This is a genomic window from Candidatus Vallotia laricis, assembly GCF_020541325.1.
Taxonomy (GTDB): domain Bacteria; phylum Pseudomonadota; class Gammaproteobacteria; order Burkholderiales; family Burkholderiaceae; genus Mycetohabitans; species Mycetohabitans laricis.
The window spans coordinates 461,373-576,715 of sequence record NZ_CP047399.1 but is presented as its reverse complement, the minus strand read 5'-3'; the positions used below and the strand labels follow the sequence as shown (position 1 = coordinate 576,715).

73 protein-coding genes, 5 tRNA genes and 5 pseudogenes are annotated in these 115,343 nt (G+C 42.3%); 34 read left to right on the top strand and 49 right to left on the bottom strand.

Annotated features, from left to right (window positions below):
* The first annotated feature begins 642 nt into the window (after window positions 1-642).
* The 13 genes and pseudogenes from rpsB to GKR41_RS02180 all read left to right on the top strand — a co-directional run bounded on the left by rpsB (window position 643) and on the right by GKR41_RS02180 (window position 14,341).
* Entirely contained in the window at window positions 643-1,389 is a 747-nt protein-coding gene (gene rpsB, locus GKR41_RS02240; protein ID WP_226809581.1) for a 30S ribosomal protein S2, read from the top strand.
* 166 nt (window positions 1,390-1,555) lie between these two features.
* Window positions 1,556-2,434 carry a translation elongation factor Ts gene (gene tsf, locus GKR41_RS02235; RefSeq protein ID WP_226809580.1) on the top strand — a complete coding sequence of 293 codons (879 nt, stop codon included), beginning with the start codon at window positions 1,556-1,558 and terminating at the stop codon, window positions 2,432-2,434.
* 244 nt (window positions 2,435-2,678) lie between these two features.
* Entirely contained in the window at window positions 2,679-3,392 is a 714-nt protein-coding gene (gene pyrH / locus GKR41_RS02230; RefSeq protein WP_226809579.1) for a UMP kinase, read from the top strand.
* Window positions 3,393-3,481: 89 nt separating this feature from the next.
* Window positions 3,482-4,045, top strand: a complete 564-nt coding sequence (frr, locus tag GKR41_RS02225) for a ribosome recycling factor (RefSeq protein WP_226809578.1) — start codon at window positions 3,482-3,484, stop codon at window positions 4,043-4,045.
* A gap of 79 nt (window positions 4,046-4,124) precedes the next feature.
* Window positions 4,125-4,883: a polyprenyl diphosphate synthase gene (uppS, locus tag GKR41_RS02220; protein ID WP_226809577.1), complete on the top strand. Its 759-nt coding sequence runs from the start codon at window positions 4,125-4,127 to the stop codon at window positions 4,881-4,883.
* A gap of 16 nt (window positions 4,884-4,899) precedes the next feature.
* Window positions 4,900-5,715, top strand: a complete 816-nt coding sequence (locus tag GKR41_RS02215) for a phosphatidate cytidylyltransferase (RefSeq protein ID WP_226809576.1) — start codon at window positions 4,900-4,902, stop codon at window positions 5,713-5,715.
* Window positions 5,716-5,725: 10 nt separating this feature from the next.
* On the top strand, window positions 5,726-6,910 hold the full coding sequence (gene ispC / locus GKR41_RS02210; protein WP_226809575.1) for a 1-deoxy-D-xylulose-5-phosphate reductoisomerase: 1,185 nt from the start codon (window positions 5,726-5,728) through the stop codon (window positions 6,908-6,910).
* A gap of 764 nt (window positions 6,911-7,674) precedes the next feature.
* A complete protein-coding gene (gene bamA / locus GKR41_RS02205) occupies window positions 7,675-9,984 on the top strand; it encodes an outer membrane protein assembly factor BamA (protein ID WP_420885643.1) in 2,310 nt (769 codons plus the stop codon).
* A gap of 1,099 nt (window positions 9,985-11,083) precedes the next feature.
* Window positions 11,084-11,514 (top strand): annotated as a pseudogene (locus tag GKR41_RS04085) (UDP-3-O-(3-hydroxymyristoyl)glucosamine N-acyltransferase); the annotation flags it as partial.
* A gap of 160 nt (window positions 11,515-11,674) precedes the next feature.
* Window positions 11,675-12,139, top strand: a complete 465-nt coding sequence (gene fabZ, locus GKR41_RS02195) for a 3-hydroxyacyl-ACP dehydratase FabZ (protein WP_226809573.1) — start codon at window positions 11,675-11,677, stop codon at window positions 12,137-12,139.
* A 41-nt stretch (window positions 12,140-12,180) separates the two neighbouring features.
* Window positions 12,181-12,962 (top strand): annotated as a pseudogene (gene lpxA / locus GKR41_RS02190) (acyl-ACP--UDP-N-acetylglucosamine O-acyltransferase).
* A gap of 35 nt (window positions 12,963-12,997) precedes the next feature.
* A pseudogene (locus tag GKR41_RS04080) lies at window positions 12,998-14,081 on the top strand (glycosyltransferase family protein).
* 170 nt (window positions 14,082-14,251) lie between these two features.
* A tRNA-Ser gene (locus tag GKR41_RS02180) sits at window positions 14,252-14,341 on the top strand.
* A gap of 160 nt (window positions 14,342-14,501) precedes the next feature.
* Here the strand turns inward: GKR41_RS02180 and guaA are convergent.
* From guaA to smpB, 3 genes are all read right to left on the bottom strand, one after another.
* Entirely contained in the window at window positions 14,502-16,085 is a 1,584-nt protein-coding gene (guaA, locus tag GKR41_RS02175; protein ID WP_226809572.1) for a glutamine-hydrolyzing GMP synthase, read from the bottom strand.
* 126 nt (window positions 16,086-16,211) lie between these two features.
* Window positions 16,212-17,681 carry an IMP dehydrogenase gene (gene guaB, locus GKR41_RS02170; protein WP_226809571.1) on the bottom strand — a complete coding sequence of 490 codons (1,470 nt, stop codon included), beginning with the start codon at window positions 17,679-17,681 and terminating at the stop codon, window positions 16,212-16,214.
* A gap of 707 nt (window positions 17,682-18,388) precedes the next feature.
* Entirely contained in the window at window positions 18,389-18,838 is a 450-nt protein-coding gene (gene smpB, locus GKR41_RS02165) for an SsrA-binding protein SmpB (protein WP_226809570.1), read from the bottom strand.
* A gap of 131 nt (window positions 18,839-18,969) precedes the next feature.
* Here smpB and GKR41_RS02160 point away from each other — a divergent pair, with 131 nt between their 5' ends.
* On the top strand, window positions 18,970-19,434 hold the full coding sequence (locus GKR41_RS02160) for a type II toxin-antitoxin system RatA family toxin (protein ID WP_226809569.1): 465 nt from the start codon (window positions 18,970-18,972) through the stop codon (window positions 19,432-19,434).
* A gap of 4 nt (window positions 19,435-19,438) precedes the next feature.
* Complete coding sequence (locus GKR41_RS02155; protein ID WP_226809568.1) at window positions 19,439-19,675, top strand: RnfH family protein; 237 nt, start codon at window positions 19,439-19,441, stop codon at window positions 19,673-19,675.
* 700 nt (window positions 19,676-20,375) lie between these two features.
* On the opposite strand, the gene GKR41_RS02150 is transcribed toward GKR41_RS02155, so the two are convergent.
* The 6 genes from GKR41_RS02150 to mltG all read right to left on the bottom strand — a co-directional run bounded on the left by GKR41_RS02150 (window position 20,376) and on the right by mltG (window position 28,672).
* Window positions 20,376-20,579 (bottom strand): cold-shock protein, encoded by a 204-nt coding sequence (locus GKR41_RS02150; RefSeq protein WP_216797009.1) that lies wholly within the window; start codon window positions 20,577-20,579, stop codon window positions 20,376-20,378.
* A gap of 1,281 nt (window positions 20,580-21,860) precedes the next feature.
* Window positions 21,861-22,922 (bottom strand): biotin synthase BioB, encoded by a 1,062-nt coding sequence (bioB, locus tag GKR41_RS02145; RefSeq protein WP_226809567.1) that lies wholly within the window; start codon window positions 22,920-22,922, stop codon window positions 21,861-21,863.
* A 1,991-nt stretch (window positions 22,923-24,913) separates the two neighbouring features.
* Entirely contained in the window at window positions 24,914-25,729 is an 816-nt protein-coding gene (locus GKR41_RS02140) for a TatD family hydrolase (protein ID WP_226809566.1), read from the bottom strand.
* Window positions 25,730-25,857: 128 nt separating this feature from the next.
* The gene (gene holB, locus GKR41_RS02135; protein ID WP_226809565.1) at window positions 25,858-26,916 is read right to left on the bottom strand and encodes a DNA polymerase III subunit delta'; all 1,059 of its coding nucleotides are present in this window, start codon (window positions 26,914-26,916) and stop codon (window positions 25,858-25,860) included.
* A 9-nt stretch (window positions 26,917-26,925) separates the two neighbouring features.
* Window positions 26,926-27,582, bottom strand: coding sequence for a dTMP kinase (gene tmk / locus GKR41_RS02130; RefSeq protein WP_226809564.1), 657 nt, complete (start codon window positions 27,580-27,582; stop codon window positions 26,926-26,928).
* On the bottom strand, window positions 27,575-28,672 hold the full coding sequence (gene mltG, locus GKR41_RS02125) for an endolytic transglycosylase MltG (RefSeq protein ID WP_420885642.1): 1,098 nt from the start codon (window positions 28,670-28,672) through the stop codon (window positions 27,575-27,577). Before mltG ends, tmk begins: the two co-directional genes overlap by 8 nt.
* A gap of 78 nt (window positions 28,673-28,750) precedes the next feature.
* On the opposite strand from mltG, the gene ygfZ reads away from it, so the two are divergent.
* The 3 genes from ygfZ (at window position 28,751) to GKR41_RS02110 (ending at window position 31,125) form a co-directional block, all read left to right on the top strand.
* Window positions 28,751-29,761 carry a CAF17-like 4Fe-4S cluster assembly/insertion protein YgfZ gene (ygfZ, locus tag GKR41_RS02120; protein WP_226809562.1) on the top strand — a complete coding sequence of 337 codons (1,011 nt, stop codon included), beginning with the start codon at window positions 28,751-28,753 and terminating at the stop codon, window positions 29,759-29,761.
* 526 nt (window positions 29,762-30,287) lie between these two features.
* Window positions 30,288-30,818: a septation protein A gene (locus tag GKR41_RS02115; RefSeq protein WP_226809561.1), complete on the top strand. Its 531-nt coding sequence runs from the start codon at window positions 30,288-30,290 to the stop codon at window positions 30,816-30,818.
* A 4-nt stretch (window positions 30,819-30,822) separates the two neighbouring features.
* A complete protein-coding gene (locus tag GKR41_RS02110; RefSeq protein WP_226809560.1) occupies window positions 30,823-31,125 on the top strand; it encodes a BolA family protein in 303 nt (100 codons plus the stop codon).
* 512 nt (window positions 31,126-31,637) lie between these two features.
* Here GKR41_RS02110 and purL read toward each other — a convergent pair.
* Window positions 31,638-35,699 (bottom strand): phosphoribosylformylglycinamidine synthase, encoded by a 4,062-nt coding sequence (gene purL, locus GKR41_RS02105; protein WP_226809559.1) that lies wholly within the window; start codon window positions 35,697-35,699, stop codon window positions 31,638-31,640.
* A gap of 491 nt (window positions 35,700-36,190) precedes the next feature.
* On the opposite strand from purL, the gene pgi reads away from it, so the two are divergent.
* Complete coding sequence (pgi, locus tag GKR41_RS02100) at window positions 36,191-37,834, top strand: glucose-6-phosphate isomerase (RefSeq protein WP_226809558.1); 1,644 nt, start codon at window positions 36,191-36,193, stop codon at window positions 37,832-37,834.
* Between the two features lie 805 nt (window positions 37,835-38,639).
* On the opposite strand, the gene GKR41_RS02095 is transcribed toward pgi, so the two are convergent.
* From GKR41_RS02095 to GKR41_RS02065, 7 genes are all read right to left on the bottom strand, one after another.
* On the bottom strand, window positions 38,640-39,848 hold the full coding sequence (locus GKR41_RS02095) for an MFS transporter (protein ID WP_226810227.1): 1,209 nt from the start codon (window positions 39,846-39,848) through the stop codon (window positions 38,640-38,642).
* Window positions 39,849-40,107: 259 nt separating this feature from the next.
* Window positions 40,108-40,180, bottom strand: a tRNA-Val gene (locus GKR41_RS02090).
* A 459-nt stretch (window positions 40,181-40,639) separates the two neighbouring features.
* On the bottom strand, window positions 40,640-43,054 hold the full coding sequence (lon, locus tag GKR41_RS02085; RefSeq protein WP_226809557.1) for an endopeptidase La: 2,415 nt from the start codon (window positions 43,052-43,054) through the stop codon (window positions 40,640-40,642).
* A gap of 200 nt (window positions 43,055-43,254) precedes the next feature.
* Window positions 43,255-44,526: an ATP-dependent Clp protease ATP-binding subunit ClpX gene (clpX, locus tag GKR41_RS02080; protein ID WP_226810199.1), complete on the bottom strand. Its 1,272-nt coding sequence runs from the start codon at window positions 44,524-44,526 to the stop codon at window positions 43,255-43,257.
* Window positions 44,527-44,676: 150 nt separating this feature from the next.
* Entirely contained in the window at window positions 44,677-45,330 is a 654-nt protein-coding gene (gene clpP, locus GKR41_RS02075) for an ATP-dependent Clp endopeptidase proteolytic subunit ClpP (protein WP_226810198.1), read from the bottom strand.
* A gap of 81 nt (window positions 45,331-45,411) precedes the next feature.
* Window positions 45,412-46,767 carry a trigger factor gene (tig, locus tag GKR41_RS02070; protein ID WP_226810197.1) on the bottom strand — a complete coding sequence of 452 codons (1,356 nt, stop codon included), beginning with the start codon at window positions 46,765-46,767 and terminating at the stop codon, window positions 45,412-45,414.
* Window positions 46,768-47,716: 949 nt separating this feature from the next.
* Window positions 47,717-47,803, bottom strand: a tRNA-Leu gene (locus tag GKR41_RS02065).
* 245 nt (window positions 47,804-48,048) lie between these two features.
* Here GKR41_RS02065 and GKR41_RS02060 point away from each other — a divergent pair.
* Window positions 48,049-48,822 (top strand): squalene/phytoene synthase family protein, encoded by a 774-nt coding sequence (locus tag GKR41_RS02060; protein ID WP_226810196.1) that lies wholly within the window; start codon window positions 48,049-48,051, stop codon window positions 48,820-48,822.
* 189 nt (window positions 48,823-49,011) lie between these two features.
* Here GKR41_RS02060 and ispF read toward each other — a convergent pair whose 3' ends face one another.
* Window positions 49,012-49,491, bottom strand: a complete 480-nt coding sequence (ispF, locus tag GKR41_RS02055; protein WP_226810195.1) for a 2-C-methyl-D-erythritol 2,4-cyclodiphosphate synthase — start codon at window positions 49,489-49,491, stop codon at window positions 49,012-49,014.
* A gap of 55 nt (window positions 49,492-49,546) precedes the next feature.
* Window positions 49,547-50,284: a 2-C-methyl-D-erythritol 4-phosphate cytidylyltransferase gene (ispD, locus tag GKR41_RS02050; protein ID WP_226810194.1), complete on the bottom strand. Its 738-nt coding sequence runs from the start codon at window positions 50,282-50,284 to the stop codon at window positions 49,547-49,549.
* 91 nt (window positions 50,285-50,375) lie between these two features.
* Here ispD and mfd point away from each other — a divergent pair, with 91 nt between their 5' ends.
* The 3 genes from mfd (at window position 50,376) to GKR41_RS02035 (ending at window position 57,557) form a co-directional block, all read left to right on the top strand.
* Complete coding sequence (gene mfd, locus GKR41_RS02045; protein WP_226810226.1) at window positions 50,376-53,873, top strand: transcription-repair coupling factor; 3,498 nt, start codon at window positions 50,376-50,378, stop codon at window positions 53,871-53,873.
* Between the two features lie 1,824 nt (window positions 53,874-55,697).
* Window positions 55,698-56,375: a PspA/IM30 family protein gene (locus tag GKR41_RS02040; protein ID WP_226810193.1), complete on the top strand. Its 678-nt coding sequence runs from the start codon at window positions 55,698-55,700 to the stop codon at window positions 56,373-56,375.
* A 54-nt stretch (window positions 56,376-56,429) separates the two neighbouring features.
* Entirely contained in the window at window positions 56,430-57,557 is a 1,128-nt protein-coding gene (locus GKR41_RS02035) for a tetratricopeptide repeat protein (protein WP_226810192.1), read from the top strand.
* Window positions 57,558-58,416: 859 nt separating this feature from the next.
* Here the strand turns inward: GKR41_RS02035 and GKR41_RS02030 are convergent.
* The 3 genes from GKR41_RS02030 to GKR41_RS02020 form a co-directional block, all read right to left on the bottom strand.
* A tRNA-His gene (locus tag GKR41_RS02030) sits at window positions 58,417-58,492 on the bottom strand.
* A 110-nt stretch (window positions 58,493-58,602) separates the two neighbouring features.
* The gene (gene dusA / locus GKR41_RS02025; protein ID WP_226810191.1) at window positions 58,603-59,619 is read right to left on the bottom strand and encodes a tRNA dihydrouridine(20/20a) synthase DusA; all 1,017 of its coding nucleotides are present in this window, start codon (window positions 59,617-59,619) and stop codon (window positions 58,603-58,605) included.
* A 769-nt stretch (window positions 59,620-60,388) separates the two neighbouring features.
* Entirely contained in the window at window positions 60,389-61,969 is a 1,581-nt protein-coding gene (locus GKR41_RS02020) for a cryptochrome/photolyase family protein (RefSeq protein ID WP_226810190.1), read from the bottom strand.
* Window positions 61,970-64,181: 2,212 nt separating this feature from the next.
* Between GKR41_RS02020 and tadA the strand changes: the two genes are divergently transcribed.
* The gene (gene tadA, locus GKR41_RS02015) at window positions 64,182-64,703 is read left to right on the top strand and encodes a tRNA adenosine(34) deaminase TadA (RefSeq protein WP_226810189.1); all 522 of its coding nucleotides are present in this window, start codon (window positions 64,182-64,184) and stop codon (window positions 64,701-64,703) included.
* 1,747 nt (window positions 64,704-66,450) lie between these two features.
* Here tadA and GKR41_RS02010 read toward each other — a convergent pair.
* Window positions 66,451-67,503 carry a quinone-dependent dihydroorotate dehydrogenase gene (locus GKR41_RS02010; RefSeq protein WP_226810188.1) on the bottom strand — a complete coding sequence of 351 codons (1,053 nt, stop codon included), beginning with the start codon at window positions 67,501-67,503 and terminating at the stop codon, window positions 66,451-66,453.
* Window positions 67,504-69,337: 1,834 nt separating this feature from the next.
* Between GKR41_RS02010 and GKR41_RS02005 the strand changes: the two genes are divergently transcribed.
* The 4 genes from GKR41_RS02005 (at window position 69,338) to murI (ending at window position 72,888) form a co-directional block, all read left to right on the top strand.
* On the top strand, window positions 69,338-69,853 hold the full coding sequence (locus GKR41_RS02005; RefSeq protein ID WP_420885666.1) for a TIGR00645 family protein: 516 nt from the start codon (window positions 69,338-69,340) through the stop codon (window positions 69,851-69,853).
* A gap of 60 nt (window positions 69,854-69,913) precedes the next feature.
* On the top strand, window positions 69,914-71,437 hold the full coding sequence (locus tag GKR41_RS02000; protein ID WP_226810186.1) for a fumarate hydratase: 1,524 nt from the start codon (window positions 69,914-69,916) through the stop codon (window positions 71,435-71,437).
* Window positions 71,438-71,536: 99 nt separating this feature from the next.
* Window positions 71,537-72,016, top strand: coding sequence for a bacterioferritin (bfr, locus tag GKR41_RS01995; protein WP_226810185.1), 480 nt, complete (start codon window positions 71,537-71,539; stop codon window positions 72,014-72,016).
* Window positions 72,017-72,048: 32 nt separating this feature from the next.
* Window positions 72,049-72,888, top strand: a complete 840-nt coding sequence (murI, locus tag GKR41_RS01990; protein ID WP_226810184.1) for a glutamate racemase — start codon at window positions 72,049-72,051, stop codon at window positions 72,886-72,888.
* Between the two features lie 610 nt (window positions 72,889-73,498).
* Here the strand turns inward: murI and GKR41_RS01985 are convergent.
* The 5 genes from GKR41_RS01985 to cysS all read right to left on the bottom strand — a co-directional run bounded on the left by GKR41_RS01985 (window position 73,499) and on the right by cysS (window position 79,990).
* Window positions 73,499-73,588: transfer RNA gene (locus tag GKR41_RS01985), tRNA-Ser, on the bottom strand.
* Between the two features lie 103 nt (window positions 73,589-73,691).
* Window positions 73,692-74,942, bottom strand: coding sequence for an aspartate kinase (locus GKR41_RS01980; protein WP_226810183.1), 1,251 nt, complete (start codon window positions 74,940-74,942; stop codon window positions 73,692-73,694).
* Window positions 74,943-75,121: 179 nt separating this feature from the next.
* Window positions 75,122-76,552 carry a tRNA lysidine(34) synthetase TilS gene (gene tilS, locus GKR41_RS01975; protein ID WP_226810182.1) on the bottom strand — a complete coding sequence of 477 codons (1,431 nt, stop codon included), beginning with the start codon at window positions 76,550-76,552 and terminating at the stop codon, window positions 75,122-75,124.
* 38 nt (window positions 76,553-76,590) lie between these two features.
* The gene (locus GKR41_RS01970) at window positions 76,591-77,568 is read right to left on the bottom strand and encodes an acetyl-CoA carboxylase carboxyltransferase subunit alpha (protein ID WP_226810181.1); all 978 of its coding nucleotides are present in this window, start codon (window positions 77,566-77,568) and stop codon (window positions 76,591-76,593) included.
* Between the two features lie 1,021 nt (window positions 77,569-78,589).
* The gene (gene cysS / locus GKR41_RS01960) at window positions 78,590-79,990 is read right to left on the bottom strand and encodes a cysteine--tRNA ligase (protein ID WP_226810180.1); all 1,401 of its coding nucleotides are present in this window, start codon (window positions 79,988-79,990) and stop codon (window positions 78,590-78,592) included.
* Between the two features lie 228 nt (window positions 79,991-80,218).
* Between cysS and GKR41_RS01955 the strand changes: the two genes are divergently transcribed.
* Window positions 80,219-80,458 (top strand): hypothetical protein, encoded by a 240-nt coding sequence (locus tag GKR41_RS01955; RefSeq protein WP_226810179.1) that lies wholly within the window; start codon window positions 80,219-80,221, stop codon window positions 80,456-80,458.
* 112 nt (window positions 80,459-80,570) lie between these two features.
* On the opposite strand, the gene GKR41_RS01950 is transcribed toward GKR41_RS01955, so the two are convergent.
* Together GKR41_RS01950 and GKR41_RS03970 are read right to left on the bottom strand one after the other, a co-directional pair.
* Complete coding sequence (locus GKR41_RS01950; RefSeq protein ID WP_226810178.1) at window positions 80,571-80,723, bottom strand: hypothetical protein; 153 nt, start codon at window positions 80,721-80,723, stop codon at window positions 80,571-80,573.
* Window positions 80,724-82,469: 1,746 nt separating this feature from the next.
* Entirely contained in the window at window positions 82,470-82,595 is a 126-nt protein-coding gene (locus GKR41_RS03970; RefSeq protein WP_276313956.1) for a hypothetical protein, read from the bottom strand.
* A 330-nt stretch (window positions 82,596-82,925) separates the two neighbouring features.
* Here GKR41_RS03970 and GKR41_RS01945 point away from each other — a divergent pair, with 330 nt between their 5' ends.
* On the top strand, window positions 82,926-83,726 hold the full coding sequence (locus GKR41_RS01945; protein WP_226810177.1) for an inositol monophosphatase family protein: 801 nt from the start codon (window positions 82,926-82,928) through the stop codon (window positions 83,724-83,726).
* Between the two features lie 2,526 nt (window positions 83,727-86,252).
* Here the strand turns inward: GKR41_RS01945 and GKR41_RS01940 are convergent.
* The 10 genes and pseudogenes from GKR41_RS01940 to GKR41_RS01895 form a co-directional block, all read right to left on the bottom strand.
* Entirely contained in the window at window positions 86,253-86,780 is a 528-nt protein-coding gene (locus GKR41_RS01940; RefSeq protein ID WP_226810176.1) for an FKBP-type peptidyl-prolyl cis-trans isomerase, read from the bottom strand.
* Window positions 86,781-88,665: 1,885 nt separating this feature from the next.
* Window positions 88,666-88,875, bottom strand: a complete 210-nt coding sequence (locus tag GKR41_RS01935; protein ID WP_226810175.1) for a hypothetical protein — start codon at window positions 88,873-88,875, stop codon at window positions 88,666-88,668.
* A 611-nt stretch (window positions 88,876-89,486) separates the two neighbouring features.
* Window positions 89,487-90,389: a 4-hydroxy-tetrahydrodipicolinate synthase gene (dapA, locus tag GKR41_RS01930; RefSeq protein ID WP_226810174.1), complete on the bottom strand. Its 903-nt coding sequence runs from the start codon at window positions 90,387-90,389 to the stop codon at window positions 89,487-89,489.
* A gap of 228 nt (window positions 90,390-90,617) precedes the next feature.
* Window positions 90,618-91,820 carry a tryptophan--tRNA ligase gene (locus GKR41_RS01925; RefSeq protein ID WP_226810173.1) on the bottom strand — a complete coding sequence of 401 codons (1,203 nt, stop codon included), beginning with the start codon at window positions 91,818-91,820 and terminating at the stop codon, window positions 90,618-90,620.
* A 51-nt stretch (window positions 91,821-91,871) separates the two neighbouring features.
* On the bottom strand, window positions 91,872-92,540 hold the full coding sequence (locus tag GKR41_RS01920) for a site-2 protease family protein (protein ID WP_226810172.1): 669 nt from the start codon (window positions 92,538-92,540) through the stop codon (window positions 91,872-91,874).
* Between the two features lie 2,381 nt (window positions 92,541-94,921).
* Window positions 94,922-95,197 (bottom strand): annotated as a pseudogene (gene ftsB / locus GKR41_RS01915) (cell division protein FtsB); the annotation flags it as partial.
* Between the two features lie 53 nt (window positions 95,198-95,250).
* Entirely contained in the window at window positions 95,251-96,564 is a 1,314-nt protein-coding gene (gene eno, locus GKR41_RS01910) for a phosphopyruvate hydratase (RefSeq protein WP_226810171.1), read from the bottom strand.
* A gap of 1,024 nt (window positions 96,565-97,588) precedes the next feature.
* Complete coding sequence (locus GKR41_RS01905) at window positions 97,589-99,238, bottom strand: CTP synthase (protein ID WP_226810170.1); 1,650 nt, start codon at window positions 99,236-99,238, stop codon at window positions 97,589-97,591.
* Window positions 99,239-99,763: 525 nt separating this feature from the next.
* Window positions 99,764-100,468, bottom strand: a complete 705-nt coding sequence (locus GKR41_RS01900) for an ABC transporter ATP-binding protein (protein ID WP_226810169.1) — start codon at window positions 100,466-100,468, stop codon at window positions 99,764-99,766.
* Window positions 100,461-101,714 carry a lipoprotein-releasing ABC transporter permease subunit gene (locus GKR41_RS01895; protein ID WP_226810168.1) on the bottom strand — a complete coding sequence of 418 codons (1,254 nt, stop codon included), beginning with the start codon at window positions 101,712-101,714 and terminating at the stop codon, window positions 100,461-100,463. Before GKR41_RS01895 ends, GKR41_RS01900 begins: the two co-directional genes overlap by 8 nt.
* 587 nt (window positions 101,715-102,301) lie before the next feature.
* Between GKR41_RS01895 and GKR41_RS01890 the strand changes: the two genes are divergently transcribed.
* The 4 genes from GKR41_RS01890 to lysS all read left to right on the top strand — a co-directional run bounded on the left by GKR41_RS01890 (window position 102,302) and on the right by lysS (window position 107,914).
* Window positions 102,302-103,486: a regulator gene (locus tag GKR41_RS01890; protein WP_226810167.1), complete on the top strand. Its 1,185-nt coding sequence runs from the start codon at window positions 102,302-102,304 to the stop codon at window positions 103,484-103,486.
* A 10-nt stretch (window positions 103,487-103,496) separates the two neighbouring features.
* Entirely contained in the window at window positions 103,497-105,200 is a 1,704-nt protein-coding gene (recJ, locus tag GKR41_RS01885; protein ID WP_226810166.1) for a single-stranded-DNA-specific exonuclease RecJ, read from the top strand.
* 45 nt (window positions 105,201-105,245) lie between these two features.
* A protein-coding gene (gene prfB, locus GKR41_RS01880; RefSeq protein WP_226810165.1) for a peptide chain release factor 2 occupies window positions 105,246-106,368 on the top strand; the annotation gives its coding sequence in 2 pieces (ribosomal slippage) (window positions 105,246-105,317 and window positions 105,319-106,368; 1,122 coding nt in all).
* Window positions 106,369-106,381: 13 nt separating this feature from the next.
* Window positions 106,382-107,914, top strand: coding sequence for a lysine--tRNA ligase (lysS, locus tag GKR41_RS01875; RefSeq protein WP_226810164.1), 1,533 nt, complete (start codon window positions 106,382-106,384; stop codon window positions 107,912-107,914).
* A 181-nt stretch (window positions 107,915-108,095) separates the two neighbouring features.
* Here lysS and iscX read toward each other — a convergent pair whose 3' ends face one another.
* The 9 genes and pseudogenes from iscX to GKR41_RS01830 all read right to left on the bottom strand — a co-directional run bounded on the left by iscX (window position 108,096) and on the right by GKR41_RS01830 (window position 114,487).
* On the bottom strand, window positions 108,096-108,290 hold the full coding sequence (gene iscX, locus GKR41_RS01870; RefSeq protein ID WP_226810163.1) for a Fe-S cluster assembly protein IscX: 195 nt from the start codon (window positions 108,288-108,290) through the stop codon (window positions 108,096-108,098).
* On the bottom strand, window positions 108,277-108,654 hold the full coding sequence (gene fdx / locus GKR41_RS01865) for an ISC system 2Fe-2S type ferredoxin (RefSeq protein ID WP_226810162.1): 378 nt from the start codon (window positions 108,652-108,654) through the stop codon (window positions 108,277-108,279). The genes iscX and fdx overlap by 14 nt, the downstream gene beginning before the upstream one ends.
* Before the next feature lie 38 nt (window positions 108,655-108,692).
* Window positions 108,693-110,558: a Fe-S protein assembly chaperone HscA gene (gene hscA / locus GKR41_RS01860; RefSeq protein ID WP_226810161.1), complete on the bottom strand. Its 1,866-nt coding sequence runs from the start codon at window positions 110,556-110,558 to the stop codon at window positions 108,693-108,695.
* 50 nt (window positions 110,559-110,608) lie between these two features.
* Window positions 110,609-111,139 carry a Fe-S protein assembly co-chaperone HscB gene (gene hscB / locus GKR41_RS01855; RefSeq protein ID WP_226810160.1) on the bottom strand — a complete coding sequence of 177 codons (531 nt, stop codon included), beginning with the start codon at window positions 111,137-111,139 and terminating at the stop codon, window positions 110,609-110,611.
* Between the two features lie 78 nt (window positions 111,140-111,217).
* The gene (iscA, locus tag GKR41_RS01850) at window positions 111,218-111,541 is read right to left on the bottom strand and encodes an iron-sulfur cluster assembly protein IscA (RefSeq protein WP_226810159.1); all 324 of its coding nucleotides are present in this window, start codon (window positions 111,539-111,541) and stop codon (window positions 111,218-111,220) included.
* Between the two features lie 69 nt (window positions 111,542-111,610).
* Window positions 111,611-112,012, bottom strand: coding sequence for a Fe-S cluster assembly scaffold IscU (gene iscU, locus GKR41_RS01845; RefSeq protein ID WP_226810158.1), 402 nt, complete (start codon window positions 112,010-112,012; stop codon window positions 111,611-111,613).
* A 46-nt stretch (window positions 112,013-112,058) separates the two neighbouring features.
* Window positions 112,059-113,282 (bottom strand): IscS subfamily cysteine desulfurase, encoded by a 1,224-nt coding sequence (locus GKR41_RS01840; RefSeq protein WP_226810157.1) that lies wholly within the window; start codon window positions 113,280-113,282, stop codon window positions 112,059-112,061.
* Window positions 113,283-113,446: 164 nt separating this feature from the next.
* Window positions 113,447-113,869, bottom strand: a pseudogene (locus GKR41_RS01835) (Fe-S cluster assembly transcription factor); the annotation flags it as partial.
* Window positions 113,870-114,004: 135 nt separating this feature from the next.
* Window positions 114,005-114,487 (bottom strand): low molecular weight protein-tyrosine-phosphatase, encoded by a 483-nt coding sequence (locus GKR41_RS01830; protein WP_226810156.1) that lies wholly within the window; start codon window positions 114,485-114,487, stop codon window positions 114,005-114,007.
* Between the last annotated feature and the right edge of the window lie 856 nt (window positions 114,488-115,343).

Genomic DNA, 115,343 nt, shown 5'->3' with positions numbered 1-115,343 from the left:
TAATTTTTAATGTAAATTGTATTGAAATTTCCCAAATATTAAATCCGTATGCAGATATTAACTAGACACGGTCGATATAAGAAAGTATGCAAACTTCCATTATATGACCGTTTATATGTTCATTAATTAGAATAATCAGAATAAAATTGAGTATTAACCCAGAGAATGGTTATTATTCTTGACGCTATACCACTTTTGACTTCTATTTCGATAGAAAATTTCTAATTACCAGAGTTTTCTCTTTAACACTTATTTCTAGATTAAACGCATATACTATGCTTGTAAAAGTTTAATAAAGTTAAACGTACGTTTTTAATTTCATTGAGATGACAAAGCATACATATGCTTAAAGATATCAACAACATTGAATAGGTTTCTTTTTTGATAAAAAAGACAATCAGTCTATCTTATTTTTTTACATAGCTAAACAAATAGTATCCGCATTGGAGCTAGCTGTAAAAATCAGAATACTGAAGCATTTGTTATAAACAACTAACCCCCTTGTTTCATTTTGAAACAAGTGGTAAAATATCATAAGTTTTTTTAAAAATTATTAATACAAACTGGCAAACTAAGGGTGTCTATGAAACACTGAATAGATGCGATAGCCGGTTTAAGACCTAACCCTTTCTGGAGAATCTTATGGCAGTTAAAATGTCTCAGATGTTAGAAGCCGGTGTGCATTTTGGGCACCAGACCCGTTTTTGGCACCCAAAGATGGCACCATTCATCTTTGGTCATCGAAATAAAATTCATATTATCAATCTTGAAAAAACGTTGATAATGTACAACGATGCGCTAAAGTACGCGCGTCAAGTCTCAGCTAACCGGGGGACGATTCTGTTTGTCTGTACGAAGCGCCAGGCGCGCGACACGATCAAAAAAGAAGCAACACGCGCTGGAATGCCTTATGTAAATAACCGCTGGCTCGGTGGAATGTTGACAAACTTTAAGACACTAAAGATATCGATCAGAAAGCTCAGGGATATGGAGGCGATGATTGAATCCGGCGAGGTTGAGAAAATGAGCAAAAAGGAAGCGCTGATGTTTGATCGAGAAATAGCGAAGTTGCAAAAATCGATCGGCGGCGTAAAGGAGATGGAACGCATTCCAGATGCAATTTTCGTTATTGATGTTGGTTATCACAAAATTGCTATCACAGAGGCAAAAAAGCTTAACGTTCCAATTATTGCGGTTATAGATACGAATCACGCACCAGACGGCATCGACTATGTAATCCCAGGAAACGACGATGCAAGTAAAGCTATTACCTTATATGCACAAGGTATTGCTGACGCAGCTCTCGAGGGTCGAGAAAACTCACTTAACGATGTTATGCAAGTGGTGCGAGGCAATGATGAGTTTGTCGAGCTCAACGAGCAAGCATGATCCTAGGTAGGCAGCATGGTCAAGCAATGGGGCTTTGAGCCCCCTTTTTTTAGGCGCATAGCTCTCCACGCTTGGGTTTTAAAGCAGTGCAAAGCGGTGTAGTAAAGCTAAAATCTGCGCATCACATAAACAAACGGATAGTCCAATAGAACTATAAGGACAAACAATGGCGACAATTACATCAACCATGGTTGCAAAACTGCGCGCAAATACCGATGCGCCCATAATGGAATGCAAAAGGGCGTTGATTGAAGCTGCTGGTAGCATGACTCGCGCCGAGGAAGTGCTACGCGTGAAACTCGGTAACAAGGCGAGCAGGGCAGCTGAACGCGCGACGGCGGAAGGCATGATCGCATCATTTATAGGCAAAAGTGGCGCCTTAGTCGAGTTAAACTGCGAAACAGATTTCGTCGCAAAAAATGGAGATTTTATAGTTTTCTCAAGAGAGGTTGCAAAACTAGTTGCTACTCAGAATCCGGCGGATGTTTCTGAGTTATCTACGTTATTACTAAACGATACGCCAGTAGATGTATTGCGCGCCGCGCTAGTTGGAAAAATGGGTGAAAACATAGTAATTCGCCGATTCTCGCGCTTTGAGACTGCTCATAAATTAGCCTCATACTTGCACGGAACACGCATCGGTGTTCTGGTTGAATACAATGGCACTAATGAGCGAATTGGCAGGGATATTGCAATGCATATCGCAGCAATGAAACCAATGTTCCTTTCATCAGATGACGTATCAGCTGAGCTCATCACGAAAGAACGTAGTATCGCTGAGCAGAAAGCCGCCGGGACGGGAAAACCACCCGAGATCGTTGATAAAATAGTTGAAGGCAGTATTCAAAAATACTTAAAGGAAGTGTCACTGCTTAATCAGCCGTTTGTGAAAAACGATAAGCAAACCGTCGAGCAGTTTCTTAAAGCAACGAATACAATAGTTTATCGTTTTGCGCTGTTCGTTGTCGGGGAGGGCATTAACAAGAGTCACGATAACTTTAAGATTGAAGTAGCTGCGCAGATAGCTGCGGCGCAGAAGAAGTAAACCATTATACGAGAACGGGGGGGGTCGAGTCTATGCGGGCATGAGTGCCCATAACATCTCGATCTTACTTTCCCATTACGTATCACATGCTTTTAGCCTAGAGAGACAATCTGTTACTGTGCTAGAGCATTGCATAAGTTCAAGTGAACGTCAAGTGCCGCTATGCGTTTTACAGTTTTTATCCGAAACGCATTTCCCCCCTATACGACCCCGAAGTTTCTTCGGTGCAAGCGAATATCCTGCTATGTCAACTGTATATAAACGCCTTCTGCTTAAACTTTCTGGCGAAGCCCTAATGGGTGATGATTCATTTGGCATTAAGCGTACGATAATTGAAAGAATCGTTGCAGATATCGTCAACGTTATAAAGCTAGATGCTCAGCTCGCTCTCGTGATTGGCGGTGGTAACATCTTCCGTGGCGTAGCCGGCGGTTCGACGGGTATGGATCGCGCAACAGCAGACTATATGGGAATGCTTGCAACAATGATGAACGCATTGGCTCTACAAGATGCGATGCGGCATGCGGGCATTGAGGCGCGTGTGCAGTCTGCATTGCGCATGGACCAAGTAGTCGAACCCTATATTCGACGTCGCGCAATCCAGCAACTAGAAGAGGGGAGGGTCGTCATTTTTGCTGCTGGCACAGGTAATCCGTTTTTTACTACGGATACAGCTGCTGCGCTACGAGGTGCGGAAATCGGCGCAGAAGTTATTCTTAAGGCCACCAAAGTCGATGGCGTCTACTCTGCTGACCCGAAAAAGAATCCAACGGCTACGCGTTATGCGACGATAAGCTTCGATGAAGCTATTAATCGTAATCTACAGGTGATGGATGCGACTGCATTTGCGTTATGCCGCGATCAGAATCTACCTATTCGGGTATTCTCGATCAATAAACCCGGTGCCTTACAGCGTATCGTACAAGGCGATGACGAGGGCACCTTAGTACACGTGTAAACTTTGAGAGGAATCGGGACGAATGCCTAGCGCGCGACCTATGCTAGAGAAGCTTGCTAGCATTAGGGTACATTGTTTCGGAGATTTGAATGACTATTGCGGACATCAAGAAAGACGCGGAGCATAAAATGCGTCGCTCCTTAGAGGGATTTCAAAAAGATTATCTAACGAAGATACGAACGGGTCGAGCTCATACAGGCTTACTCGATCATATTCGGATCGAGTACTACGGTTCGAATATATCGATATTGCAGGTCGCGAACTTAACACTAATTGATGCTAATACGATTAGTGTGCAACCGTGGGATAAGAAGATGGTTGCAGTCATTACGAAGGCGATCCGTGAATCTCATTTCGGTTTGAATCCAGTATCGCAAGGCGAATTGATTCGCGTGCCCATGCCAGTCTTGACAGAAGAGCGTCGACGAGAGTTAAGCAAGGTTGTGAAATCAGAGGGTGAAAACGCAAAAGTGGTGATACGTAATTTGCGGCGTGACGCAAATGATCAGTTAAAAAAATTACTGAAAGACAAAGATATTTCTGAGGATGACGAACGCCGGGCGCAAGACGAAGTTCAAAAGCTAACCGATAAGTTCGTCGGTGAGATCGAGAAGTTAGTTCAGATTAAAGAATCAGAGATTATGACGGTGTGAAGCAATAGTACAGTGTTTTTGGGCGCTGCGCGCCTATACTTATACATCGTCACCAGCCAGATGCGGAACGAGAATATAAATGATACATACTAGTTCCACGGTGTGCATACCAATCGTTACAAAGGTACCGAGGCATATCGCAATCATAATGGATGGCAATGGCCGATGGGCGGAGAGCAAGCGTCTACCGCGTGTTTCTGGTCATGCGAAAGGACTCGAAACAGTACGCACTATTATCAAAGCCTGTGCGATGCAGGGCATCAAATTTCTGACTTTATTTGCATTCAGTTCTGAGAACTGGCGACGTCCGGTCGATGAAGTGTCATTCTTAATGCGTCTTTTTATTAGTGCGCTCGAGCAAGAAATTGCGCATCTATATACAAATAACATCCAGTTACGAGTAGTTGGTGACTTGTCAGTGTTCGAGCCTAGAATCCAAAAACTTGTACACTACCTAGAAATCAAGACGGAAGGTAATACAGGTTTGATATTAACCATTGCGGCAAATTATGGTGGCCGTTGGGATATTTTGCAGGCTACGCGTAAGATTGCGCAACAATGCATAGATGGAGGTGATATCCAGAATGTGAATGAGTCGAGTTTCGCAGAACATTTAGCGATGGCATATGCGCCGGAGCCGGACTTATTTATTCGAACAGGCGGAGAGCAGCGTGTCAGTAATTTTCTGCTATGGCAACTAGCCTATACTGAATTTTATTTCACCCATGTTTTCTGGCCAGAGTTTAATGATGTTGAATTGGGTAAAGCGATTTCTTCATACCGCGAACGCGAACGTCGTTTTGGACGCACCAGTGCACAACTTACCCAAAAATCGTGAAATTTGATCCCTTTTTATGTTAAAAACCCGCATGATTACGGCGATTATCTTGCTTGCCGTTTTATTGCTAGTTACTTTATGTATCCCACTAAAAGATTTCGGTGTACTCATTGCTTTAGTATTAGCATTTGCGGCTTGGGAATGGGGTAAATTATTACAACTGCCTGGAATATGGCCGCTTTATTATTCAGCACTATCTAGTGCGATACTAATCGCTTATATACTAGTTGGCACGACGCTAGGTTCCCTAATATCGTGGGTGTCTTCTATATTTTGGATTGTTGTAGCACCGTTCGTACTATTACGTAAGCCGATTCTAGCTAGCGGTATCTGGCGCGGTTTCTTACTGGTAGCAGGTATAGTACTGTTTATTGCTTGTTGGCGTACGATGGTAGCTGCACGTGTATCTGGCGTTATATTTATACTATCCTTGTTATTGATTGTCTGTCTTGCCGACATCGGTGCCTATTTTGCTGGAAAATACTTTAGCCATCATAAGCTAGCACCGGTAATCAGTCCAAATAAGACATGGGAAGGCGCAATCGGTGGATGGCTATCAGCTATCATGGGTGCGCTGCTTACATTCGCTGCAAATCCCAGTCTATTGACTATGACAGGATTGCTAGTTCAGCGGTTTGGAATCGTGGGCGCAGTACTTGCATTGAGCTTGCTAGTTATTTTTAGCATAGTTGGCGATTTATTTGAGTCGCTGTTAAAGCGCCAGGCTAGCGTAAAAGATTCGAGTCAGCTACTGCCAGGTCATGGCGGTGTTCTTGATCGGATCGATGGGCTATTACCCGTTCTCCCGCTATCGATGCTGCTTTTGAGTTGAATTATTCCTAATGCAACATTGTATAACCCTGCTCGGTTCGACGGGCTCGATCGGCAATAGCACGCTGAATGTGATTGCTCGGTATCCAGAGAGATTTTCAATCTATGCGTTGACTGCGCACCGAAACTGGGAAAAACTTGCTCAGCAATGTATGCGTTTTACGCCATATATTGCAGTAGTAGATGATGCGCAGACGGCAATACAGCTACAGAAACGCTTATGCGAAGTGGGCTGCATGACTCTTGTCGAATACGGCCGAGCAGCAATAGCATCCGCCGCAGCGGATACTGCATGCAATACAGTTGTTGCGGCTATTGTTGGTGCAGCTGGGCTAGAGCCAACACTAGCGGCAGCGCGTGCTGGCAAGAGGATTTTGCTTGCGAATAAGGAATCATTGGTGATGTCCGGAGCATTGTTCATGGAGGCGGTCTATGAAAGTGGTGCTGCGTTATTGCCTATTGATAGTGAGCATAATGCAATTTTCCAGTGCTTTCCTCGCGAGCCTGGTTTGCATGGTGAGGTGACTAGAATCCAGCTAACTGCATCCGGTGGCCCATTTCGCTTGCGTGAACCGATTACGTTACTCAACGTAACGCCAGAAGAAGCATGTAAACATCCAAATTGGAGCATGGGGCGCAAGATTTCAGTCGATTCAGCCACAATGATGAATAAGGGTCTTGAGGTGATTGAGGCAAGCTGGCTATTTAATCTACGCCCTGAGCAGATCCATGTACTAATACATCCACAAAGCGTAATCCATGCTTTAGTGTCTTATTCGGACGGCTCAACACTCGCACAGCTTGGTTATCCCGATATGCGTACACCAATCGCTCATGCATTAGCGTTTCCTACTCGGATTGTATCAGGCGTTGAGCAGCTGGATCTCGCAAAAGTAGCAACTCTAACATTCGAGCCACCCGACTACGATCGCTTTCCATGTCTATCGCTCGCACTGCAAGCATTGCATGAAGGCGGTGCTGCAAGCACAGTATTGAACGCAGCGAATGAGGTTGCTGTCGAAGCATTTCTTGCGCGACACATTAGATTTACTGCGATCGCAGCAGTGGTCAGCGATGTACTCGAACAAGTTCAAGCCGATGTTTCAACAACGCTAGATGCGGTGCTCGATATTGATGCGCAGGCCCGCCGCGCAGCACAGGCAGCGATAGTTCGATACCTATATCTAGTAGACTAGATATGCGCAGAATGGTAAGGTTCAATTTCCTAAACTGAGTAATATGTCATACGGCTGATGCTTCTAAGCTATATAGGGATACTCCGTAACAAATCGAGATTTTTGTTCAATCAAATGCTAAACGGCTGGTGCTTTACAGGTGTTGCTGGTGAGCTCACTCGATATAGTAGTCAGCCAAAGTAGCTTAATCTTTGTAGCTAGGATTCGGATATAGTAAAAGCGCTAGCCATCTACTGCCAATTCAGCTGAACTTTCGAAGTTTTTTATTCATGATGGAGATGGTGCTATTAAGTGAGTTTATTGAACTTAGGTATTATCGGGGATATTTATGCTAAAAGCTTTAGGTGCATACTCGCTCTATCTATCATTATAGAGTGTTACAGAGCCCACTGTACTACCCGATGCTCGGGTGATCTAAAAACGCTTATCAAATGATAATATCGCTAACTACGTGAGCAAAAAACAATAAACTAAGCAGTTTTATATTTACCTTGTCTATAGCGCTGAGTTATCAGTCTCGATATGACGGATTTGCTGCCACTTCTAACGTTATACATAGCATCTGTTATATTATTTAGAAGGAAAAAATAGGTAAGGCTGTTTCGAAACTCTAGCAACTGTATTTTGCGGAATCAGATTTATTTATTTCGTTATCGGTGGTAGCACTATTTAATCACTTTTCATATTTGAATTATTCTAAGCACAGGACTATTAGTACACCCCGAGATCAATATACCTCGCAGGAAAAATATTAAGGAAAAAAGTTGCCTAAACATTACCGCTTTGTCCTCAAGATGATTGCGACAGTCCTATTATCAATATGTTGGATAGTTGCGCATGCCACGGTGCCATTTGTCGTTAAAGACATTTGCCTTGAAGGATTGCGGTGGGTAGAGCCAAGTACTGTGTTTGCGTACTTACCAATCAAGCAAGGTGACCTGTTTTCTGACGAAAAAGGATCCCAGATTATCCATGCACTGTACTCCACTGGTTTCTTCAGTGATATTAAAGTGCTAGTACAAAAAAATACCTTAGTGGTTAACGTGCAGGAACGCCCAGTCATTAGCTCAATCGACTTCCTTGGTATTCATGAGTTTAACAAGGAAAATCTAATTATGGCATTAAGCTCGGTTGGACTATCTAATGGCCGCCGCTATGATGTAGCGCAGATCGAAAAATCTAAGCAGGAATTAAAACGTCAATACCTAGCGCGCGGGTACTATGCAGCAAAGGTGAAGACAACAGTGAAGCCGATCGACATAGAACATAATCGCATGTCAATCTTGTTCTCGATCGTAGAAGGACCAAGCGCAAAGATTCGGGAGATTAATTTCATTGGCAATAAAACCTTCTCGACCAGAACATTGCTCGATGAAATGCAATCGTCTACACCAAACTGGTTCTCTTGGTATACAAAGAGCGACCTGTATTTGCAAGAAAAATTTACTGGTGATCTAGAAAACATTCGATCGTATTATCTGAACCGTGGTTATATTGAGTTTAATATTGATTCAACGCAGGTATCGATCTCGCCAAATAAAGAAGATATGTATTTGACGGTAACGCTACATGAGGGTCGACCGTACAAAATATCTTGTATTAATTTCGCCGGAGATTTACTGAATAAAGAAGCCGAGCTAGCAAAGCTTATGCAGTTAAATCAAGGGGACTACTTCTCCGCGGAGAAGCAGCAGGCATCTGTCATGGCGATTATTGATAAGCTCGGTGAGTACGGCTACGCTTTCGCTAGCGTAAACGTGCAGCTGGATATTGATCGGGAACACGATACAGTAAAATTAATTCTTCACGTTAATCCTAGTCGGCGCGTTTACGTACGCCGCGTGAATATTACTGGTAATAGTAAAACACGTGATGAGGTAATCCGTCGTGAGATCCGACAATTTGAGAGTGCGTGGTTCGATAGCAGTCGGATCATACTATCAAAAGATCGGATTAACCGACTTGGCTACTTCACTGACGTCAATTTAACTACAATTCCAGTGCAGAATACAAATGATCAAGTTGATATTAATATAAAAGTGACAGAGAAATCAACTGGCACAATTTCTCTCAGCGCAGGACTATCATCCACAGATAAGATTATGCTATCAGGCTCCGTATCACAGGACAACTTCTGTGGTTCTGGTAAAAGCTTATCGCTAAACATCAATACTGCTTATGCGCACCGGACGTTAGATTTCACACAAGTTGATCCGAATCTGACGATCGATGGGATTCAACGAATTGTCAATCTTTACTATCACACGTCTCAACCACTATATCGCTCGAGTGATTCAAGTTTCCAGACTATTACTGCGGGGGGTAATCTAAAGTTCGGTATTCCATTCTCAGAATTGAATACTATATATTTCGGTGCTGGCGTCGAGCAGGAGAGTTTAAATACCGAATCCGTGCATTCACAAAGTTATATTGATTACACGAAAAAGTTTGGAAATGTTTCAAATAGCGTTCCAGTTACCATTGGTTGGTCGAGTGATACTAGAGATAATTCAATAGTACCGAACCAAGGATATTATATGCAGGTTAACACTGAATACGGTACACCGATCGGTCAATCCCAGTACTATAAAGCCGATCTACAGATGCGATATTATTACTCGTTTGCCCGCGGTTTCGTATTAGGCCTAACCTTGCAAGGTGGCTATGGTAATGGAGTAAATAGTAGACCCTACCCAATCTTTAAGCACTATTTCGCCGGTGGCATTGGATCTGTGCGTGGCTATAAACCTAATTCACTAGGCCCGAAGGATAAGATAACAAATAATCCTATAGGCGGATCAAAGATAATCGTAGGCAGCATCGAGTTAATGTTTCCATTGCCAGGGACCGGATACGATCGAACGTTACGCGTGTTTGCCTTCCTTGACGGTGGAAATGTATGGGGTGAGGGAGGTAACGGTATCGGCACGAATAGCTTACGCTACAGCTATGGCTTAGGCTTAGCTTGGCTCTCCCCGGTAGGACCATTAAAGCTCGGTCTAGGTCTACCCCTTATTAAATATAAGGGTGATCAATACCAGAGCTTACAGTTCCAGATCGGTACTGTATTCTGATAAATAGCTATTTATTACTTTAAGCAGTCACTTTACCAACCATATTTAAGTATATTACAATGAAGTACTCGTAATGCTAGATAATGTCTTGGCAATAGCTATTATTTAAGTACAAGATCAATTAACGGTTTATTTAAACCCGTTCTTTATAAGAAAAAACTAGCAGAGCCTGCGATTTACAGTGGAGACTTCATCTCGAAAAAAGTAGAATAAAATCTACAGAGATTGCCCAATAAATAGGATAAAATGGTGAATCAATATCCTTATTTGACCAGTACTGCTCTTTAGCTCAGATAAACATAAATTTTCAAAATTAGTATTACAAGTTTCGTGCAAACCCGAATCAGCATCGAATTGAAAAACTGACTGTGTACTCGACTATACCCTCATGATCTATCAATTCCCCGAATCAACAGATGATTATCTAGCAATACGAAAGTAGACTACGTAAGTCCACTTATAAATATTGTATACCGGATGCCATATGTTCTTAATTAAGAAGACGCGGCGAATTGACCATAATCCCACCATTACACACATCTATAACTCTAACTCAGCTGATATAGCTTTAGGCTGCATGGTAGTTTGATGCTAGTAGCGTAGTTGCAGGCTGCGCGTCTCTAGAGAGCGCAAAGCCAGGAAGATTGCTTTTTGTTGCGAATTTAAAAGTATTTATCGCATGTCAATTCAACGCTTGCAACAGCGGTATTAATAAGCTAGCTAAATCTAGATAAGATCCGGGCGGAGCATAAGATGATCGGCAAATCTCTTAAGCTGACTTTCGTCGTGACCCTAAATCCGTATGCTTATTTTGCACACGTCGCACAACAGTTTTCGGCAGCGGCAGCTCTACTCTAATTAGAGTATGGGTATTCATCTTAGCGCGGCAGTAGACCCTACCGCAAAAGTAGTAGGATAGCGTAATTATCAGTCCACACGTTACAATCACAACAGATTCGGTAGTCGGCAAGTCTGTACGTATCGATGCGCATGTGTTTATTGGTCACGTGCGGTTATTGGTAATAATTCACACGTTTCAAAAGTGAATATATACCATAGCTGTCAACTCGACGAGCACGTGATTGTGCATTCAGGCGTAGTGATTGGTTCTGACGGCTTTGGCTTTGCGCCTGACTTCGTTAGAAACGGTAATGAACAAACTAAAAAATGGGTGAAGATACCGTAGGTAAGTATAGTAAAAATTGGTCCAGACGTAGAAATCGGGGAGAACATAACAATTAATCGTGGAACAATGACCGATACGGTTATCGAACGGGGAATAAAAATCGACAACTTAGTACAGATTTGGCATAACTGCCAGATTGAGGCTTACACGGTAATTGTAGGTTGCGCAGATATCGCTAGCAGCACGATGAGTGTTCGGCACTGCATGATCGGAGGCGCAGTTGTCATTGCTAGCTATATCACACTAGTCGATCATATAATAGTGACCGCAAAATCTAGGGTGTCTAAATCGCTGCTTAGGTCTTGTCTCTATACGAGCGCTTTCCTACTATCCCTCATAAGGACTAGAATGGAAGCGCAGCGTTACTGCGTAATATTAGTCAGCTGTGTACGCACTGATTAGGACAGTAGAAGCTGCGCTCGCAGTAAACCATGTGTTTCTCTCGGTGACATAGGTGAATAGTCATAATATTTATGCAACGTGCGATTCAGTCGTGCAAATACGATGAGCATTAAAATAATAAACCTAGATATCCATAAGATTCTTACCATGCTTCCGCATCGCTATCCGATTTTGCTTGTTGATCGCGTGTTAGAACTTGAACCACATAAGCGGATCAAGGCATTAAAGAATGTAACGTTCAATGAACCATATTTCACGGGTCATTTCCCAATACGGCCCGTAATGCCAGGTGTGCTTATCCTGGAGGCACTGGCGCAGACCGCTGGGTTACTGACGTTTTCTGAGAGAGAATATGATTTAGATAAGACGCTATATTATTTTGTTGGTATTGATAACGCGCGATTCAAACGCGTTGTTGAGCCAGGCGATCAACTAATCTTACATATTTCATACGAGCGCTGCATGCGGGGTATCTGGAAATTTAAGGGACGCGCAGAAGTGGATGGAGCAGTAGCGGTTGAGGCTGACTTAATGTGTACAATTAAACGGATAAATTCTGCCTTCTGAGTGCAAGCGTTCTCGAAACGTCAAACGAAGTAGTGGCGAGAATAACTTATATTCATTCCGCCCCGAGGATCGAAGCGGGCTGAGTTTAGATGACGCCGTTCGGATTGAACTTACGCAGTTATTAGGGATAATGTACGCATTAGTGCGTATACGACGGTCGGTTCGCATACAGTTATCGAGGGGCATACGACGATCAGAGATAATAATCGTATTGGTCACTCAATGCGATTAGTAGTGCTCCGCAAGACATAAAGTCTACGAGAGAACTTGATTTAGCTTGAGATAAGACGTCGCAATATAATTCGCGAATTTACGACAATTCATACTAGTGCTACATAGGACAATGTCTAAACACATATTTTAGATGATAACTGGATCATAGCGTACGTGCATATTGCTCATGATTGTCAAGTCGGCAACCACACGGTGTTTTCGAGTAATGCGCAGATTGCTGGATACGTCAATGTTAGTGATTAGGCCATTCTTGGTGGCATGTCTGGAGTTCATTAGTTTGTATGCACAGGAAAGCATGTGCTTCTTAGTAGAGCGTAAGCATTAGTTCAAGATTTGCCTCCGTATATGATTGCGGCTAGTGAAAGGCATACTGCACGGTGTTAATATCGAAGGGCTTCGCCGTCGCGATTTTACTACCAATACTATTTCTGCGCTGCGGACTGCATACCGAACTCTTTATAAAGATATCCTATTATTAGACGAGTCTAAATCGCAGTTGCGTGAGTTAGCTAGTGGAGGGGGGGGTGATGCGCCAGTCATAATCTTCTTAAGATTTATCGAAATCGCTTATCGTGGCATTATTCGATAATGCATTAATCGTTATTCCCCTTAAAACTAGCGACAGTGGTAGGTGAGGCGTTTGGCGATTATTTAGCAGCATTATTACTTTCTGAGCTCGCTAGTCGTCTGCCAATAGATATACCATACTATGGCATAAGCGGTCCGGAACTGGTCAATGGATAAGTTATCAGTACAAGGGTATATTGAAATAATAAACCACATTACAGAAATTCTGTGCATCCGTAAGTTAAAGAGACTGCTATGAATTGCACCACCAAGCGCATTTATTAGAGTCGGTGCGCCGGATTTTAACCTGTCTCTTAAGCAAGAGCTGCAGTATGCAAGTATTTCAACGACACACTTTTTTATAGGGAAATTTGAGTATAGTAAGGAGAGTGCATCAAGAAAATAGTTAAAGCAGTAGCTTATATGCTCTGCATATTCCTGTTTGCAACAGCGATTTTAAATAAGGTTGGGATTTCCTACACTTATGTGGGAAACACCCGTAGCTGATGAGCTTCCAATGGCAGCTAGACCGTCTAAACGCGAGACGTAAGAGTGACTTTCCAGAAGAAAACCTCTCGTTGCAGTGTTATCGGGCAATCGCCATGAGATCAAGTAGATCGGTACAATACTGCATAAACGTGAGCTGTCATTACGCTTTGTTATACCTGTGCCAATGATTTATCCGTGCGATGTTACAGCCGCTTGCAGATCGCTACTCGTGAAACTGCCCCCGACACTGACTAAAAGTAATGCGCAGTTAGTATGATGGTAGATGACGCGGTGCTGGTTAAGAGCAGCACCGCGTCATAGAGGCTGCGCCGCTAAAAGCCTATGGTGATTTCTTATAAAGAGTGCTATGGCTAACTGAGCAGTGAATGCTGCGACGAGGTTATATTCCGTACGTCGGTTTACCGAATGTCCTTGCTGGACGGTTTGTTGTACCGGAGATTTACAGCACCTTACAACTTCAGAAGCGCTTGTTGATGCTATGCTACTTCAGCCAAATAATGAAAAACGTACGCTAGCCGAACTATTTACCGAAATACATGAAAAATTATGCAATAACACAGCAGCACGTTTCTCGGAAGAAATCGTCGATGTCATTAGCACTGGCATATCAAAGAAGAAGTCTAATAACTAGTAAATTATATGCGTTATACTAGGTTATAGTGCCTATAAATATTTACAGCGCATGTAACTCCTTTATTAAGTATAAAATTATAATAATAGTGATTATATAAAAAATATATACTTCGCTTCTTATATGTTTAGTTGACACTACTAATTTAATTTAGTAGAGTGTATTTAATTGGAGAGATGGATGAGTGGTTGAAGTCGCACGCCTGGAAAGCGTGTATAGGTTAATACCTATCGAGGGTTCGAATCCCTTTCTCTCCGCCAAAGACGCATATCTATTAAACTCTTTAATATGTCAATGTTATGTCTTGACATATTAATACTTATATATGTTTAAGCTATTGAGAAATTAAATTCGCTTATAAAAAGCGTAATGCTTATAAATAACACGTCACATAATTTAAATGTAGCTTTATGTACCACATCACTCCCATTCAATTGTTGCTGGTGGCTTACCTGAAATGTCATATACAACACGATTAATGCCTTGTACTTCGTTAATGATGCGATTCGATACACACATAAGTAGTTTGTGTGGTAAATGTACCCAATGCGCACTCATAAAATCCAGGGTCTGCACTGCCCGTAGGGCAATAACGTAGTCGTACGTTCGGCGATCTCCCATCACACCAACGCTACGTACTGGTATAAAGACCGCAAATGCTTGGCTAGTCAGCTCATACCACGATTTTCCGCTATCCGGATCAATCGTTGTATGAAGCGTTTCGATGAAAATCGCATCTGCTTTTCGTAGCAAATCTACAAATTCTCGCCTGACTTCCCCAATAATACGCACCCCTAAACCTGGCCCAGGGAATGGGTGTCGACATATAATTGATGGTGGCAAGTTGAGCTTGATGCCAAGTGCACGCACCTCATCTTTAAACAACTTACGTAGTGGTTCAAGTAGTTTTAGGTTTAGTGTTTCCGGTAATCCACCAACATTATGGTGGCTCTTGATAGTATGCGTGCTTTTATTATATTTTCCAGCGGATTCGATTACATCTGAATAAATTGTTCCTTGTGCAAACCACCGTGTATTCCTCAGCTTTTTAGCTTCTCTTTGAAATACCCTAATAAATTCTGAGCCGATAATCTTGCGCTTATGTTCCGGATCGGTCACGCCAGTTAGCTTACTCATAAATATATCACTAGCGTCGATATGCATTACTTTTAGCCCGAGATGCTGGCTAAACGTCTCTATGACCTGCTCAGTCTCGTTAAGCCGCAATAAACCATGGTCTACGAATACACAGGTCAATTGGTCTCCGATTGCGCGGTGCAGTAGTGCTGCCGTCACTGATGAATCAACGCCACCAGATAATCCAAGAATCACTTGCTCCCTACCAACTTGGTTGCGTATCCCCTCTACTGCCTCAGTAATATAATGCCCTATCTCCCAATCTGGCTTTGCTTTACATAACTCGAGCACGAACCGGTTTAGTATGTCTCGACCCCTGGTTGTATGTGTGACCTCTGGATGCCACTGTAACCCATAAAGCTGGCGATTCTCATCAGCTATCCCCGCAATTAGGCACGACTCGCTTGATGCTATTAGCTTAAAGCCGCGGGGCATCACGACCACCTTGTCACCGTGACTCATCCATACTTTCTGTATACTGTGCCCAGACGGCGTTTTAAAATCTTCGAGCCCTTTTAGTAGCTTCGTATTATTGTATATATGTACCTCGGCATAGCCGAACTCTCGTATATGAGAGCACTCAACTTTACCGCCAAGCTGTAAAGCCATCGCCTGCATGCCGTAACAAATACCCAGTACCGGCACACCTAGATGGAATACAGCTCCAGGAACGGATGGGATATCTACGTTGGTAACTGAATTTGGTCCGCCGGACAAGATTACGCCATTCGCTTTAAATTCTCGGATAAATGCATCATCTACATCATAGGGATAAACCTCAGCATATACATGTGCCTCACGTACACGGCGGGCAATTAATTGTGTAAATTGAGAGCCAAAGTCGAGAATTAGAATCTTGTCATGCATAGCAATGGGCAATTCTCAGTAGAATCAATCCAGATTTTAAACAATCTATACTTTCTATATAGAATATAGTAATATTCTGTTTATTATTCATAATGCCGAGGCAAAAATAAAACTTTTTATTAGTTATTATGCTTCATCAACATGGTAGTTTGGTGCTTCCTTTGTAATTTGCACGTGATGTACATGAGATTCTCGTATTCCGGCCGCTGTAATCTCGACGAACACGGCTTTCTCATGCAACTCCTGAATAGTTCGGCAACCGCAGTAGCCCATGCTAGCTCGTACGCCGCCAATTAATTGGAACAGGATTGCATTTACACTACCTTTGTATGCAACCCGACCCTCAATTCCTTCGGGCACTAGTTTATCAGCATTCATGGCATTGTTTTCTTGAAAGTAGCGATCTGCAGCTCCATCTTGCATAGCACCAACTGACCCCATACCGCGATACAATTTATATTGACGTCCTTGAAACAAGAACACGTCACCGGGTGATTCCTCAGTACCGGCTAGCATACTACCCATCATTACAGCATCGGCACCGGCGGCTAATACTTTTGATACATCTCCGGAGTAACGCACACCCCCATCGGCAATCACCGGCACTCCACTACCCCGTAATGCATCAGCAACGTTTGCGATTGCAGTAATTTGAGGCACCCCAACACCTGAAATAATCCGAGTTGTGCAGATCGAACCCGGACCAATACCAACTTTTACAGCGTCGGCACCGTACTCGACTAGTGCTTTAGCTGCTTCGTCAGTTGCAATATTGCCGCCAATTACATCGATATAGGGAAAATTCTGCTTGACCCATCGTACCTGCTCTAGAACACCTTGACTATGCCCATGAGCCGTGTCAACAACGATTACATCGACACCTGCTGCCGCTAGTGTTTCGACGCGCTCTACGTTTTTTAGACCGACGCTAATAGCCGCACCAACACGTAGCTTTCCTTGCTCGTCTTTACAAGCATTCGGATGTTCTGTTGCCTTTGTGATATCTTTAACCGTTATTAATCCTCGCAGCTCGAATACATTATTAATAACCAGCACACGCTCTAGTCGATGACGGTGCATTAACGCTTTAGCTTGTGCGAGCTCCGTTCCTTCTATAACGGTAATTAGCCTTTCCCGCGGTGTCATAATTGTCCGAACCGGCTCATCCAAACGCCCCTCAAAGCGAAGATCACGGTTTGTTACAATTCCAATAAGTTGTGTACCATCGAGGACTGGAAAGCCCGAAATGCCATGCTGTCGTGACAGCGAAATGACGTTATGCACTTTCATATCAGGTGGCACAGTAATTGGATCCCGCAATACTCCGGACTCGAAGCGCTTAACTTTTGCCACTTCACGTGCCTGTTCGACGGGCGTTAAGTTTTTATGCACTATTCCTATTCCACCTTGCTGGGCCATGGCAATCGCAAGCCGCCCCTCGGATACTGTGTCCATTGCTGCCGAAATCAGCGGTATATTCAATGAGATATTTCGAGTCAAACTAGTTTTGAGGGTGGTATCATTCGGTAGTACATTTGAGTACGCCGGCACGAGGAGCACGTCATCGAATGTAAGTGCCTTTTTAATCAGACGCATGAAAAATCCTATAGGTACAAAAGCGGATTATACCGATAGTCTACCGGATTCTCACTGAGAGAATAGCTAGTTATAAAGTCTTATTATAATTTAGTGCTAACACTGACATTGTACTAATATTAAAATTTAATAGGTATCATAAATAGATTTTGCGATGCAAACACGGCTAGGATACGATATAGAAAATGCATAGAACTCGGCGCTGTTCTATGTTAGTAACGATGATAAAAAGTCAGAAATAAAATTTAGAGTTGTATATCACTTAACTTTCTATCAGAAATAATAATACTCTTATACTTACAACCTATATTTTTTTCTAAACTTTTTTTGCCGTTGTAAGAGTTAGCTGATCTTTAAATTCTACCCTCATTCGAAATATACTGCCAGTAACGCTGGTATTAAAGTGCATAATCAACTACTAGTAGTATTTATTAAAAGGTATACTATAATTTCAATTATAGCTGATTAGCAATTCACATATACGTTTGAGATAATCTTAATATGTATTTAATTACCTGCTAGCACTTAAGTGTATATATTTAACAATGCATTTAATATGATTAAATAGTCTCATTCTGGAAAACCAAAAATTACATACGGCGAAACTTTAGTTCAATAATAGCTAGGCATACATCTATGTTAGATTTTAACAGAACATATAATATAACCGACTATCGTTTCTAGTTAATCGAAGGGGGCTTTTTCTACTATCTCGTAGTATGTTTCAGAAGCTGTGCTTTTTCGCGTTCCCAATCTCGTTTTTTTTCAGTTTCACGTTTATCATGCATTTTTTTACCTCGAGCTAAACCAATCTCGCACTTTACTCGCCTATTTTTATGGTAAAAGTTGAGAGGTATTAGTGTGTAACCGCGTTGCTCAACCTTGCCAATTAATTTTCGAATTTCACTAGTCTTAAGGAGCAACTTTCGAGTTCGTACGGGGTCTGCATATAAGTGCGTCGAAGCGGTATGCAATGGACTAATATGTGAGCCAATAAGAAATAATTCTCCATTACGTATGACAACATAACCCTCTTTAATATGACCACGCCGCGCTCGTAGCGCTTTAACCTCCCAGCCCTCAAGAACAAGCCCCGCCTCATAGCGTTCTTCTATAAAATAATCGAAGAGCGCCTTCTTATTGCTGATAATTCTCATTAATAAGTTTGACCAATTCAGAAAAATTACAATTTTAGCAAAACTACCTAGTGCTAGTAGTGTAAGTCTCGCTCACAACTCTCTTTTTAATTTCTAAAACACGTGTATACTACGGCGCATTAATTTTTTTTATGGCAGAAGTCCAGAAAACTGTTTTAATTCATTATTCTCCTGAACTTATGTTCGATCTTGTTACTGACGTCACTGATTATCCAAATTTTTTACCTTGGTGCAGCGGTGTCGAAATTAAGCATCAAGATAAAACAAGCATGGAAGCGCAAATCAATATCTGCTTTAAGGGCATTCGGCAACATTTCACTACATATAATAAGCAAGAGCGTCCAGAGAAAATTGATATAGAGTTTAAGGAAGGACCTTTCAGGCGATTCACTGGCTCTTGGAGCTTTATACGGGTACAAGACAATGCATGCAAAATTGAGTTTTCATTACAGTATATTTTTTCTAATATCTTTTTAGAGCAACTAATCGGACCTATGTTCGATCACATTTCAAATACACTCGTCGAGTCGTTTATTAAACGCGCAGAAGAACGATATGGAAAACATAGATACAGAAGCGTTAGGCTGCAAAGCTAGAGCTATGCTCGAGGTACAAGTTTGTTATGCACCCCCAAGCATCCAAACACTCATTGCCTTACGACTTCCAGTCGGTGCGACCCTGTATTCTGCCATCTTGGTCAGTAAAATTTCTGTAATACATCCACAGATCAATTTAGTTCAGCAGCGTGTTGGCGTATTCGGACGTATACGTCCACTAAATTCAGTGCTTGAAAGTGGTGATCGCGTTGAGATCTATCGGTCCTTGATAGTTGATTAAAATCTGTACGAGAAGACTCAAAGTACTAAAATAGTATCCTAAACAAGGATATTTTTCCTGTTATTGCGGTTTTTCAAGCTACTATTGAATAGATATGCTTATAAGATAATAAAACAATGTGCATTATATTTTTTAAAGTTTATTAAATCTAGGCTCGATTTTAGTGGAACAGCTGCATTTAGCATCTAGCATTTTCCGTAGAACCGTGTTCTCATCAGCCCAGAGATGATGAAACGCAATCTAGTGTTTTTTAATTGCTCTAACTAAAGTTTCTTAAATGTCTGTTATTACGTGCTCTAGCGTATCATCTCCGCTGAATATATCGGTAATTTTTATCGATAAACAGAAGTTTGTATTATTAAGTATACGTACCGTCTTCTGAGGCTTAACTTGAATTAAAAATTAACTAGAACATAATTCTCAGTATTCTCGGAAGAATTGTAATTCTACATACAAAATACGGCCAATGTCCAGCAGACATTATTAATAGTATTTTTATTTTATGTAATCTATATATTGGGTGCTATATGTATGTAAATCACTTAAAAATCAAGAATTAGTATTTGATATGTTACGAATAAGGCGACATCTAAATGTCGCCTTATTTTATTATTTAGCGCTTTGTAAATTACATCTTTATCTCGCATACGTAATAAATGTTTTTCGTTCAAACATATTCGTTCGAATGAATAACAAGGGCTTACAGTGGCTTAATATTTGCAGCTTGTAATCCTTTAGGGCCGCGCTTAACTTGATAGCTAACGCGCTGATTCTCAACTAGCGTCTTAAATCCTTCTTCGGTAATTTCGGAGAAATGCGCGAAGAGATCTTCTCCACCTGAATCAGGCGTGATAAAACCAAAACCCTTGCTGTCGTTGAACCACTTAACGATACCAGTATCCATAAACGAATCCATCAAAAAAAATATTTCCCGCTTAATGCGGCAGTACGGAAGCAATCAAGAGGGAGAGGACAACGAGCGTACTGCGTGGGTCGCGGACAGATGATGAACAGCAATCAGACATCTTGAAAACTCCATTTATCTACTATATGCGATATATCTGATAGGGTCAAATGTTTTTATTCGTGATTGTACTTCATACAAACTCTCCTTAATAAGAGCTTAAATAGTGCAGTGAAAATATGCCATAGTATTAAAAGATATTAAGAGCTAACTACTAGTTAGTACTAGATAGATAAAATTTTTCTTCGCATTGGTTAAACAAGATGAAAAACACTGCGAAGCAGCTCTACTACAGATTAAATACCAGCACTAGAAAAACGCGCAACCTCTTATTCTGAGCAGAACGGTTTTCTAATTTATGATAGATTAGTAAATAATCTACTAAATAGATATTAATCTTTGCCAAACTGTAATCTCTATAGTATAGGCTACAATATTTTGTAGCTTCGCAATATGTATCTGATACGTATCGTAAAATGTGTTTACTATTATAACTGAACACATTTAATGAATAATCCACGATTTACGGGAGGATGCGTTGCATACATTCGCTCTATGCTCTATCTCTATAAGTTTAAATATTTATTAAAACATCTAATTGATGATAAGATCTCTCAGAATTCTACTGAGATTCCAAAAAATTTTTAATCCCATATCATGGCGTCTAAAATTTGTGAGGAGAAAGTTCGGCGGTAGTAATTAGGTGTAATTAATAACGATATTTATATAAACAAGATGTTAGTTATTAGTCATTCGATGAGCACTATGTGAAAGTTTTTTGCTTTTAATCGAAAATGAATTACTGAGATTGTATAGCTTATGCAATAAACAGATAATCACGGATTTTTAGATCGGAAAATGATACATTTGGTGGCATCTACTATGCAAGGATGCGTAGTAAAATAAAATCTTCTGAAAGACAACGTGACATTATAGAACCACTAAATTAGTTTAATGAAAAAATTATATTTAGATGCACACAGTTCAATAATTAGAGGATATTTTTATTAGAATTCAATTCTGCGCTGAAATTGTTAATAAAGCTACGCCGAAATAGATTTTTAGAGTCATCCTGTGTACGATACGATTCTGAGCTGGGGGGGGGGAGCAGAATCGTATCGTACACAGGATGACTCTATATTACTAGATTACTAGAGGTGCGTCTGTATCACACAAACGATCATTGAAGTGTTAGTGCGGCTACACTCCAAGATATTCATATTATGTCAGTGTTCTTGAGGCGTATTCCTGTGACTTAGAAACCCATTGAATAGGAGATGACTCACGACCCGTCGCACCAAGCCGATTGATCAGCTCACGGTCTTGATCTGGAGTAGGATTGGGCGCAGTTAATAATTTTTCACCGATAAACACCGATCCAGCGCCAGCAAACATGCATAGCGCTTGAAGTTCATCGCTCATATGCTCGCGTCCCGCGGAGAGTCGTATTACAGACATGGGCATTATAATTCGGGCTACCGATATTGTACGAACAAACTCTAATACATCTAAATCGCTCTCATGCGCTACTCGCGCGCCCTCGACACGAATGAGGGAGTTGACTGGCACAGACTCTGGGTGTTCTGGCAAATTAGCTAATGTCTGTAACATGCCAACTCGATCATCACGAGATTCCCCCATGCCGACGATACCGCCACAGCAAACTTTTAGGCCCGCATTGCGCACATGCTCGAGCGTATCAAGCCGATCCTGTAGCGTACGCGTTGTAATCAACGACGAATAGTACTCAGGACTAGTATCGATATTGTGATTATAATAATCTAGGCCCACATCAGCTAGACGTTGCGCTTGTGTGGCTGTTAACATACCAAGTGTTACACAGGTCTCCAAACCAATCGCTTTTACGCCCTCTACCATACTGCAAACTCGCTCCAGATCTCGCTCTCGGGGACTTCGCCATGCGGCGCCCATGCAAAAGCGCTGTACGCCAGTAGATTTTGCATGGGCAGCAGCCTCTAGAACAGCATCTATACTCATCAATGCATTTGCCTTTAAATCGGTATCAGCATGGACTGATTGACTGCAATAGCCGCAGTCCTCCGGGCATCCACCTGTCTTAATAGCTAACAATTGTGAAATTTGTAAACCACGACCCGCATGATAGCAGCGCTGTACGGTATGTGCGCGGTATAGTAGGTCATCAAATGGCAAATTAAACAGTATCGCAATTTGCTCGCGCGTCCAGTCGTGTCGGACTGGAGCTGCGTCGTCGCCAGACAAACTGGAGGAATGAGCCGACAATTCTATTGTCCTAATCGACATATTAGATACTCCTATGCGAATGTGAGGGGGGGGGAACGGTCTGGCGGCTACAATAGATATGACATGCCACTGGCTAACCACGGCCGAGCTGGCCTCAACTACCTAGTTGGTTTATAGATAATTTATTGACTTTTAAGGTCAAATTTAGAATCATTTTCTCTACTATAACAGAAGTAATATTAATCTACTTATTCCCGAAAAGAGAAATCGAGCCACTTTCAATACAAGCCAGAAGATTTACCTAAGAATTTATAGCTTTATCCTTATGATGCAGAATAATAAGATAGAATTTTATGTCTACGCAATAGACTACTGTGATGTCAATCAGGGCTCGCGAGAGCAAATTCACATAGGCTATAATAAGCTGTGTTCGAATAGACTCTACATGATAATATATCGAGTGAGATGAGCTCTCACTCAGTGCCTAGCTAGATTCTAAGTTTCTCATAGAACAAATACCGGACGTTATTTGTTTTCTGAAAGTTAATAATATTAAGTCTTATGCAATATAATTTGCTTCACCTGTTGTAAATAATCAAGTAGCAAACTCGAGCATAAAAGTATCAGTATGACGTTTTGACGTTTTTAATTTAAAAGGAGTATTAGTTAGAACATAACGACCAGGAGCAATATTCATATATAGTGCTATTACTATAGACTATTATCACGACAATGCTATAATAATCTCTTACAGCTCTCCACACGCCCTCGGTTAAATAACTAATCGAAACCGTAAGCATTAGTATATAGCTATTCAAATATTTTGCATATGCAAAAAAATTATGGTTCAAACCTCAGAAGTCATTAGTAATAATCGCTATCAAAGATCGTATGGATTTGAATGTGCAATCTATTTAGGCAGAAAATCCAACCTATGCTTAGCATCTAAATTATCACTACTGACGATGACTTATGCATATCAAAACCTAAATATTCAATCTGTAAGATTTACTAGTTGTTGATCGGCATTTCTAATATCTTTAGAAAAAATAGAGATTGCAAATTTTTTTCTGCAATTTCAAGCTCGATCTCATTAAAAGAGGCAAGTATATTTGTGTGTTACGAAACACTATTGTTAGTAGTAAGTCTACTATAATTTGGTTCAAATGCATACCTAGTGCAATGTATTTTTACGCTTATTATACTTATAATATAAGTATAATAAGCGTAAATTAATTTTCAGTTTCCGGATTAGAAAGCAATAAAAAGAATTACTAATGGTCCATTTTGGATGGTTAACTACTTTAGTTGAGTGTACATAGGATTATTGCTAAGATTTACGTACTAAATCTCGACTAAACTAATTATAGAACTATTCTAAATATTTCGACTAGTTTTATAAAATTCATTTTTTGTTACCTATATCTTAGTAAGAATAAAAAAATATAAGTATTTAACTATTTTTTAGTGAAAAATAGTTAAATATATTTAGATATATTATCTGGTGTTAGGTTAAAAGTTTTATTAAGGGTGGTATGAATATGTTTTTAAATATAGATAAGCAATTTTTTTCCTATTTCTTTGGACTGTCACTATATATTTGGAAGTTTATTGACAGACTTATTGCGTTCCGTTCTCGATAAATCTTTTGAACTAGACCGAGCTCAAAAGCATGTATATCTAACAGTACCGCTATCTCAGCAAGTATTCCCTATAATTCTTTATAGGTTACTTCGGTTCCTCCCGCGGTAGCCCATAACTTTTAATCTTTTTAGGATACAATTAATTGTCCCTAGTAGACTAAGAACAATCTGAGTAACGAGAAATTATGTTTCTATGAAAGTAGCTTATACGTTGTTTTTATATAGATAAAGATTGCTTATATTAGGGCATTACTTTCTTTTGTCATATGCTTTATATGTATACTATAGAGCTTTTCCTCAGCCAAGAAGTTTTTCTGTAAGCAATAGAATGAATAATTTTAGCAATAAACGATAAGCGACATTAGAAAACCAACTTACTTATTCATGAATAAAATGAGTTTTTATAAGCTATATTCTATTAAGAACAGAATTACAGGGGCTTAAGGAGCCTGTTTTACAGAATAGCCTAAAAAAATTATCTGACGTCGCTAATCCAAGATGTGCTGCGTCTATGTTGCGCAGCAACGCGATAAAACGTCCGATATGGCTGAGGTATGCAGGTTCGTTTAGCTTTCCGCGGTGCGGTACTGGCGCTAGATAAGGCGAATCTGTTTCAATTAATAAGCGTTCTAGCGGTACTTTTCGAGCAATTTCCTGAAGTTGTATCGCATTCTTAAATGTTACAATGCCCGATATTGAAATAAAAAAATTTTGCGCGAGCGCTGCCTCCGCAATATTCCATGTTTCAGCGAAACAGTGCATCACTCCACCGACTGCAGAAGCGCCCTCTTCTCGCATGATTCGCAGTGTATCCTGTGCCGAGGACCGCATGTGTATAATCAATGGCTTTCCAGAAACAACCGCAGCTTGGATATGCGTTCGAAATCGTTTTCGCTGCCATTCTAGAGAGGTTACTGGGCGCCCTTTGAAGGAGTGATAATCTAACCCGGTTTCGCCAATCGCAACAACCTTCGGGTCTTGTGCTATCGAGACCAATTCTTTGACATCCGGGTCACGAGCATGCTCGTGACCCGGATGTACGCCCACTGACGCGAAAATATGTGGATACGCATGAGCAATTTCCAAAACAGATGGAAATGTCTCAAGATCGACGCTTACGCATAACGCATGGGTTACCGCATTTACTCGCATCCGTTCAAGTACGTCTGTTAGATGCTGGATCATGCAATTAAAATTTATATGGCAATGTGAGTCTATAAACATAAATGCTCCTCAGCAGCAGCGCGCTATTAGAAATGCTATCACAGCTTATAGGTAAGGCAATTCTCAACAATGAGCATAATTAGCGCAATCACGCAGCTACTCTCTTGATTTATTCAGAGAGTAGTGAGTCATAGTTTACTTCTGAAGATATTTCTATAATAAATAAATAGTCCCTCAAAAACCAGCCGACTATTTAGCGAATCTTGCTCTGCAGCTCGTTGTTGTGTAATCCGCTTTAGACACTGAGCAACCTGAAAGGGTTCAGCATTTTGTGCAAGATGTTTAAGCGTTTCCCGGCATGCTGGGAAATAGCGGGGCTCCCCGCCACTCATCTGTATAGTTAGTAGATCATAGATCCAGCGTTGCAGCCAGCCAAGAACTAATGACATAGGCGCTTTCTGCAGCGCTTCGCAGCAAGAAAATGGGTCGCAGTTTAAGCCGGCGGAAAGCTGTTCTAATAAACACCGCTTAAGAGGCGCATACCCATCGTGAGCAATGGTCAATGCTGCTAATGGAGCCCCACCAGCTTCTGCTAGAGCTACGGCTGGATTGCTAATAGACTGGCTACGGAGCCAATCTAAAGCACTTGCTGCGTTTGGCATGGCCAGGAACCATTGTCTACAACGACTTACGATAGTCTTTGGTAAACGTTTTACGTCTGCACTTACAAGCAAGAATAACACGCCGGACGGTGGTTCCTCAAGAGTCTTGAGGAGTGCATTAGCTGCCACTACATTTAGTGCTTCAGCTGGAAATAGTATAACTACGCGCCGCCCGCCACGATGTGGGCTAATACTGCAGAAATCTAGTAGCCCCCTGACCTGCTCAATTTTAATTTCTTTGCTTAGTGACTTGAATTTCTTACTACTCGTGCCTGCAGTGTCCTCGCTTATACGATTATTATTAGAATTCTTATGAGCATTAGTATTTAGTTGCGTCGTCATAACCTCGGGGCAGACGAGCCTAAAATCAGGGTGGTTTCTTTGTAGGAACCAGGTGCATGCAGCGCATTCGCTACAAGCGAGTGCGCTGTTACTGGGTTGTTCGCACAATAGACCCTGCGCAAGCTCACAAGCAAAATTCATCTTGCCAATGCCAGCTTGTCCATGCAGTAATAGCGCATGAATCCAATGCTCTCGTAGCACCTGGATGCGTCTCCAATCATCATATTGCCATGGATATAACATCTTTATTAATCAAAGAGTCAGTAGAATAGCTTCGAGTTGTTCGCGCACTTCGTTAATCAAACCAGCTGCATTAATAATTGAAAACCGCTCCGGTTCCTGTGCGGTTCGTCGTAAGTATTCGGCGCGGGTACGCATAAAAAACGCGTTTGATTTACTCTCGAACTTATCGGGTAAACGCACTCCACTGCGCCTTGCATAAGCAGTATCAGTCGGCAGATCAAAGAGTACCGTATGATCGGGTTGTAGCTCGCCTTGCACCCATTGTTCAAGTACCTTCAACCTATCGATCGACAGTCCAAGACCACCCCCTTGGTAAGCAAATGTCGCATCTGTAAAGCGATCAGATAGCACCCAATCACCACGAATAAGGGCAGGCTCAATCAGCGTAGAAATATGTTCTCGGCGCGCTGCAAACATTAGCAGGGCCTCCGTTTCACAATGCATCTCTTGATGCAGGAGAATTTCTCGTAGCATCTCGCCTAGCAGCGTTCCACCTGGCTCGGAGGTAACGATAACGCGCGCAGCCTGCTGCGCCGCACGCTCGGATAGTCGATCGCAAAACCACGACAGGTGGGTTGTCTTACCTGCGCCGTCAATTCCCTCAAGCGTGATAAATTTACCACGCGGCGGAGACCCATTTTGGCAGCTAGTTGTAATATCAGTCATATCGCTGACCCCTAATATATTTGTTTACAGCTTTATTGTGATCTATAAGAGTTTTTGAGAAATGGGTACTACCGTCGCCGCGTGCTACGAAGTACAGTGCTGCACTGGAAGCAGCATGCAGTGCTGCTTCCAGTGCAGCACTGCCTGGCAGAGAAATCGGTGTAGGCGGAAGTCCAACGCGCGTGTAGGTATTGTATGGAGTGTCAGTCTTCAAGTCCTGCTTTCGCAATCGACCAGTATATGACGTACCGAGCCCGTATATCACAGTCGAATCGGTTTGCAATGGCATAGAAAGGCGTAATCGATTAATAAATACCGAGGCTACCAGAGGGCGGTCTTGGGTGCGAGCAGTCTCCTTTTCGATAATCGAGGCCATTGTAAGCGCATCGTAAGGCCCCATATAAGGTAGCCCCAGCGCGCGGCCCACCCATTCCTGCTGAATGCGCAGATGCATCAGACGATATGCTCGTCGATAAATTTCTAAGTCACTGGTATTCTCTTCAAAGAGGTACGTATCAGGGAAGAAGAGGCCCTCGGGCTCATTAGAGGATGCATGTTTTATCGAAAGCATTTGACACGCATTCTTCGATATTAATATCGCTTTTGTTTTATATTTATTAGTAGGTGCGATATCGGTCAAAATCTTGCGCATTAATTGCGCATTACTGAGCGTGATGGAGTCATGACGCAATGATGGGTGCGAATCAATCTCATCGCGCATACGACGAAAAGTCCAACCTTCGATGATTGTGACAATACATTGATGTACTTTACCTCTCCTGAGTTTCTGTAACACGTCGTATGGTGTAATCTCAGTTGAGAACACATAGTGACCGGGCTTTAGTTGTAAAGACATACCGAGCATACGAGTCATAAGCACAAATAAGTGCTGCTCGACTGGAATCCCATTACGGTGCAATTGAAGAGCAATGCTACGTAGGCTACTACGCGGCTTGATCATGATATCGAGCGGAAAAGTTGTGATCTGGATAGGCGTACAAGCCCAATACCAGACTGCGCTACATGCTATAACAACGCTGCACGCTAAAATCGCTGCTATAGCGAACGGCATTCTCTTAAACGCAAACATACGGAACAGATTAAAAAGGATCTTTAGGATAATATCTACTTATTTACGTTACAGTTAGCATTAACAATGCAGTTGAAGATGAATATATTCCATGAATCTCTTGGGTCAAGCAATTGTAATGCTAGACATGCCTCTCATGCTTTTACCGCGCTTCACGCTGAACGCGGTGCTCATATGATTCTAGATCAATTCGGTGTGATAGATGTACACGGCGATGACGCAGAAAGATTCTTGCATAGTCAATTAACTAATAATATTCAAACGCTCAAAGAAGGTAGTGTAAGGTTAGCTGGATTTTGCTCACCTAATGGACGACTACTTGCTACCTTACTGGTTTGGCGTGTTGGCAATACAATGCGGATGCTAGCTTCCGCTGATTTGATCGAGTCACTTCAAAAGCGATTGTCAATGTTTGTATTGCGTTTGAAGGCGAGGTTGATCAATGCTACTAATAATCTTATTATAGTTGGCTTTGCCGGTGATGTTTCTGCATCGCTATCCCGATGCTTTAAGCTATTGCCCAACAGGGTATATAGTATGGTTAGCGTATTCTCTGAGCAATTAATCCGCGTAACAGATGCGGATAAACTTTCTCGTTTTCTTTGGATTGGTCCAAATAGCGAAATTAAAGCAAAGCTTTCTGCACTAGATTCAATACATCGATCTCAACAGGCTGATCCAATACTATGGGACTGGCTTGATATCCGAGCAGGCGTACCACGTGTGAGTGCCGCAACAAGCAATAAGTTCGTGCCGCAAATGATTAATTTCGAACTTATAGGGGGCGTAGACTTTCGCAAGGGCTGTTATCCTGGGCAAGAGGTTATTGCTCGCTCTCAGTATCGCGGCACTATCAAGCGCCGTACAGTGTTAGCTCATACCGCACATGCATACACTGGCGCCGAAGTATTCCATTCGGAGAGCCTTAGTCAACCCTGCGGGATAGTCGTCAACAGCGCTACAGCCCCAAATGGGGGTATGGATTGCTTGGTTCAGCTCCAGCTGAGTACTCTTGGGATTGGTTCAATCCATGTTGGGTCTCCGCACGGCCCAACGCTACATATTACTGATAAGAACATACTATTTTGATGCATATATATGCTAAGAGCATATATATGCCCCAGCAGCTGCACCTAAAGTTTGATAGTTGTTCTCCGCATGAATTAGTCGATAATTACGGACTATGCTATTACTGGGCCAGTAACTACGATGATATCGAGAAAGTGATAATTTTAGCTGAAGTTAAATAACTATCTCAATTTATGTTTTTGTTAAGATTTTTGATAATTTTATTCTGCATATAATTTATATGTTTATTATCTAAGTCTATATGCTAATTAATCCTAATTTATAAAGTATATTTGTTTAATAAACAAACCACGAGTGTGTCGATTTAGAAGAAGGTCTCTATTATCGATTTTTTGCCGGATACAGGATGCTTTATTTACCATACTCAGCCTATTTATAATAGAGTTTTTATAAAGTAGATGGCCCGTGAGATCTGTTATAGACATGCGGTACTAGTCTGTGCGCTAGGCTGTATTACCACATTAAATTTGCTACGTTATAATTCGGTTTAAACTAGTTAGTTTCTTTTAGTTAGAGCCTACTACCTATGAAGCTCCTATTTCACCTGATAACAGTTCCACTCTTCTTTATTTCATTTAAATTTTGGAGTATATATGTAGCTACTGCTATGGCAATAGTCAGTGTGCTAATCCAGGTTATATGGTCAGCATTCCGCTATCGGCATGTTAATTTAATGTTATGGATAAGCTTGGCGCTTATTATTGTATTTGGTAGTACAACTCTACTACTGCATGACGATAGGTTTATCAAGTGGAAGACAACTCTACTCTACTGGGCACTATCAGTAGCAATTTTGTTCTCACAATTTGTGTTGCGCAAGAATCTAATTCAGAAAGCTCTAGATACACACATCAAACTACCTACTCTGCTCTGGGGCAAACTTAACATTGCCTGGTCCCTTTTTTTTGCGGCACTAGGCACCGCTAACCTTTGGGTTGCTTACAGGTTTTCTAGCAATACTTGGGTAAATTTTAAGTTATTCGGTACAACCGGAATAATTCTCGTGTTTATTGTTATACAAAGTTTATATCTTGCTAGACATGTAAAGGAAAAATAATCTGATGAATAATATATTTTTAGCTGCCTCGCCGGATAGGCGCATCGAGCTGATTCGAGATCGTCTTTCTACGACTCTATCCCCGTTTGTACTCGAGATACAAGATAATAGCCTAGAACATGCAGAACATGCGGGCGCCGCGACCGGTAGTCACTATTCCGTGACTATCGTTTCGGCTGTGTTTGACGGACATACTAGGGTAGATCGGCACCGGCTAGTGTATTCTGCGCTCCGCAATGAGATGCAGAAGGGCATCCATGCGCTCTCAATTAATGCGTATACGCCTAAAGAATTTGATTCTAAATAATTTCCGGAAAAAATCCGATTCTGATTTATTCCTACAGGTTATATAACGTATGAGATGCATTCACACCCTAACAAAGATTCACCTACCAACAAAGTGGCCAATATGCTAAGAGCAAAAAGACTTTTCGAGGCTACAGCTACTTATCCACGGTAAATAAAAACTAGGTCTTGCTGGTCGACCAAATCATTATAATCCAAATTTTCATTAGTAATGTTGACTTCAGTAGTTTATCGAATAACAAGCTTTTGGTAAAAGCTACATTTGTATTACAACTTATTATTATGCCCGTAGAGAACGAAAGATTTAATCTTAAGCTTTATGAGATCCCGAAAATAGTCAACTGAATTTAAGACTTATTTAGGAAAATCTTCTAGAAATTATACTAAAACTCAAAGATTTCTCAATAATGGTAAGTTGATAACTATTCGCATGGTGCAAATACTGCTTATCTCAAAAAAATCCACTAGCTAAATGCTATTAATATTAAATGAGCTAGCGGATTCTAAACGAGATTAGCCAAGCCAGCGGCGTGCGTTTTGATATATCCGAAGCCACGGGCTTGGCTCACCCCACTCTTGTGGGTGCCAACTCATTTGTATCGTTCTATGCACGCGTTCAGTATGCGGCATAAGAATAGTAAATCGGCCGTCTGGCGTGGTAACCGATGTAATACCCTGGGGCGATCCGTTCGGATTAAACGGGTAACGCTCAGTTACTACACCGTGGTGATCAATATATCGCATCGCAATCGCTACGCTCGATAAATCCCCTTGTTTCGAAAAGTCTGCATAACCTTCGCCATGCGCTATAGCAACAGGCAAGCGAGAATTCTCTAACCCAGAAAAGAAAATCGACGGCGATTTTTCAATCTGCACAAATGAAAAGCGTGCTTCGAATATTTCAGAGCGGTTTCGTACGAAACGTGGCCACGCTTGTGCACCAGGGATCATCGACGCAAGGCTGCTCATCATCTGACAACCATTACAAATACCGAGTGCAAACGTATCAGGACGCTCAAAAAACGAGATAAACATATCCGACAAACGTGCATTAAAACGAATCGTCTTTGCCCAACCTTCGCCCGCACCTAATACGTCGCCATACGAAAACCCACCACAGGCTACTGCACCAGCAAATTGTGCAAGATCGGCACGCCCCTCAATCAGATCGGTCATATGTACATCGTAAGGATCGAATCCAGCTCGGGAAAAGGCATAAGCAGTCTCTAGATGGGAGTTAACACCTTGTTCTCGCAGAATAGCTAGGCGTGGCATCCGATTGCTTTTAGAGATAAAAGGCGCCGCTACATCCTCCTGTGGATCAAACGTTAGATAAGGCACAATGCCGGGATCTAATACATCGCTTAGGCTCTCGTACTCAGCATCCGCACACGCAGGATTGTCTCGTAGTTGAGAAATTCGCCAACCCACTTCACTCCAAACCTGATGCAACTTAGTACGAGGTACATCATAAATCTTCTTTGCGTCGCGATAAATCTCAATTACATCACGGTCGTTCAGCTTCCCAATAACGTGGCTCGTGCTCGATAGACCGAATGTGCGTAGCGTCTCTAGAACTTTATCGCGCTCGATAGTGCGCACCTGCAGCACCGCGCCCAGCTCCTCACAGAATAACGAGCGCATCGTTAAGTCATCGCGTCGGGCAGCTATCTGCCGTGTCCAGTCTTTTACATCACCGCAGTCGAATTCATGTTTTTGCTCGATTGTAAGTATATCCACGTTCAACGAGATACCAACATGACCAGCAAAAGCCATTTCCACCACCGTTACAAATAGACCGCCATCAGAGCGGTCATGATACGCCAGCAATCGTCCCTCTCGGTTGAGTAATTGAATTGCAGCAAAGAAAGATTTCAAGTCTTGTGCATCTTGAACATCCGGTACATTGTCACCGACTTGTTGCGTGACCTGTGCTAGAATACTTCCGCCGAGACGGTTTCGACCCCAGCCTAAATCAATAAAAATTAATACTGAATCACCGACGTCAGTCACGCGTCGCAACTGAGGTGTAAGGTGGGCGCGTACATCCTCTACCGGAGCAAATGCGGAAATGATTAGCGATACTGGCGCAATTACTTCCTTATCGACGCCATGTTCATGCCACTGCGTTCGCATCGACAACGAGTCTTTTCCAACTGGGATATCGATACCCAATGCCGGACATAACTCCATGCTAATTGTCTTGACGGTATCGAATAACGCGGCATCTTCTCCGGCACTACCGCATGCGGCCATCCAATTTGCAGACAGCTTTAGACAATTCAGCGACTCGATTGGTGCGGAAGCAATATTTGTAATTGCCTCTCCGACAGCTATACGCCCAGAGGCTGGAGCATTAATCACTGCAAGTGGAGTTCGCTCAGCTATTGTCATTGCCTCACCACGGAAACCGTCATAGTCCATAGCAGTAATAGCACAATCGGCTACTGGAACTTGCCACGGGCCAACCATCTGATCACGGACTGATAATCCGCCAACAGTGCGGTCTCCGATCCTAATCAAGAAAGACTTACTGGCAACGGTCGGATGCCTGAGTATCCGCGTAGATATATCTAATAGAGTCAAGCCAGTAAGCTCCACGGGCACGAATGTACTGTATACACGTGTGACGTCGAAACGTATCGGCACTGCTTTGCGCAGCAGAACGTCAATTGGCATATTGACAGGCATATACGTAGGATGGGTGGCATCAGTTACAAAATCGTCGATTAATTGTAACTGCCGTTCGTCCGTGGCAATGCCGATTACTGCCATAGGGCAGCGTTCACGGCAGCATATCGCCTCAAACTTAGAAAGATCATGAGCCGCAATTGCAAGAACGTACCTTTCCTGTGCTTCGTTCGACCAGATCTCGCGCGGCGACAATCCACTTTCCTCGAGTGGTATGCATCTTAATTTGAATCTCCCCCCCCTCCCAGAACCCTCGACAATCTCCGGAAGTGCATTAGATAAGCCGCCGGCACCGACATCGTGAATCGACAGAATTGGATTCTTATTTCCACATTGCCAGCATGCGTTAATAACTTCCTGTGTACGGCGCTGGATTTCAGGGTGACCTCTCTGCACCGAATCAAAATCGAGCTGGATAGTGTTAGCCCCTGTAATCATAGAACTAGCTGTGCTGCCACCTATGCCAATGCGCATACCGGAACCGCCGATTTGCACTAGCAGTGAGCCGGCCGGGATAGTGTCCTTGTGGGTATGCGCATGCGAAATATCGCCAATTCCGGCAGTTATCATAATTGGTTTATGATAACCTCGTACTCGGCCGCCGACGTTCTGCTCATAAACGCGGAAATAGCCACCTAGATTCGGTCGGCCAAACTCATTGTTAAATGAGGCAGAACCAAGAGGTGCGTCGATTATAATTTGTAGTGGTGAAGCAATACGCTTGGGTCGACCGTAACAGTCGGTTCTATCGTTACGAAAACGCTTGGAAAGTGGCTCTGTGGCATCGAGATTAGTTTTTTCCCACACCTCAATTGCATTTGGCAACTCTAGATTGGATACCGATAAGCCACTCATGCTGGCCTTTGGACGCGCCCCCCGTCCGGTTGCACCCTCATCGCGTATTTCGCCGCCAACGCCGGTTGCCGCCCCGGGGAACGGTGAAATCGCTGTCGGGTGGTTGTGTGTTTCAACTTTTATCAGAGTATGCTGAAGCTCCCGAAACGACGAATAGCGATATGTGCTGCCGCCAGCAAACCAGCGATTTGCAAGAGATCCCTCTATTATTGCTGAATTATCTGAATACGCAACGATTGTTCGTTGACCACTGAGCAGATGCGTATTCTTAATCATCTGAAAAAGTGAGAATTTTTGGAGCTGTCCATCAATCGTCCACTGCGCGTTAAAGATCTTGTGCCGACAATGCTCGCTATTAACCTGCGCGAACATCATTAGTTCCACATCTGTCGGGTTACGATCTATCTTCGTGAACTCCTCAACCAAATAGTTGATTTCCTCATTACTAAGAGCGAGTCCAAGTTCGACGTTAGCGGCTATTAGCGGGGTGCATCCTTGATTAATTACGTCTAATAATTGCAATGGTTTTCCGGGCAATACATTAAATAACTGATGCGCTTCTTCACGGGTAGTAACTACACTTTCGGTCATACAATCGTGCAGCACTAGAGCAACCTTGGCTCGAGCTGATTTGCTTAATATATTTTTAGTGCTAAATATCCCAGGTATGTTACTCTTAATTATCATAGTATATTCAGTGCCGCGTTCAATTCGCTGCACACTGTCTAACCCACAGTTTTTGGCAATATCTGTAGCCTTCGACGCCCATGGTGAAATTGTGCCGATCCTCGGAATTATGAGGAAAGTTTCGCCACTGTGATCGGCTAGCGGAGGATCACCGTATTCCAGCAATTTAGTAAGCCGTAATATATCGGTATCACTAAGTGCAGTATGTGAATACACGAAATGAATAAAACGCGCATAAAAGTCAGTTATAGTTGGTTCAATCGTCTCTAGAGTTTGTAAAAGGCGGTTCTTGCGAAACTGAGACAGCGCTAGAGCGCCAGGGAAGCACGAGCAATAAAGCATAGGGGATTTACATCAAAGGGTTGCCTTGGCGTGTCGACAGAAGCGCTTTGTGCAACCTTCCTAGAAGAAGGCTACGCTGTGTCGGCAAAACCAAGACAAGCAGTGTAGAAAAATTAGATTTTACTGCGACGCGCTTATTAGATATATAGGTGCAAATATTACATGATACCCACATCATTTAACGTCTAGATATCGAGATTATTACACTAATAAAACTTATAACGGTTTTTAGCATGACAAACAAATCTTGATATTCAGTCAGTGTATGCTAACCAAGAAATGCTGCCGGTTTATGCGAATGTAAGTACTGCACTTACCCAGATCCGCATCTGGGTTGTAAGCATAGCGGAATAGACGATTTCAGATGTCACGCGCATAGTTATAATTAGTGTTAATAATGTATATATCTATATATACATAAAAGCTATGCTGGCATATCTACTGACAGTACCTTTTTTCATTATAGAGACAATACAAAGATAAGCATGGCTATGAGTTTAAATTTGCTCCCCATCTGGTCCGCCCTTTCCGCTCACTATGAATTGATTCGAGATTGTCATATGAGAGACTGGTTCAGCACTGCAAACGACCAGCCGCCTACACGAGCGGATCGCTTTACCATCAACAGTAGTGGAATAACATTAGATTTCTCGAAGAATCGCATAACAGACCAAACAATCGCCCTGCTTATTCAGCTCGCTCGCAAAACCTATGTGCAGGAGCGACGCGATGCGATGTTTACGGGAGAGATTGTAAATCCAACCGAGCACCGCGCTGCACTGCATACTGCTTTGCGTGATTCTGATGCACATTCACCATACGCAGCGCAGATCAAGACAGAACGCATAAAAATGAGGCTTTTTGCTGAGCGGGTACGTAACGGCCAATGGGTAGGTTACACTGGAAAACCTATTCAGCACGTCGTTAATATTGGCATTGGAGGATCAGACCTGGGTCCGAAGATGGTTACACACGCATTGCGTCATCTTGCGAAATCGAGGATTAGCATACACTACGTATCTAATGTTGACGGTGTTGATCTTCAGAACGTACTAGAACAAATTAATCCAGAGCAGACGTTAGCAATTATTGTGTCGAAGACATTTACAACTTCAGAAACAATGGCGAATGCTTGTTCAATACGCGACTGGTTTAGACGCAGTGGCTGCACACCGGATCAATTAATTTGGCATTTTGTCGCTGTATCAGCTAATCCTGCAGAGGTGGTGCGTTTTGGTATTTCGCCCAATAATATATTCGAGATGTGGGACTGGGTTGGGGGACGATACTCGTTGTGGTCCGCAGTTGGATTGTCAATAATGATCGCAATTGGACCGGAAAACTTTGATCGATTGCTACAGGGCGCCCATCTATTAGATAAGCACTTTCGCTACGCGCCACTAGAACGCAATCTACCAGTACTACTTGGACTGCTTGGTGTGTGGTATCGAAATTTTTTTGGTTCACAAAGTTATGTTGTCGCACCATATTCACAAGCACTACATTTCCTGCCAGCGTACTTACAACAACTAGAGATGGAGAGTAATGGAAAATCCGTAACTCTAGATGGACATTTTGTTGATTATCCGACTTCGGCGGTAGTTTGGGGAGAACCTGGTACGAACAGCCAGCATGCGTTTTTCCAAATGCTGCACCAGGGGCCTACAATTGTTCCTATTGATTTCATTTTATCGCTTACGCCGGAGCACTCCCTACCCGGTCATCATGAAAAACTGCTAGCGAATTGTTTCGCACAAAGCGAGGCGCTAATGCTGGGACGCACAGAAGCGGAGGCACGAAATATCGCTGGGTGTGAGCGGGAAGCACTCGTACCGCATATCGTTTTCCCTGGAAATCGACCAACAAATACAATTTTACTAGATGAGTTAAATCCCCAATCGCTTGGGGCTCTAATTGCGCTATATGAGCATAAGACGTTCGTACAGGCTGCTATATGGAATATTAATCCATTCGATCAATGGGGTGTTGAATTAGGCAAGATTCTTAGCAAAATTATTGAGTTAGAATTAGTTTCCAGCCCAACAGGCGATCTATATAAGCATGATTCATCCACACGTACACTCATTACCCGAGCTCGAAAATCTATAACTGCGAAAAGCACTATTACATACTAGTGCGCTGACAGTAAACCATTACATTTTTTCCAAAAAATTATCATGTAATAGCGAAGAGTTCACTATTTTATGCCACATACTGACTGGATAATTTTATTTAAATAAATATTTAAATAATTTATCTGATTTTATCGTTATAAACAGAATTATATTAGATACTCTATTTTATAAGTTTTACAACTTGTCTTAGATATTTATTATAGATTGTGGGATAATAAGATGAAATCTTTAACAAAGTTAAAGTAGCTCACTTTTCTATGATTTTTAGAAACTATGCTTGAAATTTAAATAAAATATTTAACTTAATTATATTATTTCTATAATGTTTTATTAGTACATATCTATAATATGTATCTCTATAATAATTTTTTACTGCGAGAATATTATGGTACTACTAAAGTTGAACTTTACTCAGTTATATTTTATATGTATAGTTGGTTATAAGATAGCCACCAGGAATTTTCTTCTGAAGGACATAGAAATATTGTATACCTTCGCGGGAATACATATATTTCCACCCAGGATTCTTAATAGATAAATAGTTAAAACTAAAATTTAGACACTATAAAAAAATTCTTAGGAAATAAAAAATTAATTAGATAAGATTAGAGTATAAAATACTATATGTACTAAGAAGTTAGTAAAAAACAAAACATTTTTGAATATACGTAGTTTTTATCGTTTAATGCAAGATTTTGCAATGCAAAATCTTTTTCTATTTTTTATATCAACTTAAGCTAAGAAATAAAATATTAAATTTTCTCTGTTCAGCTACTATTGTATAAGTAATAATTCTAGTGGTAAGCTATGTAGAGCTCGTATCTAAATAAGAATACCGAGCGGCGCGTACTAACGCAATCGCTGCCACTGTTAGTGGAATAAAAGAAAACCAAAGCACCATTTTCCATCCAAATATTGCTAGCAAGCTACCTGATAGAAAAGAGCCAAAAACCATCGTTCCAAATACAATAAAGTCATTAAGCGATTGAACTCGAATACTCTCTTCTGGCTCATGGCACTCAAGAACGACAGCGGATGCACCAACAAAACCAAAGTTCCACCCAACGCCGAGTAAAATCAGCGTAAGCCAGAAATGACCTACATCTACGCCAAGCAATCCAGTCACGGCTGCAAGCCCGATAAGAACAAGTCCTGCTGTTAGAACTCGTTGTGCACCCAACCGATTAATAAGAGTACCAGTAAAAAAGCCTGGCGCGTACATCGAAATTACATGCCACTGAATCCCAAGATTAGAGGAGGCTTGCGATAAACCGCACATTTGCATAGCAAAAGGGGCTGCTGTCATAAGAAAGTTCATTAACAAATAGGATACAACCGCACAGATCACCGCTGTAATAAATCTAGGCTGTCGAAGTATTCGGGTAATCGAGCGACCCGATGAGGGCTCTTTTATAATTAATCTTGGAAGACGCACTCCTCGCAAGAGGAGTGCGGACAATACGCCTACTATCGCTTGTGCTAAAAAAGTCGCTGCGAATGGATACGGAGCCCATAAGCTCATAGTCCGGGTAACAAGCTGAGGACCGATAATTCCCGCGAAAACTCCACCAGCCATAACGAATGATAGTGCACGCGAGCGGTGCTGATGAGGAACACAATCTGCCGCAGCAAAGCGAAATGAAAGCACAACAGCTGCATAAATGCCACCAAAAAAAGTCGCAGTACAAAATAGACAAAATGAATTTGACTTAACAGCCCAAGCTGCCAGTAAACCAGATATTACACCGCATCCAGCTCCAATCATAAAAACGGCACGGCGTCCCCATCGCTGAACAATGGCACCAGCCGGTAACGATGATGCGGCCATTCCAACAACAAAAACCGAAACTGGAAAAGTTGCTAAAGCATGACTGGGTGCAAGCATATTTCCGACAATTGCCCCCGTTGCATATATCACAGTAGAATTTGCGCCAGCGAGTGCCTGCGCTATAGTAAGTCTAGCAACATTATTTTTTGCATGTGGGTAAAGGTTTTTCGACGACACGTCAGTCATGGTTCTATCGTTGACTTTTGACATGAGAAATTATCTTGGCAATTACGGGCCTAAGCGTTTTTTATTATGCAGTGCCCCGCACTCTTATTGGATTGGAGTCTAGACGTCAATGCTAAAAACAATAGTGGTAATATCTAGCATTAATTTATTAATTACTGAGATTTTATTACTAACAACATTTATACAAAAAATTTACTACTCTAAATATCTAATATTTACATATATTTAGGTGCGTTATTAGTTCTTTATAGAGGGATTGTGGGTGCTGAGGGACTTGAACCCCCGACCTACGCCTTGTAAGGGCGCCACTCTACCAACTGAGCTAAGCACCCTCTATACTATATCTAGTGTATATAGGTTTTTATTTTGCCACATTTTTTAGAACTTTACCAGAGATTTTCAGTATTTTAAAACGCAGTAAGCATATAGTTATTTTATATACTCTGGACTTATGATTACGACAATCTTCATCCGAATCAGAAACTTATAGCCCTGATAATTAAAGTACTTTTTATTACAATGGTAACTGCTTTTCCTTACTTAATTTTAAGTTTCAAGTAGTATGTAACTTAAATTCTGTATATATAAAGAACTAACTGGATATTTTAGGCTATTAATGGGTAGAAAAATTCTTGGCAGCACGCTATAGACCGTAAATTAAACTACCTGACAAGTACTTTTAGAGAGCTGATAAATGCTATTAAATACTTCATAATATGCTAAAAATTTTGTTTTTTTAAACCAAAAATAAATTTTTATAGTTATTTTTAATAGACAAAGCCCACTAGATTTTAGTGCTTAACAACCTCACTAGTCGTATCTTTCGTCTGGCCCTCAACTGGAGCGGGATTAGGATGATCATCCGGCAGTGCATCCGGCATACGCACAAGAGCCCATTCTAACACTTTATCAATCCACCGCACGGGTACAATTTCGATTGTATTTTTTACCGCATCTGGAATTTCAGCCAGATCTTTCACGTTTTCTTCTGGAATTAATACACGCTTAATACCACCACGATGCGCAGCTAACAACTTTTCCTTTAGTCCACCGATTGGTAGTACTTCGCCACGCAGTGTAATCTCGCCAGTCATCGCGACATCAGCGCGCACTGGAATGCCAGTTAATACTGAGATGAGAGCAGTTGTCATCGCGATACCTGCGGAAGGACCGTCTTTGGGTGTTGCACCTTCTGGCACGTGTATATGAATATCCCTCTTTTTAAACACTTCATCCATAATACCTAGCCGGTGCGAACGAGAACGTACAACCGAGCGGGCTGCTTCAACGGATTCCTTCATTACATCGCCGAGTGAGCCAGTACGAAGCACATTGCCTTTGCCAGGCATTTGTGCTGCTTCAATTGTTAATAAATCTCCACCAACTTCTGTCCATGCTAGCCCGGTAACTTGGCCGATCTGGTTTTCTTTCGCAGCTAGTCCAAAGTCGAACTTTCGTACTCCGAGGAATGTATCTAAATTACTTTTATCAACTTTTATCGTACTATTAACCCCCTTTAACAGTAGCAATTTCACAATTTTTCGGCAAATTTTTGACACTTCACGCTCGAGCGAACGTACACCTGCTTCACGTGTGTAATACCGCACAATATCGCGGATTGCAGCTTCTGTTACCTCGATTTCGCCTTCTTTTAACCCGTTGTTCTGTTTTTGTTTGGGCATTAAGTAGCGCTGTGTAATATTAACTTTCTCATCCTCAGTATAGCCTGATAGACGAATGACCTCCATTCGATCTAGTAGTGGCGCTGGAATATTTAGAGAATTTGAGGTTGCTACGAACATTACATCAGATAAATCGACCTCGACCTCGACGTAGTGATCTGAGAACGTGTGATTTTGTTCTGGATCAAGTACTTCAAGCAGCGCAGATGATGGGTCTCCCCGATAGTCTCTCCCCATCTTATCGACTTCATCGAGTAGAAAAAGAGGATTACGCACTCCCGACTTTGTCAGACTTTGCAGGATTTTTCCGGGCATTGATCCAATATAAGTACGACGGTGACCGCGTATCTCACTCTCATCATGTACGCCGCCGAGAGCCATTCTCACGAACTTGCGGTTTGTTGCTCTCGCGATCGACTGCCCAAGCGAGGTTTTGCCAACACCGGGTGGGCCTACTAGGCATAGAATAGGTGCCTTTACTTTATCTACACGTTGCTGAACTGCTAGATACTCTAAAATACGCTCTTTCACTTTTTCAAGACCAAAATGGTCTTCATCTAACACACTTTCAGCATTCCCTAAGTTATTATTTACCTTGCTTTTCTTCCGCCATGGCAAGCTAATTAATGTTTCGATATAGTTACGCACTACAGTAGCCTCGGCAGACATTGGCGACATTAGCTTCAGTTTTTTTAGTTCAGCATCTGCTTTTTTCTTTGCCTCTTGTGGCATACGTGCCGCGGTAATGCGCTTTTCGAGTTCCTCAATATCGACACCATCTTCACCCTCGCCAAGCTCCTTCTGTATTGCCTTAACCTGCTCGTTAAGGTAATACTCGCGCTGGCTTTTTTCCATCTGACGCTTCACACGCCCACGTATACGCTTCTCGGCCTGTAAAATGTCGATTTCGGATTCAAGTTGTACAAGCAAATGCTCTAAGCGCTCAATAATAGGAAACATCTCCAGAATATTCTGCTTCTGGTGTAACTTTAGTGGAAGGTGAGCGGCGATCGTATCGACAAGACGCCCTACTTCATCTATTCCGGAGAGTGATGCTAGAATCTCGGGAGGGATTTTTTTGTTAAGCTTTATATACTGGTCGAATTGCGAAATAATTGCGCGCCTTAATGCTTCGGTCTCTGCGCTGTCAGCGCAGACTAACTCTATTGGTTTTAGCTCGCACAAAAATATCGTCTCATGCTCTTTAATCGACAAAGTTTTTGCACGCTGTAATCCCTCGACTAGTACTTTGACAGTACCATCTGGTAGCTTAAGCATTTGAAGGATATTTGCAACACATCCGACTTCGTAAAGATCTTCTTCGGTTGGCTCGTCTTTCGTAGCAGCTTTTTGCGCGACTAACATAATGTGCTTGCCGCCTTCCATTGCTACCTCAAGGGCTTTAATAGATTTTGGTCGGCCAACAAATAGCGGTATTACCATATGCGGAAACACGACAACATCCCGCAGCGGAAGCAGTGGAAAAGTGCTGCATTCAGTCGGAAGAAGTTGGCTGCCTGACATTTTTTATCCTCAGTATAAAATCTCACATGCATTCTGCAATTGAGGCAATAACGCCTTATTACAACCCTTCGGGATAGACAAATATAAAAAATTTATCCAGATCGAAGAGTTTGTAAAAATTTAAGAATTACCCTTCTTAAATGAGAAAGGGTGCTCACTTATCTAGTTGCTTTTGAGAAACAGGTGTATATCGCCCTTGATTAATTATTTTTAGATACTTTAGATATGTCTTCATAGATTAGGAGTGGCTTGCCATCACCGTCAATAACATTCTCATCGATGACAATTTTTCTAATTCCTTTGAGACCGGGCAGCTCATACATAATATCCAGTAGCGCCTGTTCTAAGATTGAACGTAATCCGCGCGCTCCAGCTTTTCGGAGGATTGCTTTTTTTGCGACTATCCGTAGTGCTGCTGTCCGAATCTCAAGCTCTACCTGTTCCATGTTAAACAACTTATGGTATTGTTTTACTAATGCGTTTTTTGGCTCAATAAGAATCTTTATTAAAGCAGCCTCATCCAGCTTACCCAGTGTTGCAATAACTGGCAATCGGCCAATAAGTTCCGGAATGAGGCCGAATTTTATTAGATCTTCGGGCTCGACATCTTGTAAAACTTCTCCTGAGTCGCGATCCTGTTTACTCTTCACGCTGGCCCCAAAACCAATTCCACTTTTCTCTGTACGGTCTGTGATGACTTTTTCAAGACCATCGAAAGCCCCTCCACAAATGAATAAGATATTAGTTGTATCAACCTGCATAAACTCTTGATTTGGATGCTTTCGCCCCCCCTGCGGGGGCACTGATGCTATTGTTCCCTCGATTAGCTTTAGCAGAGCTTGTTGTACACCTTCTCCTGACACATCACGAGTAATCGATGGGTTATCTGATTTTCGGCTAATCTTATCGATCTCGTCGATGTAAACAATACCGTGCTGTGCTTTCTCAATCTCACAATTGCAATTTTGTAGCAACTTTTGAATAATGTGCTCAACATCCTCGCCAACATAGCCCGCCTCTGTCAAAGTGGTTGCATCCGCAATCACGAACGGAACATTTAGCATTTTTGCAAGAGTTTGTGCAAGCAAAGTCTTTCCTGAACCAGTCGGCCCAATTAATAGAACGTTGCTCTTAGACAACTCAACATCGTCTTTTTTATCGAGACGCTTAAGACGCTTATAGTGATTGTATACCGCTACCGCAAGAATTTTTTTAGCCTGTTCTTGCCCAATCACATACTGATCAAGAAGTGCATGTATTTCTGGGGGGCTAGGCAAACAGGATAGTGTAGCGCTTTTATTATTGGTTACGCTATCTGCCTCCTCAAGAATAATTTCGTTGCATAGATCAATGCATTCATTGCAAATAAAAACCGACGGTCCAGCGATAAGTTTCATGACATTATGCTGACTTTTTCCGCAGAATGAGCAGCACGGCTGCTTTTCGCTATTCGCAGATTTGTTGTCCGCCATAAATATATAAGCCTCCGGACACTTCTTTTACATCATACGCCGATTGATGACCCCAGCATTGCTAAACTGGTTATAAACTATTGCTATGCTTTATTGAAGATAATCAATAAAGCATAGCAATAGTAGCGGGTTCTCTTAACGAGGTATATATTATGGACGCTTATACAGCACCCGATCGATCAGCCCATAGATCTGCGCGTCTTCGCCTGACATAAAATTGTCGCGATCGGTATCTCTCTGGATCTTCTCGACTGGTTGCCCAGTATGCTGCGAGAGCAGATTATTTAGACGATTCTTTAAAAACATGATTTCGCGAGCTTGAATTTCAATATCAGACGCCTGGCCACGCGCACCCCCTATAGGTTGGTGAATCATGATTCGCACATTCGGTAAGACAATACGCTTACCTCGCGCGCCAGCGGCAAGCAAGAAGGCACCCATACTAGCTGCAAGTCCCATGCATAGCGTAGTTACGTCTGGTTTAATAAATTGCATCGTATCGTAGATTGCCATGCCGGCCGACACCGAGCCACCTGGACTATTGATGTAAAGACTAATATCTTTATCCGGATTTTCGCTTTCGAGAAATAACAATTGAGCAACGACTAAATTTGCAGTCTTATCGTTCACCTCTCCAACTAGAAAAACCAGCCGTTCTTTAAGCAGGCGTGAATAGATATCGTAGGCTCGCTCACCTCGTCCGCTCGTCTCGACGACCATTGGAACAAGGCCTAGAGCCTGGGCCTCGAATTCCCCAGTAGCATGCGCGGCCAGTTGATTTATAAAATCTGCATGGAACGTCATGATTCTATCCTTGTACCTAGAGTTAATAGATACTTTAGTGATGCACTCGTTAACTAAAAAATGCGAGGTGAATATATGATTTTACGCCAGAGCTTCCTTCGAGTCGTGCATTAGTTCCTCGAAGCTTACTTCCTTATCGGTCACATTTACCTTGTCCAGCACGAAATCTACGACATTGTTTTCGACTACGTATGCCTCTATCTCAGCTAGGCGCTGCTGGTTCATATAATACCATCGTACAACTTTCTTTGGGTCCTCGTGGCTCTTTGAGAGTTCGTTCACTACAACTCGGATTTGCTCTGGTTTAGCCTCTAGTTTATGATCTTTAATCAACTTAGACAGAATCAAGCTGAGCTTTACTTGGAACTCGGCTTGCTGTTTAAATTTTTCGGCTGAGATTGGAGCCTTTGCTGAGTCTAGAATGCCTCGGCGTGCTAGATTTTTGCGTTCTATTTCGACAAGCCGCCTCTGGTCTTGCTCAATCAGCGAATTCGGTACATCAAAGTTAGAAAGTTTTAATAGGGCATCCATTACCTGATTTTTTAGGATAGCCTGCGTTCGGCGCTTTGCCTCACGATCCAGATTATCTTTGATCTCTAAACGCATCTTTTCTAAGTTACCATCTACAATACCGAGCGATTTCGCAAATTCTGAATCAATTTTCAGCTGTTGAGGCCATTCAATCTTCTTGATGTTGATTATGAAACTCGCAGTTTTACTGGCTACATCTTTAGAGTGATAGTCATCCGGGAACCTAAGAGTGCACTCTTTAGAATCCCCTACTTTTAAGCCTAACGTTGCTCTCTCGAATTCTGGAAGAATCTGATCTTCGCCGAGTATAAACGTGAGGTTCTCTGCACTGCCCCCTGGAAATTCTTTTCCATCGATCTTGCCAATAAAGTCGACTGTTACACGATCTCCGATTTGTGCACTAGTATCTTTTCCGCTTATTCCGGGCTCGCTCGTGTCCCCACGGGAGTAAAAATGCACTCGCTGTTTATGTATGGTTTTGAGAGTTCGGTCAATCTCAGCGTCTCTGATTTTTGTTATTTTCCGCTGTATTTCCACACTTGATAGGTCCCCAAGCTTTACTATCGGGTACACCTCGAAAGTCGCATTAAATACATACGCATCACCCCCCGCAGATTCTTGGTTTGCGACGAAGGTTGGTTGACCCGCTATGCGTAGGCCCTCAGCCGTGCTGATGTCGAAAAACTCCTTGTCAATTTTCTCTCTTAGTATTTCCAGCTCTAATTGGCTAGCGTAGCGCTGCACAACCATCTTCAGTGGCACTTTTCCAGGGCGAAAACCATGCATGCGAACATTCTTTGCTAGCCTACAGATACGTTCATCAATTTCTTTCTGGACGACATTCTTCAGCAACGAAATTGTTACGCGCCGTTGAAGTTTTCCAAGGTTTTCTACAACATTAGCCATGAATTTAATCCATCCTAAAGTAGTATTTGAGTGTCTGGTTCTCCAGGCGCTAAGCAAGCGGTAACCTGTATAGCAAGGTTTACTCTGTCTGACATACAATTTTTCTCTATGTAATGAGGTCTTATCATATTTTCCCCATAGATGCCGGTGCGAGGGTGCGTCTTTGACGGTATATTTTGCTCTATTATCGGGCTGATTACCGATATAATAAATTAGGCCAATTAGTAGTCGCTATACACTCTCTCTAGAGATTCTGCGCTTGCATGGCAACTATGTTTCTCAGCGTATGTTCATATTAAATTTACGTTAAATTTCTCAAAAATGGTAATAAAATACAGCTTCTTCCGATTTGTTTAATGAAACTTTATCTTTTATGTCTATATACATATTTAACAAATTATCTAAGTAGGATATTAATATTACTTAACTAACGAAAAATTAGCATATTTATTACCACGGCACGTATAAGATCAGTCGCAGCAAATTCGAAGCGCTTCTTGCTATAACACTAAATTAGTACATCTCGGTAAGCGGTGTTTTTTTATATGAAGGGCCATCTAATTACAAACTAACGAAATAACAACACCCTGAAATAATACTTTGATCTAGATCGACTAATATAGTAACTATTCCAGCACACAACACCGAACATTAATGGTATAAAACAAATAAATTTAAAAAATGCGTGATTGTTTTTCAGCACGACTCACTCCTTACGCAGCCTTTCGTCAAACTTAGAAATAAGGTCACAAATCTCTATTTGTCCAATAAAATATTGGACTCCACGCCGTGTGAAATATAGAATTTCTGAGAATCCTTTGAGACATCTAATTACTCCCCAAGGAAATGCAGGATTGCTAACGATCATGAGTGGTAGAGTAGGCTTAAATTTATTTACTGCCTTTTGGGGTTAGTGCTGGACTCAAAATCTACGACGGTAGTAGATCTATGGTACGAGGAGGGGGACTCGAACCCCCATGCCTTTTCAGGCGTCAGGACCTAAACCTGGTGCGTCTACCAATTTCGCCATCCTCGCATCTAGCGGTGTATTGCATGTCGCTTTGTTGTACTGCCTTATTTTGCTAAAGTATAGTTAGCCCGACTCGGAAAATTCTACCGTAAATCCGAGATTCTAACGGATTTACGGCGCGTTGTCTGCCTCATGCATGCCTAAATAATAAGCTTGTTTTCGCATTACATACCTCATATGCTTCTTATCTTGTGTTTTACGTGAATATAGACAATTATTGCCGGCAAAAAGCTGCGCCAGTCGGATCTAGTATGTACTACGCACTTCAGCGTGCTCCACTAGTAGCTCAACCCTTATTAACTGCGTTATACACATTGCATCAGAAGCTATTTGAGAGCATTAGCAAAGTGAGTGATCCAGATGTTGGTCGCGTCAAGCTCACCTGGTGGAAAAGCGAATTCGAGGCCCTTGCACAGGATACTCCCACCCATCCAGTAACGCAGGCAATAGCACGTTATTATTACGCTAGCGCACCGCCGATCAGGACGTTTATGACGTGGCTATCCGGTTATCAGATGGACATAGACCAGACACGCTATCTGAACTACTTAGAGTTGCACCGTTATCTGGAGCAGGTAGGAGCTACATTAGCGAATACAGTAGCTAGAGTCACTGCGTGCGAGCCAGCAGTCCTAGAGTCGTGGGCACCGAAGCTAGGGAGAGCATTGCTATTTGCTAATATCGTTAAGCGTACTGGCTCGCTCGCACAATGCGGTCGCATTTATATCCCGATTGACGAAATGCGGCGATTTAGTGTGACAGCAGACGATATCCTATATTCTCGTTATAGTAACAGATTGACACAATTGATGTCGTTCCAAGTGAAGCGTGCGCGTTATTTCCTCACTGAAGCTCTTAACGCAATACCGCAAGCCGAGCGGAAAACTCAACGCATGCTCCGCGCGCAAGCTGCTATACTGTTAGCGGTACTGCACGAAATAGAGATAGAAGACTATCGCGTGCTGCATCAGCGCATTACATTGACACCGATACGAAAATTATGGATTGCGTGGTGTACGCAGTAATAATAATGTACCGGAATTATTAGATATCCTAATACTGTAGAAGCCTCTAAAGAATTAATAACCATTGAGCTGCCAATAGAGCAGTCTATACAGGATGACCGCGTTCTGAGGCCAGAGTACTAGATTAGAATTAATATTATTTAATATTCGCGAATTCGCTTATACCCCACCTTAATGCAGAACGCTAGCCTATCGACTGGTAAGCAGTACTACGGCTTGTGCCTCAACAGCCTCACCCCGACCTATGTATCCTAGATTTTCGTTGGTCTTCGCCTTGATATTAATAGCGTTGTCGTGAATATCAAGATCTATTGCAATGTTTCCGCGCATTGATGGAATGTATTTAGACAGCTTGGGCTGCTGCGCAATAACAGTGCTATCCACATTGACGATATAAAATCCTGCTTTCGCCACACGTCGTGCTGCCTCTCGCATGAGATCTCGGCTGTTAGCGCCCGAAAAATTCCGATCTTCATTAGGAAAGTGACGGCCAATATCACCCAATGCCGCACCACCAAGTAGCGCATCTGTGATTGCGTGCAGCAACACATCGGCGTCCGAATATCCAAGAAGACCGCGATCATAAGGTACTATCATTCCGCCAATTACTAGAGGTCTACCTGGTATAAGTTTATGTACGTCGTAGCCCTGGCCAATTCGCCAATTCATTTGTTGTTCTCCAGCCAGTCAGTGTTTCGGTACTTCTGGACGCATATAGCGGCGCTCAGTACATCGTTTTATGCGTGAGAAATGCTTCAGCCAGTGCGAAATCTTCTGGATACGTCACTTTGAAGTTGCGCATGCTTCCTTGCACAATCTGAGGTCTATAACCAAGCGATTCAAGCATAAAAGCCTCATCTGTTGCTGCATCACTACACATCTTCGCTTGTATAAATGCCTCTTGCAAAATGCCGATACGAAACATTTGTGGAGTCTGTGCCTGCCATAAATAGTCTCGTGGTTCAGTTGAACTGATACGTAATTTTGACGATTTATCAATAATGGTAGCACACTTCGATGAAGTAATACGCTTCAGTGTATCGACTACCGGTATTGCTACAATACCACCCACAGGGTCATCCCATACAGCAGCTACTAGTGTACGGATCAATCTCGGCGTGATACCCGGTCGGGCAGCGTCGTGAACTAGAACCCAGTCAGAAGCGCACGCGCCGAATTCGGCTAGCTTAAGTAGCCCATTGTGCACTGATTCGCACCTGATTTTGCCGCCGCAGTGTTTGATTGCATAACGCAATGCACCTAAGTGACACGGATCGAAATAAACGTCGTCGGGCGCGAGGACTACAAGTGTTTGGGTAAACTCCGAGCATGCATCAAATGCCGCTATTGAGTAATACAATAGGTTATGTCCAGCAACCATCTGGTACTGCTTCGGAATTGGAGAACCCGCTCGCGAACCATTGCCAGCGCAGAGAATTAGGGCAAACAGACGCGGGGTCACAAAAATCGCATAATTTATGCGGAGTCAAAATGAAAGACAGATTTTATAATAGGTGTTTCAAGTTGCCGCCTGCAACCCCTATTATCTGCTCATGCCACATTACTCTGCTGCCTCGCGCGATTCACGATTTTCCTGTCCCTTTTCTTTCCCCAAAGAGGGGCAGCGCTATGTGTTTAATGGCGCATTAAAGTCGGCTGATGCCCTAGCAATTACACGCTATTACTTATCTAATCGGGACCGTATGCCGATGATCGCGCTTATCTGTGCGAGTGCGGTCGATGCACAGCGCTTACAGCAGGAAATTAGTTATTTCTTGCCTAGCGTACGCGTACGACTTTTTCCCGACTGGGAAACTCTGCCGTACGATACATTTTCTCCGCACCAAGACTTAATTTCGGAACGGCTTGCTACATTGTTTGATCTAGGTGAGGGACGCTGTGAAATACTTATTGTCCCAGCTGTAACCGCGTTATATCGAATGCCGCCAACCACGTTCATAGCTACACATACTTTCGATCTTAAACAAGGCCAGCAGCTAGACGAAGCTAAATTGAGGGCGCGGTTATTACTATCAGGTTACGAACATGTAACCCAAGTTGTTCATCCTGGTGAATACTCTGTTCGTGGCTCATTAATCGATTTATTTCCGATGGGATCGTCTCTTCCATATAGAATCGACCTGGTCGATGACCAGGTCGATTCTATTCGCGCATTCAATCCTGATACGCAGCGCAGCCTTTATCCAGTGTGCAACGTACTCCTGCTCCCGGGGCGGGAGTTCTCGTTTGATGAAACCGCGCGCACCGAGTTTCGTAGTCGATGGCGCGCCGAATTTGATGGAAATCCTTCCCGTGTGGCTATCTATCGAGATGTTGGTAATGGTGTTGCTTCGGCGGGTATCGAATACTACCTGCCACTATTCTTCGAAGATACCTCAACTCTTCTCCACTATTTTCCAAAGAACACGCATTTGGTTCTAGTTGGCAATATCGAGGAGTCAATACGGCAATTCATCATTGAAACTAAGGAGCGTTATGCGTTTTTGTCGCATAATCATGATCGTCCAGTCCTATCGCCTGCACGACTCTTTCTATCAGAGCAGGACTTCTTCGGCTTAATCAGGCCGTTTGCACGGATTTTACTAGCCTATAAACCATTAGACAATGACGCTGAGTGCTGGTCGATTCCCCTTCCATCACTAGCAATGGATCGCCGCTCGCACGATGCGCTTAACGCGCTACGACGCTATCTCAGCACGACAGATCAGCGGGTCCTGCTTTTTGCCGAGTCAGCCGGACGCCGCGAAACTATTGCTCAATTACTTGCCGATCATCATCTTCAAGCGTCTCTCTTCGATTCTTTCGATGAGTTTATACAAAGCGATGCGCTATTCGGGCTAGCTGTTGCGCCTATTGCATCCGGTTTTATTCTACCAAAAGAGCATATTGCGCTAGTCACGGAAACTGAGCTATATGGCCCGCTTGCGAGGCGGACTGGATATCATCGGCGCTACGCAAGATCCACCAGAAATATAGACTTAATAGTACGCGATCTGTCTGAACTAAAAGTTGGTGACCCCATTGTACATATCCAATATGGAATTGGACGATACATGGGCCTAATACCAATGGATATTGGTGAGGGAAACACTGAGCTTCTGCATCTAGAATACCATGGCGAGAGTAGACTATATGTTCCAGTGTCACAGTTACACGTGATTTCTCGCTACAGCGCTGCTGATCCGGACAAGGTTCCGCTCCAGGTCCTTGGATCCGGACAATGGGAAAAAACCAGGCGTCGTGCTGCTCAGCATCTCCGAGATACAGCAGCAGAGCTTCTGTATCTATATGCTCGTCGCTCCGCACGCAAGCGCTGTGCGTTTGCCATAGATCGAAGCGAATACATGCGTTTCTCGGAAGGTTTTGGTTTTAACGAGACACCGGATCAGGCCTCTGCCATCTCGGCGGTAATTAACGATATGACTAGTGGCCAACCAATGGATCGATTAATATGCGGCGACGTCGGGTTTGGTAAGACTGAAGTAGCACTACGTGCGGCCTTCATTGCAGCGCTTAACGGTAAGCAGGTAGCTTTTTTATCGCCGACAACATTACTGGCCGAGCAGCATTTTCAGACCTTCACCGACCGTTTTGCTGGCTGGCCGATACGTATCGCTGAGTTATCGCGGTTCCAGTCCCCTAGGGAGGTCAACACCACGATCCAAGCGCTTAATAACGGTAACGTTGATATTGTCATCGGTACTCAGAGGCTTCTCTCTACAGATGTACGTTTTAAGCGTTTAGCACTCGTAATTATTGACGAGGAGCACCGTTTCGGGGTGCAGCAAAAGGAGGCGCTTAAATCGCTATGCGAGGAAGTAGACGTGCTGACATTAACAGCCACGCCAATTCCTCGTACTCTGGGTATGGCACTAGAAGGGTTGCGAGACTTCTCAATAATTTCCACTGCACCGCAAAAGCGATTAGCGATTAAAACCTTTGTGCAGCGAGAGGAGGACAGCGTAATACGTGAGGCTATGTTACGCGAACTTAAGCGCGGTGGACAAGTCTACTTTTTGCATAACGAAGTTGAGTCGATAGACCGACGTCGAACAGCGCTCGAAATACTGGCGCCCGGAGCCCGAATTGCGGTAGCGCACGGCCAGATGAACGAACGTGAACTTGAGTGCGTAATGCGCGACTTTATATCGCAGCGAGTCAATGTACTATTGTGCACGACGATTATAGAAACCGGGATCGATGTACCAAACGCAAACACGATCCTCATTCACCGCGCTGATAAATTTGGTCTTGCCCAATTACATCAATTGCGGGGCCGAGTCGGTCGTTTTTATCATCAAGCTTACGCTTACTTACTGCTTCACGATCCACAATCATTGACCTGGCAGGCTCAGCGGCGCCTAGAAGCTATTCGGAAAATGGAGGAATTAGGGAGCGGTTTCCGCCTTGCAATACATGATCTAGAGATCCGAGGTACCGGGGAGATTCTAGGCGAAAAACAATCTGGCGATATCAAAGAAATTGGGTTCCAACTTTATACTAATATGCTTAATAACGCTGTATGCGCTTTAAAGGATGGCCGAGAACTAGATTTAAATTCGCCTTTAGCTGAGACTACCGAAATTAACTTGCATATTCCGGCAATTCTACCATCCGAATATTGCGGTGACATACCGCAGCGCCTATCGATATATAAAAGATTAGCTAATTGTGAGACAGCCGGGGCTATCGATAGCATTCATGAAGAACTTATCGATCGCTTTGGAAAACTGCCAATACAGGCGCAGGCACTAATGGAAACTCATCGACTAAGGTTAGTTGCTAAGCAACTTGGCATCCTCAAAATCGATGCATCAGAAGATATGATCTATCTTCAATTCACAAAAAATCCAGCAATCGATCCTGGACGAATCGTTGAAATGATGCGGAAATATAGCTACATCAAACTAGCGGGGCAAGACAAATTGCGGATTGATCTACACAGTTCCAACTTAGCAAGCCGTGTCAAGATAATCATGGAAACGATGCGGGCCCTTAGCACACTGTGTAAGCACTGTTCGAATAGATGAGTTAGATTGCATATGTACGATGCTAGATAGGCTAATAACGTGCAATTTTCAGATTTGTTTTTTGAGTGCAATACAATAGAAAGATTATCAACTTTAAAGAATATCATGTCTGCATCAGAAACATTTCTCGAGATTCTTCTTCGTTTAATTTTCTAGCTAGTTCTAGAGCTACTGCATGGACTAACAGGCTGATTAGCTTCGATACGACCAGACACTAGCTAAATCCTGGGTTTGATTGAATCAAACATGATTACGGTGCTCAGTTTAGATGGAACGCTTATATACTATGAATGAGGAAATCGGCTAATTTTTTTGCGACAGACTGACTAATACCAGTACTATATACTGGTATTAGTCAGTCTGTCGCATGACGTATTACCGGGATAGATAGCAATGAGGCGGTGATCTTTTCGTTGTACGAATAGATATCACAAGCTTTATGATTTACCTCTGAAAATGCAGTTTGATGAGCCTAGCAAAATTAACATCGGATTCTTGAATATTTTGAGGACTGCAGTAGTGCTGTGTTAATCAATTTCTAAAGATCGAGCATTTTCTAATTTATTAAACTAGGTTGACCCTCATACTTGGATTCAGTAGTTTCATATATTAATTGAAATTGAGGTCACTCACTAGCTCGCGGATTACGCTGTCATAACGCTTATCAACCTCAGTACTTACACTAGTTTAGGGTGGAATCTCGCCAAACAAGTATTCACGCTCTAATCCCCGAGAAATGAGGATTTATGTTTGCTATACTTACATAGTCGTAACACCCTCCCTCTGCATAATACTGTTGTAAACGGAAATTTTAATTGATTATTATTGGATGCAATATTTCCGAACTATCTGTGCGTATACACTGTACTCGTTTTGTGCTGCGCAAGCATAAAAGTTTTCCTAAATGCTTAGGTTTACAGTCTACTGTAATATATCAAAATATCTATTTAAGATATGCTGATACGGCACTTTTAAAATATGCATGACTATATTAGTAATACGATGATAGAAAAATAACTTTTTCAGATACCGCGTTGGTATAGATAACTCTTTCTTCGAGTTTCGCAATACAGCGAAGACCGCCTAGAAAAGTTTTGCGTGTAATATATTACTGAGTAAAGAAATCTACTGCATGAATAGCTAAAGATTTAATCTTTAGATGATAAAGTCACGCACTTCGTGGAAGTAACATAGACCAGTTCTTATTCAATAATGCATTGTTACATCTTTCTGCAGAATACTAATATAGTCTATTCCTATATGCTTATAAAGCTACTAATCTATGCGCTCTAGTGAGTTTTCCTTGTTACTAGGCGAACCCGAAAAAGATATGCAGACTGGGTACTTTTATCTGAATTTACAAGTCAAGACATGATCGATATGTAAACGCCTATTTATATTTGAAAATAATAGTCAAACTAATATTTCTAGTAAAAATAACCTTAGTTTTATTAAGCAGTATAACCAGGAACTGATAGTGAATAGTCGCATCGACTAGGCTAGCAAATAAGGAGTTATTAAGCTCAACATGTCCTACTAATGGATATATCAATAGTAGTTCTTTCTACAATAGTAGTTCTTTCTACATTAATGGTCAAAAAAGACAAGTTTCTTGGATAAACTAGTCAATATAATGTCCTAGTTTTATCGATAAGTATCATTCTACCGCTGCTCATATTTCGAAGGCACTATAAAATGAGCATTATTATGCACCACACTTTCCCCGCAGCGCTATACGAGAAATACTGGTCTTGTAACTAACCCTCCTGGCCCATATACTCTTATAGCCAATATTCGAACATAGTCCAATCAATGGAGAAATATATGTCAATACTAAATATTATCTCTCGTAGGCTAAATGGCTTATTGAACGACGCAGCTGAATCAGCTCAAGATCCTGGGAGGGATGCCAGGCAGATCGTACGTGAACTTGACGAAAGCATTTCAAAAGCAGAAGACTCGCTGATTGAGATCGAGGCACAGGTCTCAATGCAGCGCAGCAAGCGTGATATTGCTAATTATAATGCAGAAAAATATGAGAATGGAGCAAAACGTGCTCTGCAGGCTGGCGATGAGGCACTGACTCGCGAAGCACTTAATGCCCAGATAAATTCCATAGCTGAACGTGACGCAATTACAAAGGAACTAGCAGCACTAGAGCCGTCTCTAGAAAAGCTTAAGAAGCAAATAAACGAGATGCACGAACGTCGTAATAACTTAAATTCTCGATCGAAAATCTTGCAGGCCGAGCAGCAGATTGCTAAAGCAAAGAATACGGTAGCTACCGCCCTAGGCGGAATCGGTGGCCAAAACTTTGTAAAAGACTTCCAGAAACTTGAGGACACAGTCGCACTTCAGAACGCGCGATCTGATTCACGCCTCAACTCAGTTAATGAGCGAAGCGGAAAATCGCTAGATGATAAGCTAGCGGCCCTTTCTAAGGGGAATTCCGTAGAAGATCATCTAGAAGCGCTAAAGAAGCGAATAGACAAAACTATTTAGTCGTAAATTACATGCGAAATGTGCGGAAATAGATATATATGGCCCAATCAAACGATGAAGAAACTACTATCGATTATCTTGGCTGGCACCATTTTCGCAGCGGGGACTTTAGCTTTCGCTACACCGAGCACGATTGAGATTAACAATCTCATTGCACAAGGAAACTGGCAAAGGGCGCATAACAAACTTATTCAAGTATTACATGAACATCCCAACAGCACTTATGCGCACTACCTATATGGCCAGGTACTTGCTAGAGAGGGCCGAGCCTCAGATGCACTATCTGAGCTTCAAAAAGCTCGGGAACTCGATCCAGAGTTACGATTTTCCTCTAGCACTAAACAGTTTAATGCCATTGAAGAATATGTACGACGAGAGGCCCAACGTGCGGCTAAGAGCAATGAGACATCGCTGTTTACACGTATGAAGTGGAATAACCCATCAATAAGTGTGTGGATCGGCTTTATTAGCGTGCTTATTTTGGTTATATTTCTTGTGCGTCGTACCGTATTAAGTGCGCGTTCAAACTATATGAGTGTGCAGCAAGAACATCGCCGAACACAACTTAAGCGTATGACTGAGTTGCTAAATGTAACGCGATCGCTTAGGCTTGATGTGCGCCTCTCGATGAAAGATAAAGATGGGGCGCTACTAAGCGAAGTCGATTCGATCGAAAGCAGGTTGTGTGAATTAATCGATAAGCTTACAAATACTAATAGTCTGGTACCGGACCATACGCTCGAGCATCTCGAGTCTCGCCTAAAAATCGTGCAAGACTACTCTAAAACACGACGCGATTTAAGTGTTGTCGATAACCAAGCTATTAGCGGTACTCAGAGCTTCTCAAGTAGAGATCAAGTATCCGTAGATGCTCAAGCAGCTTGTATAATACAAGCACAAGACAACATAGCAAGACAGTCAATGCAACCACAATCGACTTTAGTCGTACAGCAGTCGGAAGACAGCGGACGTGGTATGGGTGGGTTATTAACTGGTATGCTAATAGGTCAAATTATTGGGAATAGTGTTGAACGAGTAATCGTCGATGATAGACACCGGTCTAACTACCTAGATGCACCACTTAATCCGAGATTTGACACCTGGAACAGCAATGACGATTGGGACGACTCTAAAATTGTCGATATTGATGTTGGTGACAACGGTGACTCCGAATGGACTTAAATACAGTCTAAGCATTTTTCACAACTGATAAAGAGCCATACTGTAAACTATAGCATGCAATCGACAGAGTTATATCTGCTTTATAGAAAAAGCAGATAGATATTGCCATTAATCTGTTTTTATGCGATGTAAGATGCTTATATCATCCAGATAAAGTTTGTTCATATTTTTTGTTCGCATACTACTTTTATATGATCTAGCTGTGCATCGCAATCTAAGTACGGAGGTTAATAACCCAGTCTTAACATATTAGCTATATCCTATATTAATTCTATTTATTAGCCTAAATAATATGGCTGCATCGATCATCGAAATATTTATACTCAATATCACTTTGTGATAAATACCAGCTTATCTAGACGAATATCCTCGAAAAACCAATACCGATCTAAGTGCAATTATTTCTTATACTTTGGCTTTGATTAATGCTTTCTATATAAATAACACTTAAATAAGCACTAAATATCAAAAAAGAATTTTTCCATATTGATATTCACAATAATATCATATAAATTTATCACCGATAAACCGTATCGGATTTTTATAAAAGTGTTTCAAATAACATAAATTATGTTATTTGAATAACTATATGTAGTTAGATTACTTTTAGTAAAACTTAAGAAGTCTAATATTGTTTAGAGTAACGAACAAACACAATGACTTACATCTTGTAACCGCTCTAAATACGCTGAAGCTATCGAGCCTCAAAAAATTTTGATTGAATCAAACAGATATTTGATCATAAAATTTAAAGAAATTTATTTTTACTAAGTAGCTCGGAGGAGCATGTAGCAATGCTACTGCATTTTCATAAGAAAACTTAAGATAAAATAGAACTAGGAAGAACTTAAACAAACTATGGGGTGGCCGATGGGTCTCGAACCCACGACAACAGGAATCACAATCCTGGACTCTACCAACTGAGCTACGGCCACCACTTAAAGAAGTAATACGTCTATTGGCGTAATTGCGCCAATAGATTATACGCATAGATTTTATGTTTTTCTAGATAAGAATGCAAAAACTATTAGTTTAAATCTAGCTTTTAGGAAGTAATTTTCTTATACGTATCTGCTGGAGGAGCTGCAATTTGAGCATGCGCCTCATCAAGTATGCGAAAGTTTCCAGTAGATAACTGCTGTGGATCTGATAATATGCGACGCCAACTTTTCGCTCCAGGCTGATTACGATAAAGTCCCAGCATATGCCGTGTGATAGCGCCGATATAGGTACCACGAGCATGTTCAGCATAAATGTACTCTCTCATAGCGAGCTCAACTGTACTGCGCGTTTTCACTGCGGCTGATGGACTATAAAAACACCTATCGACGTCTGCTAATAGATAAGGATGATGATAGAACTGGCGCCCAATCATCACGCCATCAACATAGCGCAAGTGTGTGCTTGCTTCATGCAATGTCTTAATTCCACCATTGATAATAATCTCGAACTTAGGGAAGTCATGCTTTAACCTGTAAGCGTAGTTATATTTTAACTCTGGGATTTCTCGATTTTTTTTAGGGGATAGTCCATGAAGTATCGCGTTGCGCGCGTGCACGATAAATACGTGACATCCACCTTGCGCTACCGTACCTACGAAATCTCGAACAAATCCGTAGTTATTCACTCCATTTACACCAATTCTGTGCTTCACTGTTACTGGTATCGTTACTTTATCACATATTGCCTTCACACAATCAGTAACTAATGTTGCTTCCTTCATTAAGCATGCACCGAATGCATTGCGCTGCACGCGCTCAGATGGGCAGCCACAGTTCAGGTTAATTTCATCGTAACCCCACCACTCAGCAAGTTTTGCACAGTGAGCAAGCTCGTTTGGTTCGCTTCCGCCAAGCTGTAGTGCAATCGGGTTTTCCTGGGGCATAAAAAATAGATGTCTGGCAATGTCACCGAACAGCAACGCGCTGGTCGTTATCATTTCCGTATATAGGTAGACGTGACGAGATAATTGCCGATGAAAATATCGGCAGTGGCGGTCAGTCCAGTCCATCATAGGCGCGACGCAGATACGTCGAGCACAATTGGTGTCAAAGTCCCTCATTATAGAAAAAATTAGAAAATGTATAGATACAGTGAACATACTTTACCGTATTTTTTCATTTTATGTTTTTTATACCACCCATCTTAATTAACTAAAAAAATTTCCAATTCAAAGATGTATATATTTAGACTTACACTTCTCATATCAGCAGAGAGCTGTTAAGAGTAATTACGCATAACAGACTATATTGCTATGTGCAACAGCGCCGCATCCAGGCTTCAATCGCCTGTCTTCTTAGCTGAAGGTATATTAAGTTTTGGTAACTTGAATTATGCTTCCTTAATAAGCATATAAACATCAAGGCTAGCCTTAAAAATTTTGAATCTGCCAGCGACGCAGCAGACATTAAATAAATTTTATAAACAAGTACTGTTATCAAACAGTTAGACTAGCTAACCATGACTCTAGGTATAGCCGTAGTTATGGTATAGATTGATAGTTATAGGCTCTTTTCTTCTATCTCAATCAATACAACTCAAAATTCGGATAAGCGTCTATTGATCGGGCAGGAGATAAGGATTTAGTCTTAGATGACACACTATATAGATTCTTAGTGCTCACGTTCTTTTCTCTACAAAGTTTGTAATAAATATGTTTTCTATAGAGATTTCTTATCCAGCATAAAAAATCATATTACACTTGACTCGCATAAACCGCAGCGATTACGTTGGACAAAATCAATGACGCGCTACTCTGATCGTAGATCAGTATTAAGCCATATTTATATCCTCCATATTTTTGCACACTATTTTCAATCTCGTCTTGAAAACTAGTCGGATGACAACAAGGAGCCAAGGCTGCCAGATTTGTACTCACGAATGCGCTTTATTGCCTGCAACGCACGGTTACGTGCCTGCTGATGAGGAACTATCGGCAATGGATAATCCTGGCCAAGTCTTACCGATGCAGACGCTAATTGTGCGGGTTGTGCGAGCCATGGCGCATGAATGCATGCGTTCGACAATCGTGCGAGTTCGGGTATCCACCGCCGCACATAAGTAGCTTGCGAATCGAATTTCTTACTCTGCAACACAGGATTGAATATGCGAAAATATGGCACTGCATCGGCGCCGCTTCCAGCTACCCATTGCCAATTCGCGGGATTGCTCGCCTCATCGGCATCTACGAGCTTGTCCCAAAACCAGGTCTCTCCCTCACGCCAGTGAATCAGCAAATGTTTAACGAGAAATGATGCGGTTACCATTCGCACACGATTATGCATCCAACCAGTATGCCAAAGCTCCCGCATACTAGCATCAACAAGCGGATAGCCAGTGTTGCCAGACTGCCATGCGTGTAGATCCGTGATAGAGTGACGCCATGGCATGTCATCGAATTGTTGTTTTAAATTAACTTGATGTAACGGGGGGTAATAATAGAGTAAATAGTATGAAAACTCACGCCAGCCAAGTTCGTAGAGAAACTTGTCTATACTGCTCGCAGTGGACATACTACTCGTAGTAGATAGTAGAGCATGCCATACTTGTCGTACCGAGAGATTACCGAAGCGAAGATATGGAGATAGACGGCTAGTGACTTTCATTGCGGGAAAATCACGCCCAAACGCATACTGAGACAGTGTGTGTGTTAGAAACTCGTTGAGTTTTACCCATCCTGCTTGCTCCCCGCATTCCCATGTTTCGAGTAATCTACCACCAACATTAGGCATATAAGCCTGAGTCTCTATGGTAGATAGATGACAGATGCGTACTACTTTGGAAACATATCCCGGTATAGGAAAAAAATTAATTTTCTGAGGTCTTGGCCGTGGTGATTCGGGAGAATATGCATGGCGTGCTGCACGCCAGTACGCGCTGAAGACTCGAAATGGACGGCCGTTTTTCATGGCCACAGTCCACGGCTCTCGTAATAGATGTCCGTTAAAAGTGAAAACCGCAATGCCGTGTTTTTTAAGTGCCATCTTGATTGCACTATCAAGTTCGCGTTGAGCTGTCGAATACCTGCGATTCCAGCATACTTTGATTGCGCCGACTACTACTGCAAACGCCTCAATACTCTGCCACTCCGTACCGTATAAGATTGTTAATTCTCCGCCTAATGCTACGAGTGCAGTATTAAGTGCGTATAGAGATTGGACGAGCCACCAGCGCGTAGCTTCCCCATGCAAGCGCGTTTTGTTAGGTGCTGGGTCGTAAATATACACGCATACAATAGGGTGGCCTGTGGCAATGGCGTATTCGAGGGCAGGGTTGTCAGCTAAACGTTGATCATCTCTAAACCACACGATGACGGGTGGTTTAGAGTAGAGCGGCGTCAATAGCTGCTGAAATTTACCAACAGATTCATATTTTTTTCTGTGAATTACAGGGGGCGGATTAAATAATGGCATTGAGCTGAGGAATATTTCCCGAAAAGGCAGCTAAGAAAACGAAACAATAAAGAGTATAAGAAAGTATCTCGATTAGTATGTAAATATACGGGTACGTTTTTGGATAGTTATGTCCGTTTTTAGTCTAGATAAATTGTGATGATATATGTGGCGGCGTGTTCCTATTGTTAGGATATAAGTCATAGGAGGATAGCAGGGTAAAAATTGTTACCCAATATATTTCGCTCTAGAAATAGCTGTGAGCGCTGTAGGAGTGCTCCTCATATCTCGAGGCATCATCAAAGGATGCAATCTGCAATATTAGTGACCGATTCAAAAACAACGATTTTTTTATGGAACCCGTAGCCATGACACAATCTCTTTGTTATTACCTATCTAGATGGGGAGGGCTGCTAGACGGCAGACTAGCATGCTAATTTTATGATTAGTGTAATCTAACGGGATTTTAATAATACTACCGGTGTTTCCGGGATATGAGAAATATCATTAAGTTCGGAGAACTAGGTATAAACAGAGTAGTTCGATCCGTATAAAGCATGGCTATCTCTTGGGACTTTACTCGGCAGCAACTTATCCAAGATTCTTGGCATAACACCCCCCCTATGTAGGGGGGGTGTTATGGGATTTATGATCTCATCATTGGTCCATAGCAATCACCCTGTGTGATTCTGTGTTTAACTAGCTATTAAACTAACTATCAACCCGCTTTAAATTTAAGTCGGATGATAGAGTAACGCGATGCATTTAGGCCTAATATTACGAAGATAGATATTATCTATTTATTAGAGAATTTCCTATGGGTAAGTATTGATTGCAAGATCGATATTGGGTGCTCAGACAACCCAATGTTTCTATCAATTGACGGTTCTTGGAGTTCGTTCTTATATAAGAGATATAATGACTGCATGCCAGAATACTGTGATGTAGGCTGCTTTAGCGTCCATGAGTATGGAATTCTTTTAAGCCTTAAAAGCATCTTGTATGCACTAGACTGGAGTAATCACCAGATTCTTACCGGGTCTAGTTATTCCACGACACATATCCGTTAGCCGTTATAATATTGGTTGTGATTGTTAACGTATATTATAAACATCGAGAGATAGCCCTCTCTCAAAGTAGACCCTACAAAAAACTAGGGTTTTCGTACTACTGATGAAAAATCTATGCACGATTTAGTGTGCGCATTCTCATTGGCTCGTTACTTAAGTAAGAATTTTTTACTTTATTTACTTGATACTTGACGCCACGCATATTGACTAGCACGTGCCGCTGATACGATTCAGAGATCCTGCTAATTAAGCCCGAATCAGGCTTGAAAGTGCTACGAAGATCGTATGCGACTATGAATGCAGAATAATAAAATTGTATTATTTTGCATGAGATTCCCAAACTACTATCTTTGCAACAATAGAGATCTAATGATCGGATGCTACTAGAGGCGCTTGAACTACAATCGTTTGAAGTATCCGTTAGAATCTCTTAAGCGATTATGCTAGCGAATCTGTGTGCAGGCTTGTGTGGGCGATTACGAGCAGTATAGAGTGCGCGATCACAATCACCTTTAGCGGGACCTAGCGTGCGGTGCACAACATATCTGTATCAAAATACCTATGTGGTTGCAGACTGCGTCGGTGCCTTCTAGATGGAGTGTATCTTCCACATTATGCAGAGACTAGGTAAATTGAAAGAATTCGCTATATGCCCTAGTGCATCTTACGGCTAACTAATATGTTACGCAATTGCACAAAAGATTGACGTATTGTCGTTGCTACTTACCATACTCCATACACCAATTCAGCGAGACTACCCTTCTAGGGATACTGAATCTTTCGAACTATACGTTAGCGCAATTTTGACATAATTGACTATATGCTGAAAATCCTCGTTTGGCTGCTCATCTAAACTAGCATGCCCGTGTCAGATTATGATGTTAGTAAGTGACCCGAACTACTAGGCAGCGGGATTAACTATAAAAGTTCTATGTCAGAAGGTATGCAGAATTATCATCATCTTGATTGCCTTGCTGGGTCTAAGTATTGAATTACCGCACGTGTGGCTAGAGCGGTTAATTATCACAATAGAAGACTCACTCTATTACTACTCGCATGATAAGGGTTTAAATTTCGATGAAATTTAGTACCATTGACATACATTCCCGTATCAATTTCCGGATATCACTTAACTAAGTAGCACATCTTCATAAAAAGCTTGTATGCGTAATAGCAGTCTATCTACAGAGAGTTTGTTGGCTAGAGATACCTATTTTATGACGTTAGCGTATACCACTGCACGTCAAGCCTATGAAATTGACGAAGTGCCAGTAGGTGCTGTGATTGTGCGTGGCGATGAAGTTATTTCGCACGGATTTAATCAGTCAATTAGAAATCATGATCCATCTGCGCATGCGGAGATGGTCGCGCTTCGCAAAGCTGCTCGTACGTTATCTAATTATAGAATGCCGAAATGCGAACTATACGTAACGCTTGAGCCATGTTTAATGTGTGCCGGCGCGATTATACATGCACGCATTGCGCGCGTGGTATTTGGTACTTTTAATTTAAAAACAGGTGTGTGCGGTAGTGTAGTAGACGTCTTCGCTCACCCCAAGTTAAATCATCACGCGAGTGTAAGTGGTGGTGTGCTAGCAAATGAATGCTCACGTCAGCTCAGCCAGTTCTTTGTCGAACGACGAAATCATCTTCGAGCATTGCACATACCTAAAGATAACAATTGATTTCACTAAGGTACGAGTCTTTTCCGTACTACATGTAATGTTATACAACCAGAGTTGAACTCTTATAATCAAAACAATTAGTAATTGCTTATAGTTATCCTAATTTTTAGGAAAATAGGCATGCTCACTTGATTTAGACATATCATATGTACGATCTCAATACAATAAAGTCGCTTTTTAAAACTTTGCAGATAGTCCAAATTTTACAAATTTGAAGATCAGCACTCGAAAATTTCCAGAAGATATTGACCTAAGCGGTACGCTATATAATCTAAAAACGTAAAAACATCTACTTTCCAGATTAAGCGTGTACTATATTTTTATAGTATCTTGAGCTCCAATAATCTCTCGTTTTCAAACAAAATCTTGTTAGAGGAATTCTTGTGACATAGTATACTGAATCAGTATATATTTAGCTAAATATAAGCTAGCGGTAATTACTATAGGTTTAGGCACGGCGCGACATAGCAATAAACCCTGGGATATCGCAACACCAACTTTAAGTATACTGGCACAATGCTAAATAATGAAAGTTAGAAGCTAATAGTTTTAAGCTGATGCCCAGCAACCACTTCACGCTTGCAATAGATAAGCAGAATTATTTTGCTAATTGTTATTGCTTTCTATGCTAGTGCTACTAGCGATGTAATCTGATACAGAACAATCATTTCTTTTTCACTGACAAAGCTTTTATGCTATGCAAGATTCATGTAGCATTTTTGGAAATAACGTATTATCTAGAGATACTTGATAATATTATGTTAGAGCACTCTGGGAAGATAAAATTGCTGCTGGCACTAATAGCTTACACTTAGTGCCGTACAGGAAGCGCTAAATAGTCTTTGAGACTGTTTAAAACCTCTCAAGTATACAGCACACGCACAGTATATACCTATCACGTCAATATAAAGCGGCATCGACTGATATGTAGTAGCAATTACTTCTTTCGCACTGCATAAGAGTTCAGTCTCGGTAATTACCGAGACGAGTGCGGTATTTTGACAAGACCAATTAGTCTATTAGACAAGCCTGGATGCAGTACACGGTGCATCCTGGAGAGGCTACGTAGTGTCTGCTAATAGGAAACCTGCTATATTACAGTGATCCATTTCTGTGCATGCAATCCCTCAGGATTGCATGCACATGCTTTCATGAGTAGGACAAACATTTCCAAATGCTATAATACTATAGCCAGGGTTGAATCCAGTTTCATTCCTACGCTTGATAGATGACGATCATAGTAAACAAAAAAATTTTCGCAAAAAGCAGTGTTCTATGAATAAGGCTGCTAGCTAGCCTAAACACATTGATAGTAGTGCCTATTGCTAATATGCCGTACGAGCAACAGGCACTACGGCATATTAGCATAATATAAGCCGAGACATTAGTCATCTACCTACCTACAGGTTACATAAATATCAAACCACTTATTAGAAATATTTGAATATTTGACAACGTTCCATTTTCTTCTAGTTGCGCATTTATATCATTAATAACTTAAACACCATGTAATGCGATTTATAGATAGTTGCTTAGATACTAAGACGTGCTAGAGTAGATTTTTTACCTTGAGATTCCTACTATACTGGTAGTATCTATTTTAGATTAAGCCTAAACTTACGCCGATCTCCTTTTTCTTTTAAATTATTAATCGATTCAAACTAGCAAAAATCGTTTTTTACTGAATTGATCGTTTTTTCTTTTAGTGGATAGTGACACAAGAAGAACTTATGCTAAAAACCACAACTTAAAACTTTACTATACGTGAGTCGTAATAGTCAGCGGTGGCACGAATGCATTCGCTTACTAGCTTCGGTCCTCGGTAGATTAGGCCGGTATAAATTTGGACTAACGCCGCACCAACCGCAAGCTTTGTATTTGCGTCTTCGCCGCTTAAAATTCCTCCTGCGCCAATAATCGGTATAGCTCCCCCTAATTGCGCGTGTAATTTTTGAATGACTCGATTGGATGGATTAAATAGCGGTCGACCAGATAGCCCGCCGTCTTCGCCGCTATAGGGTAAACTTTGCACTCCCGTACGGGATATCGTCGTATTAGTTGCGATGACGCCATCGATTCGGTGCTTTATTAACGTATCTGCGAGCAATTTTATTTGTTCGTCATCTAGGTCTGGTGCGATTTTCAGTGCTAGTGGAACCCACCTACCGTAAAAATCCGCAAGACGATGTTGCTTCCCCTTAAGAAGGCCTAATAAAGCAGATAGTTCATCTGGAGCTTGAAGCTGTCGCAAGTTTTTTGTATTGGGCGATGAGATATTAACTGCTATATAGCTGGCAAATGGATAGACTCGTTCTAAGCAGTATAGATAGTCATAGACTGCATGATCGATTGGTGTATCGGCGTTCTTGCCGATGTTTAGGCCTAGAATGCCTCGATAACATGTATCCTTCAGATTAGTGATGAGGGCATCGACACCACGATTATTGAAGCCCATTCTATTAATTAAGGCATCAACCTGCGGTAGTCGAAATAGTCGTGCTCGAGGATTGCCTGGTTGTGGGCGCGGCGTCACTGTGCCAATTTCAATAAAACCAAATCCGAGCGCCGCTAACCCGTTGATGTAGTCTCCGTTTTTATCTAAGCCAGCGGCAAGCCCCACACAATTCGGAAATATTAAGCCCATTACTGTGCGAGGCGAATCTCGAACATGTTCAGCAAAGCAACATGCAAATCCGGCGTGGACAGCTGCATTCAGGAAGCGCAGCGTCAAATAATGCGCGGTTTCTGCATCTATACGAAATAGGTATGCGCGTGCTAACGGGTATAGAAAACTAAGCACGGAAATATAGTGAGTTAATATCTTGGGTTGGAAGGCTTTTTTTACAAAGATGCAGGCTACTTAATAGCCTTATAGAGTACTAATCAGCCTGTCTAGGTTGCGGTATTCTTCCTTAGATTCCCTAAAAATCTTTAGGTTAAGTAGTCTTAATTCTAGCGCTTTAGATAGATATCGCAAATAATACCACTTTGCTAGTACGAATTAGGAGTTATGGGCAGCTGTCCATACTAACCTAAAGCTGAAATAACGCTACGCGTTATACCTGCACGCGTATAACTAACTATAAATTGGAAAATATGTATATGAGCCGCAGTAGTTTCTCTATAAAAAGAGACTCCACAATTAGTCTCCCAAAATACTGGTTTTTTAATTTAGATGAGAGATAAACCACTGCGCAATAACATCACAGAGCGCATTCACTCGACAGCCAGAGTACCGGAAATCTATGTTTAATAGTCCGATGTCTTATTGCTAATCTGTATTAGATACTAATATATCTTTATCTATCTATTTATCGGTAAAGATAGTTTTTACTACAAAGTGTGACAGATTCTGTGTCTCAAATAGACTTTCTTTTTCGCAAAAAGCTTCAGGTTGTCCTCTAATGGGTCTTTGACTCCAAGCCGGATTATCAATAAATCTATAGACAGCGACACAAAATTTCGAATCTAAATACTACTATTGATTTGTTGAACTACTATTCAAGGCAAGAGAAACGATCTTTTTTAATAAAAGATTAGTACTCCAGATTACTCAACTTAGTAACTATTTAAAAGATTCATGGGAAAAATTCTAAAAGGTAATCCAAATATCGGCCCAAGGAAATCGTATGCGATCTACTTACGTAAAGAATATGTATGACATGACTAATAAGATCGATGTAGTGGTACGAACTCTGATTATATTGGTATATATAATCTATATAAGAAAGTCGAGATAGTTCTAGACTTATACCCGCACCACGTAGTTTTATTAAAAGCATCTAGTAAGCAGAGTCAACAGTAATATTTGTCATACAAACTATTTCTGGTACATTGAAAATGTGATCTAGCTATTAGCACATACAGTGCATACTCGCGTTTTACAGTAATATAATCTTCTCAATATAGTCTTCACTATATTGCATATTTTCATCGAAAATAGATTATTAATAATCACTAGAGCTAACATCAATAAATTTTTATTAAAGAATTTTGCCCCCCCCAAATTGTATACTTCAGCATGCTGCATATGGTTCTGGAGAAAAGCGCTCTGTAAATTGTTAAGCTCCCCCTCTAAACTATTAGTAGAGCAGCGTATTAGATGCATTTAGACTTATTATCTAATGCCATTTAATGTGTTCTTATCAGTATCGATTAATGATATAACAGCTACTGTAGTTAAAGTTTTCTTGCACGCAAATAAACATACGGCTCGCTAGTGGAATGATCCGGGGGTATCTAAATACTGCTCCTCTACCCTGTAATGGGGGAATAAGAAATGCCAGTGCACTAACGACGATCTTATGCTTGTCAGCACCTCCGGTGAGCTCTAAAATGATGACCCTGTAAGAAATTTGATGGTAATATCAAATTTACCCTCAGAAATCAATAAATAAATCTCCATAGATTCAAAGTCGTTCAACATATATGCCAAGCTCGGTATCCAAACGGGCCCTATCATGCACTTAAGCAGCGCGGCTGCGCGCAGCAATTTTTCTAGGACGCAGTTACAATAACCAAGTTTTAAAACTCGACCCTATCGTTTTTGCTGCCGTCTGCATAATCTGTAAGCACAGTTTTACTGCATAATGACCTCTAGTCACCAGCTATTTTTTCCATCTAGGCCGCACTGTATGCGCTTACTGCCATCGCTGATTTTTTGTAGTCGCTGGTTACAATTACCACTGTATTTAGGCTTGATTCTCGCGCAGGCTATCTACGTCTTCCTGTTTTTAAAGGAGCTCTGGAACCTATTATCGCATGCAGCCTTGCTAACCGAAACGAATGTCATGCTCGTAGTACTCGGTCTAATTGATGTGGTGATGATCTCAAATTTACTGATTATGGTAATCATTGGTGGCTATGAAACGTTCGTATCGCGACTGGGTCTAGAGGGTCACCCAGACGAACCAGAGTGGCTTGACCATGTTAATGCTGGTGTCTTAAAGGTTAAACTATCGATGGCGCTAATTAGCATTTCCTCTATTCATTTGCTTAAGACCTTTATTGATCCTGACCAGCATTCATCGCAGGCAGTGATGTGGCAGGTGCTAATTCACATCACGTTCTTGTTATCAGCGCTTGTGATGGCTTGGGTAGATCGACTTACATCACATACATCGCATACTTCTATCCAGTCAACACTTTGATTAACGATTAAGCGTGTATTTCGCCGCTCACTGACGCGGCATCTTTCATCAAAAACTACTATGATAGTCATCCAGCAGGAAGACTTAATCCAAAGCATAGCTGATGCATTGCAATATATCAGCTACTATCATCCTACTGACTATATTCAGGCGCTAGGCCGAGCCTATGAGCGCGAGCGAAGCATAGCAGCAAAAGATGCGATCGCACAGATCCTTACCAATAGTCGGATGTCTGCTGAGGGACATCGTCCAATCTGTCAGGATACTGGTATTGTTACGGTATTCGTAAAGGTAGGAATGGGTGTTCGCTGGGATGGCGCGACGATGAGCGTGACAGATATGATTAATGAAGGTGTGCGGCGCAGCTACACACACCCAGATAATATTTTGCGAGCTTCAATTGTCAATCCACCAGAGGGTGTTCGTAAAAACACTCAGAATAACACACCAGCGGTAATCCATTACGAGATCGTTACGGGTAATACCCTTGACTTACAGATAATAGCCAAGGGTGGTGGCTCAGAGAATAAGTCGCAGTTCTCGATGTTAAATCCTTCTGATTCAATTATCGACTGGGTGCTAAAGACTGTACCGATAATGGGTGCTGGATGGTGCCCGCCAGGCATGCTTGGAATTGGCATTGGCGGCACTGCTGAAAAAGCAATGTTGATGGCAAAAGAATCCCTCATGCAGCCGATTAACATCCAGGATGTAATTTCCCGCGGACCGTGTAACTGGATTGAGTCGCTTCGCATCGAACTATATGAAAAAGTTAATATGCTAGGCATTGGTGCGCAAGGGTTAGGTGGCTTATCGACTGTGCTAGATGTGAAGATTGTAGCGGCACCAACGCACGCGGCTAGCAAGCCAATTGCAATTATTCCAAATTGTGCAGCGACGCGACATATACATTTTACTCTTGATGGGACCGGCAGTGCTCGGTTAGATCCACCCTTGCTAAAATCCTGGCCTAATGTGCACTGGAAGCCAAATATCGGAACTAGCCAGCGTGTCAACCTTGATATGCTAACACGGGAGCAGGTGACCTCGTGGAAAGTTGGCCAGATGCTATTGCTCTCAGGCAAGATACTCACTGGACGTGATGTCGCACACAAGCGTATAGCAGATCTACTCGCCGATAGCCGACCGCTTCCTGTAGATTTTAGGAATCGTATAATTTATTATGTTGGCCCGGTTGATCCTGTCCGAGACGAAGTCGTTGGACCTGCCGGGCCAACGACTTCGTCTCGGATGGATATGTTCACCGAAATTATGCTCAATCAAACTGGCCTCCTAGCCATGATTGGTAAAGCCGAACGTGGACGGGAAACAATCGATGCAATTAAAAAACATAAAGCAGCCTATCTAATAGCAGTTGGGGGAGCTGCGTACCTTGTGTCTAAGGCAATCCGTAGCTCGCGTATACTTGCGTTTAAGGAACTTGGAATGGAGGCTATTTATGAGTTTGAGGTCCAAGACATGCCGGTTACTGTAGCAATAGATTCCAATGGTATATCGATTCATCAAACTGGGCCCCAAAAATGGAGAGCCAGAATTAGTGAAATTCCGATTATAGCTATGTAAGGGAGCTAGCAAAATTTAAGGGTACACTATACATTTAGTATCAAGAAATCAGTACTTTGATCGCTACTATACGCACGCACTTACTATAAGGAATCGATTATGCAAGGCCCTAAGAAGATTATCGAATATTTAAATGCTCAATTAAGAAATGAACTAACAGCAATACATCAGTATTTTCTGCATGCACGGATGTACCAGCACTGGGGGCTAAACAAGCTGGGTCAGCACGAATATAATGAATCGATCGGAGAAATGAAACATGCAGACTGTCTAATTGAGCGCATATTTATACTTGATGAATTGCCAAATCTACAGGATTTACATAAAATTTTAATAGGTAAAACAACGCAGGAAATTCTAGAATACGATCTGAAACTTGAACTAACCTCTCAAGTTACCTGTAAAGAGGCAATTGTACACTGCGAGTCTGCTCAGGACTACGTATCAAGAGAGATCTTTTTGCATATTTTAGACGATACAGAAAAGCATGTTGATTGGCTCGAAACACAGCTTAAATTAATTCAAAAAGTAGGTATCCAAAATTACCATCAGTCTGTACTAATTGCTCTTCAAACATAAGCAGAGATCAGTTGTTAGCATAGAAAATAATAATGCGAAACACGGCACCGATTGGTATTCTCGATTCTGGAGTGGGTGGGCTATCAGTGTTACGCGCAATTCAAGAGCAATTACCTGATGAGACACTTCTATATTGCGCCGATTCCTACTATGCGCCGTATGGCGAACTTGAAGACTCGTTCATCGCAGCGCGAACCTTAGGTATTGGCCGGTGGCTTGCAGAGCAACATGTCAAGGCAATAGTAATCGCTTGCAACACCGCTACTGCCCATACATTATTAATGTTACGCGAGCGTCTGAAGATGCCGATTATCGGTGTCGAGCCTGGCATTAAGCCCGCTGCATTGCGATCGCGTACCCGTGTAGCGGGTGTACTAGCAACTGCTAGTACTCTTAAGAGTACACGATTCAATGCACTTCTTACTCAGTATAATCGCGATTGTCGATTTATCTGTCAGATCGGGCATGGCTTAGTTGAGGCAATCGAGGTAGGTGACATTAGCTCACCAGTAATAATTCGGTACCTGTCTACCTGCATACGACCGATTCTAGACAGCGATGCCGATACATTGGTTCTGGGTTGTACCCACTATTCGTTTTTATTAGATGTGCTGCGTTATATCACTTCTGAGCGGCTGCATATTATCGATACTCATAAAGCAATCGCATCTCAACTGGTGCAGCAATTAACTAAGCAACAATTACTAGTCAATGCTGACATATCTACTATACACGGATCGATGATGCTCTCCTCAGCATTATTGCGACTCGTTAGCACAGGTGATGCATCACAATTAACCGGTATTGCCCGGAAACTTGTTGGTATCCATGTAAATGCCGAACACGTTAAAATAGCCTCGGAACCACTTTAGCAATCTAGCTTTAATGACATTCAAACTAGTCTGAAACGGAGGATAGACAACTTTGTATTACAAAAAATTATTGATCGCCATCATCTAGATCGCCAGAGAATAATATTACTTTTAATTTTCATGCATACTAGTATCGTAATCAGTAAATTACACTATTTCTACATCCTAGAATTCGTCGAATTAATGTTATACAGGGTAGTAATACGAGTGATGTCAATAACCAGTTCCGGAGTTCCGGAAAATTCTAAGAAATCGCATGTAACATAATGTTTATATAAATACGTAAATAAAATTATTTAGACTTAACGAATATTCGATTGAATATATGACATCAGTGTCTGTTTAAGATCCGCTAATAGCGGAAGTTTCTTTGAACTAAAAGAAAGTGAATGTCTTTAAATATATATAAAAAAATTGCGCAGTATATTTTTATATAATACGATAAATCATATAAATCAAGCGAATTTTAAATTTTAGCCTAATTTTTATATCTATGTATACAACGATGTCTCTTCAAAAATAGAACTTTTCTGTAATTAAAGGATAATATTTGCAGATTAAATCTAGCTTTTTTAAAAGTGATTGATAACTTTATCCATAGAAATTTTTGCGGAGACGGAGGGATTCGAACCCTCGATCTAAGTTTAGCCTAGATGCTCCCTTAGCAGGGGAGTGCCTTCGACCTCTCGGCCACGTCTCCCAGAACTTTACTTACATAGACCAAAGTACCATACTTTAAGTACCACGTTAATTTAACTTATAAGATATTTAAATAGTATGCCACGACTAGTGGTCCTGTGCAATTAGACTGGTTTAAGTTCGAATATTTTATGGAGCGCGCGAACAGCGCGCTCCATAAAATATTCATCAATCAACACCGAGATTTTTATTTCCGATGTCGAAATCATCTGGATGTTAATGCCTTCCTCCGACAAAGTTTGGAACATCTTACTAGCGATTCCTACGTGTGAGCGCATGCCAATACCAATAATCGACACTTTAGACACCTTCGGATTTCCAAGCACTCCTTGCGCGTTTACACGATCCTTAGTATGATTCGTAAGAATATCCATTGTACGTCTGTAGTCACTGCGACCAATAGTGAAGGTTAAATTAGTTTTTCCTTCTGCGCTAGTATTTTGGGTAATCATGTCAACGTCGATATTTGCGTCTGCAATAGGACCCAAAATCTGGTAGGCAATACCGGGCTTGTCGGGCACATCAATAACTGAAATACGTGCTTCATCATGCTGAAAAGCAATACCGGAGATAACAGCTTGTTCCATTTTCTCGTTTTCTTCAAAGGTAATCAGGGTGCCTGAACGCATTTCATCATCCAGCGGAATTAACGGATCCATCAGGCTCGATAATACACGCGTCTTCACCCGATATTTCCCAGCAAATTCAACAGAACGGATTTGTAGCACTTTAGAACCGAGGCTAGCCATTTCTAACATCTCCTCGAACATAATGTAATCTAGACGGCGAGCCTCCTTGACAATGCGTGGGTCAGTCATATAGACACCGTCTACATCAGTGTAGATTAAACACTCATCAGCTTGTATCGCAGCTGCAATTGCAACTGCCGATGTATCAGATCCCCCCCGACCTAATGTAGTAATGTAGCCATGAAAATCTACGCCCTGAAAACCTGTAATAACGACGACTTTCCCAGTATTCACGTCGGTTAATACACGTTTATCATCTATTTTTTTAATCCTAGCTTTTGTAAATTCGCTATCTGTCTTAACTGCAACCTGCCAGCCAGCATAACTAACTGCATCTACGCTTTCTTCTTGTAGAGCGATTGATAATAGACCAACACTAACTTGCTCTCCCGTTGAGACAATCATGTCGAGTTCGCGAGGATTAGGTTGAGTCGAAATTCCCTTTACTATCGAAAATAGGCGGTTAGTTTCACCAGACATTGCAGACGGCACAACGACTAACTGGTGACCTGCTCTATGCCACTTCGCAATGCGCTTTGCAACATTTTTAATGCGCTCAATCGAGCCCATCGAAGTTCCGCCGTATTTATGTACGATGAGTGCCATGATTATTATGAGCTACAGAGGAAACCCACGACGGCGCATACGCAGGATCATATGGGACAGAACAAGGCATAACGAGAAAAAACGCCGCCAGCGCCTGCCAAATTGATAAGAATTAGTGGAAACTAGACTTGAAAATAATTCTGCCGTATGTAAGCTAGATTGACAAGCGATAATACGTATTATGTAGTGAGTATATCTGGGCGCCACTCGATCCGAACCTTACCTCTACCGGCAACATTGGGATCAATGCCTAGTGTGGGCACCCATAGCAACTTATCCCCGATAAACAACAGTGGAGTATGGCGTCGCCAGGTCGGCATTTCCGCCTCCTGGAATAGATTCTTCAGCGTACGGAGCGGACCACCAAAGTGCAGGCGCATGCGTTCTCCACCGAGACGCGAGCGCACTATAAGTGGCGCAGATCTGAGAACACTACACTGCACTCCTTGCTCATCGTCAGCATTGGACAACACGAAAATAATCGATCCTCGCCAGATCGGTAGATACCAGACTGATTGGCCTGACCATTTTAACTCCATGCGTAGAGGCATGATCGCCTCAATAGGCTTCCCGTTATCCCGACTTTCCCACCAAATCTGATTGCGGTACAAGCATAGATAATGCTTGTTATACGTAATCCTCAGTGCCCTATTGTTACTAGTATTACGCAATTGGCGAAGCATTTCATTAACACGCGCTGCGGATGCTGTAGCTAATCCCGACTGACGCATCCAAAGTCGTAGCACATTTATCGCACGTTCATAACTGAGTTTAATTAGAGAACGCCGAGATAATACTTGACCTATAGGAACTAATTCATAGCATCGCTTTACTATAGTATCGGTCTGGCTAACGAGCATACATGCACTCAAATCACCAATAGTCAAGTCTTGTAGTAAACGCTGTGCAGCGGCAGCATGACGAGCTGTACGTGCTAGTGCGTCGCGATACCCGGGGAAATAAATTGCAAGAGTGGGAATTATATACTTCCGAACCACATTGCGCGTATACCGAATATCTGCATTAGATTTATCGTCTATCCAGCGTAGGGCATTCTGACGCGCATACGCTTCGAGAGAAGTTCGGAAGACTGATAATAAAGGCCGAACGCAGGCGAGTTTTTTATGAAGCAAGCGATGCAAGGGCATCGCAGCGAGTCCAGGCAGACCTGAACCACGTAGCAATTGTAGTAGCACAGTCTCAGCTTGGTCATCAGCATGATGTCCAAGCCATAGAGTGTGTATGCAGTGAGCCTCGCACATCTGCCTGAGCGCAGTATAGCGGGCGTCACGTGCAAGAGCTTCAATACTCTGCTGTGGCATTCGAGTGATTTTAACTGAGCGGCAATCAAAAACGATGTCGAGCTGAGAAGCTATATCGATACAGTGGTTGCGCCAAGCATCAGCGCAAGAATTTAGCCCGTGATTAACGTGTAACCCGACACACCGATGTGCACCAAGCACACGGGCTGCCGTGTGTAGTAGCACTGTAGAATCGAGTCCTCCACTAAAAGCGATCCCCACAGATTCACCGCAATGCACTGTCGTAGCTTGAGAGGCTACTGCCCGAAGAACTAAATAATCGGCCGCTAATTCGTTCGAAACTTTCATGCAATGGATACCCCTCGTATGCAGCCACTTCGCGCCCGCTATACAACGTTTTTTAGTGGGCAAATCTTATATTTTCCGTAGTTCATTAAACGCTCAAAGTGACGAGCACAGAGATCGTTTGAACTCATGCCTTGAAACTGTTTTAGCGAGTCGGCTAGGGCACGACGAAGAATCGCGGCCATGCTCTTTGGATCCCGGTGTGCACCACCTAAGGGTTCGTTAACAATCTTATCAATCAGACCGAGCGCCTTCAGGCGGTGTGCGGTTAAGCTTAATGCTTCCGCAGCTTCAGGAGCTTTTTCCGCACTCTTCCATAGAATGGAAGCGCACCCTTCGGGTGAAATTACTGAATAGGTCGAGAACTGTAGCATTAGTACGCTGTCAGCAACAGCAATAGCTAGTGCGCCACCGGAGCCGCCCTCACCAATAATCGTTGCGATCGTAGGCACTTTTAGGTCAGCCATTACATAAAGATTTCGACCGATTGCTTCGGACTGACCACGCTCCTCGGCGCCAACACCCGGGTATGCACCGGGCGTATCAATGAATGTAAAAATAGGCAGTTTAAATTTCTCTGCTACCTTCATCAGTCGCTCAGCTTTACGATATCCTTCTGGACGTGACATGCCGAAGTTACGCAAAGCGCGCTCTTTTGTGTCTCGTCCTTTCTGGTGACCAATCACCATGCATGGATAACCGCTAAAGCGAGCTAAGCCACCGATGATTGATAGGTCATCAGAAAATGATCGGTCACCATGTAATTCATGGAAATCCGTGAATAATTCGCTCACATAGTCAAGCGTATAAGGGCGCTGCGGATGCCGAGCGATTTGAGCTACCTGCCAAGGCGATAGGTGGGAATATATATCTTTTGTCAGTTTCTGGATTTTCTTAGAAAGCTGTTCAATTTCTTCCGAAATATTAATAGACGAATCGTCTTGAACAAGGCGCAATTCCTCGATTCTGAATTCAAGTTCTGCAATCGGCCGCTCGAAATCCAGAAGGGTGATTTTCATTTATTCGAATCCTTGAATTATCCAGGCAGCGCGTATTTAGCTGTATTCCGGTTCTAAGCTCTCACATGAACATTTTGATAATTTAAGATGCGATATTGATGGTGGATATTGTTATTACCATACCTAATCCCGAATACTAAATTGGCACTGGCACTACTTAAACCTGAGCTTTGAGAGATTCTAAACTACGCCACATATACTATGTCGCAACAGTACATCATGGCTCTCAATTCGCAGCAACCTCCCTTGCTTCGCTGCGCGTGACTAGCTCGCAGCTAAAATAATTAAGGCTAATCGCAGGGATTAGCCCGAAATCATCCAAATGGAATACATTCTGGCGCATCAGGTTAAAAATTAGGAACATCTTGGCGGTCCAACAGCCAATCCCACGTACTGTATAAGCTTCCCAATGATCGTCTCATCATTCATCGATGGCCATGACGCGATATGAAGTGAACCAGATATAAAATGCTGAGCGAGATCAAGAATGTACCCCGACTTGCACCTGGACAACCCACACTCCATTCATCGATGTTGTCCGGGCATCATAATTCGCGACGGCGCAATTAAAGGGCACACGGCTATGAGCCGCTCTCATATAGTCACCGCGGTACTAACTAATATCTGTTGGCCAACGATAGAGCGAGCAAGCATCATAAATGGATCACCTCTTGATATCAAGTAAACGAACTAAACTGGGGGGGGATTACTTCTCTAAGTATACGATTGCAACGCATTAAATCCTCGCATGCATGGTCCCAATATTCAGGTTGTACTTTCTCCTTCCCGCTTCTGTGATTTAGCCTAGACTGACGCATATGTATTACGCGTGATCTCTTTATTCGAAGTTACCAGATAATATAGCGCAGTGCGGCGTCTTTAAGCTCATTGGGGCATATCACACTCTTATAGATAATTCTACGCTTTATCTTCACTTGAGGCTTTGATACAATACTATGTATAGTTTTCTTAATCGTTGACTCTATGCGTCTGATATGGGTTCATATCAATTTACAGCTCCTTACGCGCGTCGCCATTCGGTCATGCCGCCCGGTTTATCTTCAAGTACAATACCTCTATCAAACAATGCCGCTCGGATTCGGTCCGCTTCGATATAGTTCTTCGTGCGCTTAGCCCGAGATCGGGTTTTGATTTGCTCATTAATCTGCGGGACATCAAGCGATAGAAGTTTATCCACGGCTAGAGATTGCCTTTGTAAATACTCTCGCGGATTGTACTCAAGCATACCCAGTATGCCGGCTAATCGCTTGAGCTGACGTGCTAGCGCAGGATCGCGCGCACGATTCAAGTCAGAAACTAAGTCAAACAGCGTCGCAAACGCGCTCGGTGTGTTGAAATCATCGTTCATAGCGGCTCGAAATGCTACTGCATGACGTTCACTCCAGTCTAGCTCGCAGTTGTCTGGTGTGACATCTTTGAGTGCAGTATAAAGCCGGGCAAGAGCTGCTCTCGCATCGTCTAGACATGCGTCGCTATAATTCAGCGGTGAACGATAGTGCGCGCGTAAGATCAGCATTCTAATTACTTCACCGTCGTAGCGTTGCAGCACATCACGCAGCGTGAAAAAGTTACCAAGCGATTTAGACATCTTCTCGTTATCTACGTTAACAAACCCGTTATGTAACCAGTAATTAACGAAATGCTGCCCAGTAGCTCCTTCGCTTTGTGCAATCTCATTTTCGTGATGAGGGAATTGCAAGTCTTGACCGCCACCATGGATATCCAGCCGCTCACCAAGCAATGCGCAGCTCATTGCGGAACACTCAATATGCCATCCTGGCCGGCCCCATCCCCATTTTGAATCCCAGCCGATATCTAGTGGCTTATTGTCTTTGGGGCGCTTCCATAGCACGAAATCGAGTGGATCTCTTTTTGCATAATTCTGCGCAACGCGCTTTCCGGCTCGTAGGTCCTCGAGCGACTTACGAGACAACTGGCCATATGCAGTAAACTTGCGCACGGAATAATTGATGTCACCATTATGTCCTCGGTATGCATAGCCATTACGCTTCAGTAAATCGATCATGCCTAATATTTGCGGTATAAACTGCGTAGCGCGTGGTTCATGGTCTGGGCGTTTGATATTCAGGGTAGTTGCATCCTCGTGCATCGCTTTAATAAAGCGATCTGTCAGCGTATTGATTGGCTCGCCGTTATCCATTGCCCGACGAATAATTTTGTCATCGATGTCGGTAATATTACGTACATATATAACTCGATAACCCAGTGCGCGTAACCATCGCTGGATCATATCGAATACGACCATCATTCGACCATGACCGATATGGCAATAGTCGTAGACAGTCATACCACACACATACATGCGTATTTCGCCCTTGATCAATGGAACAAAGATCTCTTTGTTACAACTGAACGTATTATATAAACGGAGACGATCCATAGAAAATGTTACGTGTGCTAGACACTGTAAACACAATTAGTTACTACACCGTATGCTATACAATATCTGCTGCTGGCAAAAGCGGTCAACATACACGCCGTTATTGCTTAAGAAGTTAACTAGTTCGGATTCGACCACGAGTAACGCAAAGATTATCGACTGTTCTGTTCTCGGAAATAGCTCGAGATTTTGTTAGAATTACGTAAAGTATAACATCATGGAAATTTTATGAAAACTACTTACGCGCGCATTGCGCTTGCGGCAATAGGTTTTTTGGCTAGCACGGCGTTCGCGAATTTCTCGCCGGTTACTACTGACGGAAGGCGAGAACTTGAAGTGACACTCGAGCAGTTCGAAAAGTACATTTTGTCGCATCCGGGCGATGCTCGGGCCCGCTTTAAACGTGCCAATATATTTATACAGCTAGGCCGAGACAAAGAGGCTATAACCGCTATGCAGCGGTTATAGCGAGCTATTTGCAACTACCTGAGCCGTATTCGTGTGTTACCTGAGAAAGCGGTGTGTGCCAGTCTAAGTTGTGTGCCTTCTCCTCAGGCCCAATTGAGAAAATCTTTATCTCCTACTTGGAGCTGAGTCCCTCAATTGCGCTGATAGGTTGTAACCAAGTGACACATCCGCTATGCGGCACAGCAAGCGGATAGAAAAATACTGAGCGTTCTGGAAGATAGTATGTCTCACATCCGAACTGTACTATTGCCGATTGAGCTGCCATAAAATTGGAGATCAACCTTTTAGGTTATTGTCTAAGGTACTAGAACAAGTCCTGAACTAGTGTTGTACATAGCGCTGCGGCCGACACACCTTAATGTACTACTATCGTTTCTAAATAATTTTGTTGCGCACAATATTAGAACTACGAAGACAAAATTACCTTGCTGTTTATATAATATTTAAACAATGACTAGAGACCGGGGAATTCGAATTATTAAAGCACTGCGCGCGTTTGATACTTTACTAAAGTTATTAATATATTCTTATGGCTTAGACAGAGTAAAAACTTACTCGAGTGATAATTTAAGTGGAAAATCTAAACAAACTTTATAATATAGTCAGTTCAATCGCAATAGTAGACACTGGCGATTTTGGTTTGAGAAATTCTACTTCTTATTAATGTTAAAAAATATTTTTGAGAATTTCGCTAGTTAACAACGTGATACTTTGTATAGATAAAAAACGGAATTATTTCATATAATTAAAGCAGTATGCATCCGCGTCTTTAGCTTTTACTAGAATATGCTGTCGGAGTATATTGTATCTACACTTATTACTATCCAATATCGGAACGCGTATTTTGTATTCAACTGATAGGATCGAATTATGCGCGATATTGCTAATATCAGATCTACATCTGAGTAAATCTTTACCGAACACCGTCGCCGAATTTGCACATTTCATCTATGTAACTGCGAGTACTGTCGATTCGGTATTTATTCTTGGCAATTTTGGATTGGAGGCGACATGCTGTCCCGCCGTTCGTGCGACGTACGCTAAAATAATGAGTTTGCTATCCGAACGAGGTGTTGCACTATATATATACATGGAAATCGCGATTTCCTACTCGGCCTTCAATGTATAAAGACTGTAAGCGCAATGTTACTACCTGTCTATATGTTATTACGGACTGGGCGAGCGAATTGCATTCACACGAGTGCTTCGCACAAATCACGAAACTGTCCTCGAAACATGACGCGACATTTAATGCGCTTATATATCTATTCTCTCGAACTCATATTTGTACAATGGTACATAGGCACATGCACTTTCCTGCTTGCCATCACGACTATAACACCGCGCCGGGTACTTCCGGACTGGCAATTGGATTACAGCACACCAAGAGGCGGCTATCTTAGGATTGATAAAACGGAATCTGTATACTGCCACAGAATGTTTTGGATAGTGAAATACGAGATATGCATTTTAAATACAAACATCGATATTTGCTCGGCCCCGAAATTTTGACTTAGTATCTTAACTATTAATTTTCTAAAAGTGTATTCTCTAGGTACTGGAGCATTTCCACCAAGATCCAGATAGAATATTAGTCGCGGCACTGGATAGATTACTGCAGCCCGCACGTCAATATAAACCCTGGTTGTTACCAACGTTATTAGATTCAATCTTTGTATACTTGCGCTATGAGCGTAACTACTAAGCATTTTCGTATTAGCTTGCGCTACTATTCCACATTATGATTCTAATCAGTTTTATTGGGCTAGCAAAATGCGAAATCTAATGTAATACATGGATTTTCCAGATACAAAAACATTCATTTCATTTCTTCAAAGAATGCCAGTGATGAGACAACGATAGAAGGCGGTGTCTACTACGTAGTATCTATATCGCCAAGTGCAATTTATAAGCAAAACGCAGACTGCGCGAGAAAGTTTTAGTAGACTGTAGGTGGAACTAACCCGCATGATATGCGCTATTTCGTTATAAAGTTTAATATCGGCTTAGATTATCCTGGGTGATCGCCTTTAAACACTAAGGAATTCTTGATGAACTTCTCTAGGCCAAGGTACACCGTACAATAGTACGGGTAAACACTAGTTAACTCATTAACAAGAGTTGGCGTAATATACATGACGTATCAATGCGTCGTCTGTACCACTATCCATGCCCCGCATATTAATGCGCACTAATTTTAGCCCATCCAAAGATAGAAAGTGGTTTCATGGCTACAAAGACTTAATAATTACATTTGCATCGGCTGAAATCTTTCATGTTTTAAAAACCGTAGCTAAAAATATTATGTGCACAAACGCGTAGTATGAACTTACTGATAAAATCATAAATTTATCTCGCCGCTAAACGACATTGATATGGTATTGCGCCTCGTTCTTAATTAATTGGCCGAATCTAGCTTCGTGGTATCACGTTCCAGCAGTAGCTCTCTGCGCCCAAGGAAAAGCTTATGCACCCAATGCTCAACACTGCCGTCAAGGCTGCACGCCGTGCCGGACAGATTATTAACCGCGCTTCATTGGACATTAATCTTCTCCAAGTTAGTAAGAAGCAGCATAATGATTTCGTCACTGATGTTGATAAAGCAGCAGAAATGGCGATCATCGATACGTTACACGCTGCATATCCAGATCATGGATTCCTCGCCGAAGAGTCGGGAGCTAGCGTTAGAAAATCCGAGCACTTATGGATTATTGATCCGCTAGATGGCACGACAAATTTCATCCATGGATTTCCCCAATACTGCGTATCGATTGCACTCTCCTATCGAGGCGTCATTACACAAGCGGTTATCTACGACCCGACACGTAATGACTTGTTTACAGCATCCCGTGGCTGCGGGTCGTTTCTCAACGATCGGCGTATCCGTGTATCGCGGCGAGACCGGCTGGCCGATGGGCTAATCGGAACTGGTTTCCCGTTCCGAGATCAGAGCGGGCTAGATGAGTACCTAAAGCTGTTCAGCGAAATGACTCGTGCATGCGCTGGCCTTCGACGTCCAGGCGCAGCAGCACTAGATCTCGCATATGTTGCCACTGGTCGATATGACGGCTTCTTCGAGCAGGGTGTTCAACCGTGGGACATTGCAGCTGGTAGCCTACTTGTCAGCGAAGCTGGGGGGTTGGTTGGAAATTATACTGGTGATTCTACCTTCCTGTACCAGCATGAAATCGTCGCAGGTAATCCGAAGCAGTATGCGCAGATGGTGCAAATCCTGAAGCCGTATAGTCGATCGGGAATAGTAGTCTAAGTAGCGCAAAGGCAGTAGTGCACGATTGCCAGCAGTATCTTTTTCGACGGCGTATTGTATAAATAATGCTCATTCGAGACTTGGCTAACCGATTTGGAACATCCTATACGTTAAGATCATCTATACTAGATCTTTATTATGTATGCTCCCCTATCGTAAAAGTAAGCGATAGGGTCTGAGTATAGATGTGCTTAATTTCTAAAGCAGCATATAAATATGATTTTATCAGCTCTTGAACTAATTTGTTCATTGATATAATTAGTTTTAGACGTCATTACTAGAATATAGTAAATTGTGGAGTAGTTGTCAGTGTCTAATGATACTAACTTATTACCAGCCGATAAAAAACATACGGTAGGTGAAAACTATGCAGAAACAGAAACACTTATTAATAATCTTAGAAGAAATTTAAGATAAGTGTAAGAAGCAGGTGGGAGATAACTCAATATCCAAGCCGATAAACACGGAACAATAATACTATATTGGATGAGAAACTTTTACGAACTTTTCTACTAGGACAAAAAAGTAATGCAGTCCATCGATTGACGATGGGGTGCACTTATACAGCATGGTATATCGGCAGGCTATCTCATTAGAATAGCCAGAATATAACATTATTTGCCCGAGTAGTATTTAGCTAGGCTTACGCAGTTCCAGTAAATTTGTGGTTATCTATAATCTATGAAATAGCTATTCAGTAACGTTCTCGGATATAGTCGAGCACAAAGTCGGATGACTCGTAACACTTGACGTGCTAATTAATACGGCGTGCTCACTGATAAAAGTGACTTGCATTCACTCGCCTCTTCCCCATCCGCGCACAACCCGACTCGGTACCGTGACTAAACTTAGGCTATCTTAGCCTAATCTAATAAGTAGTGGACCGCGATTAACTAAGATTAACGTAGATTAGATACCGAACGCGATCAAATGCATTAAGCCGAATGAAACTTTAGTAAGCAATAGCTCTTTATAAGAATCAGCACTACCCTACCGGAAACATAAGAATACTAACATGGGCTCTTATGTGGATGGGCAGCCCGCTGCATTACTCAGTGCATTACTCAATGAGTAATGCACCTTGCTAATCCAACTGTTACTCGTCCTTGCTAGTAAGCAATTTATGTATTACTAATTGGCCCATTCAGCAATAATCTGACTATGCTTTACTATATTTTGCAGAAGATCGCTAACTCTATCTAATTTACGCGATACCCTTACTAAGCTCGAGCTTCTTAGTAAGGGTATCGCACCGGTTACCTATAAAGGCGATATTATGTCTCAGATCAACGCATGACTACTCTATATGCTCCGCTTAAATGTATTAAACAGGGCTTTTACAGCTGACTATAGTGATCGTGCCTATTCGGGCAGGTGCGTGATGGTATTATTTTCTCCGGCTATGATACATAATTAGACGAATTACACGATATTTAGAATTACGAACATTTTCTCATCGATCTTGAAATGCGCGAACGCACTCGCACCAGCATTACAAATCTTCTAGTCAAGTGCAATAAAGCATGCACTTTTTTATAAAGTATCGAACAACCGCTTGTGACTCAAGACATTAAAAATATAAATGCTATATTGCTCCGGAACTTAAAACTTTTATATACTGCTAAACACGGAACATGTGTTTGCACGTAAAAATGAATCTTATTTTTTTCTAAAAACGTTATTACCTTATATCGGAATATCAGCGCCTAGCTCATACACTAGTTAAGTTAAATGTACTCTTTTCTTGCTGAATAGGCATATCGAGAAAATATGCTTGTCCACTACAAATAAAAAATACTACGCCAATCCTAATAGAGAGTTTTACTCGATCGGGTGATTTGACTTCTTTGTAACTATCTCCGAGAGAGATAGTATACTCATCTCATACATACCAAAGTGTATGCTTTTGTTAAATAAGCGAGCCAAATAAGAAAACTCATTATTTGAGTGCTATCGCTAATAAAATAAATAATTTCCCCTACGCTACGTTCTATTTGCTGTATTTTAGATGTAAGATGCTTTATTATTCAAAATAAATCGTATATTAATAGATATTAATCTTAGCTTTAGATGGCATAAGAAACGAAAACAATATATCTCGACAAATATAATTCTGAAATCACGCTTTATAAGCAGTTAAGCTTATTAATTGGTTAGCAAGTTAAGCCGGCTTGTTGCTATGACGCTTACAAATTCCGAATTAGTGTCTCGTAACTAACTGTGATTCGAAGTGCTTCTACGTTTAGGCTAGACTGCTATAGTTAACTATTACCATAGTGCAACTAAAATAGTAGAAACAGTTAGCCGGAATAGTCATGCTTATTTATTTATTATGGAATTACTATTCTTGCCACGCAGATACTAATCCAGTAATATCCGGATATCTTCATAATATGAAGATATGAAGAGATAAGCTCACGAGCTGCTATATTCATCTGTTAAGACTCGCTATCTAGAAAACTACTCTGAGCGACATTTACCGTAGCTTACGACAATAGTTGTTGTAACCTGAAAAACGCCAAAGAGTCAATGCAGTACTGAAGATAATCCGTAATTGTTCTCAGTGACTATTAGTCCATCGTTGTCATGTGCGCGCTTTTGCTCGACCTCAGCAGTTGTAGCATCACGTACATCTTTCACCGTTAGCGAGAAGCGTAAGGCCATGCCAGCTAATGGATGGTTGCCATCAAGTATAACTCTATCTTTAGTAAGATCGGTCACTGTGTATATTACTGTATCGATCTCATCACCGCCCACGCTTTCGGCTATACCCTCGAACTGCATGCCGACTTCTAGCGGCTCGGGAAACTTTTCTCGAGGCTCTATCTTAACCTGTTCGGAATCATAGTTGCCGAATGCATCAACGGGCTCTAGATGGATCTGCGCCGAAAATCCCGTCTCATGACCCTCTAATATTTTTTCTATCTTTGGAAAGGTGCCATTATAGCCACCATGAAGATAAACCATCGGCTTATCACTGTCCTCAATCACATTGCCTTGTGTATCGGATAGCTTATAAGAAACAGAAACGACAGTGTGCTTCACGATTTTCATTTGACTTTCCCGGAATATAATCTCAATTATACGGTGTGCTTACAATAAGCATTTCTTGATCGGGATCATGGGTGTTATGGCTCGCCATTGAAACGCTTATATCAACTATACGCCTGTGTTTGTTGCCTTTTCTTCGATCTTAATCTTACTACTTGGCGACCTCTCTACTAGTATAATGAATCTTCCCCCTGTAAAGCGATAATGCATAAAACTTAACAATATCGAGTTGTAGCCTGAGGCATGAATTAATCTAGCAGGGCTAATTAAGCTCATAGAATGTATGCCTGCATTATGTTGCCTATGCAAGCTAATAACTAGCTACACTATGTGGCTACATTTTGATAAGCTAGTCCTCATTTTACTAGCTAGTAGTTCTAGATAAAAACGATCGATGGATTCTAAAGTTGTCGATGATATAGCAAGGTCCTACTTATTAAAATAGGCACATCTCTTTATTTACCAAAATAGTATGCAACATAGCCTTAAACTAGACGATTCGTCATATTTTTATTAAACTTTGTGTAGAGTTTAATGCCAGTCTGCTAGACTCTCTAAATTATTTTAGCATTATTCTTCTAAAAGAGCATTGTAGGCTCAATATATCAGCTGCTGGTAACGTAAAAATGATTCAGAATGTATTGGTCCTAGTGGAGTAGGACTTTCGGAATTGTTTGGAGGTTATTTAAGTGACGTAATTATTTTGTTTATACACTATATATTATATATGTATCCTTTTATCTCTCTCTTGAGAGCATAAAACTTAATCTAAAGATAATGTGCCCATATGAAACACCTTTAAACAAAGAATCGATGACGAAAACACAAAGTGTATATAAACTATTATCATGCAGTCTATCAGCGAATACTTTTAGGAGATGAGGCATTCTCTTAATATTTATCTATGATATGACCATTATATAAATAGTATTGTACGGATAGCTGAGGATTCTCATCCATAGAAGTTCACCCCAAGCATTCGGTATGAAGAATTGATTTATAATAGATGACAATCTAACCTAGATCCATCGATAGTCAATATAAAATATATACAATTCCTGCCCAAGCAATAGGTGATAGAGATGCAACGAGCATGCAATGTACCAGCGGCTATAGGTCTATGTTAGGCGCATTATATTAGTATGATTCTCTTTATTGTTTACCTGTAACCATAAAAAGACGTGATTATGAAGAAAGCCCTCCTTATAGCCTCTTTATTAGCAGTAATAACTCTAGCAGCTTGCGGCAAGAAAGATGAAAGTACGGGTGCAACTCCCGATACTGACGTTTCTACTGAATTATCTCCGACCGCGATTCCGCAGGAGCCCGCTGCTAACGCTACTGTCTCAAACGATACCGTTTCAGCTGCTACCCAGGCTTCAAGCGTAAGCTAGTAGATATCAAAAGATACTAAAAAACCGGCTTATAAGCCGGTTTTTTAAGAGATAATAGTCAGTGCTTTACTTAAAAGTTAGTAAATTTTTCTAATTCCTACTATACTAGTAAAGTATACTGCTAATTATGGATATAGGGTTATTAATATAACTTCTGATATATAGCCGATATTAAGCGCTTCGCAGCAATAGATATATCAGGTCGTCCCTTCGAATCAATTACTGAAAGCTGAGTTGTACGATTTTATACGCTTTCCTTGCGAACTTATTATTAATTAGATATCCCCTTGGGATATCTAGATTGTTATAATATAACAACTTTCCGCGTAAACGATCTTGCTTAATTGTCTGTCGATGACGAAGAACATGTTCTCAAGAATGTAGCCAATACGCAACCATACGCAGTCAAAAGGCTTAGCTATGTGGAAGATTGAGGCGCCTATGCTATTAGGCGCTATCTTTTCCTTCGGGGGCAATCTGCTGAGCGCCGTTGATCAACTGTTGAGCCTGCATTTTAGTAAACCCGAAATTTTTTGCATCAGTTTCGCATAAATAGCCGCCCCTAAATTTCGATCACGCGGCTGTTCGACCCAGTATGGGAATATTTTATCCAGTCCAATCTGTTTTATTAGTTTTTCTTCCTCGGCTGTGTGCGATACCATGATAATGGTACCATTATCATGCTTGCTGTGCTCAACCAGCATACAGAACTGATCTCGTCGACCTGATAAACATATAAAGTTCAGTGTTTTAGCCATACAGCTTCGGAACCAACTATTCGGAATTTTCGGCTCAATTTGTCTCAATAATTCCCATTTCCGGCGAATTTATTTTCTGTATAAAACCACCATTTTCCTAAAATGATCTAAGGCGAGGCTACAGCTCGTCTAGTGTGCCCCCCCCATTTATAACTAGATAAAGATGGTCTTATCCTGCTCTAAGTGGATCTCATAAGAATCTTGCGTGGTAGGAGTGCCTTTAATTAGATAACTACCTAACATTGTTTTTGAGCTTAGCTGATTACCGAGAGCCCTAGTCACAAGCGGCGCGCGCATAATTCTGGTCTAGAGGCGCAGCATTTAGATCCTCCGGCACTTGAATTTGAGACACAGAAAACGTGTTCTGATAATCGATTCGATTTAAGGAAAGAAAATCATTAACCGTACGTATTGCAACCTACCAGCGAAAACACAGTCATTACATATGCGATTACTCTCAATCTTCTCGCAGAGAAACAAAAAATTTCCAGGAGATTTTTCATCACGCAAATGATACCGATTAGTTTGTTTATATAACCCACTTAATAAAACTTTGGTTAACTAACCTGTCCTCCATCGCGCAACGCAGCACGAACGGTTTCATGATGCTGATCCGCAAGCGGTGTTAGCGGCAACCGAATACCTCCACGAATTTTTTCCATCTGCTGCAACGCCCACTTAACCGGAATCGGATTTGACTCTATAAATAAGTTTCTATGCAATGATAATAACTTTAGGTGAATTGCCCGAGCGGTCTTCGCATCGCCCGAGATTGCAGCGCGACATAGCTCGCTCATCGCTCGCGGTACCACATTAGCTGTAACCGAGATATTTCCATGCCCACCTAGTAGCATTAGTGCAATAGCAGTAGGATCATCACCGCTAAGAATTGAGAAATTGACTGGTGCTGCCTTGATCAGATTCGCTCCACGATCAATATTACCAGTCGCATCCTTCACACCCGCAATACCTGGTACCTGGGCAAGCCGTAAGATTGTTTCATTGCTCATGTCAGCAATAGTCCGGCCGGGAACGTTATACAAAAATACAGGTAACTCGACTGCTTCAGCGATAGATCTAAAATGTCGGTATATTCCCTCTTGTGTAGGCTTGTTGTAGTAGGGCACGACCTGCAGTGATGCATCGGCTCCTACATCTTTAGCTGCTTGGGTTAACTCGATCGCTTCGCCAGTGGAGTTTCCGCCAGCGCCGGCAATGATCGGGATTCTGCGTGCCGCATGCTCAACTGCCGTTTTAACTAGCAATATATGCTCTTCGACAGATAGCGTCGCTGATTCGCCGCTCGTGCCAACCACAACCAGTGCATCACTGCCCTCCTCGACATGCCAGTCGATCAGCGCGCGAAACGCTGGAAGATCCAGCGACCTGTCCTCCAGCATCGGCGTAACAATCGCCGGAATGCTACCGCTAATTAGCGTAGCTTGCATTGCTTGGTTCATGAAACTATCTGAAAAATCAATCGTTAAACTGGGATTGTAGCGGATTGGTCGGACAAATCTATCTCGTTATCTTGTTATATGTCTCCGTTTATAGTTTCGCATGTTTACTGCGGTTCGCTAAAGAGCGATGGCAAAATTTGCACATCTTAAAACTATCAAATATTCTAGCTATCGAAGAGCACTACATTGAGTATAGCGCTATAGGTTTATCAACAGTGCAAATCGCCATTAACTATATGCAAGTCCTATTGCTTCGCGCACATCTCGCATAGTCTCATGAGCTAATTTACGAGCTTTGTCGCAGCCATCCGCAATAATCGCACGTAGCAGTGACGGATCATCTATATATTTCTGCGCTCGCTCCAGCATCATCTGTTGCTCGAGCAAGATCTCATCGATTACCGGCTGCTTGCACTCTAAGCAGCCGGTCTCAGCATTCCGGCAACTGCGCCATACCCATTCGTGTGTCGCTGGATTTGTATACGCTTGGTGCAATTGCCATACCGGACATTTGTTCGGATCACCAGGATCACTACGACGCGCACGCGCCGAATCAGTCGGCATCTTACGGATCTTTTTTTCTACCGAAATCCTATCTTCTCGAAGCCCGATTATATTACTATACGATTTAGACATCTTCTGCCCGTTAATCCCTGGCATTCGTGATGTCTTAGTTAGCATTGCTTGCGGCTCAACAAGAATAATCTTGCGTGAGCCCTCCAGATAGCCAAATAGACGCTCACGGTCACTCATTAATAGGCTTTGTGCCTCTTGTAGTAGTGCGCGTGCCTGCTCTAGTGCTTCTTCATTACCTTCCTGCTGATAAGCATTACGCAACTCGTAGTACAGTTTACAGCGTTTTCCACCAAGTTTTCTTGCTGCCTTATTAGCCTTATCCTCAAAGCCCGGCTCGCGCCCATATAAATAGTTGAATCTGCGCGCAATCTCTCGCGTTATTTCTACATGTGGGACTTGGTCTTCACCTACCGGTACTAGCGACGCGCGGTACAGTAAAATATCCGCGGCCATGAGTATCGGATAGCCTAAAAACCCATATGTACCTAGATCCTTGTCGTGTAACCTCTCAATCTGCTCTTTATAGGTAGGCACCCGCTCGAGCCAGCTAAGTGGCGTACTCATACCTAAAATTAGCGATAACTCCGCGTGCTCCTGCACGTGGCTCTGAATAAATAACGTAGCCTGTGCCGGGTCAATCCCAGAAGCAAGCCAGTCAATTAATACTTCCCATACATTGTTTTCTATTACATCTGGTGTTTCATAGTGTGTAGTTAGCGCATGTAGATCCACTACGCAGAAGAAACACGGATACTCGGATTGCAGTTTGATCCAATTCTTCAAAACACCATGGTAATGACCAAGATGCAGTGGGCCGGTTGGACGCATACCGGAGAAGATTCGGTCTGGAAACATAGTATCGAGAGATCGAATGTAAAAAATCGTCGGAGATTAATCCATACCCTCTCAGACGCAGCTAAATAGCAGCATAACCGGATACAGAATTCCATACACAATGTTATAACCCATATTTACTAATGGACATATCCAGAATATATCTAGCGCGCGTGTAATCACTAGTGCTATAACGATAAAAAATCCATAAGGCTCGATCTTTGCAAAGTGATAGGCAACACGCACGGGCAATATAGAGGCTATTATGCGTCCGCCATCCAGCGGAAGCAGTGGAAAAAGGTTGAGCGAACCCAAGACTAGGTTCACAGCGATACCGGCTAACACTATTCGCATAGAAAGCGGATCTTCGGGGCCAAGTCTATACAGTCCTCCCGCAATAAACGCCCACACAATCGCCTGAAACAGATTACACAATGGACCAGCGAGCGCAACCCAGAGGCTATTCCAACGAGGATTACGCAATTGGCTCAAATTGATTGGTACCGGTTTCGCATAGCCAAAGATAAACGCACCGCTGGTCGTAAATAATATGATTATTGGAATTACGATCGTACCTATTAGATCGATATGACGAATCGGATTTAGTGATATACGACCCATTAAGTACGCAGTATTGTCACCGCACCGGTAAGCTACTATGCCATGAGCCGCCTCATGCAATGTAATTGCGAAGAACATAGGCAACACGCTAACCAAAATGGTCTGTGCAAAAGAGTTCATTACATTATTGCAATAACCGATAGTTAATCAGACACACACACTATGCTACTAAAACCTATCGCACAAAATAGGTTCCGACTGGCTAGGAATGAGCGTCTTCTCATTCTGTTTAAGAAAATCTCAGTAGATACTTAGACCTCATACGTGCTATAAATAATCTTTATGACTTGCTCATAGGGGGGATTGTTTATAGCACGTTTAGCAGCTTATAGTAGCTTATGACAAGCATAAGCTTAATGCAATCAATGGACCCCCAAGCCTTTTAAGCACTCGATCATTGTTTGACCGATACACTGATTAAGTATTTAATATCACTAATACGACAGGTATTTCAGCACTTATCAGGATAGACGTAGGTAGTTAAGATGACGGGCTTTCTTAGCTGATATGCTAATCATGCACTATACAGGAATTACGCATTCTCAACGACGCATGTAGCCTGCGTGAGATCAAAATAATTGATGTGATCGATTTATTGTCTAAATAACGAGTTTTATACTGACCAAATAATCCATATTAATAACATTAATCTGGATTATTTTACATAATCCAGATTAAATACGCTATTTAGTTAAATAAGTAGATGTAGAGTGCAAAATAATAATTAGTAGAAAAAATTTAGTGGGTCTAATCTGGTCAAATGCACTTGACAAGACGCACTGTTATCAGATGCGTGAGAATTAGAATTACACTATATGTGTAAACACTAGACGTCATATCACATGCGCATATCCAATACTCATCCAACTTATTTCTGCAAGTAAATACTTTGATTATTTCACTGTTCAGTTACTTAAACATTGAAGGCAACACGCTAGCATTCTGATGCTACACATACGTGTAGCATCCTGGATACAAAAACACTACTGAAACACTCGCAGTACGCACTATAATTGACCTTAGATGTATATAACAGTGATGTAGAATATATCACCCGCTTTCCGAAAAGTAATAACTAAATATATAAATAGCGGACACCGAATAGCCCACCTCTATGACAAAACGCACAAGGTACATATAAGTCTGTTTCGTTTTGTAATCTCGTTATTATATATGTCGTTGGTTTATTGATATTAAGATATACGCATATAGCAGACTACGTGCGTATGGGCCGGACGCACCTGCGCAGTATTTTATTACATGCCGGTCATATACATGCTATGTAGGTAGAAAACAAACAGTATCAGATATATAAGACGCGGTAGAAAATAGTATAGCCTACTCTGCATGTTTTTTGCAGAGAATATGCTATTTTATTTCAACTGCCGAAATAGATCGAGCCAAAATAGTATGCACGTATCACTATAAATATACGCATATAGCTATGTTCTAGATAATCTGTTTAATAATTTGAAACATAGCTCGGAAGCATAGCTGAAGCACGAGGATTAGTATATTGTGGGCCTGCGTTTGCAATATCACCGAATTGATAATCTCCACATGAAATATATTCGAGATTTTGTGCGCTGATATTATTACTATTTCCTAGTAGGCGCTGTCGCAGTAGTCACAAAAATTAAAACGTCTCGACAGTTCTCTCATTTCTAATTTGAATGTACTAGCTCAGCCATAAAAGCTCTAAAACTTAGAAAAAGCGCATACTATATTTACCAACGCAAGCTGTGCAAAGGAAACCCTGGTGGAAATATATTACAGTTACTATCGCGATTATGACGGTAGTCAGTACTAGTAATAAGCTATGTGTTTATGCAAGTCTTAGGATAATAAAGTGGTTAAAATAGTACACACCTAATGCTATTTCATGTATTACAAATCTATATTAACACGAAAAGATTTTAGCTTAGAAATGCTACCCTATTTATTATTCTACCTTTGCTATAATTAATTTTCGCGATAGTGCGTTTAGACAGTATAACGCACAGTTTATCTATACAGAGTTTTAAAAAACCAACATTCATTATGTTAACTAACATTTTGGAAATTGGAAACTAAATAATCCAAAATATTGTTGTGAAAATTTCCTGAGCCGCATGTTGTAAAGAAGTTTAGTATATACTGACATTGATATATGCATAGCATGCTTACTTGGAACAATATACCGTAAGCTAATTAAGTGCAATGCTTACGCAGTGATGTAGATTATTAAAGGTGTTATCTATTACTCTAGTTTCTAGAGTTTCTTACTGCTTATAGTTTCCACCAACCAAAGAAAGAAACGCTGCCATAAAAAATTAAGCAGTAGTCTAGAGTATACAAAACGCTCATTTATAGAACTACAACTTATTAATATATAGATACTACTGCATTGTAAGTAAGTTAGCGCGCTATATGCTGATACTAAAATCTTTCTACTAAGCTGGTAATACTAGTTTATATCATAGAATATGATTGATAACGTTGACTGTACCGACACACTCAAGAGCATTCGGAGATACAAACTGCACGAAAATTTCGTCGTCCTTAATCATCCCCATCTCATAGCGAGCTCGTTCTTCTATTGCAGCAGTCCCACCCTGTAGATCTCGCACTTCGCCGGCGATTTGCTCATTATTTATTTTCAAGACATTATTTTTCTTCTTTTGTGCTGCGAGCTGCTTCTGCAGCTCGCGCACATGCAACCAGCTGCTGTGGCCACACCATAACGGGAATTGGGTTAGTGAGATTAGTCCAATGAGAATAACGCTTACTATCCGCACAATAATCTATAAATGTAGGTGTATAAATATAATACTTTTGATCAGATCGACAATTATGGCTTTATGCTTTTTAGCATGTTGCATTGGCACAGATTATAAAACGCAGAGCGTCCGGAATAGCTTGCCGTGTCACTTAAATCCTCTTCAATGCGAAGCAGCTGATTATACTTAGCGATCCGATCACTTCGCGATAGGGAGCCTGTTTTAATTTGGCCTACATTTAAACCAACAGCAATGTCGGCTATTGTTGAATCTTCAGTTTCGCCAGAGCGATGTGATACGACAGCAGTGTAGCTAGCTCGCTTAGCCATCTCAATAGCCTCGAAAGTTTCAGTCAGTGTTCCAATCTGGTTGATTTTTATCAAAATAGAATTTGCAATGCCATTCTCAATACCTCCCTTCAGGATCCGCGTATTGGTCACAAATAGATCATCACCAACTAGCTGAACTTTCTTACCTAGTCGGTCAGTTAACAACTTCCACCCGTCCCAGTCGCTTTCATGTAGACCATCCTCGATTGAAATAATCATAAACTTTTCAGCTAACAGCGCAAGATAGTCCGTAAACTCAGAGGATGTTAACCGTAGATTCTCACTAATCAGCTGATACTTGCCATCGTTATAAAATGTGCTAGCCGCACAGTCAAGTGCCAGTAATACGTCTTCACCAGCACGATAACCAGCTTTTTCAATCGCCTGAAAAATTGTTGACAGGCATTCATCATTGCTTTTAAAGTTCGGCGCAAAACCACCCTCATCGCCGACTGCAGTGCTCATGCCGCGGTCTGATAAAATTTTATATAATGCGTGAAATATCTCTGTACCACAGCGCAGCGCCTCACGGAAAGTCGGTTGACTTATAGGTACGATCATAAACTCTTGTATATCTAGACTATTATTCGCGTGTACGCCACCATTCACAATATTCATCATAGGTACCGGCAATTGCATTGCACTGGAACCGCCAAAGTATCGATATAAAGGTAATCCCACTTCCTCAGCAGCGGCTTTTGCAACTGCCATTGATACGGCAAGCATCGCATTCGCACCAAGATGAGATTTATTATCAGTGCCATCTAACTCTATTAGAGTCTTATCCAGTAAAACTTGCTTAGACGATTCTAGATTAATAATTGCTCGGGAGATTGTGGTATTGATATTCTCAACTGCTCTGAGCACCCCCTTTCCACTATAACGACTAGCTTCATTATCACGCAGTTCAATCGCTTCGCGCGACCCGGTCGATGCACCAGACGGCACCGCTGCGCGACCCATTATGCCTGATTTAAGAAATACGTCGCACTCGACGGTTGGATTACCTCTCGAATCAAGAATTTCGCGACCAATAATGTCTACGATAGCGCTCATGCTGTTTCCAGGGAAAGGATAAATTAGTTTAACTATCTTGGGTTATGGGGTAGCGATTAAACACGCATAAACTATGATAATATTTATTCGAGATATTAATAGTTATAAACTTTATTTGCACTTAAGTGAAATCTTTTTCTAGATGACATAAATTAGACATACAGGTGAGGGTTATTAGCGTTTCCAATAATACATGCATTTACTATAATAGTACTGTATTTAAACTATCAGATTTCGACAGCGTGAGATCTAGATGCGTCTCCAAAAAAACAGTCCTATAAATGTCGACCACAACAGCGGCACGCACTAGAACTGGACCGAACTCTCTTTGCCCACTAGACTGAGTCTCCCGACTACCAGGAAGCTGCACTGAGGAGTTGTATCAAATACGACCGGACACCACTTTCTCGCACAATTGAGAATGAATAAATACGGAGATAAGATTGTTATAATCGAAGCAAGTTCCGCGCTTCGTAAGCAAGTAAGCTGTCTGCCGACAACCTAGTTTCCTCAGTTTCTATAGCTGCTGAACGTTCTTTATCAATTGTATTCTTTATATCATATAGCACTAAGATTGACTTGTTTGATATTGACTACCTTTCCAGAACAAGCGCATCCTAGAAAAATAGTCTACTGAAATAGGAATTCCGGCATCTGCAGTACGTCGACAACTGGTGTAACTGCATTAATATTATGCTTTGAATGAACATTAGTGATACTGGTACGCTAATCTAGCGGCGCACCTCACCGAGAATATGAAAGCCTTGATTTATGACAACTCTACGAAGCGCTTCATCCGAACTGCAATGAGCTTTATCATACGTTAACTTATCAACAAATAGAATGCACATCATGCCAAAATCTTACTGAACTAGCCGTCGGTATCAATCGCTAGCTCCAAGACTCAATCACATAGTTTATAGAAATCAATAAGATTGGATTATCTAGCTCGACTTTGAAATCACATAGATATTAACTTCCTACCCACCATCGTTAATGGTGCGACACTCGGCCGCTACATTTACTATGCTAGTAGTTTACGATATGAAAGAGCTGCCTCTAGGTAATCGTTAAATAGCGGATGACCTTTATGAGGCGTTGAGGTGAACTCAGGATGGAACTGACAACCAACGAACCATGGGTGCAGATCTGCGCGTAACTCCATCATCTCAGGTAAATCCTGAGTAGGTGCGCGCGCGCTAATGATCATCCCACTAGCCTCAAGCACCGGAACGAAATGATTATTAACCTCATAACGATGCCGATGCCGCTCGTTAACATCGTTGCCGTAAATCTGTTCGGCGCGCGTACCTGGCTTAACTGGACAGCGTTGCGCGCCTAGCCGCATGGTACCACCAAGGTTCGAAGATTCACCACGCTTTTCAAGGGTCCCATCACGGTCATACCATTCGGTAATTAGAGCAACGATTGGATTTGGCGTCGATGGTTCAAACTCGGTGCTATTAGCCTGGTGTAGGTTCGCGACATGACGAGCAAATTCAATTACTGCTAGTTGCATACCTAGACAAATACCAAGATATGGTACTTTTGCCTCACGGGCATAGCGGATTGCTATAATTTTACCTTCTGTGCCACGCTGCCCAAAACCACCTGGCACTAAGATCGCATCTAGGTGAATAAGGCTGTTGATACCTTCTATCTCAATCTTCTCTGAGTCGATATACTCGATATTCACGCGTGTTAGTGTATGTAAAGACGCATGACGCAGCGCCTCGATTAGAGACTGATACGACTCTACGAGCTCAACATACTTCCCAACGATACCAATCGTAACCTCATGTGCTGGATGCTCGAGCCGGTACACGAGATTCGACCATAGCGCTAAATCTGCTGGATTTGGTGCTATATTTAATGCGTCGCAGACAATCTTGTCTAGACCCTGGTTATGCAGCATTTGTGGGATCTTATAGATGCTGTCCACATCCCATACGGAGATAACTGCATCATGCGGTAAGTTCGAGAATAGCGAGATCTTAGCGCGATCAACATCTTGGATCTGGCGATCGGCGCGGCATAGCAGCACATGCGGCGAGATACCAATTTCCCGCAGTTTTTGCACGCTATGCTGAGTCGGCTTAGTTTTTAGTTCGCCGGCTGTAGCAACAAATGGGACTAACGTTAAGTGTATAAAACACGATCCATGGCGCCCTAGACGCAAGCTCATCTGCCTGGACGCTTCCAGGAAAGGAAGTGATTCGATATCACCAACGGTGCCACCGATCTCGACAATCGCGACGTCAGGTTTTCTACCGGGCGTTGATACAGCGCCACGCTCAATAAACTCCTGAATTTCGTTCGTAATATGAGGGATAACCTGGACAGTTTTTCCCAGGTATTCACCTCGGCGCTCCTTACGAATTACCGACTCGTACACCTGGCCGGTCGTGAAGTTATTGGCGCGCCGGGTCTTCGTACTAATAAAGCGCTCGTAGTGCCCTAAGTCTAGATCTGTCTCGGCGCCATCTTCAGTCACAAATACTTCACCATGCTGAAACGGGCTCATAGTTCCGGAATCAACATTAATATAGGGATCGAGCTTCAGTAATATGACTTTGAGACCGCGTGACTCGAGGATTGCGCCAAGGGATGCGGCAGCAATGCCTTTGCCTAAAGAAGACACTACGCCGCCGGTGACAAATATATACTTGGTCATCGATTGATGCTCGCTGGAAAGCCAGATTATATGGCAATATCTGTCTTGCCCTTAGTAGCCCCGCTCTCAGTCCCTTAGCAGGCGCTAAATTACGCAAGTTTTTTGGGTAACTGCTCTATTAGAAATAAATTCTAACCATGCATCCGGCTAGAATAAAAAGCAAATACCAGAACCACTATATTACATAAATTAATCTACACATCATTCAGGAATGCATTTTAGTTACGAATCCGATGGGGGCATACGTGTATTCTAGATACCAAGCTTTAGCGAGCACTCTCGTACTAAAAGATAGGATCTCATAACTTATATGTTTATTTAATATACAAGCGTTCTAGCGTGAAAGACCTACTTGCATATAAAATTCTTATTTTTTTAGGACTTGAGCAATACAGGAGGACAACACTTATTGGGTTAGCCTTACTGCATAATAACTACATAAATCTACATTGAAGCACCTCGTTTCTAGTGAGACGCTACACGAATCAGCTTGTCATTAAGACAATCAATAATGGCATAATGATATTACATTATTTCATTCTGCAGAACCCCATCTCGCAAGCGTAGTACCCGATCGCAGCGAGCTGCTAATTCGATATCGTGTGTAACGATCACGAAGCTTGTTTCAAACGTTTTTGATAACTCTATGATCAGCTGGAATATCATTTCCGCAGCATGACTGTCAAGGTTGCCAGTTATCTCATCTGCCAGTACGCACGCCGGCTGCGTTACTAAAGCGCGTGCGATTGCTACGCGCTGCCGCTGCCCGCCAGAGAGCTCTTTGGGTCGGTGTTTTGAAAGATGCCCAATACCGACGCGCTCGAGTATGATTGATGCCTTACGACGCGCACTCTCGAGTGATATTCGCTGGATACGCAACGGCATCGCGACGTTATCCAGCGCTGTAAATTCTGGCAAAAGATGATGAAACTGATAGACAAATCCCAGGGCACTATTTCGAAAATCAGTACGTTCACGCTCCGCCAGTCTCGAAAATGGTCGATCTAGTAGCACTACGTTTCCCGTACTAGGCTCATCGAGCCCACCAAGAATATGGAGCAGCGTACTCTTACCGGAGCCAGACGAACCCACAATAGCCAGCTTCTCGCCTTTATATACATGTAATTGTATGTCGGTTAGCACCGGTACCGGCAGGCCATTTTGCATAAAAATCTTTGATATACCGGTTGAAATTAGAACGATTTGTTGTTCTTCTATTGTGCTACTCATAGCGTAATGCCTTGGCTGGATGCACATTAGCTCCTCGCCAGCTCGGATATAGTGTCGCGATAGCAGATAGTACAAAAGATATTATGCCGATCTTGATTACGTCAGTTATAACTAAATTACTAGGAAGATTACTGATAAAATATATTGATGGCGGAAGAAATTGAAAATTAAAAACATGCTCGATCAACGGTACTAGCCACGGAATACTAACGGCAAGGACACAGCCAAGCATAATGCCGATGCTAGTACCCACAAAACCTATAGTAGTTCCCTGAATTATAAAAATCTTCATAATCGATCCAGGACGAGCGCCAAGCGTTCGTAAAATTGCAATGTCAGCCTGTTTATCAGTGACTGTCATCACCAATGATGAGACGAGGTTAAACGTAGCGACTGCAGTGACCAGCATAAGAATAATAAACATCATTCTTTTCTCGATTTTTACTGCTGAGAACCAGGTTTTATTTTGTTGGGTCCAATCTCTGATATATAAGTGACTAGATAGTGCTCGAGTAAGTTGTTGAGCCACTTCCGGAGCGCGCTGCATATCCTTAATCCGAAGCCGCAAGCCGGTAGGCGCGCTCAACTGAAATAATGCCAGAGCATCATCAATTGATACTAGGGCTAGAGTTCTATCGAATTCGTAATGACCTGACTCGAATATACCAACTACGGTAAACTGCTTAAATCGGGGAGGCACGTCCTCTGACGTGATGACACTATTCGGTGATACTAGAGTAACTTTGCTGCCCATAGTCACGCCCAGAGCACTCGCTAGATCAACGCCGATCATAATACCAAACGATGTCGGCCGCAGATTGATCATCTGACCTATTTTTAGCTTAGTATTAATATCAGATACATGCGGCTCTAGCTTAGGATCAATTCCACGTATAATGACACCGTTGACCTTATTTTTTTGTATAAGTAGCGCTTGCATATCGATATACGGAGCTGAGCTAATTACTGATGGATTTTGGCCAACCTCTTGACTAATTAATTTCCAATTTGGAATTGATCCAAAAGGTGAGAGAATCTCAATGTGTGCTAGTACGGATAACATCCGATCTCGCACTTCTTTTTGGAAGCCGTTCATTACAGACAGCACCACAATCAAAGCCGCAACGCCGAGTGCAATTCCCAACATCGAAATTAGAGAAATAAACGAAATAAATCCATTATCGGAAGAACGTTTTCCGGTGCACGTATAGCGCAATCCAATTTGCCATTCATAAGGGAGCTTCAAATCAATCCTTTATCTATAATTATCAACCCTTGCTGATATACATCGCCTGGGTAACGATATAGCTTTCTATATAACACTGCGTTCTGCTGTTGCGTGCTGTTTTAGAAAAAATTGACTCCATTTCTAGTCTGTCATAATGGAAAAATCTATAAAATTTTTCGGGCGATCACTATTTAAGGTGAATTAAAAAATTAGAAAAACCTAAGAAATACTATATAGTTTTTCTACTATAATCTATGCTAGTTTTTTTATTTAACTTAAAAAACATATTTTTATAAAAATAGAGAGGGTTTTCATTCCTTAAAACTGTATTATTAAAATAATTTAATCCTCAATCCAGATTTGAGAACTGCCATGATCATTTCGATCAGTAGAGGCCTAAGAAAATTTTTTAGTGAGATTATTTGAGTCTCACGTCATACCGTGCAACGCTTTAGCGTCTTTTTTCCATAAATTGGAGTTTTTCTACTTTGTTTAAATAATTGAAGTAGCAGTCCGCAGATAAGGCGGGAGTGCGCAATCTCTGTCGCGTGATGACAATACGCAATAAGTTAAAGAGATCGATATAACCGGCGGATTGCCCTACAATGCGCTTTATCATGCACGCTAAACATCGTTTTTCTCGCCTCCACTTACTAGTACCATTTTCGTTACCAACACTGGCTAACTCACGGTGTGCTCTACAGAACCTATCTAAACCGGCGCTAGATAGCTTAATCGCACACGCCAGACTTATCGAACGCGTAGTCGAGAGCGATTTTCAGCGCTCATTGCCCCATGAGCAGTGGGTCGCTCGTTGTTTCGGTGTTAGCTATACTGCTGCGTCTTCTGCATCGTGCCAGAAAGGCGAAAATGCGGCAATGGGTGAGTCGACACATCTAGATAAAACTGACATGGACGCGCCGCTCGCTCCGTACATGCTTCTTGCGGATGGCAGCGAACCTCGAGATGCTATCTGGATATGCGTCGAGCCTGTTCATCTGCAGCTCTCGCAGACTTATATAGTGCTAAGTAATGCTGATATGTTGCAAATCTCGAAGAGTGATGCGGCTGCGCTACTTGCTGTTGCGAGACCTTTAATTGAGGAACTTGGCATAGAACTAGCAGCTCCTACGCCCCTACGATGGTACTTATCAGGTGAGAAACTGGGCCTATTAGCAAGCGCGTCGCCACTTCGCGTCTCCGGACATAACATCGAGATTTGGCTACCGCACGAGGCTTATACTGGCCGCTTACCTAGTACGTGGATAAAACTGCAGAACGAAGTTCAGATGGCTTGGTTTACGCATCCGGTTAACCAAATTCGAGAAGAGCGCGGATTACTTGCTGCGAACTCGATTTGGCCTTACGCCCAGGGATGTATAACGCCGGTAATGCGGCCCTTCGAGTGCGTACTGTCACAAGCAGCTGCTACGCGTGGTCTAGCGCTTGCGAGTGCTGCCTCGATAGGAATGCCGCCTACCTCCTTCAATATGCTGTTGCAACAAATCGGTAGTCAATCTTCAGTTTTTGATCCACGCAGTGTAACGCTAGTCGAACTTGATCAACTAAGCACACCATTCTTGCAGCAAGACTGGTTACGCTTTCGTGCTGTGCTCGAGGTAATGGAGCGCGACTGGTTTGCGCCAGCACTTATAGCATTAAAACGCTATGAACTTCCGGAGCTCACGTTAACGCTGTGCGGCGACGCCATTGCAATCACACTCGTTATACGCCCTATGGAGATAAAAAAATTCTGGCGGCGCCGATCGTTTGAGTCGCTATTATTATGAGCTCGCGTCTATGACTAATATTATCACTCGAACCCACTCATTCTCTGACGAAAACGCTATTATATGGAAGGGTATTCATCCAGTGCTTGCCAGACTGTATTCGTCTAGAGGCATTAGTGCGCCTACCGATGTAGATACTCTACTAACGCGACTCTTACCACCGGATGGGCTCTTAAGCATTAGCAGAGCAGCAGCGCTGCTAGCTGATGCAATTACTATGCAACAGCAGATCTTAGTAGTCGCTGATTATGATTGTGATGGAGCAACTGCATGTGCGGTAGCCGTGCGTGGTCTGCGCCTATTCGGCGCACATATTAACTACCTAGTGCCGAACCGCTTTGAATTTGGATACGGACTAACGCCAGATATTGTTAAGCTAATCGCTAGTCGTCCTAATGCATGCCCTAATTTATTAATTACCGTCGATAACGGGATTGCTAGCATAGAGGGTGTAGAAGCCGCTAACGCACTCGGCATTAATGTATTGATTACTGATCATCATTTACCTGACGATACCTTGCCTGCTGCATATGCAATTGTCAACCCAAATCAACCAGGCTGTGTATTCCTAAGCAAGAACCTTGCTGGTGTTGGCGTGATGTTCTATGTGCTATTAGCGCTGCGTGCACTATTTCGGCAGCGAGGCGCCTTTAATGGGCGTGCTGAGCCGAGGCTAGACGGACTTCTTGACTTGGTTGCGTTGGGTACAGTAGCCGACGTAGTGGAATTAGATGCGAATAATCGCATACTGGTTGCGCAAGGCCTGCAGCGTATCCGTAATGGCAAAATGCAACCAGGAATAGCATCGCTTTTCCGGGCATCTGCGCGTGATTCGGGTAACGCATCTACATTTGATCTAGGATTTGGGTTAGGGCCGCGACTAAATGCGGCAGGTCGGCTATCTGACATGTCTCTTGGAATCGAATGCTTGGTCACTGACGATACGCGTCGCGCCGATGTCTTGGCACGAAAACTCGATATTATGAACCGTAAGCGTCGTGAAATCGAGGCGCAGATACAAGAAGAGGCGTTAGCCGAACTCGTACAGTTTAGTCCGCGTGATAAATCTACAATCACGGTATTCAAACCAACATGGCACCAGGGCGTAATAGGTATCGTTGCTAGCCGTCTTAAAGAGCACTTTTACAGACCAGCAATTGTGTTCGCTCTGACTGATGAGTCAGGAGAACACGTAAAAGGCTCTGGACGCTCAATTCCCGGATTTCATTTGCGTGATGCGCTGCACGCAGTTTCGAAGCGAGAACCCGGACTAATCGGGCGATTTGGTGGCCATGCAATGGCCTCTGGCCTCACCCTGCACACTAGGGATATACCGCGCTTCGCTGCTATATTCGACATAGTGGCGAGAGAGTGGCTGAATGAAAATGTACTTGCTCAACAAATTGAGACGGATGGTGAGCTAGAAGATGCGTATCATACATTATCATTTGTTGAGCTAATTGAAAAAGAGGTATGGGGCCAAGGTTTCCCGGCACCAGTTTTTTCAGCAGAATTTGAGGTGCTCTCTCAGTCACTTGTTAAGAAGCGGCATTTAAAGCTAAAGCTTGCCCGTGGGCACTTGCACTGTACAGCAATCTGGTTTAACCATAATGACAGACTTCCGGCACGGGCATTATTCGCCTACCGGATTACGCGTAACACCTGGCATGGCGTGTCGCGCGTGCAATTAGTCGTCGAGCACGCAACGATCTAATATCATCCTTTATAATTTTAGTCTCTTTCTAAGATCCTGATTAATATGGAAGCAGAACGCCTGAACGTAATCAATTCAACTCTGACTAACTTGCAAAAGCGCGCCGAAGATCTTCGGAGGTATCTTTGACTTCGATGCGAAAAAAGCCCGACTAACAGAAGTTAAGATAGCCCTAGAAAATCCGGATATCTGGAGTAACGTAAAGCAGGCTAAAGCCCTCGGCCGAGAAAAGAAGCTACTCGAGGCAGTTGTTCATATGCTTTCGACGCTTGACCGTGACCTAACAGATACGCGGGAATTATTTAATCTGGCCAGCGAGGAACAAGAGAATAGTACTCTACTAGCCTGTGAGGCTGACGTCTCCTCGCAGGAACATCGAATATCGAATATCGAGTTTCGCCGGATGTTCAATAATCTAGACGATCTAAATAACTGCTTTGTCGATATTCAGGCGGGTGCTGGTGGTACAGAAGCACAGGACTGGGCGTCAATGCTATTACGCCAATATTTACGCTACTGCGAGCGTAAAGGCTTCAAAACCGAGCTGCTTGAGCAGTCAGATGGTGAGGTAGCGGGCATTAAAAATGCTACGATCAAGGTCGAAGGTGAGTACGCCTATGGTTATTTACGCACAGAGACTGGTATTCATCGCTTAGTTCGCAAGTCGCCGTTCGATTCGGCTGGCGGCCGTCATACATCATTCTCGTCGGTGTTTGTATACCCGAAAGTAGATGAATCAATTGATATCGATATCAATCCAGCCGACCTGCGCATTGATACATTTCGAGCATCTGGGGCCGGTGGCCAGCATATTAATAAGACCGATTCGGCGGTGCGCATTACGCATTTGCCGTCAGGCATTGTTGTGCAGTGTCAGAATGATCGTTCACAGCATCGAAACCGTTCGGAAGCAATGTCAATGCTTAAATCGCGGTTACACGAGAGAGAGATGCGAAAGCGTCGGGCTGAGCAAGATAAACTTGAGTCAAGTAAGAATGACGTAGGATGGGGGCATCAGATTCGCTCCTACGTGCTTGACAAAAGTCGTGTAAAAGACTTGCGCACAAAAGTCGAAGTAAGCAATGCACGCGCAGTACTGGATGGGGAACTCGACATTTTTATACAAGCAAGCCTAAAGCAGGGCATAAATTCTAGCATTCTAGCATAGACTATTGCAGACCATGGCCGATATAAATCCCAATACTGCGCTAATTAGTATCGACAGTGATAATAACGCAATCATTGCGGAGCGCAGAGATAAGCTGCGAGTCTTGCGCGAGCAAGGTATCGCATATCCGAATGATTTTTTTCCTAAAAATAGAGCGGCAGATCTACGCTCTCACTTTTCCAACATTGATCAAAGCGTCCTGGAGAAGAGATCGGTAAATGTATCAATTGCTGGCCGGATGATGCTTAAGCGAATTATGGGTAAAGCAAGCTTTGCAACCATACAGGATGGGACCGGTCAAATCCAGTTTTTTATTACCATAGCTAACGTCGGCTCAGATACCTACGATGCATTTAAGAAATGGGATCTAGGTGATATCATCTCGACGTGTGGAATATTATTCCGGACGAATAAGGGCGAGCTCTCGGTACGTTGTATCGAACTACGGCTTCTGTCTAAAAATATTCGCCCACTTCCGGATAAGTTTCATGGATTGTCTGACCAAGAAATAAAATATCGTCAGCGTTGTGTAGATCTTATTGTTACGCCAGAGACACGCAAGACTTTTCAGGTTCGTACGCGTATTATCACATCGGTGCGTCAATTTATGACAAACGCAAGTTTTATGGAAGTCGAGACACCAATGCTGCATCCGATCCCGGGCGGCGCGACAGCCAAGCCGTTTATCACGCATCACAATGCCCTAAACATGCAAATGTTTCTCCGTATTGCACCGGAGTTATACCTAAAACGACTAATTATTGGCGGGTTTGACCGTGTCTTTGAACTTGGCCGTAACTTTCGTAACGAAGGAGTCTCACCTAAGCACAATCCAGAATTCACGATGATGGAATTCTACGCCGCCTATACTGACTATTGCTGGCTGATGGACTTCACTGAGCAGTTAATACGGAAAGCAGCACTAGACGCGCAGGGTACACTGGAGATTTCTTATCAAGGGCACATACTAAATTTTAGTCAGCCATTTCATCGTTTAACGATTACTGATGCAATCAAGAAGTATACACCACAATACACTGATGCATGCCTTTCCAATAAAGATTGGCTACGTGCCGAATTGTGCAAGCTTGGCGCCGATATACATGATGTAGCGCCGTATAATACCGACGTAAGCACTCTTCTACTTGCTCTTTTTGAGGAAACCGCTGAAGCCCAGCTATGGGAGCCAACTTATATAGTTAACTATCCGGTTGAAGTATCACCGCTTGCCCGAGCTTCAGACGGAGCCCCCGGTATTGCTGAGCGCTTTGAGCTATTCATTGCGGGCCGCGAGGTAGCAAATGGATTCTCGGAATTAAATGATCCGGATGATCAAGCAATGCGCTTTCGCAAGCAAGCGGAGCAGAAAAATGCTGGTGATGAGAAAGCAATGTATTATGATGAAGACTACATCCGCGCACTGGAGTATGGCATGCCTCCAACGGGAGGGTGCGGAATTGGTATTGATCGACTTGTAATGTTACTAACTGATAGTCGGAGTATTCGCGACGTTATCCTGTTTCCGCACCTTCGGCGCGGAGATTAATATAATTCGTATTAGACATAGTTTCTATACTAATATTTTCTTGGGATGGCTAAGAGTTCACATAAAACTAAACAGGAAATCAGGAAATTTTATTCCACTTATTATGCGCATTATTTATTAGATGATCTTATATATCATCCTTTCTAAAGTAGGTATGATGATGAAATATCTGTGTACTGTATTAGTCAGAATCTTTAATCCATGCCAACTGTATCGCTTCTAGAATTCTTTCGCTTGATTTATTCGGTTCGTCATCAAAATCATCGAGTGTTATTACCCATCGATGTAGATCCGTAAAACGGATATATTGAGGATTAATGTCTGGATATAAAGCGATTAGCGCCATAGCAATGTTATGCGTATCAGTCCACTTCACTGTTGATGCCCCTCTCATGCTTCATAGTTTTATTTGCGTGATGATGAATTGAGTATTTCGGAATTTCGATTACTATATCTTCATTTTTTAGCAACTTCGCTTGACACGATAACCTTGAAGTCAGCTCTAGGCCCCAAGCTTTATCTAGTAATTCATCTTCACGCTCCTGCGATGGTTCTATGGCATCGAATCCCTCTCGCACAATAATATGGCATGTAGTACACGCACAAGACTTTTCACACGCATGCTCAATTTCTATACCGTTATCCAACAATGTATCACAAATGGTTTTGCTAAATTCTGCTTCAAGCACTGCACCCTCCGGGCATAACTCAATATGGGGCAAAATAACGATTTGAGACATTGCAAAATAATCCTATAAAGCGGTAGTATTAAAAAAGATTAGCTAGTTTCGTCAAGCTTACAACTAGCAAGTGCGCTATGAATACTTTTATTCATGCGGCGCGCAGCAAACTCATCTGTTACATTAGCTAGAGCTTTCGTCGATTCATGAATACGGTCTATATCATTCTCGTCAAGCATTGCGCGTAGCGCGTTTAATTTAGTATTAACTTCAGTGCGCTCGGTAGCGTCAAGCAGATCCCAATCAGCTTCTAGCGCTTTATCGGTTGTGTATACCAGACGACGTGCATCGATTTGTGCTTCTCTCAATGCCCTGGTACGCATATCGCATTTTGAGCTACTAAAACCCTCCTGTATCATTCTAGCGATATCTTCATCATTTAATCCATATGAAGGCTTAACAACTACCTCAGATTGTATACCCGACTGTACTTCACAAGCTGATACAGATAGAAGCCCGTCCGCATCAACCTGGAAGGTAACTCGGATCCGAGCGCAGCCAGCAATCATTGGTGGAATGCCACGTAATTCGAAACGCGCAAGCGAGCGACAGTCAGACACTAATTCACGCTCGCCCTGTACAATATGAATTACCATTGCGCTCTGGCCATTTTTAAATGTTGTAAATTCCTGAGACTTCGATACTGGAATCGTCGAATTCCGCGGAATAATCTTCTCCACTAGTCCACCCATAGTTTCTAATCCGAGCGACAGCGGTATCACGTCAAGCAATAACCAGTTATCACCATCTCGCCGATTGCCGGCTAGCATGTCGGCCTGGATGGCAGCGCCTAGTGCAACGACCTTATCTGGATCCAAATCAGTTAAAGGTACTTTACTAAAATATTGCTCGACAGCATAGCGTATGCTACGCATGCGCGTAGAGCCCCCTACTAGTACAATGCCATCGAAATCCTGTGGCGTCACTTTTGCATTACGTAACGCTTGGCGTGTAAGCACTAGCGTACGTGAGACAAGCGATTGGGTCACGGTTTCGAATTCAGCTTCTGTAAGCGTCAGCACGACACGTCGGTTACAAGATAACTGAAGATCAAGTAAGGCCTCATGCTGAGTAGATAGAATTTCCTTTGCTACACGTACCGCATCCAATAGCGCCCGTACATCCTGTGGTAGAAGTATGCCAAGTCTCGTACGGTTTAATACATGTCGATATAAAGCATGATCAAAATCATCACCGCCCAGCATTGAATCTCCGACCGTAGAAAGCACTTCAAAAACACCATGCGTAAACTTCAGAACAGATAAGTCAAATGTACCTCCACCCAGGTCGTACACTGCATAAAGCCCTTGTATCCTAGTATCTAAACCATAAGCAATCGAGGCAGCGGTAGGCTCATTCAATAAGCGTAATACGTTTAACCCAGCAAGCCGTGCGGCATCTTTTGTAGCCTGCCGCTGTGCATCGTCAAAATATGCAGGAACTGTAATGACAGATCCAACAATTTCGTGACCAAGTGCATTTTCGGCGCGCTGTAGCAATGCGACAAGGATATCCGCAGAGACCTCGACAGGGCTGCGAACTCCATCTACAGTCTTTAACTGGACCATGCCTGGGGCATTAACAAACTGGTAAGGTACTCTACCTAGATTCTGTATATCATCCTTACTCCGCCCCATAAACCGTTTTACCGAGACAATTGTATTACATGGATCTAGCGCTGCATCTTGTTTTGCCTGATAACCGATTTTGCGCTTACCATCAGACAAATAGCGAACCACAGATGGCAGCAATGGTCTCCCTAATTCATCAAGCAATACCTCTGATATGCCATTTCGAACTACAGCTACTAGAGAGTGAGTCGTTCCAAGATCGATACCGATGGCAATTCGATGCTGATATGGCGCTAGCGTTATGCTGGGTTCTAATATTTTTAGTAAAGCCATTTTATCTATATGAGGTGCGATGCTTAGCGCAGTATATTAAGCAGTAGACTTTACGTCGCCTCTATTTTTTCAATCTGCATGTCAATTTCGTGTACGACCCGCTCGATGAACATTAACTGGCGTACTAATGCGGCTGCTAGCTGATTTGCACCGGAATCGAGAAATTCGCCAAGACATAAGAGCCGCTCTGATTCTTCACTTTTTAACTCGTATAGCATCGTCTGCAGCGCATCGCTATCACATGCGACAGCCGCATTTGAGATCTGCTCACGCCATTCTACTTGTCGCATTAGAAATTCTGGTTCCATAATGGTATTATTTTCTGTATCAACCTCGATACCGCGCAGGTGCAACAAGTAGATTGCACGCCTTAGGGGCGACTTTAGTATCTGATAAACTTCATTTGTATGTGCTGCCCATTGTATTGCTACACGCTTTTGCGCATCGCCTGCTGAAGCAAAGCGATCTGGATGAATTTGCGCCTGCACGGCGCGATAGGCTTGCGCGAGCGCGTACGTATCCAACCTAAAACGCTCAGGTACTTTGAATAATTCGAAGTGGTTTTGAGTCAGGAACAACATAGTCAAAATTATAATAGCGGCCGTATCATTTAACTTTAGGGACATACGCTGATGGCATTAAAAACCACATGCGACCACTCAAACACGGAAAGACTCGCCACACCCGCATTCATCCTTCATATTTGGGTTTTTAAATCGGAATCCCTCGCTCAGCCCTTCTCTTACAAAATCTAGTTCTGTACCATCAATATACGCTAGGCTCTTTTGATCAACAAAAACCTTAATTCCATAGCTCTCAAAGACAATATCACTGGAATCTAGCTCATCGACATATTCAAGTTTGTACGCTAGACCAGAGCAACCAGTTGTGCTTACGCTAAGTCGAAGCCCAATGCCCTTTTTCCTGCGTGCCAAGTAATCTCGCACATGCTGCGCCGCCTTTCCAGTTAGAGTAATTGCCATTATTGTTCCCCAGTTTAGCCAGCTATTATTTATGGATCAATCTATTGCTAGGTTTAACACTTCCACAATTTAGATTGTAGATTCATGGAGTGCTACACGTCGCTTTTTGTAGTCGCTTACTGCCGCCTTGATTGCATCCTCCGCTAGGATCGAACAGTGAATCTTCACTGGTGGAAGCGCCAATTCCTCGGCAAGCTGTGTATTCTTGATTAATAGCGCCTGATCTAGGGTCTTGCCTTTAACCCATTCTGTTAGCAAGGAACTAGACGCGATCGCAGATCCGCATCCATAAGTTTTGAACTTTGCGTCTTCGATAATCTCACCTATGCCGACTCGGATCTGTAGCTTCATTACATCACCGCATGCAGGCGCACCGACCATACCCGTACCAACCGCGTTATCATCTTTTGGAAAGGATCCAACATTTCGTGGGTTTTCATAGTGATCTAAAACTTTAGCGCTATATGACATCGTAGTACTCCTTGCTATATTTAGATAGAGTTTGAAACTGTTAAGCTCAATGCATGGCCCATTCGATTCTCGATAAGTCAATTCCTTCCTGATGCATTTCCCATAGCGGCGAAAGCTCGCGCAGTTTCGCGATTTTATTATTTAATAATTGGATTACATAGTTCACTTCTTCTATGCGAGTAAAACGACCTACTGTGAAACGGATCGAGCTATGCGCTAGCTCATCGTTACGCCCTAGCGCTCGCAGAACGTATGATGGCTCAAGAGATGCAGAGGTGCAGGCAGAACCAGACGATACGGCAACATCTTTGAGGGCCATAATAAGAGACTCGCCCTCGACGAAATTAAAACTTACATTCAGATTATGCGGCACGCGCGAATTCATATCGCCATTCACGTATACTTCCTTAATCTGCAGTAGACCTTTGCACAAACGGTCGCGTAGCATCCGAACCCGCTTATTCTCGACAGCCATTTCCTCACAGGTCAGCCAAAATGCCTCGCCCATACCAACAATCTGATGTGTGGCAAGCGTACCGGATCGCATGCCCCGTTCATGGCCCCCACCATGTATTTGTCCCTCAATACGTACACGCGGCTTGCGTCGAACGTACAGCGCACCAATTCCTTTTGGACCATATATCTTGTGCGCAGAAAATGACATTAGGTCGACCCTCAACTTCTGCAGGTCAATTTCTACCTTACCAGTCGCTTGCGCGGCATCAACGTGAAACACAATTCCCTTTTGCCTGCAAATATCACCAATTGCTGCAATATCCTGAATCACGCCAATCTCGTTATTCACGTACATTACCGATACAAGAACTGTATCCGGACGCAACGCAGCGCTAAATATCTCTAGGTCGAGTAGTCCATTTTCGCAAACATCTAGATATGTTACCTTGAAGCCCTGCCGTTCTAGTTCACGCGTGGTATCAAGTACAGATTTGTGCTCTGTCTTTACAGTGACAATATGCTGTCCTCTACTGCGATAAAAATTTGCAGCACCCTTTAGCGCTAGATTATTTGACTCGGTTGCACCTGATGTCCAAATAATCTCACGCGGATCAGCATTGACTACAGCAGCTACCTGCTTACGCGCCTGCTCAACCGCACGTTCGGCTTCCCAGCCATACGTATGACTGCGAGAAGCCGGATTACCAAACTGCTCACGTAGATACGGGATCATTTTATCCACCACACGTGGATCGATTGGCGTTGTCGCGCTGTAATCCATGTAGATGGGCAACTGTAAGGGGGGGGTTTTCATGTGAGCGCTCCGAAAGTCTATGTCTACTACGATGTAATTATCGTGCACCCAGGACTAAGTAATGTTAAACACGGAATTTGGTCCTTCTATCACAACTTAGACCGCGTCTGATACTCTTTGTTAGACCCGCGATAGTCGAGCTTGTACTGACAGCGCGACGCACTCTTTCTTAGGCGCTGTTGGTCGACTAAATCTTGGAGTGACACGGAATCTAGATACTCGACCATCTTCTGGTTTAAAGTTGACCACAATTCATGTGTCATACAATAGCTATCTGGATGCTGAGCACCTTCGCACGTGCCTTTACCGCCGCATCGCGTCGCGTCTAGAGGTTCGTCAACAGCCATAACAATGTCGGCCACAGTCACTTTATCTGCACGACGCGCAAGATTATAGCCACCGCCAGGTCCACGTACGGACTCAACGATCTCATGCTGCCGCAGCTTGCCAAATAGCTGCTCTAAATAAGATAGCGAAACCCGCTGCCGCTGGCTAATGCCAGAAAGAGTCACAGGACATTTCTCTTGGCAAAGCGCTAGGTCGATCATTGCTGTAACGGCAAATCGACCCTTTGTAGTAAGTCTCATAGCGTAAAGCACTCGTAATTCTCAACATATTTATAATATATAAATATCCTAGCATTTTAGTCAAGTATTTCTCACTGCACATAGAAAAGCGCAGCGTTTATACAGATCCAATAGGTTAGCGTATTTGAGTATCACTTAGATTTCATAGAGATGCCTCAAATTCACGAGCAAGCCATCGCAGGCATCCTCTATTTCGTCCAGTACACGATCGAATGCCTCGTGATTACCGAAATAGGGATCCTTAACTATATCGGTATCGTGGTGGCGTGCAAACTCCATTAGCAGCTGGATTTTATGCCTATACTCTAATGGACAGCTACGGTGTAGCTCAGTAACATTGTTATGATCCATTGGAAGCAATAAATCAAATTGCACAAAATCGCTGGCGCTGATCTGCCGCACGCGCAATTCGTCTAGTGTATAACCCCGCGATATCGCGGCGCAGCATGCACGTGGGTCAGGTGCCGCACCCACATACCAGTCTCCAGTGCCAGCCGAGTCTAGATGAATCTTATTGGCTAATCCTGCCCTATATACCTTAGCACGCATTACTGCTTCAGCGGTTGGAGAACGACAGATGTTGCCAAGACAAACGAAAAGTAAAGTGATAGTTTTCATTAGTTAAATATTCAAAGCGCCGAAATCCTTCGCAAGAATTAGTGTTCTGCGTCTTGCAAACTGAGGTATTTTCTTGCTATCTAGTGCGACTCATTTTCCCGACTATAGATCAGAACTATTCTTCAAGCATCACGTATGTAGCAACTTGTCACTAACTCGATAACCCATGATTTTCATTATCGTTTTTAATACTATTTATAGACTGAGAAAACTCAGGTTTGATGATTCAAGTATAGAGATACTAAAGAGCTCCTAAGATGTACACCTCATATCAGCACATCCTCAGATAAAATTGTCCCAATAATCGCTATGCGTGACTAATGTTATAAACATATGCTTGTTAACAAATGGCTAGTTGTTTTTGTCGATTTGGCTACTCCGAACCTCTTCTTATAAATCTCTAGCTCTGCGCTGCAGTGATATAGCGATTAACAGATCTTGTGTCGATTTTTTCAAAAATACTATTTCACGCTATTTTATGACTGGTAGTTCATCTGTAGACTTGAACAAAATAACGCACCGTAGATTAGTACGTAAAATTCGGTACTTTGGTTAGGCTGTCGCAAACCCCGGGACGTTATCTGGTCTGCCTATACAAGAAAAAGGAGAAATATACGCTTTTAGAGCGAAAGATAAAAATCTTTCATTTTAACAGATTGAAAAAATGTAACTATATGTCTCCTCTACACCTAATATATAAACACGTTTATTTCTAATACATTTATAGTTTGTAAAAAGTGTAAGAAAATGTCTAATGATATAGCGAAATCACAATTTTAATTTGGCGTGTATAGTATTTATATTTAGGTGCATTATTGTTTCATAGTTCTAATATCTGAATTTTCCACTGAGTCTA

Excerpts from the sequence above, each read along its gene's own strand:
- rpsB (WP_226809581.1), top strand. The coding sequence starts at position 643 with ATGGCAGTTAAAATGTCTCAGATGTTAGAAGCCGGTGTGCATTTTGGG.
- tsf (WP_226809580.1), top strand. The coding sequence starts at position 1,556 with ATGGCGACAATTACATCAACCATGGTTGCAAAACTGCGCGCAAATACC.
- pyrH (WP_226809579.1), top strand. The coding sequence starts at position 2,679 with ATGTCAACTGTATATAAACGCCTTCTGCTTAAACTTTCTGGCGAAGCC.
- frr (WP_226809578.1), top strand. The coding sequence starts at position 3,482 with ATGACTATTGCGGACATCAAGAAAGACGCGGAGCATAAAATGCGTCGC.
- uppS (WP_226809577.1), top strand. The coding sequence starts at position 4,125 with ATGATACATACTAGTTCCACGGTGTGCATACCAATCGTTACAAAGGTA.
- GKR41_RS02215 (WP_226809576.1), top strand. The coding sequence starts at position 4,900 with ATGTTAAAAACCCGCATGATTACGGCGATTATCTTGCTTGCCGTTTTA.
- ispC (WP_226809575.1), top strand. The coding sequence starts at position 5,726 with ATGCAACATTGTATAACCCTGCTCGGTTCGACGGGCTCGATCGGCAAT.
- fabZ (WP_226809573.1), top strand. The coding sequence starts at position 11,675 with ATGAGCATTAAAATAATAAACCTAGATATCCATAAGATTCTTACCATG.
- guaA (WP_226809572.1), bottom strand. The coding sequence starts at position 16,085 with ATGCATGACAAGATTCTAATTCTCGACTTTGGCTCTCAATTTACACAA.
- guaB (WP_226809571.1), bottom strand. The coding sequence starts at position 17,681 with ATGCGTCTGATTAAAAAGGCACTTACATTCGATGACGTGCTCCTCGTG.
- smpB (WP_226809570.1), bottom strand. The coding sequence starts at position 18,838 with ATGAGAATTATCAGCAATAAGAAGGCGCTCTTCGATTATTTTATAGAA.
- GKR41_RS02160 (WP_226809569.1), top strand. The coding sequence starts at position 18,970 with ATGGCAGAAGTCCAGAAAACTGTTTTAATTCATTATTCTCCTGAACTT.
- GKR41_RS02155 (WP_226809568.1), top strand. The coding sequence starts at position 19,439 with ATGCTCGAGGTACAAGTTTGTTATGCACCCCCAAGCATCCAAACACTC.
- GKR41_RS02150 (WP_216797009.1), bottom strand. The coding sequence starts at position 20,579 with ATGGATACTGGTATCGTTAAGTGGTTCAACGACAGCAAGGGTTTTGGT.
- bioB (WP_226809567.1), bottom strand. The coding sequence starts at position 22,922 with ATGTCGATTAGGACAATAGAATTGTCGGCTCATTCCTCCAGTTTGTCT.
- GKR41_RS02140 (WP_226809566.1), bottom strand. The coding sequence starts at position 25,729 with ATGTTTATAGACTCACATTGCCATATAAATTTTAATTGCATGATCCAG.
- holB (WP_226809565.1), bottom strand. The coding sequence starts at position 26,916 with ATGTTATATCCATGGCAATATGATGATTGGAGACGCATCCAGGTGCTA.
- tmk (WP_226809564.1), bottom strand. The coding sequence starts at position 27,582 with ATGACTGATATTACAACTAGCTGCCAAAATGGGTCTCCGCCGCGTGGT.
- mltG (WP_420885642.1), bottom strand. The coding sequence starts at position 28,672 with ATGTTTGCGTTTAAGAGAATGCCGTTCGCTATAGCAGCGATTTTAGCG.
- ygfZ (WP_226809562.1), top strand. The coding sequence starts at position 28,751 with ATGAATATATTCCATGAATCTCTTGGGTCAAGCAATTGTAATGCTAGA.
- GKR41_RS02115 (WP_226809561.1), top strand. The coding sequence starts at position 30,288 with ATGAAGCTCCTATTTCACCTGATAACAGTTCCACTCTTCTTTATTTCA.
- GKR41_RS02110 (WP_226809560.1), top strand. The coding sequence starts at position 30,823 with ATGAATAATATATTTTTAGCTGCCTCGCCGGATAGGCGCATCGAGCTG.
- purL (WP_226809559.1), bottom strand. The coding sequence starts at position 35,699 with ATGCTTTATTGCTCGTGCTTCCCTGGCGCTCTAGCGCTGTCTCAGTTT.
- pgi (WP_226809558.1), top strand. The coding sequence starts at position 36,191 with ATGAGTTTAAATTTGCTCCCCATCTGGTCCGCCCTTTCCGCTCACTAT.
- GKR41_RS02095 (WP_226810227.1), bottom strand. The coding sequence starts at position 39,848 with ATGACTGACGTGTCGTCGAAAAACCTTTACCCACATGCAAAAAATAAT.
- lon (WP_226809557.1), bottom strand. The coding sequence starts at position 43,054 with ATGTCAGGCAGCCAACTTCTTCCGACTGAATGCAGCACTTTTCCACTG.
- clpX (WP_226810199.1), bottom strand. The coding sequence starts at position 44,526 with ATGGCGGACAACAAATCTGCGAATAGCGAAAAGCAGCCGTGCTGCTCA.
- clpP (WP_226810198.1), bottom strand. The coding sequence starts at position 45,330 with ATGACGTTCCATGCAGATTTTATAAATCAACTGGCCGCGCATGCTACT.
- tig (WP_226810197.1), bottom strand. The coding sequence starts at position 46,767 with ATGGCTAATGTTGTAGAAAACCTTGGAAAACTTCAACGGCGCGTAACA.
- GKR41_RS02060 (WP_226810196.1), top strand. The coding sequence starts at position 48,049 with ATGTACTACGCACTTCAGCGTGCTCCACTAGTAGCTCAACCCTTATTA.
- ispF (WP_226810195.1), bottom strand. The coding sequence starts at position 49,491 with ATGAATTGGCGAATTGGCCAGGGCTACGACGTACATAAACTTATACCA.
- mfd (WP_226810226.1), top strand. The coding sequence starts at position 50,376 with ATGCCACATTACTCTGCTGCCTCGCGCGATTCACGATTTTCCTGTCCC.
- GKR41_RS02040 (WP_226810193.1), top strand. The coding sequence starts at position 55,698 with ATGTCAATACTAAATATTATCTCTCGTAGGCTAAATGGCTTATTGAAC.
- GKR41_RS02035 (WP_226810192.1), top strand. The coding sequence starts at position 56,430 with ATGAAGAAACTACTATCGATTATCTTGGCTGGCACCATTTTCGCAGCG.
- dusA (WP_226810191.1), bottom strand. The coding sequence starts at position 59,619 with ATGAGGGACTTTGACACCAATTGTGCTCGACGTATCTGCGTCGCGCCT.
- GKR41_RS02020 (WP_226810190.1), bottom strand. The coding sequence starts at position 61,969 with ATGCCATTATTTAATCCGCCCCCTGTAATTCACAGAAAAAAATATGAA.
- tadA (WP_226810189.1), top strand. The coding sequence starts at position 64,182 with ATGCGTAATAGCAGTCTATCTACAGAGAGTTTGTTGGCTAGAGATACC.
- GKR41_RS02005 (WP_420885666.1), top strand. The coding sequence starts at position 69,338 with ATGCGCTTACTGCCATCGCTGATTTTTTGTAGTCGCTGGTTACAATTA.
- GKR41_RS02000 (WP_226810186.1), top strand. The coding sequence starts at position 69,914 with ATGATAGTCATCCAGCAGGAAGACTTAATCCAAAGCATAGCTGATGCA.
- bfr (WP_226810185.1), top strand. The coding sequence starts at position 71,537 with ATGCAAGGCCCTAAGAAGATTATCGAATATTTAAATGCTCAATTAAGA.
- murI (WP_226810184.1), top strand. The coding sequence starts at position 72,049 with ATGCGAAACACGGCACCGATTGGTATTCTCGATTCTGGAGTGGGTGGG.
- GKR41_RS01980 (WP_226810183.1), bottom strand. The coding sequence starts at position 74,942 with ATGGCACTCATCGTACATAAATACGGCGGAACTTCGATGGGCTCGATT.
- tilS (WP_226810182.1), bottom strand. The coding sequence starts at position 76,552 with ATGAAAGTTTCGAACGAATTAGCGGCCGATTATTTAGTTCTTCGGGCA.
- GKR41_RS01970 (WP_226810181.1), bottom strand. The coding sequence starts at position 77,568 with ATGAAAATCACCCTTCTGGATTTCGAGCGGCCGATTGCAGAACTTGAA.
- cysS (WP_226810180.1), bottom strand. The coding sequence starts at position 79,990 with ATGGATCGTCTCCGTTTATATAATACGTTCAGTTGTAACAAAGAGATC.
- GKR41_RS01955 (WP_226810179.1), top strand. The coding sequence starts at position 80,219 with ATGAAAACTACTTACGCGCGCATTGCGCTTGCGGCAATAGGTTTTTTG.
- GKR41_RS01950 (WP_226810178.1), bottom strand. The coding sequence starts at position 80,723 with ATGGCAGCTCAATCGGCAATAGTACAGTTCGGATGTGAGACATACTAT.
- GKR41_RS03970 (WP_276313956.1), bottom strand. The coding sequence starts at position 82,595 with ATGTATATTACGCCAACTCTTGTTAATGAGTTAACTAGTGTTTACCCG.
- GKR41_RS01945 (WP_226810177.1), top strand. The coding sequence starts at position 82,926 with ATGCACCCAATGCTCAACACTGCCGTCAAGGCTGCACGCCGTGCCGGA.
- GKR41_RS01940 (WP_226810176.1), bottom strand. The coding sequence starts at position 86,780 with ATGAAAATCGTGAAGCACACTGTCGTTTCTGTTTCTTATAAGCTATCC.
- GKR41_RS01935 (WP_226810175.1), bottom strand. The coding sequence starts at position 88,875 with ATGCTGGTTGAGCACAGCAAGCATGATAATGGTACCATTATCATGGTA.
- dapA (WP_226810174.1), bottom strand. The coding sequence starts at position 90,389 with ATGAACCAAGCAATGCAAGCTACGCTAATTAGCGGTAGCATTCCGGCG.
- GKR41_RS01925 (WP_226810173.1), bottom strand. The coding sequence starts at position 91,820 with ATGTTTCCAGACCGAATCTTCTCCGGTATGCGTCCAACCGGCCCACTG.
- GKR41_RS01920 (WP_226810172.1), bottom strand. The coding sequence starts at position 92,540 with ATGAACTCTTTTGCACAGACCATTTTGGTTAGCGTGTTGCCTATGTTC.
- eno (WP_226810171.1), bottom strand. The coding sequence starts at position 96,564 with ATGAGCGCTATCGTAGACATTATTGGTCGCGAAATTCTTGATTCGAGA.
- GKR41_RS01905 (WP_226810170.1), bottom strand. The coding sequence starts at position 99,238 with ATGACCAAGTATATATTTGTCACCGGCGGCGTAGTGTCTTCTTTAGGC.
- GKR41_RS01900 (WP_226810169.1), bottom strand. The coding sequence starts at position 100,468 with ATGAGTAGCACAATAGAAGAACAACAAATCGTTCTAATTTCAACCGGT.
- GKR41_RS01890 (WP_226810167.1), top strand. The coding sequence starts at position 102,302 with ATGCGCTTTATCATGCACGCTAAACATCGTTTTTCTCGCCTCCACTTA.
- recJ (WP_226810166.1), top strand. The coding sequence starts at position 103,497 with ATGACTAATATTATCACTCGAACCCACTCATTCTCTGACGAAAACGCT.
- lysS (WP_226810164.1), top strand. The coding sequence starts at position 106,382 with ATGGCCGATATAAATCCCAATACTGCGCTAATTAGTATCGACAGTGAT.
- fdx (WP_226810162.1), bottom strand. The coding sequence starts at position 108,654 with ATGTCTCAAATCGTTATTTTGCCCCATATTGAGTTATGCCCGGAGGGT.
- hscA (WP_226810161.1), bottom strand. The coding sequence starts at position 110,558 with ATGGCTTTACTAAAAATATTAGAACCCAGCATAACGCTAGCGCCATAT.
- hscB (WP_226810160.1), bottom strand. The coding sequence starts at position 111,139 with ATGTTGTTCCTGACTCAAAACCACTTCGAATTATTCAAAGTACCTGAG.
- iscA (WP_226810159.1), bottom strand. The coding sequence starts at position 111,541 with ATGGCAATTACTCTAACTGGAAAGGCGGCGCAGCATGTGCGAGATTAC.
- iscU (WP_226810158.1), bottom strand. The coding sequence starts at position 112,012 with ATGTCATATAGCGCTAAAGTTTTAGATCACTATGAAAACCCACGAAAT.
- GKR41_RS01840 (WP_226810157.1), bottom strand. The coding sequence starts at position 113,282 with ATGAAAACCCCCCCCTTACAGTTGCCCATCTACATGGATTACAGCGCG.
- GKR41_RS01830 (WP_226810156.1), bottom strand. The coding sequence starts at position 114,487 with ATGAAAACTATCACTTTACTTTTCGTTTGTCTTGGCAACATCTGTCGT.